At 31.8% G+C, this 115343-nt stretch carries 101 protein-coding genes, 1 tRNA gene and 2 pseudogenes (2 of these 104 cut by a window edge); 36 read left to right on the plus strand and 68 right to left on the minus strand.

The window, feature by feature from the left end; translation table 11 throughout:
* The 5 genes in view from ACY3JO_RS09075 to ACY3JO_RS09095 are tightly spaced (at most 18 nt apart) and all read right to left on the minus strand, a layout consistent with a single transcriptional unit that may run on beyond the window.
* Nucleotides 1-816, minus strand: the 5' portion of a protein-coding gene (locus ACY3JO_RS09075) for an ABC transporter substrate-binding protein (protein ID WP_463084671.1). The gene continues 1101 nt to the left of window position 1, outside the view; only the first 816 of its 1917 coding nucleotides appear in the window; its start codon is at nt 814-816; its stop codon lies beyond the left edge, outside the window.
* An 18-nt stretch (nt 817-834) separates the two neighbouring features.
* A complete protein-coding gene (locus ACY3JO_RS09080) occupies nt 835-1845 on the minus strand; it encodes an ABC transporter ATP-binding protein (RefSeq protein WP_463084672.1) in 1011 nt (336 codons plus the stop codon).
* On the minus strand, nt 1842-2840 hold the full coding sequence (locus ACY3JO_RS09085) for an ABC transporter ATP-binding protein (RefSeq protein ID WP_463085674.1): 999 nt from the start codon (nt 2838-2840) through the stop codon (nt 1842-1844). The genes ACY3JO_RS09080 and ACY3JO_RS09085 overlap by 4 nt, the downstream gene beginning before the upstream one ends.
* A gap of 13 nt (nt 2841-2853) precedes the next feature.
* A complete protein-coding gene (locus ACY3JO_RS09090) occupies nt 2854-3993 on the minus strand; it encodes an ABC transporter permease (RefSeq protein WP_463084673.1) in 1140 nt (379 codons plus the stop codon).
* Nucleotides 3994-4003: 10 nt separating this feature from the next.
* Entirely contained in the window at nt 4004-4987 is a 984-nt protein-coding gene (locus ACY3JO_RS09095) for an ABC transporter permease (RefSeq protein WP_463084674.1), read from the minus strand.
* A gap of 287 nt (nt 4988-5274) precedes the next feature.
* On the opposite strand from ACY3JO_RS09095, the gene ACY3JO_RS09100 reads away from it, so the two are divergent.
* Complete coding sequence (locus ACY3JO_RS09100) at nt 5275-6312, plus strand: LacI family DNA-binding transcriptional regulator (protein ID WP_463084675.1); 1038 nt, start codon at nt 5275-5277, stop codon at nt 6310-6312.
* Nucleotides 6305-6808, plus strand: a complete 504-nt coding sequence (locus ACY3JO_RS09105; protein ID WP_463084676.1) for a ribonuclease H-like domain-containing protein — start codon at nt 6305-6307, stop codon at nt 6806-6808. Before ACY3JO_RS09100 ends, ACY3JO_RS09105 begins: the two co-directional genes overlap by 8 nt.
* On the opposite strand, the gene ACY3JO_RS09110 is transcribed toward ACY3JO_RS09105, so the two are convergent.
* On the minus strand, nt 6797-7780 hold the full coding sequence (locus tag ACY3JO_RS09110; RefSeq protein WP_463084677.1) for a radical SAM protein: 984 nt from the start codon (nt 7778-7780) through the stop codon (nt 6797-6799). The genes ACY3JO_RS09105 and ACY3JO_RS09110 overlap by 12 nt on opposite strands.
* A 51-nt stretch (nt 7781-7831) precedes the next feature.
* Between ACY3JO_RS09110 and ACY3JO_RS09115 the strand changes: the two genes are divergently transcribed.
* On the plus strand, nt 7832-8026 hold the full coding sequence (locus tag ACY3JO_RS09115) for a DUF6485 family protein (RefSeq protein ID WP_463084678.1): 195 nt from the start codon (nt 7832-7834) through the stop codon (nt 8024-8026).
* A gap of 7 nt (nt 8027-8033) precedes the next feature.
* Here ACY3JO_RS09115 and ACY3JO_RS09120 read toward each other — a convergent pair whose 3' ends face one another.
* The 3 genes from ACY3JO_RS09120 to ACY3JO_RS09130 form a co-directional block, all read right to left on the minus strand.
* Nucleotides 8034-8957 (minus strand): cation diffusion facilitator family transporter, encoded by a 924-nt coding sequence (locus tag ACY3JO_RS09120; RefSeq protein ID WP_463084679.1) that lies wholly within the window; start codon nt 8955-8957, stop codon nt 8034-8036.
* Between the two features lie 157 nt (nt 8958-9114).
* The gene (locus ACY3JO_RS09125) at nt 9115-10164 is read right to left on the minus strand and encodes a uroporphyrinogen decarboxylase family protein (RefSeq protein ID WP_463084680.1); all 1050 of its coding nucleotides are present in this window, start codon (nt 10162-10164) and stop codon (nt 9115-9117) included.
* A 13-nt stretch (nt 10165-10177) separates the two neighbouring features.
* Nucleotides 10178-12226: an alpha-glucuronidase family glycosyl hydrolase gene (locus tag ACY3JO_RS09130; protein ID WP_463084681.1), complete on the minus strand. Its 2049-nt coding sequence runs from the start codon at nt 12224-12226 to the stop codon at nt 10178-10180.
* A 174-nt stretch (nt 12227-12400) separates the two neighbouring features.
* Here ACY3JO_RS09130 and ACY3JO_RS09135 point away from each other — a divergent pair, with 174 nt between their 5' ends.
* A complete protein-coding gene (locus ACY3JO_RS09135; protein ID WP_463084682.1) occupies nt 12401-13513 on the plus strand; it encodes an oxygen-binding di-iron domain-containing protein in 1113 nt (370 codons plus the stop codon).
* A 5-nt stretch (nt 13514-13518) separates the two neighbouring features.
* The gene (locus tag ACY3JO_RS09140) at nt 13519-13719 is read left to right on the plus strand and encodes an FmdB family zinc ribbon protein (protein ID WP_463084683.1); all 201 of its coding nucleotides are present in this window, start codon (nt 13519-13521) and stop codon (nt 13717-13719) included.
* Nucleotides 13720-13747: 28 nt separating this feature from the next.
* On the opposite strand, the gene ACY3JO_RS09145 is transcribed toward ACY3JO_RS09140, so the two are convergent.
* The 7 genes from ACY3JO_RS09145 to ACY3JO_RS09175 all read right to left on the minus strand — a co-directional run bounded on the left by ACY3JO_RS09145 (nt 13748) and on the right by ACY3JO_RS09175 (nt 21258).
* Entirely contained in the window at nt 13748-14857 is a 1110-nt protein-coding gene (locus ACY3JO_RS09145; RefSeq protein ID WP_463084684.1) for a DUF362 domain-containing protein, read from the minus strand.
* The gene (locus tag ACY3JO_RS09150) at nt 14854-15408 is read right to left on the minus strand and encodes a macro domain-containing protein (RefSeq protein WP_463084685.1); all 555 of its coding nucleotides are present in this window, start codon (nt 15406-15408) and stop codon (nt 14854-14856) included. The genes ACY3JO_RS09145 and ACY3JO_RS09150 overlap by 4 nt, the downstream gene beginning before the upstream one ends.
* Nucleotides 15409-15495: 87 nt before the next feature.
* On the minus strand, nt 15496-16449 hold the full coding sequence (locus tag ACY3JO_RS09155; RefSeq protein WP_463084686.1) for an ABC transporter ATP-binding protein: 954 nt from the start codon (nt 16447-16449) through the stop codon (nt 15496-15498).
* Nucleotides 16446-17435 (minus strand): ABC transporter ATP-binding protein, encoded by a 990-nt coding sequence (locus ACY3JO_RS09160; protein WP_463084687.1) that lies wholly within the window; start codon nt 17433-17435, stop codon nt 16446-16448. Before ACY3JO_RS09160 ends, ACY3JO_RS09155 begins: the two co-directional genes overlap by 4 nt.
* A gap of 4 nt (nt 17436-17439) precedes the next feature.
* On the minus strand, nt 17440-18300 hold the full coding sequence (locus ACY3JO_RS09165; protein WP_463084688.1) for an ABC transporter permease: 861 nt from the start codon (nt 18298-18300) through the stop codon (nt 17440-17442).
* Nucleotides 18301-18327: 27 nt separating this feature from the next.
* Nucleotides 18328-19329, minus strand: coding sequence for an ABC transporter permease (locus tag ACY3JO_RS09170; RefSeq protein WP_463084689.1), 1002 nt, complete (start codon nt 19327-19329; stop codon nt 18328-18330).
* Between the two features lie 48 nt (nt 19330-19377).
* Nucleotides 19378-21258 carry an ABC transporter substrate-binding protein gene (locus ACY3JO_RS09175; RefSeq protein ID WP_463084690.1) on the minus strand — a complete coding sequence of 627 codons (1881 nt, stop codon included), beginning with the start codon at nt 21256-21258 and terminating at the stop codon, nt 19378-19380.
* Between the two features lie 317 nt (nt 21259-21575).
* Here ACY3JO_RS09175 and ACY3JO_RS09180 point away from each other — a divergent pair, with 317 nt between their 5' ends.
* Nucleotides 21576-22964, plus strand: a complete 1389-nt coding sequence (locus ACY3JO_RS09180; RefSeq protein WP_463084691.1) for a radical SAM protein — start codon at nt 21576-21578, stop codon at nt 22962-22964.
* 3 nt (nt 22965-22967) lie between these two features.
* The gene (locus tag ACY3JO_RS09185; RefSeq protein WP_463084692.1) at nt 22968-23552 is read left to right on the plus strand and encodes a helix-turn-helix domain-containing protein; all 585 of its coding nucleotides are present in this window, start codon (nt 22968-22970) and stop codon (nt 23550-23552) included.
* On the opposite strand, the gene ACY3JO_RS09190 is transcribed toward ACY3JO_RS09185, so the two are convergent.
* The 16 genes from ACY3JO_RS09190 to ACY3JO_RS09265 all read right to left on the minus strand — a co-directional run bounded on the left by ACY3JO_RS09190 (nt 23517) and on the right by ACY3JO_RS09265 (nt 42882).
* Nucleotides 23517-24683: a glycosyltransferase gene (locus tag ACY3JO_RS09190; protein WP_463084693.1), complete on the minus strand. Its 1167-nt coding sequence runs from the start codon at nt 24681-24683 to the stop codon at nt 23517-23519. The genes ACY3JO_RS09185 and ACY3JO_RS09190 overlap by 36 nt on opposite strands.
* On the minus strand, nt 24667-25641 hold the full coding sequence (locus ACY3JO_RS09195; protein ID WP_463084694.1) for an NGG1p interacting factor NIF3: 975 nt from the start codon (nt 25639-25641) through the stop codon (nt 24667-24669). The genes ACY3JO_RS09190 and ACY3JO_RS09195 overlap by 17 nt, the downstream gene beginning before the upstream one ends.
* Nucleotides 25642-25786: 145 nt before the next feature.
* A complete protein-coding gene (locus ACY3JO_RS09200; protein WP_463084695.1) occupies nt 25787-27214 on the minus strand; it encodes a family 43 glycosylhydrolase in 1428 nt (475 codons plus the stop codon).
* Nucleotide 27215: 1 nt separating this feature from the next.
* Nucleotides 27216-28091 (minus strand): carbohydrate ABC transporter permease, encoded by an 876-nt coding sequence (locus tag ACY3JO_RS09205; protein ID WP_463084696.1) that lies wholly within the window; start codon nt 28089-28091, stop codon nt 27216-27218.
* Between the two features lie 4 nt (nt 28092-28095).
* Nucleotides 28096-29001, minus strand: coding sequence for a carbohydrate ABC transporter permease (locus tag ACY3JO_RS09210; RefSeq protein ID WP_463085675.1), 906 nt, complete (start codon nt 28999-29001; stop codon nt 28096-28098).
* Between the two features lie 31 nt (nt 29002-29032).
* On the minus strand, nt 29033-30280 hold the full coding sequence (locus tag ACY3JO_RS09215; protein WP_463084697.1) for an extracellular solute-binding protein: 1248 nt from the start codon (nt 30278-30280) through the stop codon (nt 29033-29035).
* 208 nt (nt 30281-30488) lie between these two features.
* Nucleotides 30489-31973 (minus strand): L-fucose/L-arabinose isomerase family protein, encoded by a 1485-nt coding sequence (locus ACY3JO_RS09220; protein WP_463084698.1) that lies wholly within the window; start codon nt 31971-31973, stop codon nt 30489-30491.
* 18 nt (nt 31974-31991) lie between these two features.
* Nucleotides 31992-32681 carry an L-ribulose-5-phosphate 4-epimerase gene (locus tag ACY3JO_RS09225; protein WP_463084699.1) on the minus strand — a complete coding sequence of 230 codons (690 nt, stop codon included), beginning with the start codon at nt 32679-32681 and terminating at the stop codon, nt 31992-31994.
* Nucleotides 32682-32699: 18 nt separating this feature from the next.
* A complete protein-coding gene (gene arfA, locus ACY3JO_RS09230) occupies nt 32700-34238 on the minus strand; it encodes an arabinosylfuranosidase ArfA (protein WP_463084700.1) in 1539 nt (512 codons plus the stop codon).
* 22 nt (nt 34239-34260) lie between these two features.
* Complete coding sequence (locus tag ACY3JO_RS09235) at nt 34261-35256, minus strand: LacI family DNA-binding transcriptional regulator (protein WP_463084701.1); 996 nt, start codon at nt 35254-35256, stop codon at nt 34261-34263.
* 113 nt (nt 35257-35369) lie between these two features.
* Complete coding sequence (locus ACY3JO_RS09240; protein WP_463084702.1) at nt 35370-36110, minus strand: LamG domain-containing protein; 741 nt, start codon at nt 36108-36110, stop codon at nt 35370-35372.
* Nucleotides 36111-36141: 31 nt separating this feature from the next.
* Nucleotides 36142-36891: a LamG-like jellyroll fold domain-containing protein gene (locus tag ACY3JO_RS09245; RefSeq protein ID WP_463084703.1), complete on the minus strand. Its 750-nt coding sequence runs from the start codon at nt 36889-36891 to the stop codon at nt 36142-36144.
* 268 nt (nt 36892-37159) lie between these two features.
* Nucleotides 37160-39631, minus strand: a complete 2472-nt coding sequence (locus ACY3JO_RS09250; RefSeq protein ID WP_463084704.1) for an alpha-L-arabinofuranosidase C-terminal domain-containing protein — start codon at nt 39629-39631, stop codon at nt 37160-37162.
* Nucleotides 39632-39736: 105 nt separating this feature from the next.
* Nucleotides 39737-40582: a carbohydrate ABC transporter permease gene (locus tag ACY3JO_RS09255; RefSeq protein ID WP_463084705.1), complete on the minus strand. Its 846-nt coding sequence runs from the start codon at nt 40580-40582 to the stop codon at nt 39737-39739.
* A 12-nt stretch (nt 40583-40594) separates the two neighbouring features.
* Nucleotides 40595-41473: a carbohydrate ABC transporter permease gene (locus ACY3JO_RS09260; RefSeq protein ID WP_463084706.1), complete on the minus strand. Its 879-nt coding sequence runs from the start codon at nt 41471-41473 to the stop codon at nt 40595-40597.
* Nucleotides 41474-41544: 71 nt separating this feature from the next.
* Nucleotides 41545-42882, minus strand: coding sequence for an ABC transporter substrate-binding protein (locus ACY3JO_RS09265; RefSeq protein WP_463084707.1), 1338 nt, complete (start codon nt 42880-42882; stop codon nt 41545-41547).
* A 179-nt stretch (nt 42883-43061) separates the two neighbouring features.
* On the opposite strand from ACY3JO_RS09265, the gene ACY3JO_RS09270 reads away from it, so the two are divergent.
* On the plus strand, nt 43062-44072 hold the full coding sequence (locus ACY3JO_RS09270) for a LacI family DNA-binding transcriptional regulator (protein ID WP_463084708.1): 1011 nt from the start codon (nt 43062-43064) through the stop codon (nt 44070-44072).
* Nucleotides 44073-44077: 5 nt separating this feature from the next.
* On the opposite strand, the gene ACY3JO_RS09275 is transcribed toward ACY3JO_RS09270, so the two are convergent.
* From ACY3JO_RS09275 to ACY3JO_RS09300, 6 genes and pseudogenes are all read right to left on the minus strand, one after another.
* Nucleotides 44078-44863: an acyl-CoA dehydratase activase gene (locus ACY3JO_RS09275; protein ID WP_463084709.1), complete on the minus strand. Its 786-nt coding sequence runs from the start codon at nt 44861-44863 to the stop codon at nt 44078-44080.
* Nucleotides 44860-46086 (minus strand): 2-hydroxyacyl-CoA dehydratase subunit D, encoded by a 1227-nt coding sequence (locus ACY3JO_RS09280; protein WP_463084710.1) that lies wholly within the window; start codon nt 46084-46086, stop codon nt 44860-44862. The genes ACY3JO_RS09275 and ACY3JO_RS09280 overlap by 4 nt, the downstream gene beginning before the upstream one ends.
* Nucleotides 46061-47071, minus strand: coding sequence for a 2-hydroxyacyl-CoA dehydratase (locus ACY3JO_RS09285; RefSeq protein ID WP_463084711.1), 1011 nt, complete (start codon nt 47069-47071; stop codon nt 46061-46063). Before ACY3JO_RS09285 ends, ACY3JO_RS09280 begins: the two co-directional genes overlap by 26 nt.
* Before the next feature lie 24 nt (nt 47072-47095).
* Nucleotides 47096-48808 (minus strand): ribulokinase, encoded by a 1713-nt coding sequence (locus tag ACY3JO_RS09290; RefSeq protein WP_463084712.1) that lies wholly within the window; start codon nt 48806-48808, stop codon nt 47096-47098.
* A gap of 67 nt (nt 48809-48875) precedes the next feature.
* Nucleotides 48876-50268, minus strand: a pseudogene (gene aglA / locus ACY3JO_RS09295) (alpha-glucosidase AglA).
* Nucleotides 50269-50595: 327 nt separating this feature from the next.
* Nucleotides 50596-50952, minus strand: coding sequence for a hypothetical protein (locus ACY3JO_RS09300; protein ID WP_463084713.1), 357 nt, complete (start codon nt 50950-50952; stop codon nt 50596-50598).
* A gap of 240 nt (nt 50953-51192) precedes the next feature.
* Here ACY3JO_RS09300 and ACY3JO_RS09305 point away from each other — a divergent pair, with 240 nt between their 5' ends.
* From ACY3JO_RS09305 to ACY3JO_RS09345, 9 genes are all read left to right on the plus strand, one after another.
* On the plus strand, nt 51193-52395 hold the full coding sequence (locus ACY3JO_RS09305; protein WP_463084714.1) for an iron-containing alcohol dehydrogenase: 1203 nt from the start codon (nt 51193-51195) through the stop codon (nt 52393-52395).
* Nucleotides 52396-52430: 35 nt separating this feature from the next.
* Entirely contained in the window at nt 52431-54626 is a 2196-nt protein-coding gene (locus ACY3JO_RS09310) for a diguanylate cyclase (RefSeq protein ID WP_463084715.1), read from the plus strand.
* Nucleotides 54626-57895 carry a diguanylate cyclase gene (locus ACY3JO_RS09315; protein ID WP_463084716.1) on the plus strand — a complete coding sequence of 1090 codons (3270 nt, stop codon included), beginning with the start codon at nt 54626-54628 and terminating at the stop codon, nt 57893-57895. The genes ACY3JO_RS09310 and ACY3JO_RS09315 overlap by 1 nt, the downstream gene beginning before the upstream one ends.
* Nucleotides 57896-57979: 84 nt before the next feature.
* Nucleotides 57980-59137, plus strand: coding sequence for an iron-containing alcohol dehydrogenase (locus ACY3JO_RS09320; RefSeq protein WP_463084717.1), 1158 nt, complete (start codon nt 57980-57982; stop codon nt 59135-59137).
* 65 nt (nt 59138-59202) lie between these two features.
* Nucleotides 59203-60882, plus strand: coding sequence for a dihydroxy-acid dehydratase (gene ilvD / locus ACY3JO_RS09325; RefSeq protein ID WP_463084718.1), 1680 nt, complete (start codon nt 59203-59205; stop codon nt 60880-60882).
* Between the two features lie 18 nt (nt 60883-60900).
* Entirely contained in the window at nt 60901-61878 is a 978-nt protein-coding gene (locus tag ACY3JO_RS09330; protein WP_463084719.1) for a methylcobamide--CoM methyltransferase, read from the plus strand.
* A complete protein-coding gene (locus ACY3JO_RS09335; RefSeq protein WP_463084720.1) occupies nt 61875-62912 on the plus strand; it encodes a methionine synthase in 1038 nt (345 codons plus the stop codon). Before ACY3JO_RS09330 ends, ACY3JO_RS09335 begins: the two co-directional genes overlap by 4 nt.
* Nucleotides 62909-65995 (plus strand): alpha-mannosidase, encoded by a 3087-nt coding sequence (locus tag ACY3JO_RS09340; protein ID WP_463084721.1) that lies wholly within the window; start codon nt 62909-62911, stop codon nt 65993-65995. The genes ACY3JO_RS09335 and ACY3JO_RS09340 overlap by 4 nt, the downstream gene beginning before the upstream one ends.
* 97 nt (nt 65996-66092) lie before the next feature.
* Nucleotides 66093-67745 (plus strand): GGDEF domain-containing protein, encoded by a 1653-nt coding sequence (locus ACY3JO_RS09345; protein ID WP_463084722.1) that lies wholly within the window; start codon nt 66093-66095, stop codon nt 67743-67745.
* On the opposite strand, the gene ACY3JO_RS09350 is transcribed toward ACY3JO_RS09345, so the two are convergent.
* The 8 genes from ACY3JO_RS09350 to nikR all read right to left on the minus strand — a co-directional run bounded on the left by ACY3JO_RS09350 (nt 67724) and on the right by nikR (nt 73678).
* Complete coding sequence (locus tag ACY3JO_RS09350; RefSeq protein ID WP_463084723.1) at nt 67724-68869, minus strand: alanyl-tRNA editing protein; 1146 nt, start codon at nt 68867-68869, stop codon at nt 67724-67726. The genes ACY3JO_RS09345 and ACY3JO_RS09350 overlap by 22 nt on opposite strands.
* A gap of 83 nt (nt 68870-68952) precedes the next feature.
* Nucleotides 68953-69240, minus strand: coding sequence for an RNA recognition motif domain-containing protein (locus tag ACY3JO_RS09355; protein ID WP_463084724.1), 288 nt, complete (start codon nt 69238-69240; stop codon nt 68953-68955).
* Between the two features lie 57 nt (nt 69241-69297).
* Nucleotides 69298-70656, minus strand: a complete 1359-nt coding sequence (locus ACY3JO_RS09360) for an MFS transporter (protein ID WP_463084725.1) — start codon at nt 70654-70656, stop codon at nt 69298-69300.
* Between the two features lie 42 nt (nt 70657-70698).
* Nucleotides 70699-71439 (minus strand): energy-coupling factor ABC transporter ATP-binding protein, encoded by a 741-nt coding sequence (locus ACY3JO_RS09365; RefSeq protein ID WP_463084726.1) that lies wholly within the window; start codon nt 71437-71439, stop codon nt 70699-70701.
* A complete protein-coding gene (gene cbiQ / locus ACY3JO_RS09370; RefSeq protein ID WP_463084727.1) occupies nt 71415-72209 on the minus strand; it encodes a cobalt ECF transporter T component CbiQ in 795 nt (264 codons plus the stop codon). Before cbiQ ends, ACY3JO_RS09365 begins: the two co-directional genes overlap by 25 nt.
* Nucleotides 72206-72544 (minus strand): PDGLE domain-containing protein, encoded by a 339-nt coding sequence (locus tag ACY3JO_RS09375; RefSeq protein WP_463084728.1) that lies wholly within the window; start codon nt 72542-72544, stop codon nt 72206-72208. The genes cbiQ and ACY3JO_RS09375 overlap by 4 nt, the downstream gene beginning before the upstream one ends.
* On the minus strand, nt 72537-73217 hold the full coding sequence (gene cbiM, locus ACY3JO_RS09380) for a cobalt transporter CbiM (RefSeq protein WP_463084729.1): 681 nt from the start codon (nt 73215-73217) through the stop codon (nt 72537-72539). Before cbiM ends, ACY3JO_RS09375 begins: the two co-directional genes overlap by 8 nt.
* Before the next feature lie 59 nt (nt 73218-73276).
* The gene (nikR, locus tag ACY3JO_RS09385) at nt 73277-73678 is read right to left on the minus strand and encodes a nickel-responsive transcriptional regulator NikR (RefSeq protein WP_463084730.1); all 402 of its coding nucleotides are present in this window, start codon (nt 73676-73678) and stop codon (nt 73277-73279) included.
* 132 nt (nt 73679-73810) lie between these two features.
* Here nikR and larE point away from each other — a divergent pair, with 132 nt between their 5' ends.
* Nucleotides 73811-74626 carry an ATP-dependent sacrificial sulfur transferase LarE gene (gene larE, locus ACY3JO_RS09390; RefSeq protein ID WP_463084731.1) on the plus strand — a complete coding sequence of 272 codons (816 nt, stop codon included), beginning with the start codon at nt 73811-73813 and terminating at the stop codon, nt 74624-74626.
* Between the two features lie 12 nt (nt 74627-74638).
* On the opposite strand, the gene ACY3JO_RS09395 is transcribed toward larE, so the two are convergent.
* The 8 genes from ACY3JO_RS09395 to ACY3JO_RS09430 all read right to left on the minus strand — a co-directional run bounded on the left by ACY3JO_RS09395 (nt 74639) and on the right by ACY3JO_RS09430 (nt 82440).
* Complete coding sequence (locus tag ACY3JO_RS09395) at nt 74639-75817, minus strand: FprA family A-type flavoprotein (RefSeq protein WP_463084732.1); 1179 nt, start codon at nt 75815-75817, stop codon at nt 74639-74641.
* A gap of 189 nt (nt 75818-76006) precedes the next feature.
* Nucleotides 76007-76765 carry an SDR family NAD(P)-dependent oxidoreductase gene (locus ACY3JO_RS09400; RefSeq protein ID WP_463084733.1) on the minus strand — a complete coding sequence of 253 codons (759 nt, stop codon included), beginning with the start codon at nt 76763-76765 and terminating at the stop codon, nt 76007-76009.
* A gap of 11 nt (nt 76766-76776) precedes the next feature.
* Complete coding sequence (locus ACY3JO_RS09405; protein WP_463084734.1) at nt 76777-78060, minus strand: TRAP transporter large permease; 1284 nt, start codon at nt 78058-78060, stop codon at nt 76777-76779.
* A gap of 2 nt (nt 78061-78062) precedes the next feature.
* Complete coding sequence (locus tag ACY3JO_RS09410) at nt 78063-78542, minus strand: TRAP transporter small permease (RefSeq protein ID WP_463084735.1); 480 nt, start codon at nt 78540-78542, stop codon at nt 78063-78065.
* Between the two features lie 77 nt (nt 78543-78619).
* The gene (locus ACY3JO_RS09415) at nt 78620-79606 is read right to left on the minus strand and encodes a C4-dicarboxylate TRAP transporter substrate-binding protein (protein WP_463084736.1); all 987 of its coding nucleotides are present in this window, start codon (nt 79604-79606) and stop codon (nt 78620-78622) included.
* A gap of 109 nt (nt 79607-79715) precedes the next feature.
* Nucleotides 79716-80669: a phosphoglycerate dehydrogenase gene (locus ACY3JO_RS09420; protein ID WP_463084737.1), complete on the minus strand. Its 954-nt coding sequence runs from the start codon at nt 80667-80669 to the stop codon at nt 79716-79718.
* An 18-nt stretch (nt 80670-80687) separates the two neighbouring features.
* Nucleotides 80688-81533 carry a MurR/RpiR family transcriptional regulator gene (locus tag ACY3JO_RS09425; RefSeq protein WP_463084738.1) on the minus strand — a complete coding sequence of 282 codons (846 nt, stop codon included), beginning with the start codon at nt 81531-81533 and terminating at the stop codon, nt 80688-80690.
* Between the two features lie 127 nt (nt 81534-81660).
* Nucleotides 81661-82440: a sugar phosphate isomerase/epimerase family protein gene (locus ACY3JO_RS09430; protein WP_463084739.1), complete on the minus strand. Its 780-nt coding sequence runs from the start codon at nt 82438-82440 to the stop codon at nt 81661-81663.
* Nucleotides 82441-82563: 123 nt separating this feature from the next.
* Between ACY3JO_RS09430 and ACY3JO_RS09435 the strand changes: the two genes are divergently transcribed.
* Genes ACY3JO_RS09435 through ACY3JO_RS09445 form a run of 3 tightly spaced genes read left to right on the plus strand, consistent with a single transcriptional unit; the run spans nt 82564 to nt 84027 of the window.
* Complete coding sequence (locus ACY3JO_RS09435; RefSeq protein ID WP_148806048.1) at nt 82564-82743, plus strand: hypothetical protein; 180 nt, start codon at nt 82564-82566, stop codon at nt 82741-82743.
* Nucleotides 82744-82761: 18 nt separating this feature from the next.
* On the plus strand, nt 82762-83025 hold the full coding sequence (locus ACY3JO_RS09440) for a hypothetical protein (protein WP_463084740.1): 264 nt from the start codon (nt 82762-82764) through the stop codon (nt 83023-83025).
* A gap of 9 nt (nt 83026-83034) precedes the next feature.
* The gene (locus tag ACY3JO_RS09445; RefSeq protein WP_463084741.1) at nt 83035-84027 is read left to right on the plus strand and encodes a DUF128 domain-containing protein; all 993 of its coding nucleotides are present in this window, start codon (nt 83035-83037) and stop codon (nt 84025-84027) included.
* Here the strand turns inward: ACY3JO_RS09445 and argH are convergent.
* Genes argH through ACY3JO_RS09480 form a run of 7 tightly spaced genes read right to left on the minus strand, consistent with a single transcriptional unit; the run spans nt 84017 to nt 94237 of the window.
* Entirely contained in the window at nt 84017-85459 is a 1443-nt protein-coding gene (gene argH / locus ACY3JO_RS09450) for an argininosuccinate lyase (RefSeq protein ID WP_463084742.1), read from the minus strand. The genes ACY3JO_RS09445 and argH overlap by 11 nt on opposite strands.
* Nucleotides 85423-88590, minus strand: coding sequence for a carbamoyl-phosphate synthase (glutamine-hydrolyzing) large subunit (gene carB, locus ACY3JO_RS09455; RefSeq protein ID WP_463084743.1), 3168 nt, complete (start codon nt 88588-88590; stop codon nt 85423-85425). Before carB ends, argH begins: the two co-directional genes overlap by 37 nt.
* A 14-nt stretch (nt 88591-88604) precedes the next feature.
* Nucleotides 88605-89678, minus strand: coding sequence for a glutamine-hydrolyzing carbamoyl-phosphate synthase small subunit (gene carA, locus ACY3JO_RS09460; RefSeq protein ID WP_463084744.1), 1074 nt, complete (start codon nt 89676-89678; stop codon nt 88605-88607).
* Nucleotides 89675-90838, minus strand: coding sequence for an aspartate aminotransferase family protein (locus ACY3JO_RS09465; RefSeq protein WP_463084745.1), 1164 nt, complete (start codon nt 90836-90838; stop codon nt 89675-89677). The genes carA and ACY3JO_RS09465 overlap by 4 nt, the downstream gene beginning before the upstream one ends.
* Nucleotides 90839-90847: 9 nt before the next feature.
* On the minus strand, nt 90848-92023 hold the full coding sequence (gene argJ / locus ACY3JO_RS09470; protein WP_463084746.1) for a bifunctional glutamate N-acetyltransferase/amino-acid acetyltransferase ArgJ: 1176 nt from the start codon (nt 92021-92023) through the stop codon (nt 90848-90850).
* 17 nt (nt 92024-92040) lie between these two features.
* Nucleotides 92041-93051: an N-acetyl-gamma-glutamyl-phosphate reductase gene (gene argC, locus ACY3JO_RS09475; RefSeq protein ID WP_463084747.1), complete on the minus strand. Its 1011-nt coding sequence runs from the start codon at nt 93049-93051 to the stop codon at nt 92041-92043.
* Nucleotides 93044-94237, minus strand: a complete 1194-nt coding sequence (locus ACY3JO_RS09480) for an argininosuccinate synthase (protein ID WP_463084748.1) — start codon at nt 94235-94237, stop codon at nt 93044-93046. The genes argC and ACY3JO_RS09480 overlap by 8 nt, the downstream gene beginning before the upstream one ends.
* 148 nt (nt 94238-94385) lie before the next feature.
* Between ACY3JO_RS09480 and ACY3JO_RS09485 the strand changes: the two genes are divergently transcribed.
* On the plus strand, nt 94386-94847 hold the full coding sequence (locus tag ACY3JO_RS09485; protein WP_463084749.1) for an FHA domain-containing protein: 462 nt from the start codon (nt 94386-94388) through the stop codon (nt 94845-94847).
* On the opposite strand, the gene ACY3JO_RS09490 is transcribed toward ACY3JO_RS09485, so the two are convergent.
* Entirely contained in the window at nt 94844-96847 is a 2004-nt protein-coding gene (locus ACY3JO_RS09490; RefSeq protein ID WP_463084750.1) for a protein kinase domain-containing protein, read from the minus strand. The genes ACY3JO_RS09485 and ACY3JO_RS09490 overlap by 4 nt on opposite strands.
* Nucleotides 96848-96885: 38 nt before the next feature.
* Nucleotides 96886-97815: an ornithine carbamoyltransferase gene (gene argF, locus ACY3JO_RS09495; RefSeq protein WP_463084751.1), complete on the minus strand. Its 930-nt coding sequence runs from the start codon at nt 97813-97815 to the stop codon at nt 96886-96888.
* Nucleotides 97816-97927: 112 nt separating this feature from the next.
* Between argF and ACY3JO_RS09500 the strand changes: the two genes are divergently transcribed.
* From ACY3JO_RS09500 to ACY3JO_RS09515, 4 genes are read left to right on the plus strand one after another with little or no spacing between them, the layout of a single operon-like run.
* Nucleotides 97928-99190: an MFS transporter gene (locus ACY3JO_RS09500; RefSeq protein ID WP_463084752.1), complete on the plus strand. Its 1263-nt coding sequence runs from the start codon at nt 97928-97930 to the stop codon at nt 99188-99190.
* Complete coding sequence (locus ACY3JO_RS09505; protein ID WP_463084753.1) at nt 99156-100052, plus strand: AEC family transporter; 897 nt, start codon at nt 99156-99158, stop codon at nt 100050-100052. Before ACY3JO_RS09500 ends, ACY3JO_RS09505 begins: the two co-directional genes overlap by 35 nt.
* Before the next feature lies 1 nt (nt 100053).
* Nucleotides 100054-101292, plus strand: coding sequence for a DUF401 family protein (locus tag ACY3JO_RS09510; protein ID WP_463084754.1), 1239 nt, complete (start codon nt 100054-100056; stop codon nt 101290-101292).
* A gap of 38 nt (nt 101293-101330) precedes the next feature.
* Nucleotides 101331-101627 (plus strand): hypothetical protein, encoded by a 297-nt coding sequence (locus ACY3JO_RS09515; protein ID WP_463084755.1) that lies wholly within the window; start codon nt 101331-101333, stop codon nt 101625-101627.
* A gap of 366 nt (nt 101628-101993) precedes the next feature.
* Here ACY3JO_RS09515 and ACY3JO_RS09520 read toward each other — a convergent pair whose 3' ends face one another.
* Nucleotides 101994-102266, minus strand: a complete 273-nt coding sequence (locus tag ACY3JO_RS09520) for a hypothetical protein (RefSeq protein ID WP_463084756.1) — start codon at nt 102264-102266, stop codon at nt 101994-101996.
* Nucleotides 102267-102318: 52 nt separating this feature from the next.
* On the opposite strand from ACY3JO_RS09520, the gene ACY3JO_RS09525 reads away from it, so the two are divergent.
* The 6 genes and pseudogenes from ACY3JO_RS09525 (at nt 102319) to ACY3JO_RS09550 (ending at nt 106499) form a co-directional block, all read left to right on the plus strand.
* Complete coding sequence (locus ACY3JO_RS09525) at nt 102319-102666, plus strand: 5'-nucleotidase C-terminal domain-containing protein (protein ID WP_463084757.1); 348 nt, start codon at nt 102319-102321, stop codon at nt 102664-102666.
* A 29-nt stretch (nt 102667-102695) separates the two neighbouring features.
* Nucleotides 102696-102854, plus strand: a pseudogene (locus tag ACY3JO_RS09530) (bifunctional metallophosphatase/5'-nucleotidase); the annotation flags it as partial.
* Nucleotide 102855: 1 nt separating this feature from the next.
* A complete protein-coding gene (locus ACY3JO_RS09535; protein ID WP_463084758.1) occupies nt 102856-103095 on the plus strand; it encodes a hypothetical protein in 240 nt (79 codons plus the stop codon).
* Nucleotides 103074-104819 (plus strand): pyruvate kinase, encoded by a 1746-nt coding sequence (pyk, locus tag ACY3JO_RS09540; RefSeq protein WP_463084759.1) that lies wholly within the window; start codon nt 103074-103076, stop codon nt 104817-104819. Before ACY3JO_RS09535 ends, pyk begins: the two co-directional genes overlap by 22 nt.
* Complete coding sequence (locus ACY3JO_RS09545; RefSeq protein WP_463084760.1) at nt 104797-105147, plus strand: FtsB family cell division protein; 351 nt, start codon at nt 104797-104799, stop codon at nt 105145-105147. The genes pyk and ACY3JO_RS09545 overlap by 23 nt, the downstream gene beginning before the upstream one ends.
* 215 nt (nt 105148-105362) lie before the next feature.
* Entirely contained in the window at nt 105363-106499 is a 1137-nt protein-coding gene (locus ACY3JO_RS09550) for a putative DNA modification/repair radical SAM protein (RefSeq protein ID WP_463084761.1), read from the plus strand.
* An 18-nt stretch (nt 106500-106517) separates the two neighbouring features.
* Here ACY3JO_RS09550 and ACY3JO_RS09555 read toward each other — a convergent pair whose 3' ends face one another.
* Nucleotides 106518-107858, minus strand: a complete 1341-nt coding sequence (locus tag ACY3JO_RS09555; RefSeq protein ID WP_463084762.1) for a GH1 family beta-glucosidase — start codon at nt 107856-107858, stop codon at nt 106518-106520.
* A gap of 162 nt (nt 107859-108020) precedes the next feature.
* Between ACY3JO_RS09555 and ACY3JO_RS09560 the strand changes: the two genes are divergently transcribed.
* The 3 genes from ACY3JO_RS09560 (at nt 108021) to ACY3JO_RS09570 (ending at nt 109820) form a co-directional block, all read left to right on the plus strand.
* A tRNA-Asn gene (locus ACY3JO_RS09560) sits at nt 108021-108095 on the plus strand.
* Nucleotides 108096-108247: 152 nt separating this feature from the next.
* Entirely contained in the window at nt 108248-109243 is a 996-nt protein-coding gene (locus tag ACY3JO_RS09565) for a glycoside hydrolase family 130 protein (protein WP_463084763.1), read from the plus strand.
* 61 nt (nt 109244-109304) lie between these two features.
* On the plus strand, nt 109305-109820 hold the full coding sequence (locus ACY3JO_RS09570; RefSeq protein ID WP_463084764.1) for an archaemetzincin family Zn-dependent metalloprotease: 516 nt from the start codon (nt 109305-109307) through the stop codon (nt 109818-109820).
* On the opposite strand, the gene ACY3JO_RS09575 is transcribed toward ACY3JO_RS09570, so the two are convergent.
* Nucleotides 109797-112238 (minus strand): beta-mannosidase, encoded by a 2442-nt coding sequence (locus tag ACY3JO_RS09575; protein WP_463084765.1) that lies wholly within the window; start codon nt 112236-112238, stop codon nt 109797-109799. The genes ACY3JO_RS09570 and ACY3JO_RS09575 overlap by 24 nt on opposite strands.
* A 99-nt stretch (nt 112239-112337) precedes the next feature.
* Nucleotides 112338-113123, minus strand: a complete 786-nt coding sequence (locus tag ACY3JO_RS09580) for an SHOCT-like domain-containing protein (RefSeq protein WP_463084766.1) — start codon at nt 113121-113123, stop codon at nt 112338-112340.
* Between the two features lie 264 nt (nt 113124-113387).
* Here ACY3JO_RS09580 and glgP point away from each other — a divergent pair, with 264 nt between their 5' ends.
* The gene (glgP, locus tag ACY3JO_RS09585; RefSeq protein WP_463084767.1) at nt 113388-115100 is read left to right on the plus strand and encodes an alpha-glucan family phosphorylase; all 1713 of its coding nucleotides are present in this window, start codon (nt 113388-113390) and stop codon (nt 115098-115100) included.
* A 43-nt stretch (nt 115101-115143) separates the two neighbouring features.
* Here the strand turns inward: glgP and ACY3JO_RS09590 are convergent, their stop codons facing one another.
* Nucleotides 115144-115343, minus strand: partial view of a carbohydrate ABC transporter permease gene (locus tag ACY3JO_RS09590; protein ID WP_463084768.1) — the 3' end only. It continues 643 nt past the right edge of the window; only the last 200 of its 843 coding nucleotides appear in the window; the start codon falls outside the window, past its right edge; it ends in the stop codon at nt 115144-115146.

Raw genomic sequence — 115343 nt, forward strand, 5'->3', positions numbered from 1 at the left:
CTCATTAGGACTCTTGCTTACAATCTTCCAAGGTGACATGGTTGGTAAATCTGGATTCTGTATATAATCAATCATAAATTGGAATAGCTCATACCATTTATTAAAACCTTTTTGTTTTGCCATAGCCTCTAACTTGTCTTTGGGTGTATACTTAGGATGAAATTGAGAAAGATAATGCTTTGGTGCGTAAAAGCTAAAAGATCCTTTTGAATTATCAATAAACCATCCTTGGGTTGGAAAGGTATAAATAAACATTGGATTTGGATTTTTAAATTCTATTCTAAAGGTATAATCATCAACTTTAACAAATTTTGCTCTAACTCCATCCTGTACAAAAGCAGATGGGAATGTAGGAGTAAGCTCCTCATTACCTATTACATCTTCATACCAGAAAATTACATCATCAGTTGTAAGTGGATGACCATCTGACCATTTTAATCCTTCTCTTAACTTAAAAGTAAATATCCTACCATCTTTAGAAACAGTATATTTCTCTACAAGCCATGAAAGAATTGTCTTACTATCAGAAGCCCATCTCATTAAATTGTTAGCATCATAGCATATCTTAGCAATACCCCATCTATCACCAGGACCTGTCCAAGCTCTTCTTAGGGTACCTCCATATCTACCAACTTCTTCAAGAGGTTTTACTACAATTGGATTTTTTGGTAATCTTTGCTCTACTGGTGGAAGTTTTCCTTCTTTTACAAGAGCTGAAAGCATAGGTGATTCATTGTATTTCTTTTGTCCTACAATAGTATTTCCGAAGATTAATAAGAATATTAACAAGAGAGATAAAACATTTATGGATCTCATTTTTTAACCCCCTCTCATCTATACAATTGGAATACCTTTCAAGTCAAGTTCTTTAGCAAAATGACAAGCCACGTAATGTTTATTACCTATATCAATTAAATCTGGCATCACCTCCTTACATATTTCCTTAGCATAATTGCACCTTGGATGAAAATAACATCCAGAAGGAGGATTTGAAGCATCTGGTACTTCACCTTTTAATAAAATTCTGCGAGTTCGCATCTTAGGATCAGGTTTCGGAACAGCAGAAAGTAAAGCTTCTGTATATGGATGTCTCGGTATTTCAAAGATTTCCTCTGCCCTTGCCAATTCTACAATCTTACCCACATACATAACAGCCACCCTATCACAAATATATTCTACTACTCCTAAATCATGAGATATAAAAAGATAGGTTAAATGAAATTCTTCTTGTAAATCTTTAAGAAGATTCAATACTTGGGCCTGAATTGAAACATCAAGAGCAGAAACTGGTTCATCACAAACCACTAATTTAGGATTAAGAGCCAAAGCTCTTGCGATACTTATTCTTTGTCTCTGCCCACCAGAAAAAGCATGAGGATATCTTCTCATATACTCAGGTCTTAATCCAACTTTCCTCATTAAATCTGCTACCCTTTCATCTAACTCTTTACCCTTTGCAATCCCATTTACAAGAAGCGGCTCTCCTATAATCTCTTTAACAGTCATTCTTGGGTTCAAAGATCTAAAAGGATCCTGAAAGACCATCTGCATATATTTTCTAACTTTCTTTAACTCATTATTGGGTAGCTTAGCCACATTAATAGATATTCCATCAACATGAAGAATAACATCTCCTTCTGTTGGGTCATATGCCCTCAATATCACTTTACCAGTCGTAGTTTTTCCACAACCAGACTCACCAACAAGTCCTAAGGTTTCTCCCTCCCTTACAAAAAAGCTAATATCATCTACAGCCTTCACCGTTGCAACTTGTTTTTTAAAGAATCCTTTCGTCACGGGAAAATATTTCTTCAAATTTTTTACTTCCAAAAGGATATCATTCATGATTTTTCCACCTCTCCATAAAGTAAACAGCTCACTTTATGTCCTGGTTTTACTTCTTTTAATTCTGGAACTCTCACATTACATAATCCATTTACAAATTGTGGACATCTTGGGTGGAATGTACAACCAGTTGGCATATTGTAAGGATCAGGGACAATTCCTTTTATAGCTTTTAATCTTCCCCTAACCTTCTTTCCTATTCTAGGAATAGATTCCAATAAGGCTTTCGTATAAGGATGTAAGGGGTCATAGAATATATCTTCTACCGTACCACTCTCCACTATCCTTCCAAGATACATTACTATAACCTCTTCTGCCATTTCTGCTATAACTCCTAAGTTATGGGTTATCATCATAACTGCCATGCCAAATTGTTTCTGTAATTCCTTCATAAGCTCTAATATTTGAGCTTGAATTGTCACATCTAAGTTAGTTGTAGGTTCATCCGCTATCAATAATCTTGGTCTACAAGATAAAGCCATAGCAATCATTGCTCTTTGTAACATTCCTCCACTAAATTGATGAGGATATTCATCTATTCTCAATTCTGGTCTTGGAATTCCTGCAATCCTCATTAGCTCAATCGCTGCTTCTCTTGCAGACTTTTTATCAAGCTTTTGATGTAACATAATAGCCTCTATAATTTGTTCCCCCACAGTATGTACAGGAGAAAAAGAGGCTCCAGGTTCTTGGAATATCATGGCAATCTCTTTCCCTCTTATACTTCTAATTTCGTTTCCCTTAGGATCTAACTTTACCAGATCAATAATTTCTCCATCTCTATATAAAAAGATTCCTCCCTGAATTCTACTTCTTGGACCAGTTAACTTTAATATAGAAAGGGCGGTAACACTTTTACCACAACCTGATTCTCCAACAATCCCAAGAGTTTTTCCTTGTTTAATATCAAAACTAATTCCATCAACTGCCTTTACCACTCCCTCTTCTAACACAAAATATGTTCTTAAATTTTTTACTTCCAATAATTTATCCATCATCTATTCCTCCTTATCTCGCATAAGGATCTGCCGCATCCCTCAAACCATCTCCTACAAAATTAAAAGAAAGAACAACTAATATTACAAACAAAACAGGAAGGAGTAGCCAAGGAGCCAATGCCACAGTTCTAAAGTTTTGAGCATCCTGTATTAAAACCCCCCAACTAATAGCAGGTGGTCTTATACCTAAGCCTAAGAAACTAAGAGCTGTCTCTCCAATAATCATGCTGGGTATTGATAGGGTTAATGAAGCTATAATATGGCTTAAGAAAGATGGTAATAAATGTCTAAATATAACTCTTCTTTCACTGGCTCCAGCTAATTTTGCAGCTGTAACAAAATCTTCCTCTCTTAAAGACAAAAACTTACTTCTTACCTCACGAGCAAGACCCGTCCAACCAATAAAAGAAAGTATTATGGATATTGCAAAATAAATCTTTACAGGAGACCAATTAGCAGGTACAGCTGCGGAAAGTGCCATCCATAGAGGTAATGTTGGTATACTTCTTAAAATTTCTATGACTCTTTGAATAAGCAAGTCAAAAGGACCACCAAAATATCCTGAAACACCCCCAATCACTATTCCAAAAATAAAACTTAAAAAAATACCTACAAGACCCACAGTGGTAGAAATTCTCGTACCGTATATTACTCTGGAAAATACATCTCTACCTAAGCTATCAGTACCAAATAAAAATATGTGTCCATCTCCCTCTACTCCAAATAGATGAATATTACTTTTAAATAAACCTAATACTTTATACTCATGACCCCTAACAAAAAATTTAATAGGATACTTTTTGGATTTATCTTCTGTATAGATCCTTTTTAAGGTATTAGGATCAACCTCCATTTTATATGCATATACAAAAGGCATCAAATGAAAACCAGTTTCATCAACAAAATGAATTTTCTGAGGTGGTGCAAGTACATAACGAACATCGTATTTATAGGGATCACTTGGAGCAAAAAATTCACAAAAGACTGCAATTATATAAAAGATTATTAATATTATACCTCCCAAGATAGCCAATTTGTTTCTTTTGAATCTCCACCACATAAGTTTCCATTGAGAAGCTACATAAATTTTTTCCTCTTTCTCTATATAACTTTCTTCTATTATTTCTTCTCTCTTTTCCATCTCTGACATATTATCCCTCCTATTCATACCTTACCCTTGGATCTACCCATGCAAGAAGAATATCTGAGATCAATGTACCCAATAAGGTTAAACAACTTAACATAAGGAGGAATGCACCAGCTAAATACATATCCTGATTTCTTAAGGATTCTAAGAGCAAAGGTCCTGAGGTAGGTAAATTTAACACTATGGCTGTAATCTCAGCTCCTGAAACCAAAAACGGAAGTGACCAACCAACAGTACTTATAAAAGGAATTAAAGCTACTCTAAGAGGATATTTAAATATTACTTTCCATTCTGGAAGTCCTTTTGCTCTTGCTGTTAATACATATGGCTTATTCAATTCATCTAAAAGATTAGCTCTTAAAGTTCTTATCATTCCTGCTGTGTTTGCAAGTCCAATAATCACTACTGGAACCCATATATGTTTCAACATATCTAAAAATTTTGCCAAACTCCAAGGAGCTTCTAAATATTCAGGAGAAAAAAGTCCTGTAAGATTTTGTCCAAAATAAGCATAAGCTACCCATAACAATATTAAAGCAACCATAAAAGCAGGTACAGAGAGACCAATATATCCTAAAAAGGTAAATAAATAATCTCCAAAAGAGTATTGGTGAGTGGCAGAGTAGGTACCAATTAAAAATCCTACAACCCATATAAAGATAAGTGTAAATAAAGAAATAACAAAGGTTATTGCAAGCCTTTCTCCTATGAGTTCACTTACTGGTCTATTATATAAAAGAGATCTACCAAAATCCCCATGTAACACATTCCATATCCATAATAAATATTGCTCCCATATAGGTTTATCAAGACCATATTGTTTTTTTAAAGCTTCAATTGTTTCAAGATTTACAGACTCACCACTTGTAGCAAGTTGAGCTATATAAGAAGTAAGAAAATCCCCTGGAGGAAGTTGTATCACTACAAAAACAATTACAGATATAAAAAACAATGTTAATAGCATATATAGGAGTCTTTTAATGATATATTCTTTCACCTCTTCTCCCCCTTTCAATCTATACCAAGGATTAAACTCGTAGTGTTTTTTTATTATTTTATTACCCCTTTTTGATTATTATACCATTAAGAAATCGCTTTGCAATCGTTTTCTTATAAAATAAATTAAATTTTATACTATGTCAATATTAAAGAAAAGTTTCATAAAAAAACTAAGAGAATGGTTCCAATTTTATATTCCTTCTTGAAAGAATTATTAAAAAAATTTAGAATAAAACAAACTGATAACAAAAAAAAATAAAAAATTTAAAGGAGAGAAGGAAACATATGAGAAGACAAGAAAAAAAATCTCCAACAATGAAAGATGTGGCTAAATTAGCGGGAGTTTCCATTAGTACTGTTTCTCATGTGATAAATAAAACAAGATATGTGGAAAAAGAAACAAGAGAAAGAGTATATGAAGCCATACAAACTTTAGGATATAGACCTAACATTTTAGCTAGTAGTTTACGAAAAAAAATAACTAATACCATAGGATTAATAATATCTAATATTACAAACCTATTCTATCCAGAGGTTGTTAGAGGCGTAGAGGACTACCTTACAAAATTTAACTATAACCTAATATTATGTAATTCTGATGAAGACGTAGAAAAGGAAAAAAACTATATAGAAGTGCTATTTAGTAGAAGAGTAGATGGATTAATAATTACTCCAAGTAAAAGTAGTGAAACAAGGGAAAATCTGGATTTATTTAGGGAAAAAAATATACCAATTGTTTTAGTAGATAGGAAAATAGAAGGCTTATATGAAGATGTGGTTTTAGTAGATAATGTGAAAGGTACTTATGATGCTATAAATTATTTAATAAGTTTAGGACATAAGAGAATTGGTATAATTACAGGACCATTAGACACTACTACAGGGTATGAAAGATTAGAGGGATATCTTAAAGCTTTAGAAGATAATAATATTAAAAAAGATGACAATTTAATTTATGAAGGGGACTTTAAAGAAAAGGGAGGTTATGAAGGAACAAGCTATCTTTTAAACTTAAAAAATCCACCAACAGCCATTTTCTCAAGTAATAACTTAATGGTATTAGGATCACTAAAAAGGATTACTGAAATAGGAGTAAAAATTCCTTCTGATATATCATTAATATCTTTTGATGATATGGAATGGTTCCCATATTTTTCACCTCCCCTAACAGCTGTATATCAACCAGCATATGAACTTGGTGAAACAGCTGTAAAACTTTTATTTGAAAGGCTTAAAAGAGGCAGAAAAAAGAAAAAGGAGGTTATACTACCCACCAAATTAGTAATAAGAGAATCATGTGCTCCCCCTAAAAAATATGATTAAAATATATAATGCTTATTTGGATATTGAAACCACAGGGTTAAATCCTATATCATCTTATATTACAGTTGTAGGTATACTTTTGGAAAACAACTATGAAGAATATTTTTACCAACTAATAGGTCCTGAAATAACAGCTTATAATATCATGATTTTATTGGAAAAAGCTCATACATTGTATACTTATAATGGATCTCGTTTTGATTTACCTTTCATAAAGGAAAAATTAGGTCTTGATCTTGAAGAACATATATACCATCAGGATTTAATGTATTCGTGTTGGAAAAGGGGTTTATATGGAGGCTTAAAAAGAATTGAGAAAAAATTAGGTATCACAAGAAAATTAAAAAATATAGATGGTAAGATGGCTGTAATCTTATGGGATCATTATATAGAATATGGAGACATCTACGCTTTAAGATTACTATTAGAATACAATCGTGAAGATGTGATAAACCTTAAAATATTGAAGGAAAAATTACTACCATTAAACTTGTAATTTCCAACATTGGAAATCCTCAGCGTATATATCATCAAAAAAGGAATAAGCCAAGGCCCTACAACCTATACAATCAGCCTCAGAACATAAATGGCACTTTCCCTTTAATTTACCTTTACTAAAATTATCCCTAAATTTTACAATCTTTTCATAAATTATACTGAAATCATCATATAAAGCATTTCCCAAAATCAAAGGTAATCTCCTACAAGGGTATATGTCTCCATTCGGCATAATAGCACATGACTCTCCTAAATTGCACAAAGCTCCCCAGATAGTATTTTTCTCAAAATCAACATAAAAAGCTTTATAGGGTAAGAGATCTTTAACTTCACTATCAATCCAAAATGAAATTCTTTCTACTACATCATACCATTCCTTATAAGAAAGAACCATTTCTTTAATCTTATTTCCTTCACCTAATGGAATAAATCTTTCAAGTATAAAGCCCTTTGCTCCTACTTGTTCTGCAAGCCTGTACATCAGATCCAATTCTTTGAAATTATATTTTGCTAAAGTGAACATTAACAAAAAAGGATATGAGATATTTTCAAGATTACTTATAACTTTTTTAAAAACCCCTTCCCCTCTTATAAGGTCATTAGTTTTTTCTGTTGCTCCTTCCAAAGAAACTTTTAAGTATTTTAATTTTTTAAACTTTTTAAGATGATTTTCATCTTTAAAATTTACACCATTAGTTATTATATTAACATCCTTAATTAACTGAATCTTTTCAATTTCTTCTAAAAGAGGAATTAAATGAGGGAATAAAAAAGGTTCGCCACCCGTTAAACTGATGCTAACAGTCTCAAAGTTTTGTTTATCAGAGTAATTCACTAAATTATAAAGGATCTTTTTAATATCATCAAAAGACTTATCTTTTCTATTATCATAACTATCTTGATAACAATGCTTACATCTAAGATTACAAAGATCTGTTAAATGCCATTGGAAAGAAAATTCTTTACCCATAAATAAATCTCTATATTTTGATATAATATGTATAAAAGGAGGTGATTTCTGATGGCTGAATGTAAAATACAGGATAATTTAAATAAATGTAATTGTACTTATGAGCCTTGCCCAAGAAAAGGTATTTGTTGTGAGTGTTTAGCATATCACAGAAGTCATGGAGAGCTTCCAGCATGTTATTTTCCTCCCGAAGTAGAAAGAACTTATGACAGATCTATAAGAAGATTCATTTCTTTGTATAAATAGGGAGGATTTAATCCTCCCTTTCTCCTTTTGGGTCAATATGAACCACAACATCTGAATTTTCAATATTTTTCTTTATAGAATCTTGAACCCTCAAAGCAATTTCATGAGCTTCTTTTGCGGTAAGATTATTTTCTACCTCGATATGTATAGTTATTACCTTTTGATTTTTATAATCATGCACTGATATATCATGATAGTTTAAAACACCTGGTATAGAACATACAATACTTTCTATTTTCTTTATAAACTCCGATTCAGGGGCTTCTCCTATAAGAAAATTAGCAGAAGATTTAATCAAGTAAAAACCAACTAAAAAAATTAATAAAGAAACAACCAATCCTAAAATACCATCTAAGATATACCATTCAAACATTGCAAAAACAAGACTAAGAGCCACAAGAATAGTAGCAATAGCATCACTTCGGTGATGCCATGCATCAGCAATCAGAGTTGATGAATCAATCTTCTCTCCAAGAAAAATAGAAAATCTAGCCATCCATTCTTTAAAAATTGCAAAAATTATAAGTAATAGAAAAACTATAAAATTAAAACTAACTTTCTGTGGATGTAAAATTCTTTCAAAAGATCCTTTAGTAAGCTCAATTGCTACTATGATAAGAAGAATAGCTATTACAAGGGTGGCTATCTCTTCTACCCTGCCATGGCCAAAAGGATGTTCCTTATCAGCAGGTTTATTTCCTAATCTAAAGCCAAGGACAACGATGATAGAAGTTAAAACATCAGAAAGAGAATGAAAAGCATCAGCTATAAGAGCAATACTTCTTAAATATACACCAGAAAAATATTTAAAGAGAAAAAGAATCAAATTACCTAACACACTTATCCAAACTTCCAAATATCCAACATACTTTCTATCAACTTCTTTTTTAGAAAATATTTTTTCAAAAAGCCAGGCATTGAATTTCTTCATTGTTTATCCTCCTAAAAACAAAAATTCCTGCAGTTAGCAGGAAGTCCCGCAAGCATATTAACAAAGCTTGCTGCCTTTAGGTTACAAGGCCCGGCTTTATAGCCTGATCTTCCTTGAAAGGATTATATAAGATAAATTTTTAAAAGTCAAAAAACAATTAAAATTTAAAGTTCTTAACTGCTTCTATTAAAGCTCTAATGTTTTCTCCTGGTGTACCTGGAGACACACCTCCTCCAGCTGATAATATAATACCATTTTTTTGGCCAAAATCCTTTAATATTTTTTCAACACTCCTTTTTACATCTTCTTCTTTTCCTTTAACAAGGATATCAAGAGGTGGAACATTTCCCATAAGACATATTTTCCCTTGAGTTATTTCATAAACATCTTTAATGTTTTGAAGATGAGTAAAATTAAAAATATTAATTCCTAAATCTGGTAAATACTTGTAATAAACATTATTATTTGTATCGTTATGATAAATCTTAACAGAAAAATCAAAAGAAGAAAATATCTTCTTCAAAGATGGATGTACAAACTCTAAATAATCTTGTTCAGAAAAGAAACCCACTATATCATCTAATAACAATATCCCTTCCACATTATGCAACACTTCTATCTGAGCAGTAAGAAAATCAATTACAAGTTCTGTTGTGATATCAATTAGCTTTTTAGTCTCTTCTGGATATAATTTTATAGATACTAAGAACTCAGTAACTCCCATTAAATGAGACGCCACTGCAAAAGGTCCTCTTGCAGCTACAATTTTTATTAATTCACCCATACTATTTATTTTGGGTTCTACATATTTATATAATTCAAGTACAAGAGGCATTAGACCATCAGTTTTAGGATTTGGCTTTTTTACTCTCTTCAAAAATTCTGGAAGATCATCTGCAGAATGTATAATTGGTTCTATACTTGGTGTAGAATTTTCATAGAAAATTATTTTTGATCCAAATCCTGAAGGCTCTTGTGCCATACCATATTCAACCCAAAAATCGGGCATAAAAATAACTTCGGGAAATTGTTTTTTTATCTCCTTATAAGCCTCAATCCAAATCTCAGGAATAACATAAAACTGTAGATGAGAAATTCCTAAATATCCAGGAATCCATGGACTATCCACAATCAGTGCTATAGGAATATCATCTTGTTCCTTAAACTGAACTGCTTTTAATAAAATATCCCAATCTTTTTCTTTCATCTCATTCTCCTCCTCATGGATATATTTTCCTTCCCTTATCATCGGGAACTCCAGTCTTTCTAAAGAAATAAGTATTTATAACATCTCTCCATTCCTTCGCATGTTCCAACTGCATTTCCAATCTTTTAGAAACTCTTTCAAATATTTTATCATCAATTCTTCCTTTCAATTCATACCATTTCTCTATAAGAACTTCTACTTCTTCTACCCCCTCAAAATGGAGGTCATACATTTGCTGTATAAGAGTCTTCCCAGATTTCAAAATAAATTTATATGGTACCCTATGGAAGAAAAGAAGTAAGTCTTCTGGACATTTATTTATATCATCATAAATCTCTCTCCAAGGAGAATGATATTGAAGAGTATAACCTGTACCCTTTGAAGTTCTATCAACTCCTATAGCCTCATAATTTGCCCTATGATATGTACCCCAACGAGAATACTCATAACCTTCAGGATTGGGTCCATAATGATACCCAGGATTCACCATCCAACCAAGTCCAAAAGGGGTTGTATACTTTTCATAAATTCTATGAGAATTTAACAACATATAAGAAATATTTTCTCTTACTTTGCTATCATTCCCAAATGTCAATTTTATCCAATCATCTACCACCTTAGCTATATCTCTATCTGGATTCCATGCTAATACTCCGAAAGTATAAAGATTCGCCTGAGCAAGATCATGTCCAGTCCAATTTGGACTATCTCCCACATTTGATACTCCTGCAAAACCATTATATTTAGTCTCAAAAATTTTTCCTTTCAAAATCTCTTTAACTTTTGAGCCTTCACCTTTGGCATAAGTATCAAATTCTAAAATTTCCTTCCACAATGTACCTAAATAACATAGATGAATTTGTTGCCCAGTATACTCTTGTGTTATTTGCAATTCTAAGATTTGATTAGTTTTTTCCATTCCCCCAAAAAGCGGTGATACAGGTTCCCTAACTTGAAAATCCATAGGTCCATACTTTATCTGAAGAACAACATTTTCATAAAAATTTCCATCTAAGGGCTTAAAGTTATCATAAGCTGCTCTAGCTCTATCTGTTTTATAATCTCTCCAATCTTGCATACAATTATATACAAAGGCTCTCCATATCACGTATCCCCCATATGGTTCTAAGGCTTCTGCAAGCATATTTGCCCCATCTGCATGATTTCTCCCAAACATATGAGGACCTGGGTTAAATTCAGAATCTGCTTTCACTAAAAAGCCTCCCAAATAAGGTATATAATCATAAATTTCTTCTGCTTTTGTCTTCCACCAAACGGAAACCCTTTTATCTAAAGGATCAGCAGTAGGAAGACCACCAAGATAAATAGGAGAAGCAAAATTAACCGAAAGATAGATTTTTATTCCATAATCCCAGAATATATTGGCAAGTCTTGAAAGAATCTTCAAATATTTATGGGTTATAAGCTCTACTTCCTTTTTCTTAACATTTACATTATTTATTACAACACCATTTATACCAATGGAGGATAAAAGTCTAGCATAGTCCATTGTCCTCTCATTTATAATGATTTTATTGTTTTTAAAAAAAATGGAATTTCCTGCATAACCTCTTTCTACTGTTCCATCCAAATTATCCCAATGATTAATTATCCTAAAATAAGATGCAGGATTATCTACATGATTTAAATCATCTAATTTCTCACCTATCCTGAGATTTTCTATTAATTTAAAAACTGCATAAACCAAAGTCCTTTCATTTTTAGCTGTTATAATTAATATGTCTTTATCATTTTCCTTTATCCTCTTAAGCATAAAACCCTCATTATTTAATTTTCTTTCCCACATTTTAGCTTCTTTTATGATATCTTTCATTTGATCTATTTTGCCAATCAAAATATACTTAGAAAAGTCAAAGCTTCCTTTTATTACTCTCGGATTAATTTTAAAAGAATATTTTATAAAGTGTTTAAGTTCCTTGATAGGGACCTCAAGAGATTTGTCATTATCTACAACACAAATAGTTCTAAATAAATCAAAATCTTTTATCTCTAAAGCTCTGTAATCCAACCAACACATATCATACGGTTTAACACCACTCATTATTTAACTCCCCTATCTTTTTTTTAAAAATTATACCATAAAAAATGTTTGCACAATGGTTTTTCCAAATAATAGCTTTTATTAGTTTATTTTACTAAAAATTAGACTCTATACATATTTTTAAAAAAGTAGTAAAATAAATTTAAAATTTAAATGTAAGAGGTGAGTTTATATATGCCATTAAAAGTTACAAAGATAAATGATAATATTACTTTGATACAAACTCCAGAACACCCCTTTGTATCTAATTCATATCTTGTTTCTCTAAATGGAAAAGAAAGACTGTACCTTCTGATTGACCCAACACCCTTAGAATACTTTAAGGATTTAATCTTTACATTAAACGATCTCATAGGCGGAGTAGAAAATTTAGATTTAATCTACGTAAATCATCAGGACCCAGATGTTACATCATCTTTAGCACCTATAATGGATATGAATAAAAATGCTATTCTTATTGCCTCTGAAGATACATGGAGGTTAATAAGATTTTATGGTATTCCCAGAGAAAGATTTCAAGCTATAGAATTTTTCCCAAATAGAAAAGTAGTACTTAAAACCGATGATACCTTAGAATTTATACATACACCCTTCTGCCATTTTAGAGGGACTTGGATGCTATTCATCCCAGAGAAAAAAACTCTCTTTTCAGGTGACCTTTTAGGAGGTCTATTATCCAGAGAAGCCAATGGAGTATTTGCCACTGAAGATTCTTGGGAGGGAATCAAACTTTTTCATGAAATATATATGCCTTCGAAAGAAGCTTTGAGACTTGCTATAGACAAAATAGGCAGGTTAACTCCTCTTCCTGAGATTATACTACCACAACATGGAGACATAATAAGAAAAAATCTAATAGTAGACTTTTTAGCTAAACTTAATGATTTAGAAGTAGGTTTAGATTATATTAAAAAATATGAATCTCAACAACAATTTTACCTTTATGCCTTTAATGAGATTTTACAAAATTTAAAGAATAACTATTCAGATAAAGAAAAATTAATGCAAAAATTGAAGGAGATTAACTCTTCTCCATTTTTCCCAGAATTAATACATTTTGAAAATGGAGTAGCAACAGAATTTAGAATCCAACCAGAAACAGCCATTGAATTGCTTTATGATAAATTTAGCGGGGATGCCCCACGAGAAGAAAGAGAAAGTTTAAGAATTGATATAATTAAAACTCTGAGAAAATATAATCTTGACATACCTGAAGGTATATTATATGAAAGACAAAGAGTTTCTGAAAATCCATTTAGAAGAATCTTTAAAATATTCCAGAGGTGATATCAATGCCTATATATGAGTTTAAATGTGAAGAATGTGGAGAAAAATTTGAAAAACTTGTATATTCTAATGAAGAGATATGCTGTCCTAAGTGTGGAAGCAAAAATTTAAAAAAACTCATATCTTTGTTTGCCACATCTGGAGTTGAACAAGGATCATCAGGTTGTTCTTCCTGTTCAGGAGGAAATTGCAGCTCTTGCCATTAAAAAAGGGAGAGGTTATTACCTCTCCCTTTTACATTCTAATTAATTCATAATCTCTACTTCCAAGTCCTATTTCTTCTGCATATTTTATTTGTAAACTCCAATCTATATTAGGATGTATAGCTTTAATTTTATCTTCTCCAGGATTAAAATTATTTGTTAAAAATGTATTTTTTAGACCCATCTGTGCATTGATTAGATCACAAGATGCCTGATCTATTGAAACTATATCCCAACCCCCTAAAATTCCCACATCAGGAACAATATTAGCATCATGCCAACTTGCACAATCACAATCTGGAGATACATCCATTACAAAATTTATAAAGGCATATTTTGGTTCTTTTTGTTTCAGCATTCCATAAGTAAATTCTGCCATTTTCTCTTGTAATCCTATAGCAGATTCATTCCATAAAATTTTTATAGCCGATGTAGGACAAACAACTGCACATTCACCACAACCTATACACAAATCAGGCCTTGTCAGCTTAGATTTCTTATCAACAAGTTCTATGGCTCCAGTAGGACAGTGATTTACACATCTCTTACAACCAATACAAAGGTTGGGGTTAGGATCAGGTTTAAATTGGGCATGTTGCATTTGTTTTCCTGATCTTGGTGCACACCCCATACCTACATTTTTTATTGCTCCACCCACTCCAGCACTCATATGTCCCTTAACATGAGTTAAAACTAAGAGAAAATCCGCATCATGTATAGCTCCTGCCACTTTTATCTTCTTAAAATGCTTTAAATTTACCTCTACTTCCTTATAATAATCTCCATAAATTCCATCAGCTATTATTATGGGGGCTCCTACAGAGGAATATCCAAAACCATTGTAAATGGCTGATTCTAAATGATCCACAGCATTAGCTCTACCACCTTTATATAAAGTATTAGCATCAGTAAGAAAGGGTTTTCCCCCAAGCTCTCTTACAGCTTCCACTACCTGTCTAACAAATATAGGTCTTAAAAAGGCATGATTTCCTGGCTCTCCAAAATGAAGTTTTATAGCTACTATATCTCCATTTGACATTCTTTCTTCTAAAAGTTTTTTAGCAAGTCTTTTTAATCTTCTCAGAACAGATTGATTTTCATTCTTTGCTCTTAGTGATAAAAAATATATGGGTGACTTCATAAATTCTCCTCCTTTAATGCCTTAATAAAAAGATTTGGAATTTCATTATCTATACCAATGAAATGAATCTCATCGAAAACATTTGGATTATGCTTTATAAAATCAAGAACAGTATTTACAATAATTTTTGTGCCAAACTCTGGTGGAAAACCAAAAATTCCGCAACTTATTGCAGGGATACTTATAGATTTAATACCTCTTTCTTTTGCAATCTCTAAAACACTTCTTACAGCTTTTTGAAGTTTTTCTTGTTCATTTCCTTCTCCCCATCGAGGGCCTACAGTATGAATAACATATTTTGCCTTTAAACTTCCACCAGATGTAACCATAGCTGATCCTACCGGAAGCGGTCCACATTTAGAAACATACTCATAACTTTCCCTTTGTATTATTTCACCACCTGCTCTAACTATAGCTCCTGCTACTCCTCCTCCATGTCTTAAATAGGAATTTGCTGGATTAACTATAGCATCTAAATTTTCTTGAGTTATATCTCCTTTAACAACCTTTAACTTAACCTCATTTATATCTTTTTCAAATAAAATTTCCATGCCCTTTCACCTCTCTCTCAGTTTATTTCTTGTTATTATAAACCGAAAAGAGAAGCAAAAGGGCATGGAAATTTTATTATCTAAATATTAGGTATAAAGATAACATTTAACAACTCTTTCATCTACCTCTACATCTGGTACTGGATTTTTACATTTATCCATTCTATATGGACATCTACTTATAAATTTACAACCTTTCATTTGATATTCTTCTTCCTCTAAAGTAAGAATCTTTATATCCTTAGTCCATTTTTTCTTTGGATCTGGTTCTGGAATAGATTCTTTAAGTAACATTGTATATGGATGTTTAGGATCTGTTAGTACTTTATCAACAGATCCCATTTCCACTATTTCACCTCTAAACATTATGGCGATCCTATCACTAACATAATATGCTGTGGCAAGATCATGAGTAATATATAAAACACTTAACCCTATTTCTTTTTTAAGTTTTGCAAAGAGATTTACAATAGACATTCTCAAAGAGGCATCAACCATTGATACAGGCTCATCAGCCACAAGAAGAGTAGGATTAGTAAGTAAAGACCTGGCAATAGATATTCTTTGAAGCTGTCCTCCAGAAAACTCACTTGGATATTTATTTACCACGTCATTCCAAGTAAGCCCTACCAAATTTAATGCATTTTCAATCACTTCCTGATAATTACTATTTACTCCAAGATTTTTAACAGTTTCTACAAGGTAATTATGGACCATTCTTAACGGATTAAAAGTCTCAAATGGATTCTGAAAGACTGCTTGTACCTCTTTTCTAATAGACTTCTTATCTTCCTTTTGAGATTCTATTATATCTTTTCCTTTGTATATTATCTTTCCAGATGTAGGTTCAAGAAATCCTAAAATAATCTTGGCAACTGTAGTCTTACCACTACCACTTTCTCCAGCAAGAGTAAAAATTTCAGATTCTTCAATATTGAAGGAGACATTATTAACAGCCCTTATTCTCACTCGAGAAAATATAGAACCCAATGTAAAAATTCTTGTTAAATTCTCAACTCTTAATAGTATCTCTTTATTCATAGCTCTCTCTCCTTTGAATATAAAAAGCATGCTACTCTATGTTCTGAATTTACACTTATCAATTCAGGTACGTTAACTTTACATTCTTCCATAGCTTGACTACATCTTGGATGAAATCTACACCCAGATGGTGAGTTTAAAAGGGATGGTGGTGCACCCGGAGCACTGACCTTATAGGATTTATCTCCAATCTTGGGCAAAGCTCCTATAAGATATTTAGTATAGGGATGTCGTGGGCTCTCAAAAATCTCGGATGTGGGAGCTTCCTCTACAATCTTTCCAGCATACATTATAGCAATTCTATCAGATATACTTGCATGTACACCCATATCATGAGTAACAAGAATAATAGTGTTCTTCAAATTCTTTTGTATTTCTTTTAATAATTGAATTACTGCTCTTTGAGCTACTACATCCAATGCAGTAGAAGGTTCATCAGCTACTATGATCTTTGGACTAAGAATAGTAGCAAGAGCTATTGTAACCCTTTGTCGCATACCTCCAGACAATTGGTGAGGATAAGCATCCAAAACCTTGGTAGGCAATCCAAGTAAAGCGAAATGCTCTTCTATATTTTTTCTCCAAGTACTTTTATCAGAAATATCAACACGAGAGCCAATAAAATCCCAAAAAGATTCAATTATTTTTACTACTGGGTTTAATACACTCATTGATCCTTGAGGAATATATGAAATATAATTCCACCTTATGCTCTCTAAGGCCCCATTCAAAGAGAAAATATTTTTATATTCATTATCTATTCTATAATAAACTTTCCCATCAACTACATTTAGTGGTGGCTCTACCATACCATAAAGAGTTTTAATAAGAGTACTCTTTCCACACCCTGATTCGCCAGCAATACCATAAATTTCATTCTCTTTAATAGATATATTTATATCATCAACTGCTCTTACAGAATGAAGCTTACCCCCTATATCTAACAGATAATAAGCCTTTAAATTTTCTGCCTTTAAGATTTCCATTTCATCACTCCTTTATAACTCTAATTCTTTGTATTCTTGTTCGAGGATCTAAATACTCACTTATACTTACAGAAAGTAGATATAAACTTACAAAAAGCAATACTGATGTTACAACAGGAGTTAACAACCACCACCACAAACCTAAAAGCATTGCTTGATAACTTATAGCCCACTGTAAAACTGTACCTAAGGTTGGAATTTCAAGATTAGTCAAACCTAAAATAGCAAGAGTTATTTCCATTCCAATAGCCCATGACATATTGTTTATCAACGTTGAAAAAACAATTGGAATAACAAAGGGAAAATATTCTTTGAATACTAATTGAATAGTATTTGTGCCAGATAATAGAGCAGTATATGTAAAATCTCTTTCTCTTAAACTTAATATCTGGGATCTAATTACTCGAGCATCCCAACTCCATCCAAAAACACTCAAAATGAGGCCTAAGCTTACAAAACTAAGCCTTCCTTTAATAAGAGATGAAATTAATATTAAAATTGGTAATAGTGGCAAAACCAAAAAGCTATCATTTATTCCCATTAAAAATCTATCTAATCTTCCTCCTCTATATCCAGCTACGAGCCCAACAATAATAGCTATTATCCGAGAAAAAAATGCAGCTATTATAGCTATAATTAAAGAGTTCCTTATGGCAAACGTAAGCTGCCAAAATACATCTTGTCCTTGAGAATTAGTACCTAAAATATGTTGTAATGATGGAGGTAAATCTCTTGGAGCTACATTCCATCTTGTAGGATCATAGGGAGATACAAAAGAAAGCAAAGCTAAAAAAAGGATCAAACATATAATTATAAATCCTACTCTAAATTTTCCATCTCTTAATAAATCTCTAAAGATACCCATATTATTACCTCTTCCTCTTCAAAATTTTTATCTATATCTTACACGAGGATCAAATAATGGATACAGTAGATCTATAAGCAAGATAAAGGTAGAAATACCAAAAATTGATATAGTTGCAATTCCCATAATTAAGTTAAAATCTCCTGTAGCAATTGCGTTATATAGTAAAGTTCCCATTCCTGGATAAGAAAATACTATTTCGGTAATAAGAGCCCCACTAAATATTTGTCCCATAGATAAAGCCAAATTAGTAACCTGAGGAAGCATAGCGTTTCTAATTACATATTTGAAAGCAATTATTCTCTTTTTCACTCCTCCTGCCCTTGCATAGGTTACAAAATCCTCTTTTACAATATTTGAAACTATAAGTCTCATGGTTTGTAGTGTTACTGCAATTCCTAATACCATCATTGAAATTAAAGGTAAGAAAGCATACCTAAATAATTCAAATATAAATTTAATACTAAAACTTGGCACAACACCAACAGGCATACCACCCCCCAAAGGAAACCATTTAAGAAGGTACGAAAAAACGATAAGAATTATAAGAGCAAATATATAATAGGGAATTGGCCTTATAAACATAGCTATACTTTCCATAACCCTTGCCCATCTTCTATCATAATAAAAACCTACAATTCCACCTAATATATTTCCTATAAACCAAGACAAAAAAGTACTTATTGTAAGAAGTCCCAAGGTCCATGGTAAAGAATCTCCTATAAGTTTTATAACCGGAATAGGAAATCTGAAAAGAGAAGGACCAAAATCTCCTTTTAAAAGTCTTCCCCAAAAAGCTAAATATTGTTCAAATAAATTTCCCTTCAATCCATATAATTCTTTCAAAGTCTCTGTCATTTTTTCTACTGCCTTTGGATCAAGATAGGTTCCCATTCTTGTAATAGTATTGATCATCTGTTGTACAGGATCCACAGGAGTAAGACGGGGCACAAAAAAAACAATGGTTACTCCAACAAAAATTACTAACAGATATTGTACTAACCTTGGTATCAGATATCTTTTAAGCATTCCATACCTCCTTCCATTTTTTAGCCCCCCTTTCGGGGGGCTTATTTTTTATTTCCTTCCTGTTGGCTTCAAGAATGGTAACATGTACTTGAAGTTAGGCCAATGATGATATGGTATACAATATGGATTTTCTGCTGTTGGATAATTGGTCCAGTAATATTCATCATAGCTTGCTATACCTGGATAAGCACAAGTTGGAATCCCAGCCATTTCCTCAAATGCAATTTTTAATCCTTGCAGTCCCAAAGTTTTAACCTTTACACTGTTCCAATCAGTATTTGCCAACTCCTCTATCACTTTATCCATTCTTGGATCAGACCATCTACTAGCATGACCAAATGTACGTTCACCTATTGGTCTTACATATTCGGATCTCCATGCATTAAAAGTTCTATACATATCAGGATGTCCACCCCATGGTTCTGTTGCTGGCCAATCAGAAGAAGCATCAAAATCTCCTACTTGTAGCATCGTAGCTCTTTGCTCTGTTGTCACTACCTCTACATCTATTCCAAATTTTTTCCATTGCTGGGATGCTGCAAAACCATTTCTAAAATCAGGATGGGCAGGATTAGTGTGAGCCAGAATTGTTATTTTCCACGGTTTACCATCTGGTGTTAGCCATTTTCCATCTTTATCTCTCTTAAATCCATTCTTTATCAATAATTTTTCAGCTATATCAGGTGCATATTTGAACCATCCATAACCAAATATTGCCCTAATTTCTTTTGGATCATTTGGAACTGTATATCCTCTTCTCTTAGCATATTCAGCAAGTCTCATAGGTGCATCCGGATCATATATTTTAACTTTTTGACCATCCACCGTAATAGTAAAGTTTTTCATCCAATTTTCCAAAGGTTCATAATACCATTTCAAATATGCTGGTGTAGGAGGTACAAGAAGTGCTCCCATAGTAGCTGCACCATCAAAAGCAGTTGCTAAGTATTCAAATATATCAATTGATAAAGCTAATGCCCATCTAACCTCCTTATTATTATATGGAGCTTTTGCGATATTGAAATATATTCCTGTAATACATGGGTCTACATTAACGATGTATGGGAAGTTCTTCATATATGCCCTTGCATATTTATTTGAAGACAATACCGATCTCAATCCCTCCATAGTTAGATCTGCCATGTCTAATTGATGGTTGTTTTGGGCAAGGACTTGTTTTTCGGTTGGTCCATAATAGTAGAAGAGTACATATTTAGGTTGGGGCATTCCAAAGAGTTTTCCTGTTGGTGTTCTTTGCCAGTCTTCTCTCCTCTGCCAGAGTACCCAGTATCCACCTGGATCATAGCTATGTAATACATATGGTCCTGAGCTTATTGGTGGTTTGAAATCAAAAGATACTGGATCTTTTACTTTTTCAAAAACATGTTTTGGTAATGGCCTACAAGCTCCCCATCTATCTAAGAAATAAGTATGAAATCTTGTATTAGGCTCTTTCAGGTCAACCCTTACAGTATATTTATCTATCTTAGTTAATTTAACAACTTCCTGGAAAGAAGCATAATAACTCATTCCTGAATTACTTTTAGCAAGCTCTATTGTATAGATCAGATCATCAGCAGTAATTTCAACACCATCGCTCCAATAACAACCAGGTCTCAGTTTTATAGTTAGGGTTTTGAAATCCTTACTATACATAGGAGAGGTGGCAGCTAATGCGTTAATTACTTTACCTGTGGCAGGATCTACAATCCATAGTGGTTCTAACATAAGTTGCTGAATACCTCTATCTGGAGTACGCCAAGTGGCAGCCCAAACATTAAAATTATCCGGAATAACCACTCTACCTGTAAGAATATTGGCAATCAAAGTTTCATTTCTTGGTACACTTGGTCCTAACTGTGAAAAGGCTGTTTGAGATAATGTGAATATTATTAATAATACTAAACTCAAGAAAACTAATTTCTTCATAAAATCACCTACCCCCAAAAATCTTTAGATAATTAAAACTTAGAAATTTTACTTTTTCTTTCACCTCTTTGTTTATAGGAAATCTTTAAAGCAATCGTTTTATCTACTATTATAACCTTCATCTTAGTTTTGTCAATAAATAAATGAGGATTGAGGATATAGTAAAAAACACCAAAATTAAATCAAAATATATTCATCTACAAAAATTCATAATTTTAATCACACATATATAAAAAATATCCTAATTGACCTTTAAAGAATTAAGATCTATAATTATTTAAAATTTTGGTTATTTTAGATTTTTTGGAGGTGAGAGGATGCATACAGGCTTAAAAATTAAAATGTACATAGGTGATATACTCTTTGAAAATCTATTTAAATATGTTTCCAAGGATTATGAAAAAAGAATTCCTAAACTTATAAATTTGGCAAGAAAATTTAGCCCTGATGAAGGTACCGACAAAATACTTGATATTGTAGAGGAATATTTATGTAATGAGCCCTCAGTAAAGCGCTTAATTCACAGGGCATTTACTGATTACGATCCTGATTATACAAGTAGAATTTTCACAAATGTAATATTAAACGTAGGATTTTTCTGGGTATATTTTGACAAAAATAACCAAAAAAAGAACATACCTACCCCCTATACTATCCTTCTCAGTCCTACTATGAGATGTAATCTGAAATGTATAGGATGCTATGCAGGAAATTACAAAAAAGAAGATGATCTTCCTCCTGAGGTTGTTGAAAGAATAATAAAAGAGGGAGAAGATATTGGTACATATTTTTATACCATATTAGGAGGAGAGCCTTTTGTTTATCCAAAACTATTAGATATTGTTAATAGGCATAAAAGATCTGTATTTCAAATTTTTACGAATGCAACTCTTTTAGATGAAAATAAAATAGAAAGATTTTGGAAAAGTAAAAATGTAGTTCCAGTTCTCTCAATTGAAGGTGGTCAAGAAGAGACAGATAAAAGAAGAGGTAATGGTGTATATGAAAAGGTTATAAAGGCTATGGATCTTTTAAAAAAAGCAGGTATTCCTTTTGGTTATTCTATAACCCTTACAAGATACAACTATGATGCGGTAACTAAACCAGAACTTTATCAATGGTTGGCTGACAAAGGTGCTTTCTTTGGTTGGACTTTCCTCTATATGCCTGTTGGAAAGGATGACGATCCATCATTAATGCCTACACCTAAACAAAGGGCAGAATATGGAAAGTTTATAAGAAAAATTAGAGGTCATTTACCCATATTCCCAATGGACTTCTGGAATGATGCACCCTATGTGGGTGGCTGTATAGCAGGTGGCAGAAAATATCTCCATATAAACAATAAAGGAGAAGTAGAACCTTGCATATTTACCCATTTTGCAGTAGATAATATTAAGGAAAAATCTCTTATAGAAGTGTTAAATTCAGATTTCTTCAAAGAAATAAGAAAAAGACAACCATTCCATGAAAATCTTTTGCTACCTTGTATGATTATTGATTCTCCTTGGATTCTTAGGGAAATTGTTGCTAAAACAGGAGCACATCCTACTCATGAAGGTGCAGATGATGTGATAACTAAATTCTCCAATATCTTGGATGAATATGCGAAGAATTTAAGAAGAGAACTTAATCCTATATGGAAAGAGGACTTCAATGGAAATATACAAGAAGAAAATACTGAAGAAAAGATAGGAGTGAAATAAAAGGTGAGCCTTACAAAAAGGAGAATACAATTTTTAGAGACATTAAGAAGTTTATATAAAGCATACAATAGGCCAATTCATTATGAAGAAGTAGCTCAGAGACTGTCAGTAAGTCCAGCTACAGCGTATGATATTCTCCAAAGTTTATCTAAAGATGGTTATATAGATATGGTATATCTAAAAGATTCCCAAAATAGTAAAAAGGGTAGAGGCAAAGTATTCTTTCTACCAAAAGAGATAAAAGATGAGGTTCAACAAAATATAAATAAAGAGAATAATTTAGGAAAGTACTCTAAACCATCGCTTATAGTAATATCCTTTATAACGTTACTACTTAGCAAAATAAATCTTTCTAAGGAATTAAAATCCTTCTTAGCTTTTCTATTAACAAATTATCAATCTAATTGGGAATTGATTCTCCTTGTAATTCCTTTCTTACTAATGAGTTATACGAAGAATCTATATAAGTTAATTCCTGAAAGTAGTGTCAAAAAAAGTATTGATGATTATATAACATCCTTAAATCAGTTGGCTTCGGAAGAGAAGAAAATATTAGTAAATTTTATCTTCGGTCTTCTTCAAGATTGATCTCTTACGTGGGGAGGAATGGGGAATATCTTTATATTTTACATTACGAAATATCTTCCTCCATTCCTCCCTAAAAGGCTCTAAGGTAATGTAATCTCTACGCATTCTTGGAGGATTTTTTAAAACCTCTCTGTAAACATCCATCATCATTTGGGCTACATTATCTGCACTATATTCATAAGCAAGTCTTAAAGCCTTCTTTTTATATTCTTCTCTAAAACTCTTATCTTCAAGTAGTTTTATAATATAATTCCTAAACTCTTCATCATTTTTGGCTGGAATATACCTATCTTTATACGGTTCTTTATATTCCACATTGTCCCTAAGAAGTAAGGGTAAACCACAAGATGCAGCTTCTAAGACAGCCATTGGAAAATTCTCTTGAAAAGATGGGAAAAAGAATATATCGGCTGCATTTAAATATATGGGCATACCTTCATAGGGTACAAGTCCAGTAAAAATAACATTAGAAGGAGCATTCTTTATCTTTTCATTCATCTCAATGTAACCAGCTGTTAAAACTGAGAAGGGTTGTCCTCCAACCCATACAAATTTTACACATGGTAAACTTTTGGCCACCTCAATAAAAGTATCCACACCTTTTCGAGGTTGTAACTGCCCAGAACAAATAGCTACAAAATCATCATTATTAATGCCTAATATTCTTCTACCTTCTTCTCTTAATTTTAAATCTGGATAGAATCTTTCTAAATTTACAGGATTTGGTACAAAAACAATTGGAGCCTTTACCCCTATTTCTTCTAAATCTCTTTTTACCCTTGGAGCTACTGCTATAACCATATCAGCTAAATTATAGTAATTTTTAAGGTAGAGAGTAAAAAAGGGAAGCCAAACATTAGCTAATACTAAACTTCCTAAAACTGATTCCGGAACTACATGAGCTGATATTACAAGTCTTTTACCAGTAAAAAGTCCTTTACTTACTGCATATGGTCCCGGAGTATGTAAATGAGCTATATCATATAATCCACTTCCATTTAAATATACTTCCACATCATTTCTTTTCTTCAAAGCTTCCATAAGAACAAGAGTAGCTGTATAAACCCCTTGACCTTCTACCTTCCAAGCTTGAGCTTCTGAAACTATATTAACTTTAATTTTTTCCTGCATTACCATTCACCCTTGAAACTCTAATAAAACCTGCACAATTTAGAATCTCTATACCATTTCTCTCTAAATAATCCATAAGAATATTCATACCTAAGGAATCAGAAGCCATATGTCCTGCAATAACCACATTAATATGATATTTTTCAGCTTCCTTCCTATGTTCTTCACTCATATGCATCCCTACTATCGTTCCTACACCTACCTCTGATAGTTTAGAAATTATATCTACAGGACCTTCCGTTCCACCCGTCATATCTACAAAAATCTTTCCTGCTCTATTTTTAGGATTACCAACAAGGATTTTAGGAGGATTATTTCTTCTTCCTGCCTCTCGATATTCTGGTATTTCCTCAAGTATATCTAAAACTTCTTGTAAATCATATGGAGTTCTCAAATCAAATATCTTCTGAAGATAAGTAGCTACACAATTATCTGCAGGAGTATGACAACACATGAAAGGAATATTTAGCAATCTTGCTGCATCTACATTTTTATAATGGTTAGCCGGCATAACTTTTCTTTCTACTTCTAATATTCTGGGGTACATGACACCTTCTGCATAGTTAATAGGTACACCAATTTTAGAGAGTAAATCCTCTTGCAAATGCATAACCTCATAAAAATTTGCATAAGCTAGACCAGCAGGATGATGAGAAATCACTAAATCTACCTTAATACCATTTCTTTCAAGCTCTTTTGCTAAAAGAATTTCTGAGGTATCAATATCAATTCCTACAAGAACTCTCTTTACCTCCTTTTCAATATCCCCATTTAATATTCTCGTATCTGCATAAGGGTTAAATAACTTTTCTTTGTCAAATTTATCTTTACTTTTTTCATCCATTTTTTCATAGTCTTTTTTTGTTCTCTCTAAAATCTCTTGAACTTTATCCCATCCTCTTGGATCATTCTCCATACCAAGCCTAACAAAAAGTTCGTATATTTCTTTTAGTTTCATATCTCTAAAATCCTCCTAATTTTCCTTATTTATTCACTTAACTTACTTATATTATAGCAACAAAAATCTTTTTAAACAAAAAAGGGACTATCCTTATTCATATTAAAAATAAAGGATAGTCCCTTAAATAGTTTATTTCAGAAAACTATTTAATCCTTTTTCCCCAAATTGCTATACCTTTTCCACTTAAACCAGTAAAAACAAGAGTAGGTTTCCAATTTTCAAAATCCCATGCTGGTAAAATTTTTACAGTCTCTGATTCATATTTTTGTTGTTTTTCATCTACTATCCATTTAATTTTTAAAGTATTAGGAGACAAAAATTCCCAAATTCCTCTTTTATTATCACCTTCTATATATCCATTATTTAAAAGATTTATTTCTTGTGATTCTGCTTGTATTTTTACGTAAGGATCCAATACAATTCTTTCCCAGACACCTATTATTAAACTTTGAGGAATTTCCTGAATTTTCTCTCCTGCATACCTTTCAGGTGATACTACCGGCCATCCGTCATCTGTCCATATAATTCTCCTAATATGTAAATACATCCAATTCTTATTTAAAGCTGGCCTGGCATGATGTACTATATACCAGTCATCACCATCTACAAGTACTGAATTATGACCTGGTGCTATCCAACCATCATCATTCTTAAACTTATAACCACCAAGTATCTTAGTACCCACCTCATCAGGAGGAAGTGTTAAATCGGTCATTACATTACCATTATAATCTACATAAGGTCCTGTAATTCTATCAGATCTTGCAACCCTCACATTATAATCTGAAGATAAAGAATCGTAAGACACAAATAGATAATATTTTTTGAATTTAGGATTATAAATTATATAAGAACCTTCAATTGCACCAGAAACTGTTCCTTTTCTCCTTGCTATATTTACACCAAAGCCCTTTTCTGCTGGTTTTCCATTTCTTTTATCAATTTTAATTAAATAGATACCTGTCCAAAAAGATCCATAAGAAAGCCATGTATCTCCATTTTCATCAAAAATTAGACATGGGTCAATGGCATTAACTGGATCACCTTGCTTAGATTTTATAACCAAGCCTTCATCCTTCCATGGTCCTTCTGGATTAGCAGATGTAGCTAATCCAATATATGATTGATTCTTTCCAAAAGTAGATGCAGAATAATAAAGATAGTACTTATTATTAAAGAATTTTACATCAGGAGCCCATAAAGTAGAAGCTCTGCTCCATTCGAAGGCTTCTTGAGGAATACCTTTAAAAACATATTTATCATTGTCAAAAACATATCCTACAAACTGCCAATTTATAAGATCTTTTGATTTTCTTATCTGAATTCCAGGTCTCGGAATTCCATAAGCTTTTACATCAGTAGAGTAAATATAGTACCAACCATTATGAGCCTTAATTATGGAAGGGTCATGAACATTATTAATAGACCATTTCTTTTCATCATTTACAATATAAGCATCAAATAACTCTATTTTTGGTGGTTCAGGAGGATATAAAATACTCTGAGTATAAACATTTTTACAAAATATAATTAATAACAAAATAGCTATCAATATTATCTTCTTTATCATATTATTTTTCACCTACACTTAAAGAGATTCCTTGCATTAGATACTTATGGAAAACAATAAATATAATTAAAGTTGGAGCTACTGATACAAAAGCTCCTGCCATTAAAGGTCCAATTCCTCTAAAAGGATCTCCCCAACCTGCACTAAATCTTACTAACGCAATAGGAAGAGTTAATTTTTCAGGAGAGTTCAATACAAGTAAAGGCCATAAGAAACTATTCCAAGATCCTAAAAAGGACATTAAGGCTAAAGTTGTCAAAGCTGGCTTAACATAGGGCAAAACAACAGTAACTAAAAATCTTAATCTGGAACAACCATCAATCCAAGCTGCATCCTCCAATTCTCTTGGAATACCTAACATATACTGCCTTAACAAAAATACTCCAAAAGTACTTCCAAGACCGGGCAATATCAATGCCAAATAATTATCCATAAGCCCTAATCTATGAATAATAAAATATTGGGGTACTAAAAATAATACCCCAGGAAAAGCAAGAATAGCTACATAGCTCCAAAAAATTGCATTTCTTCCTCTAAATCTTAATCTCGATAAAGCATAAGCAGCTGGAGTAGCTATAACAAGACCCAAAAAGGTTGAAATAATTGCCACAAAGAAGCTGTTTATTATTCCCCTCATTACACTTATACCACTGGCAGGTGAAAATACAATTTTATAATTTTCAAGGGTAGGTTCTTGAGGGATCCATCTTGGAGGATTCTCAGTTATAGCAACTTGCGAAGATTTTAATGATGTAGATAACATCCAAAAAATAGGAATATACCAAATAGCAGCAATAATCCAAAGTATAATCGATAATACTATTCTTTGTAGTTTTTTATTACTCTTAAAGAGTTTCAGCCAAATTTTTTCTTGCATAATTTCACTCCTCTGCACTTCTAATTGCCTTAGTAAGCATTAAAAGTTGAATCAAAGCAAAAATTAACACAATTGCAAATATATACCATGAAATAGCAGCAGCCTGTCCTAATTCTTGACGAGTAAAACCAATTAAATAGAGATAATAAACCATTGTTCTTGTACTTCCTGCAGGTCCTCCTCCAGTAAAGAAATAAACCTGGTCAAATAACCCGAACGCTAAAAGTACTTGTCTTACAACATCAAAAAAGAGTACATTTCTCATCCAAGGAAGAGTTACATTCCAGAAAATTCTCCAAGGACCAGCCCCGTCAATTTTTGCAGCCTCATATTGTTCAGGAGGTATTCTTTGTAAAGCACCAAGATAAAGTAAAACACTAAATCCAACAATCCACCATACAGTGGTTATAATTATACAAAGCCATGCTCTAGCAGGAGTCTCAAACCAAGAAATAGCTTCTCTAAGAATACCAAATTTTGTAAGATAATAATTTAGAAGACCTGTTGGATAAGATGCATATATCCATTTCCAAGTTGTAAGGATACCAACAGAACCAAAGAATGTGGGAGAAACAAAAGCTATTAATAACCATAATTTAAAGTAAACCTTTTGGTTAAGTATTAAGGCAATAATCATAGCAACTATAATTACTAATGGTATACTAACAATTGCAAATATTACCGTATTTTTTACTGCAAGCCAAAATCTATCATCTGTCCAAATACGCACAAAATTCTGAAAACCCACAAAAGTTTTTTGTCCTAAAAGATTCCAATTATAAAAACTTATCTGTATATTTGAGATAAGTGGAATAATAATAAACAAAACAAAAAAGAAAAAGTGGGGGAGCAGGAACCCCCAGTTCCCAAGCTCCCACCAAACTTTATTAGAGAAAATTTTCTGTTTCATAGTAGCCATTCCATATCTCTCCCTTATATATTTACCTTGCTGTTGACCAATAATCATCGAGAATTCTTTGTACAGCTTTTTCAGCCCTTTCCATTGCTTGCTCAGGAGTTAATTTTCTTGTTATAAGTACGTCCTCTAAATAGACTGCTATTTCATCTAATACTTCGGAAATGTAAGGGAAGAATTGGAATGTTTTTACATATGGTAATTGTTGTGCAACTACATATATATGGGGTAGTTTCTTCTTTAATTCATCAGAAGTAGCTATAGACCTTCTTGAAGGAGTTTGTCCTGCTGCATACCAATCAAGAGCATGATCCCATAAATATTTTACCCATCTCATTGAAGCTTGATATACCTTAGGATCTTGAACCATAACTTCAGACATAGCTATAATATGGGAACCACCAAATACTGCTTTTGTAGTACCTACTTGTGGACATGGGGCATACCCAAAATCCTTTCCAAGAGCTTGCAACCATGGGTTTATAGTCCATATTCCAGTAATTAAGACAGAAGTTTGACCTGATTGGAATGGTGGACCTGGATCTACAGCAGCCTTTGGGAAAATACCTCTTTCTTGGAGATCTATAAGGAATTTAAGGGTTTGAACAGCTGCATCTTTAAATGCTGGCTTCTTAAAATCAGGAGTTAAAAGATCTCCACCAAATTGCCAGAGAAAATGAACAAATATCCAAGCCCAAGTAGGATTTTCATAGTAAGGTGTTAATCCTTTTGGTGTTATTTTCTTTAAAGCCTCCATTGCCTTAATAAACTCATCCCTTGTTCTTGGAGGTTTCTCAGGGTCAAGCCCCGCTTTTTTGAAATTTGCTTTGTTATATGCCATGTAAAAAATCCATACATCAAGTGGTATTCCATAATACTTGTTATCTTTAACTAAACCATCCAATAAATTAGGGTATACATCTTTTATATTTATTCCGTATTTTGCTAATTCTCCTAATGTGAATCCTTTCATTTGATTTAAATACATTGGTAAATCAAACTTTCTAATAAGAAGAACCTGTGGTGCAGACTTTGTAGCTAAACCTGTCGATAACTTTTGCTTATATTCAACTGAACTACCTACAACCATGTGGACTACATTTACATCAGGATTTTCCTTGTTGAAATTCTGTATTATCTGATCCATATATGCTCCATCAGCACCACTTAATGGGGTCATAAAAGTAATTTGAACTTTGGTCTGCGATGAAGAAACATTAAGAATAAACAAAAGAAAAATCAAAAGGATACTTAGTGGAAGAATCTTTTTCACAGAGATCACCTCCCCTACTTTAATAAAACTTTCGTTAAAAATTTTATCAACTAAAAACATAAATGTCAAGTATAAATTTTAAAATCCTTTATTTATCTAAACTTTCTTTCTTATATTTAACACATTAATCTTATCCGAAAAGGTTTTCATATAACATATTAAAAGGGGGAGCAAATATTAATGCTCCCCCTTAGAACCTTATCACACTTTATTTTAAAAATGGATTTTCATGAGGATATCTTTCATTGGGTCCTAAATTGAAATAAATTTCCTCTATATTAAGTAGTTTCAGCACTTCATAGATATATTTTGCAACATGCTTGAAACCAACTGCAGTGTGATGAGGAAACTTCTTTTCTAACATCACATATCTATAGAATCTCCTCATCTCTCTAATTGCAAAAACGCCTATGCTTCCAAATGATTTTGGATCCATATCAAGAATTTCTCCCTCTGCAACATATGAGATTAATCTTGCATCAGGAGTTGCATGTAACCTAAATATTAGCATTTCACCAGGTCTTAATCTTCCTTCTAAGGTACCTCTGGTAATATTAGGTTCTTTATCTGGCTCCATTAATCTATGCATAATTAATTGATATCTCATAGAATAATCAACAAGACAACAAGAAGGAGTATTTCCGCAATGAAACCCCATGAATAGATCCATTGGTTTATAATCTTTCATTTTATCTTTTTGTTCTTCCATAAGATCATAAGGTACAGTATTATTTACATCCAAAAGGGTAGCTGGCATCTCACTGGTAGTATAAACAATATATTCACTAAGTGCACCATAAACATCAACTTCACAAGCAACAGGTATTCCTCTTGTCGCAAGTCTTGAATTTACGTAACAAGGAACGAAACCAAAATATTTTTCAAAAGCTGGCCAACACTTATTTGCAAATATACCAAATTCAGAAGCCCCTAAGTTTTTCTCCATAAAATCAATTAATGCAACTTCATATTGAGCCAATTTTCTTAGCAATTCTGGATATTTATTTCCAGTCCCAAGCTCCTTAGCCATATCTTTCATCACTTCTGGAATTCTTGGATCGTTTTCAGCACTCCTATATACATCATAGAGATCTAATTCACTATTCTCCATGATAGAAATACCTATATCATATAGAGGCTTTATAGGTGTATGCATGGTTACAAAATCTTGAGGTCTTGGACCAAAGGAAAAAATCTTTAATTTGTTTAAAGCAAGAATAGTTCTTGCTATAGGTATAAAATCTTTTATCATTTCTGCAATTTCTGAAGGTAATCCTATAGGATAATGTGGTATATAAGCTTTTACATTCCTTAGACCAAGGTTATAGCATAAACTTAGAAAACCACAGTAAGCATCTCCCCTACCATTAAACAAATCTTTACCTGTTTCCTCTCCAGCTGCACTTACCATAACAGGTCCATCAAATCTTTGAGCAAGCAAAGAAGTAGGACCTTCAGGACCAAAATTTCCAAGATAAATTACTAAAGCATTTATCCCTTTCTCTTTGATTTCATTTAAGGCTTTAACAGTATCATTTTCGTTCTCTATAATCGTTTCTACATTTATTATTGGTATTCCTCTCTTATTACATTCCTCAATTACTTTATTTTTCCTATTTCGAGAAAGCTCAATAGGAAAACAATCTCTACTAACAGCTACTATACCAAGTTTCACTTCAGGAATATTTTTCAAGGAAATCACCTCCCTATTTTATTTTTGCCCATAAACTTCATGAAATCTTTTAAAACATTTTTCAACCTCTTCCTTAGGGAGAATATCAGGATTTCCTATTGTCAAAGCCAAATAACAAGTTTTAGCAATTTCTTCTACCATCACAGCATATTTTAGAGCTTCCGATGGGGTCCTTCCAAAAGTAAAAACACCATGATTTTTTAGAAGCACTACTGGTACAAAAGGTAGGTGCTTTTTTACCCATTCTGGTCTATCTTCTTTATTTATTACTTCTAATAACGCATTACCTACATCTTCTAATGGTAATGGAGAAGCATATCTTGCAACAGGTATTTCTTCACCAAAATAATCTGCATGAGAAGTAAGATAAACAGGGATAGATTTACCTAATAATGCAAAACTTGTAGCATATGGTGAATGGGTATGAACAATACCCCCTATATCTTTACGGCCTTTATAAACCACAAGATGTGAAAGGGTGTCCACAGAAGGTTTCAAGTCACCTTCCACAACATTACCTTCAATATCCACTACTACCATTTTTTCAGGAGAAAGTTCTTCATATTTTACACCACTTGGCTTTATAACTATATATCCTGTTTCAAAATCTCTTCCACTTACATTTCCACTGGTCATAACAACAAGATCATTCTTAGGAAGCTCCATATTCATCTCATAGACTTCTTTTCTTAACTTAGGTAACAGCATAATAATTACCCCTTTTAATCAATTTATTTTTTTCAATCTAATAACATTCCAGGATAATTTGGGAAGTAAAACCTCAAGGATACTATTGTTAACTTTGGCATTATTCGCTAAATGAGGTACAACCTTGTCAGGATTTTCAGGAGTATTTCCTTCAAAAGGATCATCATTCTCATATACTATATTCTCAAGTACTTTAAATTTTTCAAACCCCTTCAAGTTATACTCTACCAATAAATCTTCCTTTGCATCTCTATTAACAGCAAATATATTTATAGTATCTTCTTCTTCATCGTATGTTGCAATAGTTTCTATAACAGGCACATCTGTGTAAAGCCTTGAATCATATTTAGGAGAATCTATCTTGGGATTTAGAACTATTCCATGTCCATAATTTGAAGCGTGTAAGAAAGGATAATAAATAGTCTGTCTATATGCTATACCACCTTTAACTGTCATTATAGGAGCCAATACATTAACCAATTGAGCTAAACATGCAATTTTAACTCTATCAACATGTCTTAAAAGCGTTATGATCATACATCCTACAAGTACAGCATCAGCAAAATTATAATCTTCCTCAAGAAGAGGTGGTGCTATCTGCCATGGTTCAATTTTTCTATCTTTCTCAAATGAATGATACCACACATTCCATTCATCAAAGGATATATGAATATCTTTCTTAGCTCTTTTAACAGCCTTTACATAATCTATTGTAGATACTACAGTCTTAATAAATCTATCCATATCTAAATTCTTTGCCATAAAACTTGCTAAATCTGGATTATTAGGTAACTCAATAAACTCAGGACCACTTGGAAAATTAGCATAGTAATGCAAAGATACATAATCCACCACATCATATGTATGCTCAAGGACGATTCTTTCCCATTCTGGAAAAGTAGTCATACCAGGACCAGAACTTCCACATACAACAAGTTCTATGTTTGGATCAACCTGTCTCATGACTTTTGCTACTTCTCTTGCCAACCTTCCATATTCATGAGGTAATTTGTGTCCTATCTGCCATTCCCCATCCATTTCATTCCCAAGATTCCAAACTTTTATTTTATGAGGTTCTGGATAACCATGCTTCTTCCTTAAATCACTATAAAAGGTGCCTCCAGGGAAATTACAATATTCTACTAAATTTCGTGCTTCATCAATACCCCGAGTCCCTAAATTTACCGCCATCATCACTTTAGAATCAACCTTCTTAGTCCAATCTACAAATTCATTTATCCCAACCTCATTTGGTTCTATACTTCTCCAAGCAAGCTCAAGTCTTTTAGGTCTTTGCTCCTTTGGTCCTACACCATCTTCCCAATTGTATCCTGAAACAAAGTTGCCTCCAGGATATCTTATAATTGGAATTTTAAGGGCCTTTACTAACTCAATAACATCTTTTCTAAATCCTTGTTCATCAGCCTGAGGATGTCCAGGCTCATAAATCCCTGTATATATAGCTCTTCCTAAATGTTCAATAAAAGACCCATAAATCCTTTTATCTACTTCTGAAATCGTAAAATCCTTATCCAATATAACCTTAGCTTTTCTCATAACACTACAACCTCCTTATATCTTAAGTAGATTCTCTTACCACCAACTTAGGTGTAAAAACTTTTTGAAATAAAGGTTTCTCAGTACTTTCAGTATTTAAGATCTCTAAAAGAGCTTCCGCTGCTTTTACACCCATATCGTATTTTGATATATCAATAGTTGTAAGAGACGGATTTAATAGCTCTGTATAATCCAAATTATCACATCCCACTATAGCCACATCATCAGGTATTCTAAGTTTCATATTTTTTAAAATTCTCATAACTTCTACTGCTATAGAATCACAAAAACAGAAAATAGCAGTTGGTCTTGTTTTATTAGAAAAAACATTCTCTATAATAGCTTTTAAATCTGAATTTGGATGTAAAGAATAAATAAGTTTCGGATTAATCAATAAACCTGCCTCTCTTAAAGCAGTTTTATATCCTTCTAACCTTAATTTTGCACTCGAGTTTCTCCATGAGTTTAGAAAAAAAATCTTTCTATACCCTCTTTCTATCAAATGTTCTGTGGCCATTTTTCCCACTAAGTAATCATCACAGACTACATAGTTCGTATTTTCATCAGCTGTTCTTCTTGCCACTAATACAAAGGGTATTTGATTTTCATAAAGATATTTTACATTTTGAGATTCATATTCAATAGGAGCTAATATAAGGCCATCTACTCTCTGTTCCATTAACGAAAGAATTGCTTCTTTCTCTTTTTTGGGATCCTCGTTGGAGTTATATAAAATCAAGTTATACCCTCTTGATACCAGAATGCTTTCTATACCACTTACTAAATTAGCATAAAATGGATTTAGTATAGTAGTAATAATTACTCCAATTTTTTTTGTTTTTCCAGATAAAAGACCTCTGGCAAGAGAATTAGGTACATACCCTAATTTTTGTGCAGCCTCCAGAACCCTTTTTCTTGTAGCTGGGCTAACCTCTCCTCTATTATTAAGGGCCCTGGAAGCTGTAGCAATTCCAACACCAGCTAATTTTGCCACATCTCTTATTGTAACATGTCTCACTTTAATCTCCATCTTTTTTAGTAAAATTTATACTATATTTTTAATTTTTTTTCAATATAAAAATGAGGTAGGAGAAGCTTAGAAACCCCTCCTACCTCTTGTAAAAAACATATTTATTGTTTTGTGGCAAGAGACAAAACCTCAGAGTCAGTTAGAACACCATTGTAAACTCTTAAATCGTCAATTGCCCCTTTAAAAGGTGTATCCCAGTAGTTTACTCCTAAAGCAAAAAGTGTATCTTTTCCAGTGAAAAGATCTGGAAAACCACCATTATCAAATTTCTTCTCACCATTTATATATATCTTAATATTACCATTGTTTACTGTTACTGCAATATGGTACCATCTACCCGTCTCTAACGTGTATTCTGTCTTACCATCATACCATTCCTGTCCATTATTATAATTAGACCATACCGCAAGTTGATTTGGAGGATTATATAAAGCATGTCCACCTGGAATTATACTTAACCATTCATTTGATATATCTTTCTTAACTGCACCAAAAAAGACTGGGGTAAAATAGGAAAGGGTCTCTATATTTAACCAAAGCGATATACTATATTGATAAGTAGATATTAAATTATTAGGCAATAGTATTCCAGAAGCCCCATCTAAATAAACTGCTTTTCCATCAATTCCTGTAGTGTAAGTAATATTACCTCCAGATTTACCTATTTTATCTCCACAAACTTGTCCTTCACCATAATTTCCTACAGAGTCACTTAAATTTTCCTCAAATTTATAATGGGCCAACAATACTGCAGAAGATATTGTTATGGGTTTACTACAACCTGATAAAAAAATTATTAATAAAAATAAAGTTATAATTATTAAGCTAAATATCTTTCTCATACACTTAATTTACCCCCTCATCCATAAAAATCTACTTTCCTAAACTTGCAAGCTCTTTTACCTCTTCATCAGTTAGAACCTTATTATAAATTCTTAATTCATCAATTTTACCTTTAAAGGGTGGATCCCACCAATTTACTCCTAAGGTTATTACAACTTTATCTCCTCTAAATAAATCTTGTACCTTCTTACCTACAAATCTTTTTTCTCCATTTATATATACTCTAACTAATCCATTATCTACTGTAATGACAAAGTGATACCATTTCCCAACCTCAAATTTAACATCTGTCCAACCATCAAACCATTCACTTCCAGACCAAAAACCAGCTCTACCTTCAAATAATGAATGACCTCCGGGGACAATACTTATCCAAGTATCAGGATTTACAGCTGCAAAAAACGCGGAAGTGTAATAGTTTAATTCCTCAGGGTAAATCCAAAGAGCTATAGAATATTCATATGTTTCTATAGGACCTTCATAAAGTAAAACTCCAGAATTTCCATCTAAAACTAATGCCCTACCAACAACCCCCTCTCCAAAACTTACTTGTCCACCTGTTTGACCAATTCTAGAACCAATAACTTTACCCTCTCCTAACAAACCATTAGCATCTTTTAAATCTACCTCAAAAGGATAATAAGCCACTAATCCTTTGGGAAGTTCAAGTTTTTGTGGTATCTGTTGAATTTGCTGTAAAGATGTTTCTCCTGTTTTAGTACATCCTGCAATCAACAACAATATAACTAAAGTCCCCAAAACACTTATTACTTTTTTCATATTTTAACCCCCTTTAAATTAATTTTTAATTTTAAAACTATCTTTTATAAACACCATAGAATTGAAAATCTTTTAAATATCACCTCCCCCGTTATTCTTTTTCTGGAAAGGTTTCCATATACATATAAAAAATAAATTTTCAATAAAAACCAGATCATTTTATAATCTTAGTTAATAAAATTTTTATTTAAATTTTAACCTCATACTTTTAAATAGTCAATAGAAGATATGGGAATTTTGTAATCCCCCTCAATATGAATTAACAAACTTATTTTTTCTTTATCCTAATAATAGTTAAGGAATACTTAGGAAATTCGTAAACAAAATTATCTCCAACTCCACTAAAGGTCATAATTTGAGGGAAAATCTTTTTTGGATTATCCATAGAATTTTCATCTTTTAAATCATTAGAGGTTAAAACATTTACCTCTGCAACAGGTAATATATCCTCTTTAGAAATTCCTTTTAAAGAAATGTTAAGCTTTTTATTTTCTTCTGAAATATTAACCACCTTTAATACTACATCTCCATTTGAATCCTCTACAGCATTAGCATAAATTTCTTTCTTTTCCATTTTATCCTCTACATCGTGAACCAATACTCCGTCAAGGTAACAACGGATTCTATTCCCATTTACTTCGATCTTGATATCATACCATTTATCTTCTATCACTCTAATATTAGCTGAATTTCCCACTATACTTTTTATACCATTTACAGATTTTTCTATTGCGGTATAAGAATTTCCCCAACCTCCTATATTCCACCAGTAGAAATTATCAAAGTCTTTTACACCAAACATTATAAGGAATCCTTCTCTCCCAGAATTTTTCTTTGCCTTTACGTGAATAGTATAATTTTTCCATTCTTTGTTTCCTGTTACAGCAAAACAATTTTCAGAAAGAGTAGATTGAGAAAATACACCATCTCTTTGTGTCCATATACCTCTAAAAACAATCCAATTTTTAATAGTATCTTTAAAATTATCCCCATAAAGTACATTTCGAGTATTATTATCTATTATTGTTAAATCTTTATATTCAACTGCGGTCTGCCAAGATCCTAATCCTATCATTCCTGTAATCTCCATTTTAGAAGGATCTGCTTGAATATTTAAATTTATAGGTAAGATATATTTCCCTTTATTCTCATTTAGCATCTTAATTACATAATAATTAGGTGTAGCATACGAAGATTTATTATCAAACCATATAAGATTTGGTTGCCATTGACTTGCTCCTTCTTTTCCAAATAGAGGTGCATAAGAAATCATTTTTACTACCTCCGAATATTTCTCAATATTTATAAGATATGCAGCTTCTGATAATGCAGACTCTAAATTATTTCTTCTTCCTTTCCCATGGGCAGCATATTCTCCTACATATACTTTATAATTTTTATCATAGTTGGCATATCTATCAGTATTAGATAAGAACCACTCAGGTGCCATATAATAATGCTCATCCACCAAATCTGCTTTTCCTTTACTCTTAACCCAATTCCACCCATCATCAAAAATTTTTCCACTTGGAGAAGGACCTACCCCAAAAATTACATTTATATTGGGGTATTTTCTCTTTATAGCATCATAAAACTTTTCATATCTCACATAATAATCGTATCCCCACTGCTCATTTCCTATCTCTATATATTTCATATTAAAAGGTTCAGGATGCCCAAGTTGAGCTCTTACGGCTCCCCATTTTGTATTTACTGAACCATTGGCAAATTCTATTAAATCTAAAGCATCTTGTATATACTCATCAAGTTTATCCAAAGGAGCCATATCATTTGGGCCACTTCCTTGAAAAGCCATACCACAATTTATAACAGGTACAGGTTCTGCCCCTATATCTTCACAAAATAAAAAATATTCATAAAATCCTAATCCTAAACTCTGGTAATATCCCCAAAAGTTTATTATTGTAGGTCTCTCAGATGGATCACCAATAGTCTTCTTCCAACGATAGGCATCAGCCATTGTTCTTCCTTGTACTAAACATCCACCTGGAAATCTAACAAAGGAAGGCTTCAGATCTGCAACTAACTTTGCTAAATCATATCTAAGACTGTTTTTTCTACCTTTCCATGTGTTTTGTGGGAATAAAGATATAAAATCTAAATCTAATATTCCTTTTTGATTAACAGTAATTACAAACCTTCCATCTTCTATCTCATTCTCACAAGTTACTGTTTTTTCATATTTTTGCCAATTTTTTCCGATTCCTTCTATAATTCCTTTAAATCCAATATTACCTTTTCTATCTGATACTTCAAATAAAATATTTTTTATGCTATTATCTGGACTTCTGGCATAAAGAGCAATTCTATAACTTTCTCCCTTTTTTACAGTAACACCATGATATCCTTGGTTAGAAATAAGTACTCCTTTATCAATACTACTTATAACAATTCGTAAATATGTGGGATTTTTAGAACTCATAGGATTATTCTTTTCAATACTATAACCAGCTTTATCTTTACCCAACGAACTTATAGACCAACTATGTAAAGGGTGAGGAAATTCAAAGGATCTATTTTGAATTAGCTCTGCATATAATCCTCCATCACCAGCATAATTAATGTCTTCGAAAAAAACTCCATATAACATAGGACTAATTTCTATTCCTCTTTTTGAAGTATCAACTTCTAATGTATCGATATTTTCAGACCCTAATTCTATACTTAACATTAAAAGCATACATATAGAAAATAACAATATTATTTTTTTAAATTTCATTTTTTAACCTCCTTTTTTATGTTTATTTACGGAAACCTTTCCAGAAATACATAAAATTAATAATAATTTGTATTAAGCTTTTTTAATTTACATAACAAATAATACTTAATACTTTACTGCACCAAAGGTCAATCCTCTTAAAAGATATCTTTGCATGGTAAAAGAAAAAATTACAGCAGGAAGCATGGTAACAATACCAGCTGCAGAAAGAGGTCCCCATGCAATTCTCCATCCAGTTATATACCTACCTAAATATACAGGCAGTGTTTGAGAATTAGCTGTACTTGTCAAAATTAAAGCAAGCAAAAACTCTCCCCAACAAGTAACAAAACTTAAAGTCATCATTGCTGCAAGCCCTGGTGCACTTAAAGGTAATATAACATGAAAGAAGGTTTTCATAGCAGATGCTCCATCTATATATGCTGCCTCATCTAACTCTTTAGGAATACCATTAAAGAAAGATATTAGAACCCATGTACTAAATGGTATTGTAAAAACGAGATAAACTAATATAAGAGTAATCCATGTATCAAGTAGCCTCAAATTCTTAAAAAGTATATAAAGAGGTAAAGCGGTAGCTATTGGTGGTAGCATTCTAACAGAGATGATCCAAGAGGCAAACCCTCTACCTCCCGTTTTAAATCTGGCAATAGAATAAGCAGATAATGACGCGATAATAACAGCTAAAATGGAAGTTAATAGGGATATAACTGTGCTATTTCTAAGATAAGGCATAATATTCTCTATGGAAGTTGTAGTACTTCCGTAAAAACTACCTCCTCCAGTAAAATTTTCTATAGTTAATGTCTTAGGAATTATAGTAGGAGGCCATGTAAACCAATCACTGGCAGGTTTAAAAGCAGTAGTAATAAGCCAATAAACTGGGAAAAGAAAGAAAAATAATATAAATATAAGTAAAAACCATTTTATCAAGTTAACAAATATTTTCATGAAATCACCCTCCTATAACTCTAAATATTCCCAAAGCTTCATTGTCCTAATTAGAAGATTAGTTAAATAAGTTATAACTATTAATAATAGTACACTTAATGCAGAGGCATATCCTACATCCCATCCAAAGGAAACCCCTACCTTATAAATATAAAAGCTCAAAGTATGAGTAGCATATCCAGGCCCACCAAAACTGGTCATATATACAATATCAAACATCCTCAATATATCAATGAGCCTTAATATTATTAATATCCAAAAAAGGGGCTTTAACATAGGAAATTCAACATATCTAAAAATTATCCATCTATTTCCACCATCAACCTTCGCAGCCTCTATCAAATCATTAGGTACTGTTTGCAATCCTGCATACAATACTAAAAATGTAAATGGTGTCCATTGCCATATATCCATAATTACTATGGCAATGCGGGCAAAAAATGGATCACCAAACCAAGATATTTTATCTACTTTAAATAAATTCAATAAATAGTTTACAGGTCCATATTCGTAATTAAAAAGCATTTTCCATATAACTCCTACAACCACTGCAGGTATCATCATAGGAAGCAACAATGAACTTCTTACAATCTTTTCTCCTACTAAATTTTGAATAAAAAGAGCAATAAATCCCCCCAATAAAATCTCTAAAGGTAAAGCTATTAAAACTAGCATTATTGTAAATTCTAAAGTAGAAAGAACACCTTCATCTTTAAAGATATTTATATAATTTCCTAACCCCACAAAATATGGAGCTTTCCATTCAGACAAATTATAATGCGTAAAGGAAATAATAACCATATAAAGAAAAGGGAAAATAGTAAGAAGTAAAAATACAAAAACAAGAGGCATAACCATAAAAATTGCTACTCTTCTTGTGCCTTTATCCATTAATAATTCCCCCTAAATAAATTTAATAGAGAGGGAGAATATACTCTCCCTCTCTATTGAGTTAGGATCTTTTACTTACCAGCTAAGATATCTGACCATTGATTGGCTAATTTATTAAGTTCCTCTACAGTATTAGGTCTTTTTCCCATCAAAATTTCAGAGAAAACACCAACTGTAATATCCTCCAACTTTGGCTCTTCTGGTATTCTTGGCCTATGAGCCTGAGTCTTTATTGTCTGTAAGAAGACTGAAACTCTTGGATCTGCTTTTCTAACTTCAGGATCCCTTACAGTAGACAATCTTGATGGAGCAACACCATATTTTATGAACTTAATTTTATCATTCTCTTTATTTGCAGCAAATTGAATGAATAAAAAAGCTTCTCTTTTATTCTTACTTGCAAGGTTTAAGCCTAAAGCCCAATTTCCACTAACTGAATGTCCACCTGGCATCAATGCAACTCCAACCTTCTTATCAAAAGGTTGCAATGCAGAAGATGTCTTAAAGGTCGCCCATACTCCAGTCCACTGAGGTACCATAGCTACAGTACCTCTTGCAAAATGTTCTAAGGTTTCTCCATAATCAGAACCAAGAGGATCAGGACTGTATGGCATTAAAGCTTTCATCATATCAAGAGCTTTGACCCCTTCAGGAGTATTAAAAGCAGGCTTTTTCTGACTAGTGAAATAATCTCCATAATCAAGATCCACAGGACCAAATTTTTTAATTCCCTCAGCACTCCTTCTGAATGGTGCAAAGAATAGGAGATACATATAGAATAGAGTATGGGTTCTGGGGAACATTAAAGCAATTCCATAATCAGTAGGAGAATTAGGATTATATTTTTTGGTAAAGAATTTTGCTACATCTACTGCCTCTTCCCAAGTCTTTGGCACAGCAAGATCTTTCTTAAACATTGATTTAAATTCGGATTTTAATTTAGAATCCGTGAAAAGATCTTTACGATAATAAAAGAGCATAGTATTGCAATAAAAAGGTATTCCTATGTTTTTACCAACCCACATTCCAGCTATATGCCATATTGTGGGATCAAAATCTTTCATATCCCAATTGGGATCAGCAAGATCTGGATTTTGTTTTCTAAACTCCTCAAGATCCACAAAACCTTTTGCTACTGCACCAGCCGTCATTACATCCCATGTGGCCACATCAAAGGCTCCAGTACCACTCGCTACGTCCGCCAACATTCTTGGATAAAGTACTTCCCAAGAAATAGGAGTCACTTGTACCTTAATATCTGGATATTTTTGCATAAATCTTTGAGCAATGTCTTGTAATGCATCAGCATTATCTGGTGATGACCAAACATTAAGTACGACTTGCTTTTGAGCATAACCTATCATTAACAAACCCAATACAAGGATGAGAAGAATGGAAACTCGTCTCATTCTAAACCCTCCCTCCTAAGAGATTATTGATCTTTCACCCCCCATCTTTACTTTTCACTAAAACTTTTACTAAATAATATAAGCCTAAAATTTCTTAAAGTCAAGATTAAATGTTGACTAAAAAGAAAAAAAATAGTATAGTTTAAAATAAAATTTTATTAATTTAATAAGGGACTATCATGAAACAAGAGGAGATAAAAAAGAAAGTAAAACTTAAAGATATAGCTAAAGCAGCTGGAGTATCTATTTCAGCTGTGTCTTTTGCCCTTAATAATAAGGGTTCATTAAATCCAGAAACCAAAATGAAGATATTAAAAATAGCACAAGAATTAGGTTATGCTCCAGAAAGGGAATGTAAAAAAACATATACAATAGGTTTAGTTATCAGTGATGTAACAAACCCTTTTTATCCTGCTGTAGTGATTGGAGTAGAAAATGTACTCTTAAAGCATGGATACAGTTTGTTTTTATGTAATACAGACTATGATCCAGATCTTGGATGTACATCTATAAAAAGATTTATTGATAGAAATGTTGATGGTGTAATTATAATGACAAATAGATTAGATGATTCAGTTATAGAACTTCTCAAGCTTAATAGAATTCCAGTAGTAGTTTTTGATAGAAATATTGAGGGATTAGATGTTAGCGGACTTTTAGTGGATTTTCAGTCAGGAATATCTGAAGCAGTAACCCATTTAGTTAATTTAGGTCATACAGATATCGCTATAATAACAGGACCATTAGATTTAGAAACTGCTCAAGCAAGGCTCAGGGCTTTTAGAATGGCTCTTAAAAGATACCATATTGATTTACCAGAGGATAGAATATTTGAGGGTGATTTTAAAATGAGAAGTGGAGAAGAGGCTATGAGGAAAATACTAAAGCTTGATCCAAGACCAACAGCAGTCTTTGCTTCCAACGATATGATGGCAATAGGAGCTTTAAGAGAAGCTCAAAATCAAGGTTTAAAAATACCAGATGATATATCCATCGTAGGATTAGATGATATTATGATGGCTTCCTACGTAAATCCTCCTCTTACTACTGTGGTTTTTCCTCAACAAGAAGTAGGATCTAAAGCAGCTGAACTAATATTGAGACTCATTGAAAAGGGAGAAAAAGTAGTATCTTATATCCACACATATCTTGTAGTGAGAAAATCTACTGGACCAGCCCCTTTAAGATAAAGAAATTACATTTCTCTGGCAAAAAGTGCAGCTCCTAATGCTCCCATTATTTGTGGTTCTTCAGGAACATATACATTTGTTCCAAGTAAATTTTCAAGAGCTTGAACTACACCCTTATTTTTAGCTACACCACCACTCATAATTATATCTTTATCTATACCTACCCTTTTTGCTAACGATAATGCCCTTTTAGCTACTGAATAATTCAAACCTTTTATTATTTTTTCTTTTTCAATACCTTCAGTAATCAGTGTTATTACTTCTGACTCAGCAAAAACAGTACATATATTGGTTATTTCAACATAATCAGGAACCATATTATGAATATGTCCAAAATTTTTTAGATCTTCCTGAAGAACCTTTGCCATAATTTCTAAAAATCTCCCAGTTCCTGCAGCACACTTATCATTCATAACAAAATCAACAACTGCCCCATTTTTTCCTACCTTTATAACTTTAGAATCTTGCCCCCCGATATCTATTATTGTTCTTGCATTTGGAAAAACAAAAATTACTCCTTTGGCATGACAGGATATTTCTGTTTTAGTCTTATCCACAAAATCAACCTTTACCCTTCCATATCCCGTTGCTACAATATTTCTTATCTCTTCCACTCTTATACCATGTTTACCCAATACATTATTCATAAGTTCTAATGCAGTTTTATTACCATCTGGACCAGTCTCTTGGATACCATAATCAATAATCTCAGTTTTATCATAATCCTTAACAGATATTAAAACAATTTTAGTAGTTGTAGATCCAATATCAACTCCTAAATAGTAATTCATGATATCACCTCAAAAAAAGCTTCCAAACGTGTTTTTATTTGCTCTTTCGGAAAATTAGTCTCATCAATTAGATCTCCATCTATAACTATTGTAGGAATACCCTCTTCCATAAATTTTCTTCTTAATAGATAAGAGGGTACTGATCCTTGTCTACAACCCCATTGATTAAAAATTATTATGCCATCAGCCTTATATTTATTTAAATTCTCTATACCCAATTTAAATCTCTCTTCTAAAGTAGAAAAAGCCTTAAGATTAAGCATTTTTTTGGCTAATGATTCAAAAGGATTATTTTCATCTAAAATCTCCCAAGATATAGATGTGGATTCTTCAAATACAATGTAAGCTTCTTTTTCTCTCATCCACAAAAAGAAATCAGTTTTAAAATAAGGGCCAAGATGCATCCAATATAATCTAATTTTAGGATTTAATTCTTTACCTTCATTTATTCTCCTCTTTATCTCGTCTCTTAAAGTTTTAAAAAATAGAACCCCATGCTTAGAACCAAAGGATGAAAAAATCATAGCTGCAAAATCAAGAAAATCTTTACCATCTATTACAGTATGATCTCTTCTTAGTTCTTTAACCTCTTCAAAATATTTATATGCTTCATTGGAAAGGTGTATAGTCTTTCTTAATTTATCATATGCATCTTTTATATTTAACCTTTTAGACATGTAATAATATAATTCCTCAAGATTTTTAGCTAAGTAATCTACTTTATCGTAAGAATCTAAGACAAAGTACTCTCCACCTTCTAATCTACTAATGATATTAAAAGAATATAAAGGAGAATGACATGGTTTGGTATAAGATACAAGATAATCAGGATTAGGAAAAACCTTAAGTTTTGCCAAACCTATAATTCCCCTGTGCACACTACATACATCTGCTGCACTCACAATTTCTTCGCTCTCTTGAAGAGGCCTCCTAATTAAACCTATAGCTCCTAGAAAACCAGATGCTACCTCAGGAAGTAAAGGATACAAATCTAAAGCATAGAAAATTTCTGTTGGTGTGAAAATATTTACCATTACTACTTTTTTCTTATTACTATAGATAGAACGTACTAAATCTATGGCGTAGAGGTAAGAAACCTTAGTAATATGATCGTTTTTATATTTTTCAAGTACAAATACTTTTGCTCCCCAAAATAGTGAACTTAAATTTAATAGCTTTTTTAATAAGTCATTTTTTTCATATATTATTTTCTCTATGTTCATATAACATCTCCATAAAAGCTTCTATACGTGTCCTAATTTGTTCTTTGGAAGAAAAGGTATAGTCATCGTCAATTATAAGAGTCGGTATATTACTCTCTTTTAGTAATTTCTTCAATAAACCTCCATGATATATGATAGGATCACAATATTTTAAAGTATAAATTATTACACCATCTATTTTATCCTTTATATCAAAAATTTTTTCTAACCTTTTATTTAAGCTCAGATCTCTTATACAAGACATTTTATTAAGATAATGAAAAGAAATATTATAATAAGGATCATCTTTATAAGATTCTATCCTTTCCAGATTTTTATTACCAAAACATGAGTCAATATATTCTACCTTAATCCCAAATTGTTCTAAGTAATTAATAAAACTAACTGGAATCATAGAAGCTAATAGGTAAACTTTTATTTTATATTCATGATCTTTTTCCTTTTCTATATAAGCCTCTCTCGAAGAAAGATAGAGGTAAGATAAGAATAAATAACTATTTGAGTGACAAATTATTTTTCCCCTTAAATTATTAAAATAAGAGATACTTTCTAATATTTTATCTTCAGATTTTCCATTTAAAAAATTCTTATAAAGATCCCTTAATTCTTCTGAGAAGTATAATATATCTTCTTCTCTCCTACCAAAGGGAATTTTTAAAAAATACGCATCTTTAACTATTCCCAATTCTTTCCAACATTCATAAATTCTCTTTGAAGAATCACAGCTATCTGTAACAACTACTTTTTCAAGGGTAATCTCTTCCCTTAAAAGAAATTCACTTATATTTTTAAGATACGGACAAAAGTATTTGGGAAAATAAGAATCTACTCTCTCTGGATACAAAGAATCATAAGTTAATAATAGGGCTTTGAAACCTGAAGCGTGAATAATCTCAGGGGGGATATATGAGCACATATATCCCACATATCCCCCTTTTTTAATCTCATCTTTCAAAAATTCAACATATCCATTTATATCTCCCATTAAATAGTATTATATCATAAAGTATTACTTTGCTCCTTTGACTTTATCTCTTATCTCAATAAGATCTTTCATAACATGATATAGGTTATAGGATGCTTCTTTTGTACCAAATATGTCATGTAATTCTCTATAAAGCTTATATAATCTATTATATATCTCTCTATCTTCTTTCCTTGGATTATAAACTACGTCCTTCACTCTACAAATAGCTTTCTGAGCTTCTTCCACATTTTTATAGCCACTTTTCTCATACCCTGCTGCAACTGCCCCAAACACGGCAGCCCCAAGAGCTGGAGTCTGAGAAGAGTAGGATATTTTTATAGTTTTACCTAAAACATCAGCATAAATCTGCATTATGAAAGGATTCTTTTCAGGAATTCCCCCACAAGCTATAACTTCATTTACTTTTACTCCATATTCTTCAAATCTTTCCATAATTACTCTCGCCCCAAAAGCTGTAGCTTCAATCAATGCTCTATATATTTCTTCAGGACGAGTATGTAAAGTCTGTCCTATAAGAAGCCCTGTTAGTTTTGCATCCACAAGAATAGTCCTATTACCATTATTCCAATCAAGGGCTAAAAGACCACTTTCTCCAGTCTTTAATCTTTGAGCTCGCTCAGTCAACAATTGATGAAGATCCTTATTTTGGGATTCCTCACCAAAATATTCTCTTGGAGTTAAATATTTAACAAACCAGTTAAATATATCACCTACTGCAGATTGTCCAGCCTCCAATCCATAATATCCAGGAAGTATAGATCCATCTACAATACCGCATAGACCTGGTATATCAGGAATTTTCTCAGTATTAGGGACAACCATCATATCACATGTGGAAGTACCTATAACCTTTACAAGAATACCTGGTTTTATACCTGCTCCAACTCCTCCCATGTGTGCATCAAAAGCACCAACTGCTACTACCACATCTCCCCTTAGTTTAAATTTCTCTGCATAATAGGGAGAAATAGTACCAAAAGGTATATCAGAAGTATAAGCTTTATTATAAAGTCTGTCTCTTAAATCAGCAAGCTTTGGGTGCAATTTTCCTAAAAACTCTTTACTTGGAAGTCCACCCCATTCAGGATTATACATAGCCTTATGACCTGCTGCACATACACTCCTCTTTATTTCTTCTGGTTTCTGTTTACCTGTAAGCACTCCTGGAATAAAATCACATATCTCTACCCATGTATAAGCAAAATCAAAAACCTTAGGGTCTACCCGTAAACAGTGAAGAATCTTTGAAAAGAACCATTCAGATGAATATACTCCTCCATACTTTCTTAGGTAAGGATATCCCCCCTCGTTAGCTAATTTTGTGATTTCTTCAGCCTCTTCATAACTGGAATGGTCTTTCCAAAGCCATGCTAAAGCGTTAATATTATCTTTGAACTCATCGTAAAAAGCTAATGGTATTCCCTCTCTATCTACTGGAAGTGGTGTACTACCAGTGGTATCAATTCCTATTCCTATCACATCTTCTCTTTTGAATTCTTTATTATTTTTTTCAGCCTCTCCGAGAGCCCCCTCTATAGAAACCTCCAAGCCTTTTATATAATCCGCTGGGTGCTGTCTTGCCACATTGGGATTTTTAGGATCGAGAATAATTCCTGCCTCTCCATGTTCATAATTAAAAACGTAAGTCCCCAATTCTTCTCCTGTATTGATATCAACCACTAAAGCTCTAACAGAGTTAGTACCATAATCAAGTCCTATGGCATATTTTCCCATAAAACACACCTCCTTCTATAGATTTTTACTAATAATTTTACTAAAAAAAATTAATAAACAAAATACCTCAATAGTTTAAGTATTCTTTCAATTCATAATTAAAAGATTGATTAAATATTTCATTTAAAACCTCTTTTACCTGCTCATAAGATTTTGTTCATGGATCTCTTACTATATCTCCTCAAGAACTTTAATATCTCTTGATAAAAATCCTTCAAGGGCCCATTCCATTCGTAGAATTCTTGGTAATAAATAAAATATCTTTATTCTTTGAGTTAAATCAGGATCTATATTTTCATAGTGTATTCCTTCTTTATCCACCTATACAGGCACTTCTACCACCACATCATCAGGTAATCCTAAAATAGTCCCATTATTTAGAACATTTAAAATTAACCTCTTTTTGTCTCCAAAGGTTATACTATTCATAAAATGAATATGTTGTTCACCACTTAATTTATCTTTATTAAATACTTCAGGCCATAGTTTAAGAAGTTTAATATCTTTATTTTTCTCAACTTCATTGGCTAATTCAATCATTTTTCTTCTTCCAAATCTCAATTGTTCATGAAATCTAGGCCTCTCAACCTCATTATCTATGCCTCCAAATTTACCATACCATCTTTTTTTGTTTCAAGATTATAATTGTATTTCAAAGTACCATTTCTACATGTATCACCAATGGGTAGCATCCCATAAAACTTATACATATCAAGAGATGCTGGACTCATCTGTAAATCCCAAGGATTCTTAGGTTCCCATTTTGATAATTTTCCTTCTATCCATTTATCAAGAAGAGGATAAGCATTCTCTCCCTTATATAAAAATCTATTCAAAAATATACCATGATTCACACCAGCAACCTGCCATTCTACTTCCTTAGCATCAATCCCAAGAGTATTGAATACTTCAAAAACCCCATTAAAACCGTGACATATACCTACAACTTTTATATATGTAATGCGTGTTAAAAGCTGTGTTATTTCAAATACTGGATTTGCTGTCTGCAAAAGCCAAGCAGATGGTGCATATTTCTTTATATTATTAGCTATGTCAAGGGCAAATTTAATATCATAATAAGAAATTAAAACATAAGTAGATACCATATTCAATTCCTGACTATCAATACCCCTATAATAACCATGCTTTTCGCCAATCTTTGTAACAATATCGTACTTTACAAAACCATCATCATATTCTTTTGGAAAAGGATTTGCGGTATTTATAACAAAATCTGCTCCTTCCATGCCCTCTTCAAGCTTTGTTGTCTTCTTAAAATTTAAATCCACTCCAAGCTCTTCTACATACTTCTTTGCTAAAGTATAAGAGGCTTTTAATCTTTCCTCGTGAATATCAACCAATGATATGGTAGAACCAAGAAAATTTGGAGTCTTTGCGATATCACCTATGATCTGCATTGAAAATCTTATACTTCCTGAACCTATAATTGTAAATTTCATATAAACATCTTCCTTTAAGCTATTTTTTTATTTAAAAATTATAAGGAAAAAAGTTTCCAATTAATATGGTTAAAGGAACATATAAATTGGTAATAAAACTCCCAAGGAAATAATCCTAATAAATAGAGAATCCCCTAAAAATCTCCTTAAAAAAATAGCAAATAATATTCCAGGAATAAATCTTATAACAAGGCCATAAAATAAAGCCTCTATCTCTTCCTTATCCAATTTAAAATCAAGAAAATAACCTATTGTAAAAGTGCAAGCGTAAAATTAGGTAAAGATAAAGACTTAAATTTGGAAATAAAAATTGAAAGAAAACTTACTCTAAATTGATTTAAAAAGAGAGATATAAAATATATGTCTAAAGGAAAAAAATAATAACATCTTCTTAACCACATTTTTAACTTCAGAAAGAGACCAATTTCCCTCTGAGAGAATAGACAAAACATATGATAATCCAAAAACTGTAAAAGAGTTTCCTATATCAAACATGACCATATATAAAAGTCCTTCATCTCCACAAAAACTTCTTATAAAAGGATAAGAAAAAAACCCCACATTATACCCACAGATACCAATAAGCAAAGTCCATCTCAGATTATTATCTAATCTCTTATTTCTTAGAAAAATAAAACCGCTTATAAATACGATTATTCCAAAAGAAAATAAAATAAATGGCAAAAAAAGATATCATGGCTTATAGAAGATGTTAAAAATACTTTAAGAATAGTAGCGGGAAGAGTAATATGTATTACAAATCTACTGAAAGTTGATCCTGCCTCGGAAGGAAGTTTTTTTATAAAACATCCCAGAAATATAATAAATATGTTTGTTATTATATTTTCTGTCATAACTTCATAATTATTTTGACTAAATATTAAAAGAATTATACCATTTATAATAAAAGGAGGTAAGAAGAAAATGCTTATATGGGACAATGATTTTTCCAATCTCTTAGATTACATAAAAAAACAAAAAGAAATCCCATTAATTCTTTGTGATGAAAATACTTATGAAGTATGCGGAAAAGACATCTATAAAAATCTTGGTGATAACTCAAAACTGCTTGTTTTACCATATAATGCTCATGCAGACGAAAAACACATTTGTAAATTACTCATAAACACCAATGACGACAATATAATCATCTCAGTGGGTTCGGGAAGTATAACAGATATAGCAAGATTCGTAAGTTATAAACAACATCTAAAATTTATATCTGTACCAACAGCCCCATCTATGGATGGATATGCATCTTCAGTTACCGCATTAACCATAGATGGAATCAAAACTACTTTATCAGCAAAACCCCCTGAGCTTATATTTGCAAACTTAGAAATACTTAAAAATGCCCCTCATTTACTTATAAAAGCAGGTTTTGGAGACTTAATGGGGAAATATACAGCTCTTTCAGATTGGAAGCTTGCACAAACTCTTTTAGATGAACCATTAGATGTAAATGTGGCAGAAGAAATGTTTAAAGCTTGTGAAGATACACTAAAAAGTATAAACAAAAATGATTTTATTAAACTATTGTTTGAGGGCCTTGTAAAATCAGGGGAATTAATGACTAAGGTAGGAAATTCTCGTCCAGCCTCAGGAGCAGAGCATCATATTGCCCACTATTTAGAGTTTTTAGGATATGATCTATTTCATGGAATAAAAGTAGGAATAGCCACCTTTTACGTGATTAAATTATATGAACTCATATTAGAATTTGACTTTGAAAAAATGGATCAATATATAGATTATGAAATAGATATAAATGAATGGAGAAAAGAGATAGAAGAAAATTTTCCTAAAATACATAATAGAATAATAGAGGAAAATACAGAAAGAATAGAAATGTTTAATAATATTGAGTTCAGAAAAAGCCTCATTGAGAAAATAAAACTCCATAAAGATGATATTAAATCTCTTGCTGAAAACCTTTCTAAAAAGAAACAAGAAATAATAGATGGATTTAAAAAACTTAGATTCTCATTGGATATAGAAGATTGGAACATAAAAAAAGAAGATTTAGAAAAAGCTATTCTCTACTCCTTATTTATCAGAGATAGATTTACTATTCTTACATTATATTATTTTTTAGGTCTTTTAAAAGATTTTATAAAAGTAGTATAATAAATTGTTAACAATATTAACTATAGGAGAAGTTAATGCGAAAAAAGATAGGGGTAATTGTAAACTATTTATATGAAGGCTATCAGATGAAAATTCTATCCGGAATTTTCTCTGAAGCAGAAAAACTTAATACTGATATTTATGTTTTTGTAGGAGGAGATTTAAATCCAAATAATATGGAAAGTCAAAGAAGGAATAGGATTTATAGTTTAATATCTAAGAAGAATATAGATGGATTAATAATATTAGGACTTGTAGTTGGTTTCAATTTACCAAAAGAAGAAATAATTAAATTTTATAAAAGATTTCATCCACAACTACCCATTGTAAGTGTAGGATTAGAAACAAAAGAAATACCATGTGTTATAAGTGACAACAGAAAAGGTTTCAAAGACCTTCTTATCCATTTGATAAAGCATCACAGATATAATAATATTGCATATGTAGCTGGACCCCCCAATAACGAAGAAGCTCAAGTCAGAAACAATGCTTTCTATGAAACACTTAGAGAATATGATTTAGAAATAAAGCCAGAACATATCTATGAAAGCAACTTTACCACTCCTCAAGGTATATATGCAGTAAGAACTTTTTTAGATGAAAGAAAAATAAAACCTGATGTAATTGTCTTTTCCAATGATAACATGGCAATAGCAGGACTTGAAGAGCTTAAACGTAGAAAAATAAAAGTACCAAATGAAATTGCCATTACAGGATTTGATAATATATTGGAGTCCACTTTTATAGAACCACCTTTATCTACTGTGGAACAAAATCTATCGGAATTAGGAAAAAAAGCTTTAGAATTATGCCATTCCCTTATTTTAGGAAAAGAAATACCAAAAAAGATAGAAATACCTACCAAAATGATAATCCGTGAGTCTTGCGGTTGTTCAAGAATTTATATTAGATTAGCAAAAAAAGAAGAAAAAATTTGGTCGAAAATTTCTGATCTCAAAAAGAATAAAAAGGATTTTTATTCTCTATTAAATGAATATGTAATTTCAGAAATAGAAACAAGAAATCCTCGAATTATTAAATGGATAGAAAATATAATGAAAGAATTTTACAATAGTATTATCGAAAGGGAAGAAAACTTTATTACCGAAATAGAAAGTTTATTGTTAAATAATAATATAGATATTGAGTTATTGGAAGAAACTTTTAATAATATTAATTCTTTTATTGATATGCATTTTGAAAATTCTCTTCATCAAAAAGCCAAAAACCTCATTTTACAATCAATTAATGTTTTAAAAGACTATAAAGAAAAAAAATTAAAATATGAGATTTTCAAAACCAATGATTTAATTGACCATTTAGGCTATATTGGGGCTGACCTTCTATCTACTTTTCAAATGGATGAAATTTTAAATAGAATAAGCTATAGGTTAACAGAAATAGACTTAAACACTTTCTATATATTTTTGTATCAAAAAGATTCAAACTATGCAAAAGCGAGGAATATTCTATCAGTGGTAGATGGAGACACAAAAAGAAAAGAAAAAAACACATTTGATGTAGAACAACTTTTACCAGAGTCTTTACTTCCTAAAAGGAGATTAAATCTTATCTTTGAACCCCTTTTTGTAGAAGATGATCATTTAGGATATATAGTGTTTGAATATGGGCCAAAAAAGGGAGTGATTTATGAAATCCTAAGAGCAGAAATAAGTGGCGGTATTAAAGGTGCTTTGATGATTGAAGAATTGAAAAAATTAGCTATTACTGACCCATTAACTGGTTTACCTAATAGAAGAGCATTGGATGAGATAATAAAAAGAGAAATTGAGAGATCCAAGAGATATAATCGCCCTTTATCCATTATGGTAATAGATTTGGACAATTTCAAAATGATAAACGATACCTTTGGACATAGCTTTGGAGATGAAGTATTAAAAACAGTGGGTAAAATATTAAGAGAGTCCTGTAGAAAAGTGGATACTGTGGGAAGATATGGTGGGGATGAATTTATCATTATTCTTCCTGAGACAAATTTAAAAAATACAATTAAAGTGGCAAATAAACTAATCAAAAATGTGGATAAAATAGAGCTTCATTCTCCTAATAATGATAAAATTTATCTTAGTATAAGTATAGGTATTGCATCATATCCAGATACCACAAAAGAGCTTGAAAAGCTTATAAATTTTGCAGATTTGGCCATGTATGAAGCAAAAAGTTCAGGGGGTAAGCAATATTCTATAATTAGTTTTAAGGGGGAAAATTAATGAGTAAAAAGAAAATAGGAGTAATAGTAGATAATCTTTATATTTATCAATGGAGCATCTTAGAAGGAGTATTTTCAGCTGGAGAAAATTACAATTTAGATATCTTATGTTTTACTGGAAAACATTTAAATACGCCCAATGAAAATGATAAAAAGGGAAATCTTATATACAATCTTATTTCTAAGAAAAATGTTGATGGCTTAATAATTTTTTCTTCAGCCATATGTCCCTACATAACTCATAATGAATTGGCAAATTTCTGTTATAACTATTCAAAGGATATCCCAACTATAAGTATTGGTACAACCATAGAAAAAATTCCAAGTATAATTATTGACAATATTTTAGGTTTTAAAGAACTTTTAGTACATCTTATTGAAGATCATGGATATAAAAAATTTGCATTCATTACAGGTCCTTTAAATAATGAAGAGGCTAAGATAAGGTATGAAACCTTCATTAATGTTTTAAATGAACATGGGATTTCCTTTAATCCCCAAAATATATATCACGGAGACTTCTTATATAATTCAGGAAGAGAGGCTGTTAAAACTTTTCTTGATGAAAGAAAAATAGACGTGGAAGTTATTGTAAGTTCAAATGATGAGATGGCTATAGGGGCAATTGAAGAGCTTAAAGATAGAGGAATTCTTGTTCCAGAAGATATAAAGGTAACAGGATTTGACGATACGGAAGGAGCAAAATTTATTACTCCACCATTAACAACAGTCTCTCAACCGCTATATGAGATGGGATGGAAAAGTGTAGAAAGTCTTGTTAATCTTATATCTGGAGAAACAATACTTGACCAAACTCATCTACCTACAAAACTTATTATAAGAGACTCATGTGGATGTACATATTCTGCTATAGAAAAGGCAAAAGTTGATATAGATAAAGAATTTGCAAAATTAGATTATATAAATATGGAAAATTTAAAAGGAAAATTTATAGAATACTTATTAAGAAACTTACCTCAAATTGATTCAAAAACATTAGAAAGAATAAAAAAAATCTACTACGCTTTTATTGAAAATCTAAAAGAAAGAAGTTCTAACATATTTGTATCTATTTTAAACTGGATCCTAAAAGAGGAAGAACAAGAAGGGAAAAATACAGGTATATTTCAAGATTGCATATCTTTATTAAGAAGATTTTTATTCTACTATTTAGATGATAAAACCCTTCATTATGCAGAAAATCTTTGGCATCAAGCAAGAGTAATAATAAGTGATTTTTCCGAAAGATTCCAAGGTTACAGAAGTTTTAAGACAGAACAAAGGATGAATTTACTAACTCAAATAGGAATAAGTTTAATATCAAGCTTTAAAAAGAAAGAAATATTAGAGCAAGCAAAAAATAGTATTATAAACTTAGGAATAAGAAGTTTTTATATTGTTGAGTATAAGGATTCAAAATCTCCTCTAAAAGAGGGAATTTTAGCTTTAGGTTATAAGGATGGAAAAGAAATCATAACTAATGAAACTTTTGATATATATCAAATTATCCCCCATAAATTTTCACCTTCTTACAGAGCAACTTACATCGTATCTCCCTTATTTTACAAAGAAAACTCTACAGGATATGCCCTCTTTGAAGTAGGGCCTTCCGAAGGTATAGTTTATGAACTTTTAAGAGCACAGCTTAGTGCAGCATTACAAGGTGCAATCATATTTAAAGAAAGAGAAGAGTATGAAAAAAGATTAGAAAGTCACATAAAAGAACTTTCCATACTTGATGACATTAGTAAGAGAATAACATCTGCCCTTGAAGTTGAACTCCTTTGGGATTTAATCCTAAAAGAAATAACAAAACTTACTGATTTTGAAGCTCTTTATATAGTAAACTGTAAACAAGAAGACGACAACTGTAACTTTGAGATTGTAGTAAAAAAAATAAACACAAAAGAAGGAGATCAGATAACAACTAATGATAGAAAGAGAATTTTAAAAATCATAGAAACCAAAAAATATCTTCTAAAGAAAAGCAAAAATAAAAAGAATAAAGTTTTCTTAGGAATACCTATAACCATAGGAGATAGAGTAATAGGAGTTATTATCCTAAAACATCACCAAATAGATGCATATAACGAACATACTGTTAGCCTACTTTCTACATTGTCAAGTTTCATTGCAATAGCCTTAGAAAATGCTAAGCTATTTGAGGAGACCAAAAAACTTGCAACCACAGATCCTCTAACAGGTATATTAAACAGAAGAGCTTTAGAAGAAGCATTCCAGAAAGAAGTAACAAGAGCCCAAAGATATAATCGTCCTCTTTCTGTGATGATCTTAGACATTGATAACTTTAAACTCTTTAACGACACCTATGGACATACCTTTGGAGATGAAGTATTGAAAACGGTGGCAAGTATATTGAAAAAATCCTGTAGAAAAGTAGATATTTTAGGGAGATATGGAGGAGATGAATTTGCTATTATTCTACCCGAAACCTCTATAGAAGGTGCAAAAAGGTTGGCAGAAAGAATACTAAATAACCTTAATAATACACCAATATTAACTCCACAAAATAATAAAATACCATTAAATATAAGTATTGGTATAGCATCATATCCCATTGATACATTGGAACCCGAAAAACTCCTTACATTAGCAGATACTGCCATGTATAAGGCTAAAACTTCCGGAGGTGGAAAATTTGCTCTACTCTCTTCCTCAGATATTACTCCTCTAATAGAAGAAGGGCCTAAATTTGATATTTTCTTAGGTCTTGTAAATGCAATTGATAATAAAGATAACTATACTTTTACGCATTCTATCGATGTTTCAAAATATGCTAAAAAAATTGGTGAAAAATTAGGACTTTCTAAAGAAGATCTTGAAATTCTTGAAATTGCAGGTAAATTACATGATATAGGTAAAATAGGTATACCCTCTGAGATACTCAAAAAGCCTGGACCGTTAACAGAGGAAGAATGGAAAATTATAAAAGAACATCCAAGACTCGGTTATCTAATCCTCAACCAATTACCAAAAATGGAAAAACTTCTACAAGCAGTTCTTTATCATCATGAAAGGTATGATGGGAAAGGATATCCCCAAAGTCTTCAAGGAAAAGATATTCCCCTCTTAGCAAGGATTTTAGCAATTGTTGATGCTTATTCCGCTATGAAATCAGATAGACCATATAGAAAGGCTCTCTCTAAAAAAGAAATTATAAAAGAGATTAAAAAGAATACTGGAAGACAATTTGATCCCGAGATTGCAGAAATCTTTGTTGATCTTCTTGAAAAAGGCGAAATAGATTAAATATTTGAAAATTATTTTAGATTGTAAATTTTATCTTTAAGCAATATAATTTTCTAAAATCTTAAACCGAAAGGAGGACTAAAAATGAGAAATTTTGTTTTTCATAATCCTACAAAAATTATATTTGGGGTAGATACTACTGAGGAAGTAGGAAAAGAATCAAAAAATTATGGAAAAAGAATTCTTCTTGTAATAGGACAAGGAAGTGTAAAAAAAATAGGACTTTATGATAGAGTTGTCAAACTCCTAAAGGAAGAGGGATTAGAAATTTTTGAGTTGGAGGGAGTTAAACCAAATCCAAGAGTAGACTTAGTAAGAAAAGGAATAAATATGGTAAGAGAGAATAATATTGATCTACTCTTAGCTGTTGGTGGTGGTAGTGTTATCGACACTGCAAAAGCTATAGCTGCAGGTTTAACCTATGAAGGGGATGTTTGGGATCTATTTAAGTATAGAAAGCCTATAAAACCTACAATACCTATTGGTGTAGTACTTACTCTTGCAGCTACAGGATCAGAAATGAATGGAAATGCAGTAATATCCAATTTAGAAACTCAAGAAAAATTAGCCATTTCAAGCCCTTATATTTATCCCAAATTCTCTATATTAGATCCTAAAAATACTGCTTCCGTTCCTCTTAACCATACCCTTTATGGTATTGTAGATATCCTCTCCCATGTATTTGAACAATATTTTGATAGGGTTGATGATGCTATTTTGCAAGATAGATTTGCAGAAGCAATAATGAAAACTGTAATAGAAACAACTCCCAAAATTATTAAAAATCCAGAAGATCTCAACGCAAGGACAACGATACTATGGTGCGGTACAAACGCTCTAAATGGAATAATCGGAGTTGGTAAGGAACAAGACTGGGCGACCCATGCTATTGAACATGCCATATCTGCCATATATGATATACCCCATGGCTTAGGCCTCGCTATTGTCTTTCCTCATTGGATGAAATATGTATCGGATGTGATACCTCACAAATTTGCTAATTTTGCAAGAAATGTTTGGGGTATAACAGGAGATGATGATTTTGAGGTAGGGTTAAAAAGCATTGAAAGATTAATTGATTTCTACGAAAGTATAGGAGTACCTACAAAACTTTCAAAGGTAGGAATAAATGATGAAAAACTTGAAGAAATGGCAGAAAAAGCAACTCAATTTGGACCTATCGGTAATACAAAAAAATTAGCAAAAGAAGATGTTTATAAAATTTTACAAATGTGTCTATAAACTATTGACAATCTTATCTTTCTATTGTTAGCATTATCAGAAGGTTATTTTAGGAGGTAGAAAAAATGAGAAGTGATGCAGTAAAGAAAGGTATAGAAAGAGCACCTCATAGATCTCTTTTCTACGCAATGGGATATACTAAGGATGAGTTAGAAAAACCCCTTATTGGAGTTGTTAACTCAGGAAATGAAATGATACCAGGACATATCCATTTAGATATGATTACCCAAGCAGTAAAATATGGAATTTTAGAAGCTGGCGGAACCCCAATGGAATTCAGAGTTATTGGTATATGCGATGGTATTGCAATGGGACATAAAGGTATGAAATATTCTCTCGCCAGCAGAGAATTAATAGCAGATTCAATAGAAGCTATGGTAGAAGCCTACCAGTTAGATGGAATTATTCTTGTAACAAATTGTGACAAGATTGTACCAGGAATGCTTATGGCTGCAGCAAGATTAAACCTACCTTCTGTTATTTTAAGTGGTGGACCTATGCTTGCTGGAAGATGGCAAGGTAAAGATGTAGATTTAATTAGTACTTTTGAAGGTATAGGACAAGTAAAGGCAGGAAACTTAAAAGAAGAAGACTTGCTTGATTTAGAACAATATGCCTGTCCAGGATGTGGTTCCTGCTCTGGAATGTTTACTGCAAATACCATGAATTGTCTATCTGAAGCTCTTGGCATAGCTTTACCTTTCAATGGTACTTTACCTGCTGCTTTTGATGGATTAAGAAAAAGATTATCAAAAGAAGCTGGGAAGAAAATAGTGGAATTAGTAAGAGCAGGAATAAAAGCAAGAGATATATTAACAAAAGAAGCCTTTGAAAATGCTATTGCTGTAGATATGGCTTTGGGAGGTTCCACCAATACAGTTTTACATCTATTAGCTATTGCAAAAGAGGCAAAAATAGATCTACCTCTTGATACTTTCCAAAAAATCAGTGAAAAGACACCCAATATATGTAAGCTAAGTCCTGCATCCTCTCAACATATTCAAGATTTACATGAGGCAGGAGGAATACCAGCAGTAATGAAAGAACTTTTAAAGGGTAATCTATTACATCCCAATGCTATAACAGTTTCAGGTAAAACTATTGGAGAAATAGCAGAATCTGCAGTTATCAGAGATAGAAATGTGATAAGATCCTTAGAAAACCCATATGCTTCTGATGGTGGACTTTCCATACTACATGGAAATTTAGCCCCAGAAGGTGCGGTAGTTAAAAAATCTGCGGTAAGTCATAAGATGTTAAAACACCAAGGACCTGCAAGAGTATTCAATAGTGAGGAAGAAGCCATAAAAGAGATTTATGCAGGCAAAATCAATAAAGGTGATGTAGTAATCATAAGATATGAAGGTCCAAAAGGAGGACCTGGAATGAGAGAGATGTTAAGCCCTACTTCTGCATTAGCAGGAATGGGACTTGATGAAGATGTGGCTTTAATAACCGATGGTAGATTTTCAGGAGGAAGCAGAGGAGCAGCTATAGGACATGTATCCCCTGAAGCTGCTGAGGGTGGACCTATAGCTCTCCTTAAAGATGGAGATATCATTGAAATAGATATACCAAATAGAAAAATAAATGTGAAATTATCTCAAGAAGAATTAGAAGAAAGAAAGGAAAAATGGAAACCTATTAAAAGAGAGATTGAATTTAGCTACTTAAGACGTTATGCTGCTTTAGTAACATCCGCAAGCCATGGAGCAGTATTAAAAGATATATATGAAGATAATTAATATTAAGGAGGTTAAAAGATGATAATTACGGTTGTAGATCATTATCCTAAAATACCAAACCCTCCCAGAGAACCAAAATTAAGGAAAGCAATCCATGCTTATGACCAAGGAAAGGTTACAAAGGAAGAATTAGAGAAAACTTTTGATGAAGTAACAAAAGAAGTAATTGAAGAACAAATAACTGCAGGTGTAGAGCTTATTACAGATGGTCAAATAAGATGGGAGGATGGACAAAGTTATATAACTAAAAAACTTGATGGCATAGAAATAGGAGGATTATTTAGATATTTTGATAATAATACCTACTATAGACAACCAATTATAAAAGATGAAATAAGATGGAGAGAACCAATCATACTTAATGATTGGAAAAAAGCTCAAGAATGGGCAGGCAATGTTCCTGTTAAGGCAGTCCTAACAGGTCCTTACACTCTTGCAAGATTAAGTAGAGACGAATATTATAAGGATTTAGAAAAATTGACAAAAGCATACGCAAAGGCATTAACTGAAGAAGTAAAGTTATTAGAAGAAAACAAGGTAAAATATCTCCAGTTTAACGAACCTTCTATTCAATACTACCCAGAAGATTTTGATCTTCTCTTTGAAATATACAAAGAAATTAGAAAATATTTTTCAGGAAAATTAGCTATATATACATACTTCCATACAGTTTTACCTTTGAAAGATAGAATAAAAGATTTACCAATTGATATATTTGGAATAGATTTTGTCTCAAGAAAAGAGAATTTTGAAATATTAAAAGATTTTCCTAAAAATATGGCCTTAGGTTATGGTATAGTTGATGCAAGAAATACAAAGTTAGAAACACCTGATCAAATCGCCCAATTAATAAAACAAGCATTAAACTACATTAAAGATGAAAATCTCTATATTAACCCAAGTGCTGGGCTTGAATATCTTCCAAGAGAAAGGGCTTATGAAAAATTGATAAATTTAGCTAAAGGGGTAAACTTAGTAAGAGGTGAGAAAAAATGAAAGAAGTAAAACTTCCCATACTCCCTACAACAAGTGTTGGTAGTTTTCCCAAACCAGATTACCTTGTTAAAGCAAGAAATCAATACTTAAAAGGTCAAATTCCCTACTCTACTCTTCACGAGTTGGAGCTCAAGGCTACAGAAGAGGTTATTAAAATGCAAGAAGAAATAGGCGTAGACATATTAGTACATGGAGAAATGGAAAGAGGAGATATGGCCACATATTTTGCAGAAAATTTAGAAGGCTTTACTATAAGTGGTCTTGTCAGATCATACGGAAACAGATACTACAAAAAACCAATTGTAATAGGTAAAATTAAAAGAACAAAACCCATAACAGTAGATATGTTTAAGTTTGCCCAAAGTCTAACTAAAAAGCCTGTAAAAGGAATGTTAACAGGTCCATACACAATAGCAGATTGGTCCTTTAATGAATATTATGAAAATAAAAGAGATTTAGTTTTAGATCTTGCAGAAGTAATAAATCAAGAAGCATTAGATTTAGAGAAGGCTGGGGCGTTATTTGTACAGATTGATGAACCTGCCGTTCCTACCCATCCTGAAGAAATCCATATAGCAAAAGAGGCCTTTCAAGTTTCTACAAGAGGATTGAGAAGCTTTATAATTACACACATATGTTATGGAGATTTCAGACCTATATGGAAAGAAATAATAAATTTCCCTGTACACCAATTTGACTTAGAATTTACAAATAATGCAGACAAACTTTATCCCCTTATAGAAAATGTTGGATTTCCACCCGATAAATACATTGCAGTAGGAGTTATAGATGTCCATACCCATAGAATAGAGAGCGTAGATGAGATAAAGCAAAGAATAAGAGAAGCCCTTAAGCATTTTCGTCCTGAACAAGTATTTATAGATCCTGATTGTGGATTAAAGACAAGAACCTGGGAAGAAGCAAAAGCAAAAATGGAAAATATGGCAAAAGCAGTTAATGAGATAAGAGAAGAACTTATAAAACAAGGCTATCCATCAGAAATTACTATTGAATTAGGTGGAAGAGATTTATGAGAAAATATCTTTTAGAACAATGGAATTTTTGGCTTGATGAAATATATGCATACTCAATAATTAGCAAGTTAATACTTGATGAATGGTATTTTACTGATTCTAAAGAAAAATTAAATGATAAAGATTTGGAGATCATTAAATTAGGGGAGAGATGGAAGAAAATATCTCTCCCTGTTTATTTCAGAAAGAAGACAAGTCTTCCAAAAGATTTTGAAAAATCCTCCCTTTACATCTTTTTGGATGTAGGTGGAGAAGCTTTTCTATTTATAAATGGTACACCATATGCTGGTATAAACCAATATCATAAGGAACATAAAATACCCTATTTTGAGGAGTTGGATATAATTATTGAAGCTGTACCTAAGGGATTGTTTGGCCAACACCAATATAATCCAGTACTAAAAGAAGCCTTCATATTTCAAAAAGATGAAGAAACCTATAAAGCATGGCTTATTTTCAGTATTATAAGAGAACTTGCCCTTTATTTAGAGAATATAAACCAAGATTTACAACAAGAATTAGAGCTTATACTTGAAGAAACCCTTGGAAAGATAAAACTGATAAGTAGTAATGAAAAATTCTTGGAAAAAATTCAAAACACAAAATTTACCATGGATATTTTGAAAAATTTATGGAGCATGCCAGAATTTTCAAAGACAGAAACCCCTATACCTTATGAGCTAAAAGAAGAAATAATATCACAAGCTTACGAAGCTCTTAAAAAAGTCAGAAACCTAAAAAAGAAATATCCAAATATAGGAGAATATTATGCTTTAGGACATTCTCATATAGATTATGCTTGGCTTTGGCCAAGAGAGGAAACTATAAGAAAAGCTCAAAGAACTTTTTCCACCATCCTTCAACTTATGAATCTTTATCAGGATTTCAAATTCTTACAAAGTAGTGCCCAAATCTATAAAGATATAAAAGAAAACAACATTTTTCTTTTTCAAAAGATAAAAGAAAAAGTTATGAAAGAACAATGGATAGTAGAGGGGGGAATGTGGGTAGAAAGTGACTGTCAACTTCCTTCTGGGGAATCTTTAGTAAGACAATTTTTATACGCCCAAAAATTCTTTGAAAAAGAGTTTCAAAAAACATGTAAAATAGCATGGCTTCCTGATACATTTGGGTTCAATCCCAATCTGCCTCAAATTCTTAAAAAAGCAGATATTGAGTACTTTGTAACCACAAAACTTTCATGGAATGAGACTAATATATTTCCTTATGATCTATTCCTTTGGAAAGGGATTGATGGAACTAAAATAATTGCCCATATATATGCAAGATATGGTGGCTATAATGGATCTACGGAAATAAAAGAAATTATTGAAAATTATAGAAGTTATCAACAAAGAAACTTATCAGATAGGATGATATATACTTTTGGATATGGAGATGGTGGTGGTGGACCTACTTATGAAATGATAGAAAGATTAAATACAATGAAAGATTTACCATTTATTCCAGATATAAAATTTGAAAATCCTATAAAATTCTTTGAAAAGATACCTAAAGAAAAACTTCCTATATATTATGGAGATCTATATCTTGAACTTCACAGAGGGACCTTTACAACCCAGGGAAGAACTAAAAAACTTCACAGATTAGCAGAAAATTACCTTTTCACCCTCGAAAGTCTATCTGTTATCTTAAACATTGTAAAAGATCTACCATATCCTTATGAAAAGCTCACTCAAATGTGGGAAAAGCTATTAAGAAATGAATTTCATGATATACTACCTGGATCTTCAATAAAAGAAGTTTATGAGGATACTGAAAAAGAGCTAAAAGAAATATTAGATGCCAAATTAGATATTAAAGAAGATAGTTCTCAAAAGAAAATTATTATCTATAATCCTACCTCTTTCCCTCAAGAGTTAAAAACAGAATTAGAAATGAAAGATGGGGAAAGATTTTATTATAAAGATACAGAGATACCAATTCAAAAAACAGATAAAGGAATATTCCTTTATTCAAAAAATATAACCATACCACCCTTAAGTTTAATTACTTTAAATATTAAAAAAGAAAATAATAATTTGTCATATGATACTGATCTTCAGACTCATAATAATGTCTTAGAAAACTCATTAATAAGACTGAAAGTATATGAAGATGGCTCTTTCCAAGTACTATATAAAGATAAAAATAGAAATCTCTTTGTTGATAAAGGAAATATAATTATTGCTTACCCTGATAGACCAAGAAATTGGGAAGCTTGGGATATCCCCTTAGAGTATGAGAAATATGGTGAGGCAATCACAGCAGAAAAAATTGAATTAACTGAAAAAGGTCCGTTAAGAGCAAAAATTAAAGTGGTAAGAAAATACAGAAATTCGGAAATTATTCAATACTATATACTTCACGCATTCTCGGAAAGAATAGATATAGAAACAGAAATAAAATGGGATGAGAAAAGAGTAATGTTAAGAGCATATTTCCCATTTGATCTATTATCATCCTTTGTAACCTATGAGGTTCCCTATGGAACATATTCAAAACCTACTCATAAAAATACCTCATGGGAAAAAGCCCAATTTGAAATACCAGTACACAGATTTATAGATCTTTCACAAGGAGATTTGGGAGTGAGCATATTAAACAATGGAAAATATGGACATAGCGTCAATGAAAATATTATAGGGATAACTTTATTAAGATCACCTTTTTCCCCAGATTATACCGCTGACCTTGGTATTCATCACTTTACTTACTCCCTCCTTCCCCATAAAGGAACTCTTGGAGAAAAGACTTTAAAAGAAGCCGAAGAATTGAATAAACCCCTTATTCCTATAATAGGTAATTTTTCAATTGAAGATATATCAATTTTAAGCTGGGATAAAAATAACATAATTATTGGAGCTTTAAAACAATCAGAAGATCACAAAGGATTGATATTAAGATTTGCAGAATACTTAGGTAAAGAAGAGATTATTAATTTTAAATTTGGATTTTCAGTAAAAAAGATCTATGAAACAAATCTTTTAGAGAAAGAATATAATGAATTAAACTTGAAAAATCAGATCTTAGAAATAAAAGTAAAACCTTTTGAAATAAAAACCTTGAAAATAATTTATTGAAAAATACCTAATACTTATGATATAAACTAATATTAAAAATTATAGTTTCAAAATTAAAGCGTGACAATTAAAGAGAAGGGGATATTTTAAAGAGGGAATGAAATTAAAAAATAAAATCTTTTTATTCTACGCAGGAATATCTCTCATATTTTTTATTCTTATAGAGATAATATTTATAAGCATTATAAAACACGAATATTTATTGATTTTTAATAAAGAGATAGAAAACTACGTAAATACATATATGGATAGAATTGAAAAGAATCCAAAAGATATTCTTACTGGAAGGATTTCTGAAAAAAATTTTTATTTTGGTAGAATTGAAGGAATTATAGTTCAAGAAAATCCTAATAGTATAGAAATTAGCCTAAATACTGATTTTGAAAGGTTACCTGAAGATATATTAATTAAAGATAAGATTTCCTTTCTTGATTTGAAAAACCATAAATACTACTATATATATTCAAATAAGAAGAATGACTCAAAAGTAATTCTTAGTTTTAATACCCGCACTTTTGAAGAAAGATTTTTAAAATCAACTATCTCCTTCTCAATTCCCCTTATAGCACTACAAATTTTTTTCCTCTTGTTATTTTATTACTCAATGAAACACACATATGTAAAACCATTAGAAGAATTAGCCCAAAGTCTTTCTCAAGATAGTCTCTTAAACCTAAATAGGGACAAATTTTTTAATAAAAAGGATGAAATAGGTGATCTCTCAAGAAAAATCTTTGATTTTGAAAACTCTTTAAGAAATATCATTATTACTCAAGAGGAAACAATTAAAAATCAAGAGAAATATCTAAATTTACTACTAAAATTTATCTCTGAATTTAATATCTCCAAAAAATCTATAGATGTTATTAACATCATACTTAAATTTTACAATCCTGATTTTCCAGTAAAAATCTATGATATATATCTTGAAAACTCTTTAACAAGAGAAGATCTATATCAAAATCTGCAAACCTTAAACAAAGAAGAGGCAAAAGAAATATTTGATATGCTAATGTTTCTAAAAGATAACAAACTATTTACATATCATGATCTTAAATTCTTCAGTAAAAATATACCTGAAGATTATGTATTAATTCCCTTAAGAACAAGTGAAAGACTTTATGGTTTTATAAGTATCTCTATGATAACTTCTGAAGATTTACAAGATACATTCATCTCTATCTTATACCATCTTACAATAGCTTTAGAAAATACCCTCTTATATGAATACACTGAAAAATTATCAACAACTGATCCTTTGACGGGTGTCTTTAACAAAAGAAAATTTGATGAAATCCTTGAAAATGAAATAAAAAGAGCTCAAAGGTTTAAACATCCTTTAAGTATACTCTTTATTGATATAGATCATTTTAAAAACATAAATGACCTTTATGGACATATATTGGGAGATTCCTTTTTAAAAGAAGTTGCCCTTTTTCTTCTAAGAAATACTCGTTCTATTGATAGCATAGGAAGATTAGGAGGAGAAGAATTTGCTTGTATATTACCTGAAACTGATTTAGCATCAGCCTATAATGTAGGAGAAAAAATGAGAGTAAAATGGAATACTGAAAAGCATATAATTCCAATTGATATAGAAAAAAGAATAGGAACATTAAGTATAGGTATAGCAAATTTTCCTATTCACACAGAAAATCCCAAAGAATTATTAACACTTGCAGATAATGCATTATATATGGCTAAGGGAGAAAGAGACAAAGTATTCATTTATAAAAAAGACTTTATATAATTAATAGCTTTTTCTGGATCTTCAACCTTTCCCTGCAAAAAGTAATCACCTCTACTTCCTTTCCATCCTATCTCTGCTAATTTTTCCAAAGTTTTGTTAAAAATCTCCGTTGATAAGTCATGACTTCTAAAAATTATTCCTTGCCCTTGTAAATTAAAGATTGCCCCCAAAATACCATTTTCTTTTATTATCTCTTGAACAACAAACTTAATTGTATCTATATCCTCTTCTAAAATATTTAAGACTATTTTTATATTTTCTTTATTTTCAGCCAAACCTATAAGTTCTTTTGCTACATACTTGTTTATTCTCTCCCTCAATCTTTTATTATCTTTTCCAAGGGTTTCTAATTTAGTCAATAATTTGCTAATACCATCATAAATATCAGGGTTTCCTAATTTCTCTTTAATATACTTATATTCTTCTTCTCTAACACTCAATCTTTTCAAGATTCTTGAACCAGCCACAAATTCCACTCTCCATAAATCATTATTCTTCTTGTAAAAATCTATTATTTTAAATAATCCTATTTCTCCTAATCTATTCACATGGAGTCCTCCACAAGGATTCACATCAAGACCCACTATTTCTACTATGCGAATATCTTCATCCTTCCAATATACTTTCACAGAAATATTTTCTTTTATGTACCTATTCACTATACTTTCTATCTCATTCGCAAAACCCTTAGGGTCAAATCCTCTATATGGTATCTCTATTTTCGTGTGGTCTTCTAAAATTTGAAAACCAGTAGTCTCCAATGAATAATTCTTTTCTATTAAAGCAGAAAGAAGATGTTGAGCTGTATGTTGCTCCATATATTCCCTACGAAGATCACCATCTATATATAACTTAACATTTTCATCAATTAAAGGTTCTCTATCACCCTTTAAAATGCCTTTGTGCCAAATTTTACCATCTTCTTCCCATACATGGGAAACCAAAAGGATCCAACTATCTGATCTAATTTCTCCCTTATCACATGGTTGTCCTCCACCTTCTGGATAAAAAATGGTTTCAGAGAGGGAAAGAATAAAAAAGTCTTTTTCCTTTTTAATATCAGTAACTTTGCTTTCCCAATTTACAATATTTGGATCATTATAAAAGATTTTCTTAGTATTCATAGTGTTAATTATACTATAAAACAAAAACCCCTGCCATAAATAGCAGGGGTTTTGCTCTTTTTTTTAAATTATCAGCTAATAATTTAAAATCTACGATTGTGAGACCTATTAGAAGTTCTACGATCTTCTCTTGGCTTTGCCTCACTTACAATGATCTTTCTTCCATCAAACTCAAGACCATTGAAAGATTCAATTAACTTTTGAGCCACATCTTCTGATGTTTCTACAAAAGCAAATCCTTTGGATCTCCCAGTATTACGGTCAGTTATCAACCTAATACTTTGTATATCCCCTTCTTTTGCAAAAAGTCCTCGCAGATCATCCTCTGTGGTCTGCCATGGTAGGTTTCCTACATATAGTGTCTTAACCAATTTCACGTACCTCCTAAAAAATTTTATCTTTTAATTATACTCCTTCAAAATTATTTGTCAAATCTTACTCTTAATCTTTTTTACAATATGGTTTTTAAGCTCTTCTACAGGCTTAGACCTTTCCTCATGTATCCTTGGTAAAAATATTCTTGAAAATGTAAATCTTAAAACCCCTGACAATATAAATATTAAATGATATTCCACAAGGTGTAATCCCGTAACATTATTAATAAAGGCTACTATTGGTGGAGCCACATATTCTATAATATATCCCCCAAAAATAAAAGATAAGGCATTAACTATTCCTACAAAAAAGTTTAAAACAGCAATATAAAAAGACCTATTTTCATTAGGAGAAAGATAAAGAGCCAGATTATTAAAAGTTAAATCAATTCCTGGCCAAAAAGTACCTGCAAATATTTGAACTAATATTACAAAAAAGAGCCAATTATTTGGTGTTGTAAAACACCATATATAGGGCAAGAAGCTTACAACTAACGTGCTTATAATAAGAACTGGTTTGTTTCCAAATCTATCAATTAATCTTCCCAACATTCTGACTGAAAGAATAGTAATTACATTACTTACAATCTGAACATAAAGAGCTATTTCAAAATAACTCATCTTGAGATATTTAATCATGTATATATTAAAATATGGAGCAGAAATATTTAATGCCATATTCCAAAAAATGGCAAATAAAAGAAAATGGAAAAACCTTGAATCTTTAATAACACTTTTCATCATCTTTCTAAAATTGACCTGAGAAAAATCAGATTTTTTCATAGGAGGATCATATACCCAGAAAAAGCAACAAATATCTAAAAGCCCTAAAATGGTAGCAAGAATAAAAACTATGGCAAAACCTATCAATCCATGGATCCTATCTAAAAACCATCCAATACCAAGCCCACTAATAAAAGAAACAAAGGTTGCAAGCATGCTCCTATGACTAAAGAATCTTCCCCTTATCTCAATAGGAACCAAGTCTCCCATCCAGGACATAAAACTTACGTTAATAAATGCCCCTCCAACAGCAGTAATCGCTAAAAGAAAAACAATTAAAGAAAACAAAAGATTTTTGTCAGATATAAAGAAGGGTAATATAGGAATAAAAATCCAAGGTATTCTCTGAATAAATCCACCTAAAAAGAAGATTAGCTTTCTCTTTTTTGTTATTTCTAAAACATAAGATGCAAAGAGTTGTATAGCCCCACCTAAAACTGGCATAGCCAACATAAAACCATAAAGTAGATCTCCAAAACCAAGTTCCTTTGCAAAACCAGCAATAGGAGCTCCTGTTGTTACATTAAAAAATACTATACCAAAGCATACTCCAAGAATTACTAAATTTAAGCTTCTTTTAAGCTCTTTATCTTCTACAAAATAAGTTGTAAAGAAATCTCTTATTTTCATAGAAAAAAATTATATCACAATTATGTTTTTATAAAATAGGATCTATATTAAATTAGCAAATCTAAGCAAGTACTCATCCAAAAAGATTTCTTCATAATCCCCTACCCTTAATATATTTTTTTCCTCCCCCATCACATAAAACTTATCTGCAATTTTAATAGCAGTATTTAAATCATGAGTAGCAGTAATAACAGTCTTGCCATTACTTTGAAATTTCTGAATTATTTCTATAAATTCTCTTACACTTCTTGGATCAAGACCATTAGTAGGTTCATCTAATAAAACAATCTCTGGATCTATAATTAAAAGAGATGCTAAAGCAACCTTCTTCTTTTCTCCTTCACTTAATTGAAAAGGGGAACATTCTAAAAGATGGGATATACGAAATAAATCCGAAATTTGTAATATTTCCTTTTCTATCTCTGCTTCTTGAAATCCCAGTTGTATAAGTCCAAAGGAAAGTTCCTCCCTCACAGTTGGTAAAAATAATTGGATATCTACGTTTTGAAAAAGAAGTACTACTGATTTTCTAAATTTATAGTTAAATTCTGGATCTTCAAAATGATCTTTATTTATCTCTTCTCCGCAAAAATAAAACTTACCTTCCTGAGGAAATAAAAGAGCATCCAATACTTTCAAAAGGGTAGTTTTCCCAGCCCCATTAGGTCCTAAAATTGCTACCTTTTCTTGTCTTTTTATTTCTAAACTTATAGAATTTAAGGCTTTTTTTTCTTTTGTATAGTAATAACTTACATTTTCTAACTTAAAAATTGATCCATCCATAACAAAACTACCAAAAATATAATCAGTATACTCACAAAAATATAATCCACCTTTTTTAGTCTATTATTCAGGTGGATTTTAAGTTTCTTACTTATACCCCTTGAAATCATTCCCTGAGATACTTCTTTCATAAGTTCTTGAGATTTTAAAAATAAAAGAGACATACTACCACCAATCCAAGCATATTCTCTTCTTAATTTATGATTTATCATTCTACTTTTCTTAGCCAAAAACATTTCTAAAGCCAAAGTAACCAATGAAAAGATATATCGATAAGTCATGGTAATAATATATATTATAAAAGGTGGTACAAAAAGACTTCTTAAACCTTTTACAATCTCAATCCAAGAATTGGTAAAAAGTAAGAATTGTATCAGAGCAATAGATGCTAATATTCTTAGAAAAAATCTTAAAGCTATCACTAAGCCATCTTTATAAAAACCAAAAGAAAAAGTTAAAGGGTTAAAGAAGACATATGGAAGAACTATTATAAAAGAAAATAATAATCCAAAGGATAGTACTCTTCTATAAAAATCTTTTAAGTTCATATTTATTAAAAGAAGTAAGATAAGTATCAAAATATTAAAGAATAAAAGCATATATAAACTTTTAAAAAGTGTTATGATTATGATTGATATCATAACAGAAAAGAATCTTGCTTTTTCTGAAATTTTCCTACAAAAATAAGGACAATCTAACTTTTTAAAGGTTAGAGTGTTCTCTAAGAATCTACTCAGCTCTAATATAGTTTTATCAACATAATTACTCATTTATTTTTTATCTTTTTTTCAAAAGAGATTATAAAATAAGTTATACCCATTACAATAGTAACACCTAATAAACCAGTAATTACATATCCCAAAATCTCATAAAAAAGTCCTTTTCCACTCCAACTTTTAAGATTATAATCTAGAAAGGCAGAATTCCAAAAAGAAGAAAGTTTTTCAAGACCCTTTGGAACATATCCAATCATTTCCTTAAGTTCATCAGGTCCCCACTCTCCCCAAGCAGATCCAGCTTTAAAAAAATAAGGTAATAAAATACCTAAAGGGGAAAGAAGCACAAGAATGAAAATACCAATAAATAGCTTCTTCGTTTTATCCATGATAACTTTCCTCCTTTATAATACCAGTCTTAATAAGATAATATAGTACTAAAACAGTAATTAGCGCTTCAATTATCCCAAACAATAATAAATGCTCTATCATCATAGCAGGGATTGTAACTTTCAAAGGATAAGGACAGTATAAAGGTAATCCTTGAGAATCCTTAGCTATAATTGGCTGAACTCCAAGTTCTAAAGCTGTCAACAATGCAGACAAATTTAGACCTATATAGGCTCCAATTTCTGCACCTATAAGAGACCTTCTCGATGATATGGGACTTTTACCTCTTATTAATTTATAAACATAATATCCTATAAAAGGCATAGCAAAAGCCATATTAAAGCAGTTTGCACCAATTGCTGTAATACCACCATCACCAAAGACTAAAGCCTGTATTATAAGCACAATAGAGGTAAGTATAAGAGCTGTCCAAGGTCCAAAAAGTACAGAAAGAAGTACACCTCCCACAGCATGTCCTGTAGTACCACCAGGAATCGGAATGTTAAACATCATTATAACAAAAGAAAAAGATGCCCCTATAGCAATTAAGGGAATAGTTTCTTCCTTTACTTTTTTCTTCATAGAAGAATAAGCCTTTGCCCATAAAGGTACCATAACAGCGAACATACTACCATATGTTTGAGGTCCCAAATATCCATCAGGTATATGCATTACTTAGTCACCTCCGTAACATTAATTTTTTAAAAAATGTTACCATAAAAACAAAAAAATTAAATAATATCAGTTATTGAAATATTGGTATGTCTTACCCACTTTAATGAAGAAAGCTCATCATAAAGCTTCTTAATCTTCTCTACTCTTCCTCTTACTAATATCACTTCTAAACAATTTTTCTCATCGAAATGTACGTGCAATGTTGAAATTATCACATCATGATAATGATGTTGGATATCAGTAAGTTTATCTGCCAAACCATATACATCGTGTTCATATACCAAGCTTATGCTTCCTACTACATTCTCTTTCTTTACATTCCATTTCTCTTTTACTATATAATCCCTTATAATATCTCTTATTGCCTCTGATCTACTATTATAGCCCTTTTCCTCAATAATCTTGTCAAAGGCTTCTAATAAATCTTTTTCAATAGAAACACCAAAACGCTTTATCATGCTTGACTTTTTAACACTATATATTTTTTAAAATTATATCATATATTTCAGGTTTTTATTTTTAATATTTTATTCCAGAATTTGTACCTTTTTAGTATACTATTTAAGGAAAAAACCTAAGGAGGATACAATATGGAAGAAAAATTAGAAAAATTAAGATCCCTGTTAAAAGAATTAGGTAAAGTTACAGTTGCATATTCTGGTGGAGTAGATAGCACCTTTCTTTTAAAGGTATCAAAAGAGGTATTAAAAGATAATGTATTAGCAGTAACCTTAGTTTCACCATTATTTCCTAAAAAGGAGATAGAAGAGGCTAAAAAATTAGCAGAAACATTAGGAGTTAAACACATAATTGTAGAAGATGACAGTATTCTTCAAAATCCAGAGTTCATAAATAATTCTCCAGAAAGATGTTATATATGTAAAAAAATAAACTTCAAAAAGATATTAGAAATATCCAAAGAAAAGAATATAGAGCATATAATTGAAGGAAGTAATGCAGATGATCTTAAAGATTATAGACCTGGAAGATTGGCTATAAAAGAACTGGGAATTAGAAGTCCTCTCTTAGAAGTAGGGTTAACAAAAGATGAAATAAGAAAACTTTCCCAAATGTTTGGCTTACCAACCTATGATAAACCATCTCTTGCTTGTCTTGCTACCAGAATACCATATGGAGAGAAGATAGAAAAAGAAAGACTAAAAAGGATTGAATTATCAGAAGAATTTATAAGAAATTTAGGAATCAAACAAATAAGAATAAGAGATCATAATAATGTAGCAAGAATAGAAATTGAAGAAAAAGACTTTGATTTAATAATAAGTTTAAAGGATAAAATTATAAAAGAATTGAAAAGCCTTGGTTATAAATATATAACATTAGATTTAGAAGGATATAGGACAGGAAGTATGAATGAGGAGATAATTAAAAGAGAGGGAGAGAAATAGCACTCTCCCTCTTTAAAATACCCCTATTTCTTTATGTTTATTATAAATCTTTTGCGCAAGTTCATCAAGTAATCTAAAATCTTCTAATTTAGGAAGTCCTTTTACTAAAACTGGATCTATTAATTCTACACTAAGATTTGTTAAGTTACTCTTTATAATATCAAGAGTCCTACCACCCCATCCATAAGAACCAATTACGGTGGCAAACTTTACCTTTGGCTTTAAAATATTAGCAAGATAGGTTACATATAACACCTTAGGATGAGGTCCAGCAAGCACTGTAGGAGTACCTATAACTATAGTAGCTGTATCAACTAAAGACATGGCGATCTTTCCAATATCTGCTACAGTAAGGTCAAAAATTTGTACTTTTATTCCTTTTTCAATTAATTTATCTACAAAATAATCTACCATAATCTTTGTACTATCATGCATAGAAATATATGGAACCACAACCAAATTCTTTGGGTTATCGCTTATCCAATCTTTATAAGCATCTATTATAAAGGATGGGTTTTTATAAACTGGACCGTGACTTGGAGCTATAATATCTATATTAAGATCTTTAATCTTTTCTAAATTTTTCTGAATTATATTTCTAAAAGGCATCATAATCTCTGCATAATATCTTTTTGCAGCCTCATACACTAAACCTTCATCCTCCACAAAAAGATCTGATGTAGCCAAATGAGAACCAAATAAATCACATGTAAAAAGAACTTTATCCTCTAAAAGGTAAGATACAAAAGTTTCAGGCCAATGAACCCAAGGAGCATAAATAAATTTTAATATCTTATTTCCTAAGGATAATGTTTCACTGTCATCTACAGTAACAAATTTGTCTTCAGGTATATGTAAATGACTCATAAGTATCTCTTTACCTTTTGGATTTGTTACTACTTTTGCTGATGGATATTTTTCCAATACAAATGGTATACTTCCAGAATGGTCTTGTTCAGCATGCTGAGATATAACATAATCTATATGATTGACATCCTTTAAATATTCAAAAAGGACATCTTTTTTTGATGGATCTACAGTATCAATTAATGCTATCTTTTCACTTCCTAAAATCAAATAAGCATTATAACTTGTACCATCTGGTAATGGGATCAGGGCATCAAATAAGGTTCTATTCCAATCCTGAGCCCCCACATAATATATCCCATCTCTAATTTCCCTTTTATTCATCAATATTACCTCCTTTATTCCTATCATTTTAGTATGGTTTCCAGGAAATGATTATAACTCATTTTAAATAAAAATGCAAAAAATTTTCAATACTATTGATGTCTCTTTACGATTCCAAAAGGATGAAAAATTAAAAGATCTAATTCAAAAACTTTAAAAATAAAGGAGGAGACCGTAAGATCTCCTCCTTTAAGCAGTAAAACCACCATCAATAGAAATTATACTTCCAGTCATATACCCTGCTTCCTCACAAGCGGCAAAAAGTATTGCAAAAGCAATCTCTTCCTCCTTACCAAGTCTTCCTATCGGTCTTCTTTCAGACATTTGTTTAAGAACCTCATCAGCATTTGGCAATTTCTGTAATCTTTCAGCAAGTCCTTGAGTAAAAGTTGTTCCAGGACATACCGCATTTACCCTAATATTATCTCTTGCATAATCAATTGCAAGTGATTTTGTAAGAGCAAGAATTGCACCTTTAGAAACACTGTAGGCACACCTTTCCGGAATTGCCCTTAGAGCAACCTCTGAAGAAACATTGACAATAACTCCTCCACCTTGTTTTTTCATTTCCATCACAGCATATTTGGATAAGAAAAATGGTCCTTTAACGTTTACAAGCATAGTTTTATCAAAATCTTCTTCTGAGGTATCCTCCACCTTTCCATAAACTACTATTCCAGCATTGTTAACTAAAATATCAATTTTCCCAAATGTATTTACTACCTCTTTTATAATCCTTTCAGCATCCTTTTGCGATGATACATCCCCTAAAATAAAAATAGCTTCTCCCCCTTGATCTTTAATAATCTTTACCGTTTCCTCTCCTCTATCCCTAGATATATCATTTACAGCAACTTTTGCCCCTCTTTCAGCAAACATAATGGCAGTCTTTCTCCCAATACCAGAACCTGCACCTGTAATAAGAACAACCTTATCTTTAAAATTCATAATATATCCTCCTATTTTTCAAATATTAAGTTAGGAATAAACAGTACTAAACCTGGAAATAAAATTATGGTAATAATAGCAATAACAATAGCCACAAGAAATGGCCATGATTCTTTTAAATATTCTTCTAAGGAGACGTCTAATATGGTACATACAGCATACATAGCTGCTCCTACAGGGGGTGTAAAATTACCAACAGCACAAGCAATTACAAATATAAGACCAAAATGTATTGGATCAACTCCAAGCTTTATTGCTATTGGGAAAAATATGGAAGTTAACATCAAAATAAGAACTGTAGCATCAATAAAAGATCCAGCTATGAGAAGAATTACAATTAAAATAAGAAGGAACACAAAAGGATTATTAGTTATCCCCAAAATAAAGTTTGATATTAATTCTGGAATTCTTTCCCATACTATACCATAAGAAAAAATACTTGAAAAAGCAATTAAGGACATGGTAGCTCCTATATCAGTAACAGAACTTTTCAAGGCTTCTACGAAATTATTAAAATTAAGTTCTCTATAAGCCAAAAGTCCAACCAATACCGCATATACTACACAAAGAGCTCCTATCTCAGAAGGAGTAAAAAATCCACCTCTAAGTCCAACAAGTAATATGATAGGAAAAAGAATTGCCCATATACTCTTTAGAAAACCTGTGGCTACTTCCTTAGCAGAAGGTCTCTTTTCCCTTAGAAGAGCAAAATTTCTAATTTTAGCTGTAATTGCGACTGTTATCATAAGATATACCATTATTAAAAGACCTGGCACTATTCCCCCTGCAAAAAGTCTACCTATAGAAACCTGAGCAATAGTTCCAAAAAGTACTAATCCAATACTGGGCGGAATTGTTGGCACTTCTAATGAAGAATAAACTAATGCTCCTGCTGCATATCCTTTAGGAAGGCCCCTTCTTATCATCTCAGGACCAAGCATACGAGCTTCCATAGCAGCATCAGCTATGGCAGAACCGGATACACCACCCATTAAAGCAGAAAGGACACAAGTTACCTGGGCAAGACCACCTCTAAGGTGTCCTACTAAAATCACGGATAGATCTATTAATCTCTTAGTTATACCTGTTTTATTCATCATATTTCCTGCTGTTATGAATAAGGGAATCGCAAGAAGTGCAAAATTTATAGTTTGAGAAAGAGGTTGTTGAATTGGAGTAGTAATTGGAATTTCAGGATGTTGTAGAAAAAATAAAAATCCTGAAATAGCTATGGCAAAAACTACCGGCATACCAAGAAGCATAAACAGAAAGAAAAATATGATAACTAATAGCATGTTTAATTCCTCCTATTTTGTAAACCTTTTATTTCATCAATAATCTTTACTAAAGTAGTTATTAAAAGGAAAATAGCCCCACAAGGAATACTTAAAGTAGCCCACATATAGCTAAAACCATACATCCCCTCAAAAGTCCTATATCTCTGTATAAAAGACAGTCTGACACCAAATATAATTAGGTATATTAAAAAACCAGAAATCACTAAATAGTTAAATATTTTTATATAACCTTGAACTCTCATTGATAATCTTTTCACTAAAAAATCTACATTCATGAGTTTATCCTGTCTATAAGCAATATCCATTGCTAATATAGCAGCCCACGCGAATAGAAAACTTGCAAGAGGATTTGCCCAATAAATAGGATTATGAAGAAACCTTGCCACTCCACCAATGAATACCAGTGCAACTATAGCTACTAAAAAAACTCCTGAAATAAATTCTTCTACTTTTCCAAAAACTTCATATATTTTCCTCATTTAATCTTCCCCCTTTATCAAACAAACTTATGGGGAGCCTATAAAGGCTCCCCATATATTAACTTTGATTTATACTATTACTTCTTTCTTAACTCTTTCCAGATTCTTTCTTTTACTTCCTTAACTTTCAATACTTCATATGCCTTTTCTCCAGCCTTCTTAAAGGCTTCAAGATCAATATCTTTCATAGGAACTATAGTCATTCCTTTTTCTTGAATTAATCTCTTTACGTCCTCTTCCCTCTGGAATACCACTTTTGTAGTTTCCAATCCCGCTTTATCGCATTCTTCTTCAAGGATCTTTTGATAAGTAGGAGGTAAACTTCTAAACCATTTTGCACTTACCACCTCAAAATTTATAAGGAGAATATGTCTTGTTTCATTAACATACTTCAAAACCTCATAAAGTCTCATTCCAGGTATATTATTATAAACCAATTCTACCCCATCAATAGCCTTCTGTTGAAGAGCAGGATATACATCACCAAAAGCAAGTGCAACAGGAGTTGCTCCAAGAGCACGAATAGATTCTTGCCAAACAGGAGTACCAGGAGTCCTAATTCTTAAGCCTTTGAGATCTTCAGGTTTCTTAATAGGTTTATTCGTCATAAAATGCCTGAAGCCTTGTACCCAAGTAAAAGATAGCACCTTAAAGCCATACTTTTCTTCCAGAGTCTTCAACCAATTATGTACTGTTGGCATTTTCTTGAGTTTTGCCACCTCATCCACAGAATCTACAAAATACGGACAATTCATAACTCCAATTTCTGGTAGATACATAGCCATTCTTGCAGCATCAGTATTTTGACCTACATTAGCTCCCTGTCTAATCTGCTCTAATATATCCTCTTCTACTCCAAGTTGAGCACTATGATATACTTCTATCTTTAAACCGCCCTTTGTTCTCTCTTCCACTGCCTTTGCCCATTTTAAGAATCCTTCATGATATGGATCAAGAGGAGAAAGCACATGATTAAACTTTAAAACATATTTGGGGGCTTGAGCAAAAAGTGGTACCGCTAAAATCAATAAAACTAAAGTAAATAACATTAGAAACTTTTTCATTTTTTACCTACCTCCCTGTAACATTTTTTACTTAAAAACTGAGATCTTTAAAAATCTTAAGCATCCCAACAGTTTTATACTTCCAATTCCCACCCCCAATTCTCATAATTTAGCAAACCCTAAATTTAGGTTCTTTACCCTTCAGAACTGAAATAAGGTTATCAACTGCTATAAATGCCATGTTTTCTATTGACTCCTGTGTATGAGCTCCAATATGAGATGTAATTACTAAATTGTTGAGTTCAATAAGAGGTGAGTTTTTAGGAGGTTCATCTTCAAGTACATCTAATCCAGCTCCATATATTTTCCCTTCTTTTAGAAATTTGTAAAGATCTTCTTCGTTTATTATTCCACCTCTTGATGTATTTATTATTATTGCTGTTTTCTTCATCAATGATAGTTCTCTCTCAGAAATTAAATGTCTTGTTTCCTCTGTTAATGGAATGTGAATAGTTATAATATCTGACCTCTTTAATAACTCGTTGAAATCCACATATTTAACATTTTCTTTCTCTGCCCATTCATAGTCTGGAAACTTATCGTAACAAAGGATATTTAAATCAAAGCCTCTTAATAACTTTATAACCCTTTTCCCTATACTTCCTGTACCTATTACTCCAAGAGTTTTTCCATATAATTCATAACCTATGAATCTATCCCATTTCTTTTCCCTTACCCTCCTATCAGAAAGGGGAATGTTTCTTAATACAGAGATAATTAAACCTACAGTTAACTCTGCCACTGCATTACTATTAGCATTAGGAGTATTTGTAACAACAATATTTCTCTCTTTTGCTGCCTCTAAATCTATATTATCGACACCAACCCCATATTTTGAAATGACCTTTAATTTTCTTGCATTATCAATTACTTTTTTTGTTATTGGATCTATACCAACAATAATTCCATCCATATCTCTAATAAGCTCTACCATTTCATCTTCTTTAATAACCCTATTATAGGGATTCATGACAACTTCTATCTCTGCATCTTTTAACAACTCCCAAAACTTATCTTTTATATATTCAAAGCTTCTTGGAGTAATAAGTACTTTAAATCCCAAACGCCTCGCTCCTTTTTTTTAAAATCTCTTAGGAACTATTGCCTCTCGAGTAAGCCTCAAGTTTTCTATAGTCTTATCTAATCTTTTTAGAGCAACACCAATATAAAGAGTATCTATTATCGAAAGTTGAGCAATTCGAGCTGAAGTACTCTCAGTTCTATAGAAAGTCTCTTCAGAGGATACAGATAGTTTAATATCTAAAACTCTATCCATAGGGGTTTTAGCATAGTGTGTGATCCCTATGGTTGTGGCGCCTCTTTCTTTCGCTAATGCTAGTGCTTCTACTATATCTTTACTACTACCAGATGCTGATATTCCAATAGCTACATCCTGAGGTTCTAAAATACTAGCAGACATAGCCATCATATGACTATCTATATAGGCTACTGTAGGAATACCTGTTTTCATTAACTTGTGCTGAGCATCAAGGGCAACAGGACCAGAGCCACCAACTCCATATATTTGAATTTGCCTTGCATTACAAAGAGCATCAATAGCCCTTTCAAGTTCATTCACAGATAATACATTCAAAGTAGCTTCCATGGCTCTTATATTTGCCGAAAAAATCTTCTTTAAAATTGTTTCCAAATCATCCCCTTCCTGAACAGCCTGATGTACTGTTTTTATAGGTTGAATCTTATCCATAGCCAATGCTATTTTTAATTCCTGGAAACCTCTAAACCCCATCTTTTTACACATTCTTACTATAGTAGCCTCGCTAACTCCAATTCTTTCAGCTAATTCTGTAATTGGAAGGTGCAAAACTTCTTGCCAACGAGTCAATATATAATTAGCAACTTTTTCCTCTGACTCTCTAAATAAATGTTTTTTCTCCTTTATTTTTTCCAAAACATTATTTTCCACTTTTAACACCTCATAAGAAATTTTTCTTCACAAATAAAAAATATTGCTAAATACTACATTTAAATAATAATATAGAAAAAGTTATTTAGTCAATAGATTGTATGGTGAAAATTTTTTACATAAAAAATTAAATGTTACTCAATATATTTTGGGACTTTTCAAATAAGATATTCACAAAATCATTCGGCTGCATTTTATCATACTCAGGTCTTCTTATCTCTGGTACCACATATCCATCAAAACCCCCTTCCCTTAGGTAACTAAAAATTTGAATAATAGGAATAACCCCATCTCCAGGAAAGAGTTGTTGATGCTCTCTTAAATAATATCTCGGAACATTTTCTGCATCTTTCAATACAACAAACTTGATTAAAGATAGATCTTTATCTCTAAAAACATCAAGCTCTTCACCAGACAAGTAATAATGAAATATATCAAAATACAAGAAAACATTATCTAAACTTCTTGCCAATTTATATGCTTTTCCAAATGTGTTTATAATACCATAAAAGTTATTTTTAATCACTAATGGAATATCAACTATCTCCTTCAATCTTTCTAAATTCCTTTTAAAAACTTCCATGGCAACAATAAAACTAAGATTTTCAGGTTTTATATTTGAATTAATAAAAAAATATGGTATGTTTAAACGATGAGACAAAACTAAGATCTCTTTAATCTTTTCCTCATCAAATTTCTCTCCCACCCTTTCATCATGAATAATCATAAGCGGTTTTAAATCATATTCATGAAACAAATTTTTCAAATTATCAATACTCTTTTCTTTTAAAAAATCTTTAATTTTTCCCATATCTAATATTACATATCTTGAAAAATCCCTTCCTAATAACAAAACCTCCTCTAAGGATAAATTCCAAATATTACTTGTTGACCATACTAATTCCATAAAATCTTTCCCCCTTTCTTTTTTTACTATTCAAATTCTAACATAACTTGCTTAATACATTAATCTATGCTAAACTATTCGAGAAATACTAAAGGAAATATTGTATAGGAGGTTGAAAAGATTATGAGAAAGCCAGAAGAAATAAGACAGCTAATTCAAGAGCTAAGTAATTACAAGCATTCTAAATTATTAGATAGCTTTGGGCCTGAATATATAAGAAGAGAAACAGCTCAAAAGATGATTGCTTTATTAAGATGGGTATTAGAAGATCCTTCTGTACAGATAAATCTTAAAAAAGACTAATTTTAGGGAGGATTAATATTGAAGAAGAATCCTAAAATAAACTTTGATTGGGAAGAAAAATTAATAACTTTTTACTATACAGCCTTAGAGAGTTATGTAGATCGTTTAGAACTCTCTGAAAGATTGAAAGATGAGCTTAATGGAGATATAGATGACGATGATTATCTCCTACTTGCTCAATTTCTAGCTTTGGCCACAAAAAAGTTTCTTATGCAAGAAGGTTGGCTAAAGCAAGATGAAGATTGGGATTTATTCTTTCCTCCTTCACCACATATCCATTAAAGATAAGAGATGAATAAAGATATAGAAAGAAAATTAGTTGCAATTCTTGAAATATTAAATAACTATACCGAACCTGTAGGAGCTAACACTATATCAAAAAAATTGGTAGAAAAAGGTATAGAACTATCCGAAAGAGCAGTTAGGTATCACCTAAAGATAATGGACGAAAGGGGCTTAACCAAAGTAGATGGTAAAAAAGGAAGAATCATAACAGATAAAGGTAGAGAAGAAATCAAAAAAGCTTTAGTTGCAGATAAGTTAGGATTTATTATTAGTAAAATTCTAAATTTAGCTTATCAAGTAACCTTAGATAAAAGTGGAAAAGGCAATGTGATTTTAAACTTATCTATAATCAATAAAAAAGACCTCAAAAAATCCCTTCAAATTATAAAAGAGATCCTTAAAAAAGGATATGGAGTAAGCGACAAAATAATCATCTTTGACAAAGAGGAGAAAGAAATTGTCCCTGGTATAATTGTTCCAGAAAAAAAAGTAATTGTTGGTACGGTATGCAGTGTAACAATACATGGAATTTTATTAAAAAGAGGCATTCCTTTAGATGCTAAATTTGGTGGGGTATTGGAAGTTAAAAATCATGAGCCAGTTAGATTTTTAGAAGCCATAAATTATAACGGTTCTACTTTAGATCCTTTAGAAGTATTTATTAAAAGTAGAATGACATCTATATTATCTGTGGTTAAAAATGGAGAAGGTAAAGTACTTGCAACATTTAGAGAACTCCCAAACACAGCAAGGGATGAGACTGAGAAAGTTATAGAAGAAATAAGAGATCTTGGAATAAAAGGTAAAATCTATTTGGGAAAACCTAACCAAGAGCTATTTGGTATCCCAGTAACCCAAGGATCTACAGGTTTAGTAATTATAGGAGGTTTAAACCCATTAGCAGGAGTTATTGAATCAAATATCGATGCTATGAATGAAGCTATGAGTATACTTTATAAATATGAAGATCTTGTACCTATTAAGGATGTTACAAAATAATTCTTTCGATAATCTTGTCTATGCTTGGCAATTTATCTTTTATAAGCTCCCATTTTAATTTTTGATCTTCTATAGACTGTCTTTTCTTTTTTATTACCTCTCTATTTAAAGATGGATTAGGACTTCCCCATGTTTTCTTAGATTTAATACTTTCTTCTGGATTTAATAATTTAAAAATTTCTTCGTCAAAAAGGGGAGAAAAATTTTTCCATTCATCTATACTAAGTTCCTTAAAACTCTTTGAATTATCTTCACAATACTTTACTACTTCTCCCACCGTTTTATGAGCATCCCTAAAGGGCATACCTTTTAAGACTAAATATTCTGCTATATCAGTTGCATAGAGAAAATCATTTCTTAAAATCTTTTCTATTTTATCCATATTAAATTCTAAATTCAGTATAAAATTACTCCATACTTTTAATGCCAATTTTAATTCGTCTATCACCAAAAAAACTGCAGGTTTATCTTCTTGGAGATCTCTATTATAACTTAAGGGTAAAGCCTTCAAAATAGTTAGAATATTCACAAGGTTACCTATAATCTTTCCTGTTTTTCCACGGGTAAGTTCAGCTACATCAGGATTTCTTTTGTGAGGCATCATACTACTACCTGTGGAGTATTCTTCTGGAAGTCTAATAAAAGAAAATTCTTGTGTAGACCATATGACGATCTCTTCAGAAAGCTTAGATAGGTGAGTAAAAACAAGAGATGAAAAATATATAAAATCAGCCACAAAATCCCTATCAGCCACTGAATCCATACTATTATCTGATACTTCTGAAAACCCTAAAATTTCTGCTACATAATATCTATCAAGTGGTAGATTACTTCCTGCTAAAGCTCCAGATCCAAGAGGCATTACATCCAATCTTTTATAGAGTTCACCCAATCTTTCTAAGTCTCTTGCAAACATTGAATCATAAGCCAAAAAATAGTGCCCTATAGAGACTGGCTGTGCTTCTTGTAGATGAGTATAACCAGGCATAGGAAAATCTATATATTTCTCCGCTATATATAAAAGATTTTCTCTAATTTTCAAGATCAATTGAGAAAGTTCATATGCTTCTTCTCTTAAGTAAAGCCTCAAATCTAACGCAACTTGATCATTTCTACTCCTTCCAGAGTGTATCTTTTTGGCTATATCACCGATTTTTTGGATTAGATTTTCTTCTATATACGTATGAATATCTTCACTATCCTTTATATTATAAATATCCTTTTTTAACAATTCATAAAGATTTTTAACTTCCTCTACTAAAACTTTTATCTCCCAATTTGTTATTAGACCAATTTTATTAAGCATTAATACATGGGCTAAAGTACCAATTAAATCAACTTTAAATAGCCTTTTATCAAAATCCAAAGAATAAGTAAATTCTTCTACAGCTTTATCTAATGATTTTCTCCAACGGCTTCCCCAGAGAGCCATACTTCCTCCTTATAAAAATCTTGAATAGCTCTATAATCTATATCCAAATCTCCAAATTCATCAAGCATTTTTATAACTGCATTAAACATATCCTCTGTAACAATACATGGCAACCCAATATCATAACAAGCTCTTCTCCAAACTTTATCCTTATCGTCTATAGCAATAACAAGGTCGAATTCGTAAGATGCAAGGGTAGACATTTCATCATCCTTGAAATTCATTTTTATAAATCCTTCTTTATCTTCAAGAGAATAAAGTTTATAACCCTTTAAAATTAGTTTTTCCCATGGGGCTGAGAAAACTGAGGTTACAAATATTTTCCCTCCATCTATTGGAATTTTAATACCACTGGCATAAAGAGCCTTATAAAGAGCTTTAGCCCATTCATAATCTATTCCCATAACTTCACCTGTAGATCTCATTTCGGGGCCAAGCTCTACTTCGGCGCCTTTAATCTTGGTAAAGGAAAATACAGGAGCCTTAATAGCATAATAATTTGGTTTTGAATAAAGGCCAGGTTTTAAGCCAAGCTCTCTTATGGTATACCCTAAAGCAATTTTAGTTGCATATTTAACTAATGGAAGTTTTAATGCTTTACTTAAATAGGGTACAGTCCTTGATGCTCTTGGATTTGCTTCTAAAACATATACTTCGTTTGTCTTATCAGAGATCACATATTGAATATTTAAAAGTCCTTTAACTTCAAGTCCTAAAGCTATTTTAGTAGAGTAATCCACTATAGTATCTATGATTTCCTTTGATAGAGAATAAGGTGGAAAGACAGCGGTACTATCTCCAGAATGAATTCCTGCCCTCTCAATATGCTCCATAACTCCCGGAATAAAAACTTCCTTGCCATCACAGAGTATGTCAACCTCTGCTTCCTTACCTACAATAAACTGATCCATCCATAAGGGAAGAATTATATCCCTTCTTTTAAAATAACTTTCCAAAGTTTCCATATCTTTTACAATTATCATTGCCCTACCACCCAAAACATATGAAGGCCTCAATAATAAAGGAAAACCAATCTCTTTTATTACCTCTTTTGCCTCTTCTAAGCTTCTTATATAAAATCCTTTAGGTCGTGGTATTTTATTCATCCTTAAAAATCTATCAAATTTTTCTCTATCTTCTGCCAAATCAATACTCTTTTGAGAAGTACCAAGTAGATAAAACCCTCTTTTTTCCAAATTCTTAGATAAGTTTATAGCTGTCTGCCCTCCAAATTGGGAGATAAATCCAAGAGGTTCTTCCTGTTCCATAATATTAGTCACATCTTCACTTGTAAGAGGTTCAAAATAAAGTCTATCAGACATATCAAAATCTGTACTTAACGTCTCAGGATTATTGTTAATCATTATAGAAACAAGTCCCTCTTCTCTTATTGCCTTAACTGCATGGACTGTACAATAGTCAAATTCTATTCCCTGTCCTATTCTTATAGGTCCACTACCTATGACCACTACTGATCTTTGTGGGTTTTTCTGAGCCTCATTTTCATCCTCATATGTGGAGTAGTAATAAGGAGTGTTAGCAGAAAATTCGGCAGCACAAGTATCTACGATCTTATATACAGGAAAGATTTTGTGAAGTCTTCTATAGGCAAAAATATCTTCCTTAGTGGCCCTAAGAAAACATGATAAATCATAATCTCCAAATCCAATCTTTTTCAAACCCTTTAACTCTTCAGGTGTAATTTCATTAAGAGATTTATCTTTATATTTTTTGGATATTTCTATGAGGTTATAAATTTTTGTTAAGAAAAATTTATCAATTTTAGTTAAATCGTGAACTTCATCTATGGAATAACCTCTTATAAATCCTTCAGCTATAAGGAATAATCTTCTATCATCTGCACTCTTTAATCCCTGTCTTATCTCTTCATCTGATATATAAGAAAATCTTCTATCAAACAATCCTACTTCAACTTCTAAAGACCTTAAAGCTTTAAGTAAAGCTTCTTCAAAAGTTCTACCCAGAGCCATAACCTCACCAGTAGCTTGCATCTGCGTACCAAGTTTCCTATTTTTAACTTTAAATTTTTCAAATCCCCATCTTGGAATCTTAACTACAACATAATCTAATGTAGGTTCAAAAGCTGCGTAAGTTTCTCCAGTTACTGGATTTTTAATTTCATCTAAAGTTTTTCCAAGAGCAATCTTAGCTGTAATTCTGGCTATTGGAAAACCTGTGGCTTTTGAAGCCAACGCTGATGATCTGCTTACTCTTGGGTTAACCTCAATCACAAAGTATTCCCTTTTATATGGATTTAAAGCAAATTGAATATTGCATCCCCCTTCAACCTTCAAAGCTGTTATAATTTTCAAAGAAGCACTCCTAAGCATTTGATATTCTATATCATTAAGAGTCTGGGTAGGTGCCACAACAATACTATCACCAGTATGAATTCCCATAGGATCAATATTTTCCATACTACATACTGTTATTACATTTCCTTTTCTATCTCTCATTACCTCAAACTCTATTTCCTTCCAACCTACTACACTTTTCTCAAGAAGGGCTTGACTTACAGGGCTCAACTTTAAACTTCTCAACAACGCTTTTTCAAATTCTTCTTCTGTTTCCACTATTCCCCCACCAGTACCCCCTAAGGTATAAGCTGGCCTTATCACTAAAGGAAGCCCAATAACTTCTAAAGCTTTTCTTCCTTCATCCATGGATCTTACAACAATACTTGGTAAAACGGGTTCACCAATCTCTTCCATTCTCTTTCTAAAAAGTTCCCTATCCTCCGCCATACTTATAGATTCTAGAGAGGCCCCTAAAAGAGGAATTCCATATTTATCAATAACCCCTTTAGATGCAAGTTCCATCGCTAAATTTAAGCCTGTCTGTCCACCAAGAGTAGCAATTATACCATCTGGTCTTTCTTTTTCAATAATTCTTTCTACCACTTCAGCAGTAATAGGTTCTATATAGATCCTATCTGCCATTTCCCAATCTGTCATGATTGTTGCAGGATTAGAATTTATAAGTACTACTTCAATCCCTTCTTCTTTTAAAGCTCTACAAGCTTGGGTACCTGAATAATCAAATTCTGCAGCTTGACCAATAACTATTGGCCCTGAACCAATCACGAGTACTTTTTTATACTTTTTAGACAATCCCTTTCACCTCACTATGAGATTAAATTGTAAAAATCCTCAAAAATATATTTTGTATCCCATGGTCCAGGAGATGCCTCAGGGTGGAACTGTACAGCTATTAAAGGATAGGAATTATGCTTTATTCCCTCCACCGTATTATCATTAAGATTATAGTAATTTACTTCAAAACCTGGTGGTAGAGTTCTATCATCAACGGCATAACTATGATTCTGAGAAGTTATAAAAGTTCTTCCAGAGTCCACATGATAAACAGGATGATTGGCTCCTCTATGTCCAAATTTTAACTTATAGGTTCGAGCCCCCACACTTAATGAAAGAAGTTGAATTCCAAGGCATATACCAAGAATCGGTTTTTCCAGTTTTAATATTCTCCTTATAGTCTCTTGTACATATGGAACATTGGAAGGATCTCCAGGACCATTTGAAAGAACTATTCCATCTGGATTATAGCTTTTAATATCTTCAAAGGATGTCCATGCTGGAAAAACTTTTATTCTTAAATTATACTTTAGAAGCTCTCTTATTATGCCTCTTTTTACTCCAAAATCTATCAGTGCAACTTTCTTACACCCGTCCTCATTTATTTCGTAAGGAATTGTAGTAGTAACCCTTCTTACAAGATCTAAATAATTAAAATCATAAACTCCAAGCTTTTTAACTAACACAAAGGGGTCTTTCTCTTCGGTAGAAATAATAGCTTTCATAGTGCCAAATTTCCTTATTTCACGAACTATAGCCCTTGTATCTATTTTGTGGATACCAATTATCCTATTTTCTATTAAAAATTCCTCTAAGGATTTATCACTATTCCAATGAAATTTATAATCATTAAATTCTCTTGCAACAACACCTGCACAATGAATCTTATTACTTTCCAATCTTTCAGAATCTATCCCATAATTTCCTATTAAAGGATAGGAAAAGACTATTATTTGATTGGCATATGATGGATCAGTAAGTACTTGGGGATATCCCACCATGCTGGTATTAAAAACTATCTCACCTAATGTTTCTCCTTTATATCCAAAACTTTCTCCAATAAAACTATGGCCTGTTTCTAAAACAAGAATAGCCTCTTTGCTCATAAGTTTTCACTCCTCTTTAATAAAACTTCTCTTATTTTGGAAAGGCCATAATCTATTTCTTCTTTTTCTATGATAAGAGGAGGAAGTAGTCTTAGGACATTTTCACCTGCGGATAAGGCTACCACACCCTTCTCAATTAACTCCTCCAAAATATCTCTTACTTTAATCTTTAACTCTATCCCCCACATTAATCCCCTACCTCTTATATCCACTATCAATGGAGATTCGTTTCTTAACTCCAGAAGTTTCCCTTGAAGATAGGAACCCTTCTCCCTAACCCCCCTTAAAAATTTCTCATTGCCAATAGTATCCAGTACTGCAATTCCAGCAGAACAAGCAACTAAATTTCCTCCCATAGTAGTTCCATGACTGCCAGGAGTCATAGCACTTGCTATATCTTTAGTGGTACAAACAGCTCCTAATGGAAGTCCTCCCCCTAAAGCTTTTGCAAGAAGAATTATATCTGCTTGTATTTCATAGAACTCCTCAGCCAGAAAATATCCTGTTCTTCCTATTCCAGTCTGAATCTCATCAAGGATAAGAAGAATTCCTTTTTCCTTAGTTATCCCTCTTACCCTTTTAAGATATTCCTTGTCAGCTGGATAAACACCGCCCTCACCTTGTATAGGTTCCAATATAATAGCACATGTTTCCTCATCTATAGCCTCCTCTAATACCTCTATATTATTAAAAGGGACATAAGTAAATCCAGGTACTAAAGGTTCAAAACCCTCATGATATTTCTTTTGTCCAGTGGCGGATAAAGCACCATATGTTCTACCATGAAAAGAATTTTGCATACTTATAATCTTCCACTTTTTACCCTGGAAAAACTTACGAGCCAATTTAATACTTACCTCAACAGCCTCAGCCCCACTATTAGATAAAAAAAATGCCTCCCTTTTTGTAAGGGAGGCAAGTCTTTCTAAAAGTTCAAACTGCGGTAAATTATAAAATAGATTTGATACATGAGCTAATTTTTCTATCTGATTTTTGACCTTTTCAACTATATGAGGATGGGCATGTCCTAAAGCATTAACTCCAATACCACTACTTAAATCCAGATACTTATTTCCATTGCTATCAAAAAGCCAAACACCTTCACCCCTTACAAAGACAGGCTTGAACCTTTTATAAATAGGAAAAAATCTATCTTCCATTTTTCCACCTCATGTCCTATAATATGCATTTATTTTTACATATTCCTCCGTCAAATCTGAGCCCCATGAAACTGCATTATATCTACCTTCATTTAGTACTATACGCACCATAACTTCCCTATTCTTTAAATAATTTTTGACTTCTTGAGAATTATACCTTAAAGGTTCACTTTTTGCAAAAACTAAATATTCACCAATATAAAGCTCTATCTTTTTTATATCGATGTTGTATCCTGTTTGACCAATACTTGCTAACATTCTACCCCAATTATCATCCCCACCTGCAAAAGCAGCTTTTACTAAATTAGAAGTAATAACAGCTCTTCCTAAAACCCTTGCTTTTTTCAAACTTTCCGCCTTTTCAATTCTAACCTCAATCAATTTAGTGGCTCCTTCTCCATCTTTTGCTATCATCTTTGCCAAATCTTCAGTTAACATGTCAAATCCTTTTTGAAAAATATTCTCTTTAATTTCCTTTTCTGAAGTAGCAAAAAAAAGAACCGTATCATTTGTGCTGGTACATCCATCTACACTTATCTGATGAAATGATTTATCTACACCTCTTCTAAGAACTTTCTTCATAGCATCTTTTTCCAATTTAGCATTTGTGCCTATAAAAACCAACATGGTTGCCATATCAGGATGAATCATACCTGCTCCTTTTGCTATTCCAGATATTATTACATCACCATATTTAACAGATGACATTTTGGGAAAAGTGTCCGTAGTCATAATTGCTTCAGCCACTTCTCTTCCTGAATTCTTAGATAAAACCTTACATGCCATATCAATTCCACTAACTATCTTTTCCATTTCCAGATATGCTCCTATTTTACCTGTAGATGCCACAAAAACTAATTCCTTATCAATACCTAAATTTTGGGCAACTCTTTCTGCCATCATCTCTGCATCCTTTATTCCTTTTTCTCCAGTACATGCATTTGCCTGCCCACTATTTATAACAATTGCTTGGATCATGCCATACTTTTCTAAATGCCTCTTAGAAACAATAATAGGAGCAGCCTTAACAGTATTTTTAGTAAACATAGCTTCAGCGAAAACTGGTTTATCAAGCACAATTAGAGCAAGATCCAATTTATTATCCTCTTTTAAGCCACAGGATACACCTGCTGCTTTTACACTATTTATATCAGTCATATAAATTTCATCAAATTTCCATACCATATTTATCTCTCCTTAATCTATGGATATAAAGGTAAAAAATCAAGTCCTTCTTCCTCTGAAAAACCAAACATAATATTCATGTTTTGTACTGCTTGTCCTGCAGCTCCCTTTATCAAATTATCTATAGCCACAAATATTAGTGCATTTTTAGTATTCTTATCTACTTGAGCACTTATAAATACCCAATTCGTCCCTCTTACTTTCTTAATTTCTGGGGAAGTAAAAGGAGGAAGAACTTTAATAAAAGGTTCATCTTTATATATATTCGTGTACATTTCAAAAAGATATTCAGAAGATATCTCTTCATTTAAAGGTACATATATGGAAGCAAATATACCTCTAAAGGTTGGCAAAAGTTGAGGTACAAATAAAACTTTTATATAACCAAATTCTTTAATCACATTCTCTATTTCAGACTGATGCCTATGATTTAGAATAGAATAAGCCTGAAAATTTTCTGCAATATTTCCATATATATTTTTATCAGAAGGTTTTCTACCTGCACCTGAAATCCCAGATTTTGCATCTATAATTGCAGATCCAAAAGTCTTTCCTTCCTTAATCAATGGATATATCCCTAAAATAGAAGCAGTAGGATAACATCCAGGATTTGCAATATATTTTGCCTTTTTTATTTCTTTTCTAAAAATCTCTGGAAGTCCATATACAACTTCTTCTAATACATTAGGTAATGTATGTTTTATACCATAAATTCTCTCATACTCATAAGGATTTTTAAATCTAAAATCTGCACTTAAATCTATGAATCTTTCTGGAACTCTATTTTCTGATAAAATTTTTAAAAGCTCCCCATTTCCAAGAGCAAAAAAGAATAAATCTAAATCATCCACATATTCTTGGTAATCTTTTCTTTCCCTTATTATTAACTTGTGACTTCTAAATATATCAGCACTATCAAAATGATCAGTAAAAAGACAGATTTTTTCTACTTTTCCATGTCTCAACAAGATCCGAGTAAGTTCTTGTCCTACATATCCAGAAGCACCTACAATACCTACTCTAATCATTTTGGTTTCCCCTTAATGCATATAGATAATTCTGAAGTCCAAAAAGTTTTATAAAACCTACTGCTGACTCAGTTGAAAAGGTGCTTCCTTTATCATAAGTAGCAAGCCCATGATCATACAAAGAGTAGGGAGACATTCTTCCTACTACAGAGAAATTCCAAGGCATAAGCTTTATTCTTACTTTTCCTGTGACTCTTTCTTGAGTTTTATCCATAAAGGCTTGAATAGCTTCTCTAAAAGGATCAAACCAAAGGCCATAATATACAAGTTCAGCATATTTCTCCTCAAGAATCTTTTTAAAATGTGCGAGTTCTCTTGGTAATACCATATCTTCTAAAGCCTCATGAGCCTTTATTATTACCACCGCAGAGGGTGCCTCATAAATTTCTCTAGATTTGATTCCCACAAGTCTATTTTCAATATGATCTATTCTTCCTATCCCATATGAACCAACAATCTCATTCAAATTTTCTATTATTTGTAATAGATTTTTTCTTTCACCATTTAAGTCCACAGGTACCCCTTTTTCAAAAGTAATTTCAATATAAGATGGTTCCTCCTTCTTTAATTTTGTCCATTGATAAATTTCCTCTGGAGGTTCCTGCCATGGATCTTCTAAAATTCCACCCTCTATACTTCTTCCCCACAAATTCTCATCAATACTAAAAGGACTTTTTCTTGAAACAGGTATAGGTATATTATTCTCTATTGCATAATCTATCTCTTCTTCTCTCGAAAAATTCCATTCCCTAACTGGAGCAATAATTTCTAAATCTGGTGCTAATGCCTTCACCCCAAGATCTATTCTAACCTGATCATTTCCTTTTCCAGTACACCCATGAGCTACATACTTTGCTCCATTTTCCTTTGCCACTTTAACTAAATATTTAGCAATAAGAGGTCTTGATAGAGCTGTGGCAAGAGGATAAACTCCTTCATACATAGCATTTGCTCTTATAGCAGGAATTATATAATCATTTACAAATTCCTCCTTTAAATCAAGAACATAAGCCTTTTCTACCCCTAAATTTTCAGCCTTTTTCTTTATTTCTTCCAAATCTATCCCCTGCCCAATATCTACCGTTAAAGTTATCACATCTAAAGAATATTTTTGCATAAGCCATTTTATGGCCACAGAGGTATCTAACCCTCCAGAATATGCAAGCACTACTTTATCTTTACTCATAACCATATACCTCTCAACCAATTTTGAAAAATTATAACATAAAAATGCAAATTTATGCATTCTTTTAACAAACTTTAACAATCATTGTCAATTTTCGATTTTTCTTATATAATCAAAAACAAAGACCTAAAGGAAAGGGGGAAGGAAATTGAATATTTTTTTGGTTATTTTATTAGTAATCTTTATCGCACTATTAGTATATGATATTTATTTGAGAAAAAAGGAAAAAGTAAAAATCAATATTCAAAAGATGAGTAAAGATGATGTAATAGCTAGTGCTTCTAACACTATGAAATTGGATGCTACAATTCTTCCTATAAACTGGGCATACCTAATCATAAAACATGGAGAAGATAGAGGTAAAGATTTTAAAATTATTAAAGATGAAACAACTATTGGAAGAGAAAAGGAAAATGATATTGTAATAGTTAATCCCACAGTATCAAGATTTCATGCAAAAATAATGAGAAGTGAGGATAAATATTTTATAGAGGATTTGGGAAGTGCTAATGGAACAATGGTAAATGGATTAAAAGTTAACAAGGAACTTTTACATGATGGAGATATCATACAATTAGGAGATGTGGTTTTAGTATTTAAATGCCTCTAATTATCTTTTTTATCTGTATCCCTTCTTATAATTGTATCTGAAGATGCAATATTTTTTTCTTCATAAGGATGTAAAGGATAACCTCTATTGAGGTCATCAATTAATTCTTCTGGAGTTTGATATCTAAATTCTGGAAAACGAGCAGTCATTTTTTTAATAATCATAGCTATTCCCTCAGGTATATTGGGATCGATACTCCTTACATCTGCTAACTCTTCTTGATATCTTTTTAACATAAGAGAAATAGTTGTTTCTTCAGCATAAGGTAATAATCCAGTTAACATTTCATAAAAAACTATTCCTAAGGAAAAAATATCAGATCTAATATCTACTTTTTTACCTTCTAACTGTTCCGGAGATGCATACTGAGGAGTACCCATAAAAACGCCTGTCTGAGTTAATGTTACAAGTCCCCCTATTCGGGCAATTCCAAAATCCATGAGTTTTACCTTACCATCATTAGTTATCATAATATTTTGAGGTTTTATATCTCTATGTACGATATTTTTTGAATTTGCATAGGAAAGAGCACAAGCTACCTTCTTTATAATTTCCACTGCTAAATCCACAGGTATAGGACCTTTCTCCTCCATAATTTTCTTCAAATCTTTTCCTGACACATATTCCATTACCATAAATACATAATCATCCTCTTCTCCATGATCAAGCACCTTAACAATATTTGGATGATCAAGATCTTTACATACTTGTATTTCTCTATAAAATCTTTCTAAGACCTCTTTATCTTCTGCATATTGGGGATGAAGTATTTTTATGGCAACATCCTTCTTAGTAACTAAATCTTTTGCCAAATAAACTGAAGCCATACCCCCAGATCCTAGTTTTTTCAATATTTTATATCTTTTCTTAATAGTAATTCCTTCTAATCTTTCCTTAGGCAGTATACTCTGATATACCAAATTTCCTAAAAAACCCAATACCATCCCAAGAGAAGGAGAAACCACAGGAGCTATAATATGTTTCAAGAACAAATAATAAGAAAGTCCAAAATATGATAAGATAAAAAAGATAGTTATAAAAACATTCAAAACCATCTTTTTACCTAAAAAAATACCTGTAAAAAATACAGAAAGAAAATTAATTATTAGAATTAAAGGGAAGATTAGGGTTTCAAAATAATCATTATTTAACAAATTATCAAGAATATTAGCATGGATTTCTACACCCGGCATATATGAATATGATTTTCCAGAAGGGGATAAATATCCCGAAAAAGGATGGAGAAAAGTATCTTTTAACATAGGAGAAACAGCTCCCACAAAAATAATCTTATTCTTAAAAGTATTAGGAGTGAATCTCCCATTTAAAACATCTATATAGGAAAAATATCTAAATGATCCTTCTCCACCCCTAAAATTTATATAAAAGAAATCAGGTAATTTATAAATATACTTATATGGAAATTCATTTCTAACTATTCCATAAACCACAAGTGGTAATGAATAGTGTTTAATACCTGCCTCATTCACCTCATAAGGTCTTGCCCTTCTGACCTTATTATCGTCATCTATTAATACATTACTATAACCCGTAGCAAGAGAAGCTTCCTTTATTATATCTACCGGTTCTTTTAGAGAAAGTAGACTTATATTAAGCCTTTTATCAAAATAAGTATATAAATAATTAGATAAAACAACCTTCTTAAAGGATTTCAAGCTTTTAGCCAATACGGTATCCTTAGCTGTTTTGATATCAAACAAAATATCAAAAACTACAAGCTTAGGATTTTCTTTTTTTAGAACTTCAAGAAATCTACCATGAATAGATCTTTCCCAAGGCCAATTTCCAATACCTTCAATTGAGTTATCATCTATACCAACAATAACAATATCTTCTGAGGGTTTTGTCTCTCCCCTAATATGAAATCTTAGATCTATAGTTTGTTTCTCCCATACCTTAAAAAAGGTTAAAGAGGACAAACCTAAGAGTAATACAAAGAATACTAAAAGTATACCTATCTTAATGAAAACCCTTCTCATAGAAATATTTTACATTAAAAATGAATTTTTAAAAAGCATCAAATAAACAAAGCCAAAATAGCTTTTTGTATGTGTAACCTGTTTTCTGCCTGATCAAAAACCACCGAATGTTCCCCATCCATAACATCATCTGTAATCTCTTCACCTCTATGGGCTGGAAGACAATGCATTACTATAACATCATCTTTTGCCAAACTAACAAGATCTTTGTTTAACTGATATGGAGGAAAAACCCTTCTCCTTAACTCTTTCTCTTCCTCTTGTCCCATACTTACCCATACATCTGTATATAAAACATCAGCATTTTTCACTGCTTCTTTGGGATCTTCTATAATTTTCACACTTCCACCTGTTTTCATAGCCAAATCCTCAGCCTTTCTTATAACCTCTAAAGGAGGATAGTATTCTTTCGGAGATGAGCATACTATCTCCATACCTAAAAGAGCTCCTGCCAAAATTAATGAATTAGCCACATTATTTCCATCTCCAAGATAAACTATCTTTAATTTTTTATATCCCTTTTTTTCAAAAATAGTATAGTAATCAGAAATAACTTGACATGGATGTTCCAAATCAGAAAGCCCGTTTATCACCGGTATATTAGACCATTTTGCTAACTCTTCTAAAGTTGAATGTTGATAAACCCTTGCCATTATACCATCCACATATCTTTCAAGTACCCTCGCTGTATCAGAAATTGTTTCCCCTCTCTTTAATTGCATATCTTGAGCATTAAGATAAAGGGGATGTCCTCCCAATTGATATACTCCTACCTCAAAAGATATTCTTGTCCTAGTAGATGGTTTTTCAAAAAATAAAGCTACCGTTTTTCCTTTCAGATAATCATGCTGTTTTTTTCCAGAAAGAAAATCACTTTTCAAACTTTTAGCAAGATAAAATATATACTCCATTTCTTCTTTTGAAAGATCCAAAATAGAAAGTAGGTCTCTTCCCTTCATGTATCCCATAAAAATAATCCTCCCAACAAATAATTATTTTACTTAATTTTAAATTATACATTAAATTTTTCATTTAATATTAGTCTTATCTGAAGATTAAAAATTTGATATTATAAAAGCTATGAGTCTAAGAGAAAAGGATTATAGCTGGAATTTTATAGTAAATGCCATAGATAATGCATTCTTTAATTTGGGAATGACCTTTGGTTCTATTCAGACCCTCTTACCCTTATTTGCCAAGAATTTAGGTGCTGGAAATCTTGAGATTGGATTAATTCCTGCAATTGCAAACTTAGGATGGGCAATACCAGCCATATTAGGTGCAAGAGCTTCAGAAAGATATAAAATAAAAATAGAATTAGTATTAAAAGTAACCATGGGAGAAAGACTTCCATATCTTTTTATGTCTTTTATAGCTTTCTTTTTAGCATCTCCTTTTCCAAAACTTTCTTTATATTTGTCATTATTTTTACTTGCCATTGCAACATTCTCGATGGGATTTTTAGGACCTCCTTGGATGAGCATGATAAGTAAGGTAATACATCCAAGTAAAAGAGGAACCTTTTTCGCAATGGGAAATGGTTTAGGAGCTATAATGGGGATTGGAGGTGCTTTTTTAGCGAGATATTTCCTTTCTACCTATCAATTTCCAATAAACTTTGGCTATTCTTTCCTTTGTGCTGGAATAGCTCTATTAATATCCTTTGTTTTCCTATCTTTGACCAGAGAGGAACCTGACGAAAATGAAGTTCAAGATACCTCCCTCACTGAGTATATCAAAAGTATAAAGATAGTCTTTAAAGATAAAAATTTTAGAAATTATACAATCTCAAGAATTCTAAACACCTTTTCATTATCCTTTATCAGTTTTGTATCAGTTTTCTCTGTAAAACAATTTAAAATTCCAGATAAGATAGTTGCAGATTTTACAGGTATCCTTTTAATTTCTCAAGCTCTTTCATCCTTTATCATAGGCCCCATAGGAGATAAATTTGGTCACAAGATAACCCTCCTTTTGGGAAGAATTTCAACAATAATATCTCTTATCCTTCTCTTAACTGCAAATAATATAATTTCTTTCTATATGGTTTATATTTTTATCGGAATCATAAATAGTGCTTTCTACATTGGAGATTTAGCCTTTATACTTGATCTTTCCCCTTCCCAAAGAAGAGAACTTTATTTAGGATCTATCAACCTTATTTTTGCCCCTTTTTCCTTTATAGCTCCTATTTTGGCAGGAAAAATTGCAGATACAAAAGGATATTACTTTCTTTTTCATTGCTTTCTCCTTTTAGGAATAATAAATATTCTATATTTCGTATATAAAGTGGAGGATCCAAAGAAAAATGTCAAAAACATTAATAACTCTGATTCTAATTAGTTTATTAGGATTTATCTCCAAATATAAGATATTTAGAGAAGAAGATAGAGAGATATTTTCAAAATTCGTATACAACTTTTCTTTACCTGCTTTAGTATTTTATTCTATCTACACTAACCCCCCACAAATTTCATTATATAAAGTAGTAATTGTGGAATGGATAGTTAGTATCATAACTGGTATTCTTGCTTTACTTATAGGTTTTGGATTAAATCTAAACAAAAAAACTATTGGAAGCCTTTTTCTTGTAAGTGTGGGTGGTAATGTAACCTTTCTTGGATATCCTATTATGGAGAAACTTTATGGAAATCAAGGTTTAACCGTTGCTATCATTTATGATCAATTGGGTATGATTATTTTTATATACACAATAGGTATTATCTTGATAAGTTTGCTAAGTGTTCAGAAAGTAAATCTTAACTTTACAATAAAAAAAGTATTAAATAATCCCCCCTTATGGGGATTAATTTTAGGATTTATACTTTCTCCCTATAAACTTCCTGATTTTTTAATCGATAGTCTTTCCATATTAGGAAAAGCCACAACACCACTCATGATGTTTCTTTTAGGTTTATCCTTTTCAAAACCACAAAAAAACAATAAATCCACATTAGGTATTATCTCAGGTATTACCTTAAAACTTCTCTTATTTCCCTTTCTTGCTTTAATCTTTTCAAGAGTATTAGGAATAACCGATGTACCCTATAAAGTCACTGTATTAGAATCCGCTATGCCATCCATGCTCACAGCCTTAGTGCTTGCCTTACAATTTGATTTGGACTCTGCTTTCGCCTCCCATGTAATAATTTATTCTACGTTAATTTCTCTTATCACACTAAACTTATGGATAGGGGTGATATAAGATGATAGCTTTCTTAAAGGTAACCATTATTTTTGGTATTATTGTAGTATTAATATCCAAAAAATTCCCTCTTCATTGGGCACTTTTAGGTGGAAGCATAATTATGGGTATAAGCTTTGGCCTATCCACAAATACTATTTTAAAATCCTTTTTTGAAGCAGTTAAAGACTGGAATACTATTAGTCTTCTTTTAATCCTATATCTCATAGCAGTATTTGAATCTATATTAAAAGAAAAAGAAGTATTAAAAAAAATGGTTAATTCACTAAAAAGTTTGATTAAAGATGATAAAATTCGTTTAATATCTATGCCAATCATAATGGGCCTTCTCCCATCTGTAGGCGGAGCTCTTTTTTCTGCACCTTTCATAGAAGAATCAACAGACAATGATAATTTAGAACCTGAAAGAAAGAGCTATATAAATTATTGGTTCAGGCATATATGGGAACCATTTCTACCTATATACCCAGGAATTATATTGATTTCAGCTCTAACCCAAACTCCTATAAACATCCTTGTAAAAGAAGCCTTACCCTATGGATTATTCGTACTTGCTATAGGTTTACTTTTTTCCTTTTATAAAATGCCTTCTAAAGATATCTATTCCTTAGAACAAGTTCAAAATCAAAATTTAGAAAATCAAGAAATATCAGTTTCTCAAAATCCCGTTAAAGATTTTATAATCTCTTTCCTACCTATTTTGATATTAATCTTTGCTGTAATCTTTCTTCATTTTGATCTTTTATATGTTCTTTTAGGAATTGTTATTTTGCTTTTTGTTATATTTCGTTTTGATATACACCAAATTTTTAATACATTAAAGACTTCAATAAAACCACAGAATCTAACCTTGATATTAGGAGTAATGATCTTCAAAAAAATGTTAGAAGTTACAGGAGCAGTATCAGATATTGCCTATTTACTTAACTTTTCTTTCATTCCAACTCCTCTTATTTTCTTTTTGATACCCTTTATAGTTGGCATATTAACTGGGGTTACCTCTGCTTCTATTGGAATTAGCTTTCCAATATTAATGGGAATGCTTCCATATGTTAATCCATTAAAATACATCTTATTGGCATTCTTAAGCGGATATTTAGGAGTAATGGTATCTCCTATGCATCTTTGTTTAGTTCTTACAAGGGAATATTTTAATGCTGATTGGAATAAAGTTTACAAGTATATAATGAAAAGTGGAATTTTACTTGGAATTTTTACATTTTTAAGATTTTTGATATAATAAAAACATAATATTTCCATAGGAGGATTTAAAAAACAATGAGGTATTTAAAAAAAACCCTTCTTTTCCTACTGATTTTATTTCTTCTTATTAGCCTCTCTTTCTCTCAAACTTCCAATTTAATAGATATAAAGATACTCCACATTAATGATTTTCATGGAAGACTTCTACCATACATTGTGAAAAGCATTAACGAGAAAATTCCAATAGGTGGTGGAGCCTATTTAGCCTATATGATAAACAAAGAAAGAGCTAAGAATCCAGAAGGCACCATACTTTTTTCTGCTGGAGATATGAGATATGTTCCAAGGTACCCCTATATCAAATATATTTAAAGGCGAACCCGCTATTAAAATAATGAATTATCTAAAGTTTGATGCCATGACCATTGGAAATCATGAATTTGATTGGGGACAAGATGCTCTGCAACAATGGATAAAATCTTCTAATTTTTCCTTTTTAGCGGGAAATATATTTAAAAGATGAAATATATCTTCCAAATGTTAAACCCTATATCATTATTGAGAGAAAAGGTCTAAAAATTGCAATAATAGGACTTACAACTACTGAAACTGCTTATATAGTAAAACCTGATTATGTTAAAGATTTAACTTTTATAGAACCTGAAAAAGTACTCCCTAATTTAATTAGGGAAGTAAAAAACAAGGAGCCAATTTAATAATAGTATTATCCCACTTAGGTTACGATGCAGATAAAGCCCTTGCAGAAAAGGTTCCTGGAATTGATATAATAGTAGGAGGACATAGCCATACAGTAGTTACAGATCCTGTAATAGTTAGAGGAACAATTATTGTACAAGCAGGATACAATGGTATATATTTAGGGGTTTTAGATTTAAAAGTACAACCCGAAACTGGTTTAATTTTAGGTTTTACAAAAGAAAAAGAGCTAAAAACTGTTTTTGCAGGACCCGAGGATAAATATGATCCTGAGGTAGCCGAAATAATTGACAAATATAATGCTCAACTTAAAGAAGAATTTTCTAAAATTGTAGGGGAAACTCTTGTGGATCTTGTAAGAAATTATAATGAAGAATCAAACGTAGGTAATGCAATATGTGATGCAATGTTAGAAGCAAGTAATGCCCAAATTGCATTCCAAAATAGCGGTGGCATAAGAATAGATATTCCTAAGGGGAAAATAGCAATGGAACAAGTATATACTCTACTTCCCTTTGATAATGTATTGGTAATAATGGATCTAACAGGAAAAGACATATTAGATCTTTTAGAACAAAGCGCTACCTTAGAAAAGGGTATTTTACAAACTTCAGGAATTAGAGTAAAATATAATATGACAAGACCAATAGGATCAAGGGTGATGGAGGTCTTTGTTGGGAATGAAAACCCTTAGATTTAAACAAGGTTTATAGAGTAGTAACCAATGATTTTCTTGCTACAGGTGGAGACAAATTTATAGCTTTCACAAGAGGCAAAATCATTGGTTACGGAGATATGTTAAGAGATGTTTTTGTAGAATACTTGAAAAAACATTCTCCTATAAATCCAAAGGTGGAAGGAAGGAGTATAATTATAAAGTAATTTGAAAGAAAAGATTAAGGTTTTTGTAAATAATAAATTGTTAGAAGTATTTCAGGGCATGCTTTACTTGCATGCCCTGATTTCTTATGACATGGATATTTATAAAAAATGCATAGATGGGGAATATATTGTCGTTAATGAAGATGGTTTTGAGATTGGATTAGAAGGAGCTCTTTCAGATAATGCTAAAATATATATTAAACAAAGGAGGGAAAAAAGTTGTTTAGAAAGACCAAAATAGTATGTACAATAGGTCCTGCCAGTGAAAAAGAAGAAGTATTAAAGGAACTTATTAAAGTAGGTATGGATGTAGCAAGATTAAACTTCTCCCATGGAGATTATAGCGTCCATGGAGAAAGAATAAGACTCATAAGAAAATTTTCAGAAGAATTAGACAAGCCAATTCCTATTATTCAAGACCTTCAAGGACCTAAAATAAGGATAGGAGAATTAGAAAAGGACAAAATATTTATTAAAGATGGAGAAGAAATCTATCTTACTCCTAAGGAAATTATAGGCAACGAGAAAATTCTTTATGTTAACTATCCCTATCTATTAGAGGATGTGAATATTGGAGATAGAATACTTATAGATGATGGACTTATAGAATTGAAAGTCTTGGATAAAAAAGAAGACAAATTAGTATGTGGAATTATTCATGGGAATTATCTTTCAGAAAGAAAAGGAGTTAATTTCCCAGACTCTAAATTAAGAGTTTCACCTCTTACAGAGAAGGATAAAAAAGATACCATATTTGGCATCGAAAACAAGGTAGATTACATTGCATTGTCCTTTGTGCAAAGAGCTTCCGATATCATAGAGTTAAAAGAATTCCTTGAATTATATGATGCCAAAATTCCTGTAATAGCCAAAATTGAAAAAAGAGAAGCAGTAAATAATTTTAAAGAAATATTAGAAGTAGCAGATGCTATAATGGTAGCAAGAGGAGATTTAGCAATAGAGATTTCAAATGAGGAAGTACCCTTAATTCAAAAAAGAATAATAAAGGAAACAAGATTAGCAGGAAAACCTGTAATTACAGCCACCCAAATGTTAATATCTATGGTAAGTAATCCTACTCCTACAAGAGCAGAAGTAAGTGATGTGGCAAATGCCATATTAGACGGTACTGATGCTATTATGTTATCAAACGAAACTGCGATGGGTAAATATCCTATAGAAAGCGTAAAAATGATGGATAAAATTGCAAAGAAAGTTGAAGAAAGCTTTCCATATGACGATTTCTTAAAAGAAACAGATTGTAATACTACTATAACTAAAGCTATAACTTTCTCCACATGCCAAATAGCCAAAGAAATAAAAGCTTCAGCTATTGTAACAGCTACTCATAGTGGTTTTACAGCAAGACAAATATCAAAATATAGACCCAATGCTCCCATATTTGCCATCACCCACTTTCCTGAAGTAAGAAGAAGACTCAACCTATCTTGGGGTGTAATTCCACTTTTAACTGAGATTTTTTACACTACCGATGAAATGTTTGAAAAATCCACCAAATTACTTCTTCAGAAAGCATATGTTAAAAGAGGAGACACAGTTGTAATTACAGCTGGTATACCCATGGGAATCTCTGGGATGACAAATCTTATAAAGGTACATGTAATAAGTGATATCATAGGACAAGGACATGGACTTGGCGGAGATTCCAAAACCGCTAAGGTTATATTAGCCCAAAATGCTAAAGAAGTTCTTAGTAAAGATATAGATGGAGCCATATTATTGATAAAGTCTTATGATCAAGAGATAGAACCTCTCCTTGACAAATTAGTTGGTCTCATTATTGAAGATGAAAAAATTCAACCATCATTAATCCCATGGAGGAGTAAGGGTTTAGGGATAATAGTTGGAACCAAAAATCTTTTTGAAAAATTAAGAGATAATGAGATTATCACCATAGACCCTGAAAGGGGAGTAATATACCGTGGGGTGGCAAGAATATCTTAAAAAGGAAAGAAAGAAAAGAAATCCTACAAATAAAACACTTTTAGTTCTTTTTCTTCTATATCTAAGCCCATCTATATATATGGGGATTAGAGATTATATAACTTACTCCCAAAAACTAAAGGAACTTTATCAAAGAAAATCAGTCCTTGAAAAAAAAGTTAAAGAATTAAGAGAGATAGCTTACAATACAGATGATCCATATATAATAGAGAAAATTGCAAGGGAAAAACTTTTCATGGCAAAACCTAATGAAGAACCTATCTTAATAATTGAAAGAAAAGAAGAAAAAAATTTTTGGGATAAAATAATAGGTCTTTTTAAAAAGTAGTATTTTGATATAATATCACTTGATAAAACTAAACCTATAGCAGGGGTGAAAGAAATGGGAAAACAGTGGAGAGTAATACTTAAGAGGAGAAGAAGAAAGGCAAGAGAAAAAAGGAAAAAAGAAAGAATAAAGCTACTTTTAAAAGAGCTTAAAAAAGCCTAATTGATATTTTTTTATTTTTCTTATTTTAAAAAAGGACCCTCATAGGTGACAAAATGCATATAAGCGATAAAATCGAAATATTAGCAGAATCATCAAAGTTCGATCTATGTGGGTCCTTTTTATGTTCTCAAGAAGCTATAAAAAGAAAGCCATCCTTAAGTGGTTGGATCTATCCCACAGTCCTTCCTGATGGAAAGACAGTAAGACTTTTAAAAATTTTACTCTCAAATGACTGTATCCACAACTGTTATTATTGTGCTAACAGAGCTAATAGACCATTTCAAAGAGTAACTCTTACAGCAGATGAGCTTGTTAGATTATTCTTAGAACTTCATAGAAAGTGTTTAGTAGATGGATTATTTCTAAGTTCTGCAATAACTAAATCACCTAAATATACTATGGAACAAATGCTGAAATCGGTAGAAATACTCAGAGAAGTTCACAATTTTAAAGGATATATTCATTTAAAAATACTCCCAGAATCTTCTTTAGATTATATAGAGACCGCTATAAAATACGCAGATCGAATTTCTATAAATTTGGAAGCCCCATCAGAAAAATATTTAAAAGAGATTGCGCCTGAAAAGAATTTTAATTTTCTTCTTCAAAAATTAGAAACTTTAAAAGAATTATATAAAAAGGGGTTAAGGACAAAAGCAGGTATAACAACTCAATTTGTAGTTGGTGCATCACAAGAAAGGGATAAAGAAATTCTTAACCTTACCTTCAGTCTCTATAAAAATTATCATTTATCAAGAGCCTATTTTAGCGCCTTTCAGCCTATTCCCCTTACTCCTTTATCTGATCTTCCACCTACTTCTACTTGGAGAGAAGTAAGGCTATATGAGGCTGATTTTCTAATAAGAAAATACGGTTTTGATATAGAAGAACTTGTGTTTAATGAGAATGGAAATTTACCTACGGATGAAGATCCTAAAACAGTATGGGCTAAAAACCATCCTGAATTTTTCCCTGTAGAGATAAACTCTGCACCATATGATAAACTCATAAGAATTCCTGGAATAGGTCCAGCCTTTGCTTCAAGAATAATCAAAGCAAGAAGAGAAAAAAAGATAAAAGATTTAAAAGAATTAAAGAAAATAGGAGTTCCAATAGAAAAGTGCAAAAATTTCATTCTTATAAATGGAAAAAGCCCTTCCTCTTCTAAAAATCAACTTACTCTTTTATGAGGAAGGGCTTTTAACTTGCTAATCTTCTAATCCATTTCGCTCAATTATCCTTTTATAAAAATAGGCACTCTCTTTTAATATTCTTTCCTGATTTTCATAATTAACATATATAATCCCAAACCTCTTGCTAAATCCATGCCCCCATTCAAAATTATCCATTAAAGACCATACAAAATATCCCCTTAAATCTACACCATCTCTTATAGCAAAATAAGCCCTCTTAATATGTTCTCTCAAATAATTAACTCTCTTAATGTCATTAACTTTACCACTTTGCAAGATATCATCAAAGGCTGCACCATTTTCAGTAATATAAATTGGAATTTTATAACTGCTATATAACTGAACTAAAATATCATAAAGCCCATCAGGATATATTTCCCAGTTCATAGCAGTAACTTCACCATCACCTTGCACTCTACTTATTCCTGTATAAGGATCTTCAGAATTTGCTTTTACAATACTCCTGGTATAGTAATTAATTCCAATAAAATCTATAGGCTGAGATATAATATCAAAATCTCTTTCTTCAAATTTAAAAACCCAAGGTGTTTTCTCTAAAACCTTCCAAGCACTTTCAGGATAATACTTTTTGAAAATAGGATCTAAAAACCATCTATTTGAAAAAGCATCATGCCTTTCTACAGCTATTAAATTCTCCTCTGTATCTTTCTCAGGGTATACAGGAGCAACATTAATAGTTATACCAATGCTTCCTTTATATCCTTCTTCTTTATAAATCTGGACAGCATAACCATGAGCTAAAAGAAAGTTATGGCTTGCAATAAATGCCCCTTTCATATCTCTTTTCCCTGGAGCATGTACACCCCAACCATAACCCAAGAATGCATTTACCCAAGGCTCATTTAATGTAATCCATAAATCAACCCTATCTCCAAATTTATAGAACAGAAAAGAAGCATATTCAGAAAAATATTTTGCAACATCTCTATTTAACCAACCACCAATATCCTCAAGAGCTTGAGGTAAATCCCAATGATATAAAGTTATTGCAGGTTTTATTCCTTTCTCAAGAAGTCTATCAATAAGCTTATCATAAAAGGCTAAACCCTTTGGATTCACCTTCCCTTTTCCTTCTGGAAAAATTCTTGGCCACGAAATGGAGAATCTATAAGCCTTAAGCCCAATATAACTCATTAAATCCACATCTTTCTCCCACAAATGATAATGATCACAAGCCACATCTCCATTCTGATCTTGATAAATAGTACCTGGAGTATGAGAAAACCTATCCCAAGTACTTTCTCCTTTTCCATCCTCATTCCAAGCTCCCTCTATCTGATAAGACGCTGTTGCAGCTCCCCATAAAAACCCTTTAGGAAATAACAGTTCTTGCATCTCTTATCCTCCTTCTTTAAAATTCTATACTATATATAACCCTTGATATATTACTAAAGCAAAAAGTTTTTGGAAAGAGGGTAATAATTAAAAAAATATATTATAGTACTTGATTTTCCAAAAAGTTTTTTATATAATTTTTTACAACGATAACTTATTCGCTCCTCGGTAGCTCAACGGTAGAGCGGCCGGCTGTTAACCGGCGGGTTGCAGGTTCGAATCCTGCCCGAGGAGCCAATTTTTTCATTATTATCCTCATAAATCAAATCTAATTTATTATTTATTTCAACTATTAAAACCCCATTTTTATGTTACTATTTTCACTGATATTTATTGACTTAATAGAACACCTAAGTTAACATAAATAGAAAAAAAGGAGGTCTTAAATTATGGGTAAAGTCCAAATTATTGGAGAAAAGATTCCAAATTTACCCTGGGAAGAACGCCCAAAAGGTTGTAATGATGTGGTATGGAGATATTCTAAGAATCCCATCATCAAAAGGAACCATATTAAAAGAGCAAACAGTATATTTAACAGTGCAGTAGTTACATTTAATGGAAAATTTGCAGGAGTTTTTAGAGTTGACGACAAAGCAAGATCAATGAACTTGCACGCTGGATTTAGTGATGACGGAATTAATTGGACTATTGAAGAGGAACCTATTAACTTCATACAAGAAGCTAAGGATCCATTAGTAAGTGAATACAAATATGATCCAAGAGTTACTTATATTGAAGATCGATATTATATTACATGGTGTAATGGTTATCATGGACCAACCATAGGAGTAGGATATACCTTTGATTTTAAGGAATTTTATCAATTAGAAAATGCCTTCTTACCTTACAATAGAAATGGAGTACTTTTCCCAAGAAAAATAAATGGCAAATACGCCATGCTAAGCAGACCTTCTGATAGAGGTCATACACCTTTTGGAGATATATTCTATAGCGAGAGTCCAGACATGATCCATTGGGGTTGTCATAGATTTGTTATGTCAGCAGGACTTACTGGGTGGCAATCCCTTAAAATAGGAGCAGGTCCCACTCCTATAGAAACTAGTGAGGGTTGGCTCTTAATCTATCATGGAGTATTACTTTCTTGTAATGGTTATGTATACAGCTTTAGTGCTGCCCTTTTAGATTTAGAAAAACCATGGAAAGTAAAATATAGAGCTCGTTCTTATCTGCTTTCCCCTCAAGAATATTATGAATGTGTAGGAGATGTACCTAATGTAGCATTTCCTTGTGCATCCTTATGTGATGCTGAGACAGGCAGGCTTGCCATCTATTATGGCGGTGCGGATACAGTAGTTGCTCTTGCCTTTGCATATGTGGATGAGATAATTGATTTTCTAAAAGAAGATGGAATAAAATATGAATAAAAATAAAAAGAGGGAGAGTAATTCCTCTCCCTCTTTATAAAAAATGGAAAAATTTATATATTTGGTTCCTTTTGATAATATAGATAAAGATATTTTAGACTTCCTTTCAGTAAATCTTCCTAAGATTATTCCTTTTCCTGTAAAAACATACTTTAGCTTACCTATACCAAGCAATACTTATAATCCTGAAAGAAATCAATATCTCTCTTTACCTTTACTTGACATACTTAACAAATTAAAGATACCCGATAGTTTTAAGGTCCTCGGAATTACAAATGTGGATTTATATACCCATGGACTTAATTTTATATTTGGACAAGCAAAACTTAAAGGAAAAGAAGCCTTAGTAAGTATAGCACGATTAGATAATAGTTTCTACGGACTACCTAAAAATCAAGAAATCTTATATATCCGTACCTTAAAAGAATCGATCCATGAACTTGGACACACTCTAGGTCTTCCCCATTGTCCAAACCCAGAGTGTGTCATGTGTTTTTCTAATTCTATATCAGATACTGATAGAAAAAGCTATAATTTCTGTCCTATTTGTAAATTAAGCCTTTCTTACCTTTTTTAAATTCAAGCCTTTAATTTCTAAATTTTCTTCTATTTCTTTAAGAGTATAGGGAGCTCTAAAAATTACCTCATATTTATCTTTGGGATAAATAGTAAAATAATTATCTTCCCATTCCGCATTTGGAAGTTCCAATGCTACAAATAAAGCAATAAAATCACTTTCTAACAATACTCTATATATTTCTTCGTCAAGCTCCTCTACAGTATAAATAACTTCTGCCTTAGGAAGTTCTAAATGTTTAAATGGAACAAAGAAATATTCGTTCTGATCAACTAAATTACCCTTTTCATCAAAAAGTTGTACATAGAAAAATTCTCCATATTTATCTACTTCCTCCAAAGAAACTGATATAGCATTTAGAGATGTATTAGGAGAAAGTTCAAGGGCGATTTCCTTCTTACCTCTTCTTTTTCCCTTAAAAGTACTAAATGCATATTCTATTTTACCCTCAAAATGTTGCAAGGTATCATTAACTACAAAGATTAAAAGTTTGCCGTCTCTTGGTTCTATATTTACTTTCAGATTCTTAAAAGACCTTTTTACAAAATAGTAAGAAGGTTTCAAGTTTTTATAATAATCGATTATGCTCCAACTCACTACTGGCCAACAATCGTTAAGTTGCCATATCAGTGTTCCTGCAGTATGGAACTTATTATTTCTCCAGTGTTCTATTCCTGTTTTTAATGCTAATCCTTGTATGATTTGAGAAAGATATATGTAATCATCCATATCAGATGTAATTTTAAAATAACTAGAAATATACCTTATAATTCTTTCTGTACCCTCATAAGCCTTGTTATGAAATTCCATTTCCCTACTTTGAGGATGATATTCTTTCTCAGAAGTAATAAACTTTCTAATAGTCTCTGAAACAGGAGGAGCCTGCATTCCAAACTCACTTACAAATCTGGAATTATCTTTAAGATACTCTTTAAAGTCTTTCCATCCATGCCATATATCCCAGTTATGCCTATCTCCCGCCTCCTCACTATTTGGATACCTTCCACCGTAAGGACTACTTGGCCAATATGGTCTTGTTAAATCAAGTCTTGCACATACATCTGGCAAAACTTTACTATATATCTCCTCTCCCCAGAACTTATCTCTTTCACCCCACCATTTTGCTACATAGCCCCAATTATTCTCATTATTACCACACCATAAAACAATAGAAGGATGATTTCTTAATCTCTTAACAACAAATTCTGCTTCCTTTTGTACTTCTTCTAAAAATTTCTCATCATCTGGATATTCCGCACATGCAAACATAAAATCTTGCCAAACCATTATGCCAAGTTCATCACACAAATCGTAAAATATATCATTTTCATATATTCCACCACCCCAAACTCTAAGCATATTAGCTCCCATTTCTTTAGCTTTTGTAAGAAGAAATCTATAATCTTCTTCTCTTAATCTTGAAAGAAAACTATCCGCTGGTATCCAATTTGCCCCCTTAGCAAATATGGGTACATCATTTACTTTGAAAATAAAAGATTCACCTTTTTCGTCTTCTTTTGTATATAGCTCTATTTTCCTTATTCCAAAGGTTTCCTCTATTTTATCTAAAACCTCACCTTTTTCATCCAAAAGAATCAGTTGTATTTTATACAAGTTCTGTTCACCATATCCTTGCGGATACCAAAGTTTAGGATCTTTTATAGTTAATGGTATCTTTAAAAATACTCTTCCTTCTGGGAGAGTAAATCTCAATCTTTGTTCCAAAACAGGCTTTTTATGTGAGATCCTAAACGCCACATCCACACTCATAGTTTGTTGAAGCTCTATATCAAGCTCCAGATTTATATGAGCAGGATTACCTAAATTCCTTAAAGGAACCCATACATCTAAAATTCTCGCTTTATCCCAACCCTTTATTTTTACTGATTTCCACAAACCTGAAGTAGCAAGTCTTGGCCCCCAGTCCCATCCAAAGGAATATTGAGCCTTTCTACCAAAAACTCGGGGAGAAAAATCTCCCCCATGAAGTTTATATGGATAATTATCTGCTCTTTCTTTAAGCGTTTTTGTAGGTGACAAAAGCTTCACTTCAAGAACGTTTTCTCCCTCTACTAATATATTTTTTACATCAAAACACCAAGGAATAAACATATTATCTGTTTCTCCTATTTTCTTCCCATTGAGATAAACTTCAGAAAAGGTATCAATTCCTTCAAATTCCAACTCTATAGCAGAATGTTTTAAGAAATTCTTATCTATATTAAATTTTTTCCTATATATCCAATCTTCTTCCTCAACCCATTGAACCTTTAGTTCATTTTCCCCCATAAAAGGATCTGGTATTAAATTATTATCCATTAAATCTAAGTGAACACAACCTGGTACTTTAGCTTTAAGCCATTTTCTCTCTTTTGTATTTCTAAACTCCCATTCACCATCTAATTTAATGACATCCATAACCAAAAATCCTCCCCTAAGGTATAAAAATTTTGTTTAGTATAACTTATTAACTTGTAAAAATCAAAACCTCCTTAGGGAAGTATTAGGATAATAAATTCATTTAATATTTATATTACCCATTGAACATCTTATAATAATTTCTGATTTCTCACCACTCCCATATATATATGTATCACCTTTCACAATCATATCTGGTCTTCTTTCGATAGATGGTTCACCCATTGTAACTTTTACTACTAATTTTCCATCAAAATCATCAGGAAGTACTATGGACATATCTCCAGTATTACAAGTTAATTCTCCTTGAGAGGGAGCTTTAGCAAAGACAATATCTAAATCTCCCATATTTACTTCAGCCTTAAATTTCTCACTCTCTATATATAAGTCGCCATCACCCATTTTTATGATAATCTCACTTTCCTTCGCAACTAATTTTCCCTTTATATCCCCTGCGGAAACTTTCATCTTAACCGTGTTTAATTTTGGTAAATTCAAATTAAAATCTCCTACAGAAAATTTAATCAAATTATCTTCTAAAATGAATACACCTTCTCCCTTTATCCTTATCTTTTCTTCTTGCCAAACATCTACATCTAAATTACCTGCTGTAATCTCTAAAAATAATGGTTTATCCTCTGACCATTTATATTCCTCATCTACATGCTTTATTCCCTTCATACTATTTACTATAACGCCCGGTATGATGGAAAAAGCAGAAGTTAAAGCATCGGTTACAATCTCTCCTACATTAACAAACCCAAATTTATCCTTTCTCTTTGATTCTTTCCTTTCCTCAAGAGCCTCAATAAGTTTCTCAGCTTCATCAGCTTTTATTTTTCCTTCTTCTAAAAGTTTTAAAATTCTTTTTAATTCATCATCCATATTTTATATACCTCCATTTCCTAAAACTGATTTTTAATAATTGTAAAATATGATTTTATATTTTTCAACATCTAGATCTATAAATTTATATTTTTTATTTTATTATTGCTATAAGTAAAATATTTTATACATAACTAACATGTGTTAAGACTTAACAAAAATTCGTTATCTCCTAATATTCATTTAATTTTACCTATTTGAAGTTGTATGATTTTTGTTATATTATTAAGAAGAATTTAAAACAAAAAAGGGAGGTATGAGAGATTGAATACAGCCATATTTGACCGTTTAAAAAAAGAAGAGGTTATCGCCTACTTCTCTATGGAAATAGCTTTAACCTCTGATATACCAACATATAGTGGAGGCTTAGGTGTTCTAGCAGGTGATACAGTAAGAACAGCTGCTGATTTAAACATTCCATTTATTGGGGTTACTCAGATAAGTAGAAAAGGATATTTTAAACAAGTAATAGAAAAAGATAGTACTCAAATAGAACAACCAGCTACCTGGGATCCAGAAAAATATATGTCTCTTCTTCCAATTAAAACCTTTGTTGAAATTGAAGGTAGAAAAGTATATATTCAACCTTGGGTATACTATTGGAAGTCTATTCACGGACATGTTGTACCTGTCATATTCTTAGATACTAATCTACCAGAAAATTCAGAAGAAGATAAAACTATTACTGATGTCCTTTATGGTGGCGATCTATTCTATCGTCTAAAGCAAGAAATAGTATTGGGAATAGGTGGAGCAAGAGTATTAAAAGAGTTAGGACTTAGAATTAGAAAATATCATTTAAATGAAGGACATTCTGCTCTTCTCACCTTAGAACTTTTAAAAGATGAATTAAATAATGGTAAATCCTTAGAAGAAGTTGTAGAAAATGTTAAGGAGAAATGTGTTTTTACAACCCATACTCCTGTAGAGGCTGGACATGATAAATTTACATATGATCTTGTTTCAAAAATTTTGGGAAATTATATCTCTATAGATTTAATTAAAAAATTCGCAGGAGAAAATGTTCTTAATATGACTCTTCTTGCTTTAAATCTTTCTGGATATGTAAACGGTGTTGCAAAAAGACATCAAGAAATATCTCTTTCCATGTTCCCTGGCCATAGAATATATGCCATAACTAATGGAGTTCATTCCTTTACTTGGACATCTACACCATTTCGAGAACTTTTTGACAAATATATTCCAGGATGGGCAACTGAACCCGAACTTCTTACAAGAGCCCAATTTATTCCAAATGAGGAAATTTGGCTTGCCCATCAACGAGCTAAAAGGGAACTTATAGATTATATATATGCCCAAACAAGAGTAAAATTTGAAGAAAATGTGTTAACAATAGGTTTTGCAAGAAGAGCTACAGCATATAAAAGACCCCATCTTTTATTTTCTGACATTAATAGACTTAAAAAGGTAAAAAGAAAAGGACCTATTCAGATTGTTTATGCTGGTAAAGCTCATCCCAAAGATATAGAAGGTAAAAAACTAATTAAAGAAATATATGAATACATCAAAGAATTAGAAAAAGATATCAAAATTGTATATTTACAAGACTATAATATGGATATGGCTAAAAAAATTGTAGCAGGTGTAGATGTATGGTTAAACACCCCACAACGACCATTAGAAGCTTCAGGTACCAGTGGTATGAAGGCTGCTCATAATGGTGTAATTAACTTTAGTGTACTGGATGGTTGGTGGATAGAAGGCCATGTAGAAGGATATACTGGTTGGTCCATTGGTCCCTCACCATTGGAGGAAAAAAGCTTAGAAAATCATGTTCAAGAAGAAATTGATGATTTATATAATAAGCCTGAATATATAATTTTACCAACCTATTATCATCATTGCGATGATTGGATTAAAACCATGAAAAACTCTATCTCTAATTTAGCTTCATACTTCAATACGCATAGGATGATGAAGAGATATATTACAGAAGCATATTTTAAAAATAGATAAATAAAGAGGGGAGCTTTTATATTAAAGGCTCCCCTCTTTCTTATTAAACACCTGACAAAGAACCTGATAGCAAGCCTCGCATAAAATATCTACCAAGAAATATATATACTAAAAGAGGGGGCAAAGCTGTTATTAAAGCACCTGCCATCTGAATATTCCATTGTACAAAATAACTTCCTGCAAGATTATTCAAAGCTACTGTAATAGGCTGAACAGAAGGATTAGGGGCAACTACAAGTCCAA

It is taken from the genome of Dictyoglomus sp. LHC4, assembly GCF_055181355.1.

Bases quoted from the DNA above. Each gene is read 5' to 3' on its own strand.
- ACY3JO_RS09285 (WP_463084711.1), bottom strand. From the start codon at position 47,071: ATGGGAGATATAAATGGATATGTTGAATTTTTGAAAGATGAGATTAAA.
- ACY3JO_RS09400 (WP_463084733.1), bottom strand. From the start codon at position 76,765: ATGAATTTTAAAGATAAGGTTGTTCTTATTACAGGTGCAGGTTCTGGT.
- ACY3JO_RS09110 (WP_463084677.1), bottom strand. From the start codon at position 7,780: ATGGGTAAAGAATTTTCTTTCCAATGGCATTTAACAGATCTTTGTAAT.
- ACY3JO_RS09140 (WP_463084683.1), top strand. From the start codon at position 13,519: ATGCCTATATATGAGTTTAAATGTGAAGAATGTGGAGAAAAATTTGAA.
- ACY3JO_RS09575 (WP_463084765.1), bottom strand. From the start codon at position 112,238: ATGGATGTCATTAAATTAGATGGTGAATGGGAGTTTAGAAATACAAAA.
- ACY3JO_RS09490 (WP_463084750.1), bottom strand. From the start codon at position 96,847: ATGAGAAGGGTTTTCATTAAGATAGGTATACTTTTAGTATTCTTTGTA.
- nikR (WP_463084730.1), bottom strand. From the start codon at position 73,678: ATGATAAAGCGTTTTGGTGTTTCTATTGAAAAAGATTTATTAGAAGCC.
- ACY3JO_RS09120 (WP_463084679.1), bottom strand. From the start codon at position 8,957: ATGAAGAAATTCAATGCCTGGCTTTTTGAAAAAATATTTTCTAAAAAA.
- argF (WP_463084751.1), bottom strand. From the start codon at position 97,815: ATGGGATACATGAAGGGAAGAGACCTACTTTCTATTTTGGATCTTTCA.
- ACY3JO_RS09330 (WP_463084719.1), top strand. From the start codon at position 60,901: ATGATAATTACGGTTGTAGATCATTATCCTAAAATACCAAACCCTCCC.
- ACY3JO_RS09085 (WP_463085674.1), bottom strand. From the start codon at position 2,840: ATGGATAAATTATTGGAAGTAAAAAATTTAAGAACATATTTTGTGTTA.
- ACY3JO_RS09510 (WP_463084754.1), top strand. From the start codon at position 100,054: ATGATAGCTTTCTTAAAGGTAACCATTATTTTTGGTATTATTGTAGTA.
- ACY3JO_RS09145 (WP_463084684.1), bottom strand. From the start codon at position 14,857: ATGAAGTCACCCATATATTTTTTATCACTAAGAGCAAAGAATGAAAAT.
- larE (WP_463084731.1), top strand. From the start codon at position 73,811: ATGGAAGAAAAATTAGAAAAATTAAGATCCCTGTTAAAAGAATTAGGT.
- ACY3JO_RS09555 (WP_463084762.1), bottom strand. From the start codon at position 107,858: ATGCAAGAACTGTTATTTCCTAAAGGGTTTTTATGGGGAGCTGCAACA.
- ACY3JO_RS09310 (WP_463084715.1), top strand. From the start codon at position 52,431: ATGCGAAAAAAGATAGGGGTAATTGTAAACTATTTATATGAAGGCTAT.
- ACY3JO_RS09580 (WP_463084766.1), bottom strand. From the start codon at position 113,123: ATGGATGATGAATTAAAAAGAATTTTAAAACTTTTAGAAGAAGGAAAA.
- ACY3JO_RS09195 (WP_463084694.1), bottom strand. From the start codon at position 25,641: ATGAAACTAAAAGAAATATACGAACTTTTTGTTAGGCTTGGTATGGAG.
- cbiQ (WP_463084727.1), bottom strand. From the start codon at position 72,209: ATGAGTAATTATGTTGATAAAACTATATTAGAGCTGAGTAGATTCTTA.
- ilvD (WP_463084718.1), top strand. From the start codon at position 59,203: ATGAGAAGTGATGCAGTAAAGAAAGGTATAGAAAGAGCACCTCATAGA.
- ACY3JO_RS09340 (WP_463084721.1), top strand. From the start codon at position 62,909: ATGAGAAAATATCTTTTAGAACAATGGAATTTTTGGCTTGATGAAATA.
- ACY3JO_RS09130 (WP_463084681.1), bottom strand. From the start codon at position 12,226: ATGAGTGGTGTTAAACCGTATGATATGTGTTGGTTGGATTACAGAGCT.
- argC (WP_463084747.1), bottom strand. From the start codon at position 93,051: ATGATTAGAGTAGGTATTGTAGGTGCTTCTGGATATGTAGGACAAGAA.
- ACY3JO_RS09280 (WP_463084710.1), bottom strand. From the start codon at position 46,086: ATGAACATAGAGAAAATAATATATGAAAAAAATGACTTATTAAAAAAG.
- ACY3JO_RS09465 (WP_463084745.1), bottom strand. From the start codon at position 90,838: ATGGAAGATAGATTTTTTCCTATTTATAAAAGGTTCAAGCCTGTCTTT.
- ACY3JO_RS09160 (WP_463084687.1), bottom strand. From the start codon at position 17,435: ATGGAAATCTTAAAGGCAGAAAATTTAAAGGCTTATTATCTGTTAGAT.
- ACY3JO_RS09125 (WP_463084680.1), bottom strand. From the start codon at position 10,164: ATGAAAGAAAAAGATTGGGATATTTTATTAAAAGCAGTTCAGTTTAAG.
- ACY3JO_RS09260 (WP_463084706.1), bottom strand. From the start codon at position 41,473: ATGGATAAAGGCACAAGAAGAGTAGCAATTTTTATGGTTATGCCTCTT.
- ACY3JO_RS09500 (WP_463084752.1), top strand. From the start codon at position 97,928: ATGAGTCTAAGAGAAAAGGATTATAGCTGGAATTTTATAGTAAATGCC.
- ACY3JO_RS09240 (WP_463084702.1), bottom strand. From the start codon at position 36,110: ATGAGAAAGATATTTAGCTTAATAATTATAACTTTATTTTTATTAATA.
- ACY3JO_RS09435 (WP_148806048.1), top strand. From the start codon at position 82,564: ATGAGAAAGCCAGAAGAAATAAGACAGCTAATTCAAGAGCTAAGTAAT.
- ACY3JO_RS09375 (WP_463084728.1), bottom strand. From the start codon at position 72,544: ATGGATAAAACGAAGAAGCTATTTATTGGTATTTTCATTCTTGTGCTT.
- ACY3JO_RS09210 (WP_463085675.1), bottom strand. From the start codon at position 29,001: ATGAAACAGAAAATTTTCTCTAATAAAGTTTGGTGGGAGCTTGGGAAC.
- ACY3JO_RS09190 (WP_463084693.1), bottom strand. From the start codon at position 24,683: ATGCAGGAAAAAATTAAAGTTAATATAGTTTCAGAAGCTCAAGCTTGG.
- ACY3JO_RS09565 (WP_463084763.1), top strand. From the start codon at position 108,248: ATGGGTAAAGTCCAAATTATTGGAGAAAAGATTCCAAATTTACCCTGG.
- carA (WP_463084744.1), bottom strand. From the start codon at position 89,678: ATGAGCAAAGAGGCTATTCTTGTTTTAGAAACAGGCCATAGTTTTATT.
- cbiM (WP_463084729.1), bottom strand. From the start codon at position 73,217: ATGCATATACCTGATGGATATTTGGGACCTCAAACATATGGTAGTATG.
- argJ (WP_463084746.1), bottom strand. From the start codon at position 92,023: ATGGTATGGAAATTTGATGAAATTTATATGACTGATATAAATAGTGTA.
- ACY3JO_RS09320 (WP_463084717.1), top strand. From the start codon at position 57,980: ATGAGAAATTTTGTTTTTCATAATCCTACAAAAATTATATTTGGGGTA.
- ACY3JO_RS09335 (WP_463084720.1), top strand. From the start codon at position 61,875: ATGAAAGAAGTAAAACTTCCCATACTCCCTACAACAAGTGTTGGTAGT.
- ACY3JO_RS09430 (WP_463084739.1), bottom strand. From the start codon at position 82,440: ATGGAATTAGTATGGTCAACAAGTAATATTTGGAATTTATCCTTAGAG.
- argH (WP_463084742.1), bottom strand. From the start codon at position 85,459: ATGGCTCTCTGGGGAAGCCGTTGGAGAAAATCATTAGATAAAGCTGTA.
- ACY3JO_RS09225 (WP_463084699.1), bottom strand. From the start codon at position 32,681: ATGCTGTTACCTAAGTTAAGAAAAGAAGTCTATGAGATGAATATGGAG.
- ACY3JO_RS09080 (WP_463084672.1), bottom strand. From the start codon at position 1,845: ATGAATGATATCCTTTTGGAAGTAAAAAATTTGAAGAAATATTTTCCC.
- ACY3JO_RS09550 (WP_463084761.1), top strand. From the start codon at position 105,363: ATGCATATAAGCGATAAAATCGAAATATTAGCAGAATCATCAAAGTTC.
- ACY3JO_RS09090 (WP_463084673.1), bottom strand. From the start codon at position 3,993: ATGTCAGAGATGGAAAAGAGAGAAGAAATAATAGAAGAAAGTTATATA.
- ACY3JO_RS09255 (WP_463084705.1), bottom strand. From the start codon at position 40,582: ATGAAAATATTTGTTAACTTGATAAAATGGTTTTTACTTATATTTATA.
- ACY3JO_RS09480 (WP_463084748.1), bottom strand. From the start codon at position 94,237: ATGAGTAAAGATAAAGTAGTGCTTGCATATTCTGGAGGGTTAGATACC.
- ACY3JO_RS09360 (WP_463084725.1), bottom strand. From the start codon at position 70,656: ATGAAAATAAGAGATTTCTTTACAACTTATTTTGTAGAAGATAAAGAG.
- ACY3JO_RS09150 (WP_463084685.1), bottom strand. From the start codon at position 15,408: ATGGAAATTTTATTTGAAAAAGATATAAATGAGGTTAAGTTAAAGGTT.
- ACY3JO_RS09205 (WP_463084696.1), bottom strand. From the start codon at position 28,091: ATGCAAGAAAAAATTTGGCTGAAACTCTTTAAGAGTAATAAAAAACTA.
- ACY3JO_RS09265 (WP_463084707.1), bottom strand. From the start codon at position 42,882: ATGAGACGAGTTTCCATTCTTCTCATCCTTGTATTGGGTTTGTTAATG.
- ACY3JO_RS09445 (WP_463084741.1), top strand. From the start codon at position 83,035: ATGAATAAAGATATAGAAAGAAAATTAGTTGCAATTCTTGAAATATTA.
- ACY3JO_RS09275 (WP_463084709.1), bottom strand. From the start codon at position 44,863: ATGAATTACTATTTAGGAGTTGATATTGGATCTACAACTACTAAAATT.
- ACY3JO_RS09250 (WP_463084704.1), bottom strand. From the start codon at position 39,631: ATGAAATTTAAAAAAATAATATTGTTATTTTCTATATGTATGCTTTTA.
- ACY3JO_RS09415 (WP_463084736.1), bottom strand. From the start codon at position 79,606: ATGAAAAAGTTTCTAATGTTATTTACTTTAGTTTTATTGATTTTAGCG.
- ACY3JO_RS09410 (WP_463084735.1), bottom strand. From the start codon at position 78,542: ATGAGGAAAATATATGAAGTTTTTGGAAAAGTAGAAGAATTTATTTCA.
- ACY3JO_RS09315 (WP_463084716.1), top strand. From the start codon at position 54,626: ATGAGTAAAAAGAAAATAGGAGTAATAGTAGATAATCTTTATATTTAT.
- ACY3JO_RS09115 (WP_463084678.1), top strand. From the start codon at position 7,832: ATGGCTGAATGTAAAATACAGGATAATTTAAATAAATGTAATTGTACT.
- ACY3JO_RS09345 (WP_463084722.1), top strand. From the start codon at position 66,093: ATGAAATTAAAAAATAAAATCTTTTTATTCTACGCAGGAATATCTCTC.
- ACY3JO_RS09105 (WP_463084676.1), top strand. From the start codon at position 6,305: ATGATTAAAATATATAATGCTTATTTGGATATTGAAACCACAGGGTTA.
- ACY3JO_RS09135 (WP_463084682.1), top strand. From the start codon at position 12,401: ATGCCATTAAAAGTTACAAAGATAAATGATAATATTACTTTGATACAA.
- ACY3JO_RS09270 (WP_463084708.1), top strand. From the start codon at position 43,062: ATGAAACAAGAGGAGATAAAAAAGAAAGTAAAACTTAAAGATATAGCT.
- ACY3JO_RS09350 (WP_463084723.1), bottom strand. From the start codon at position 68,869: ATGAATACTAAGAAAATCTTTTATAATGATCCAAATATTGTAAATTGG.
- ACY3JO_RS09505 (WP_463084753.1), top strand. From the start codon at position 99,156: ATGTCAAAAACATTAATAACTCTGATTCTAATTAGTTTATTAGGATTT.
- ACY3JO_RS09180 (WP_463084691.1), top strand. From the start codon at position 21,576: ATGCATACAGGCTTAAAAATTAAAATGTACATAGGTGATATACTCTTT.
- ACY3JO_RS09405 (WP_463084734.1), bottom strand. From the start codon at position 78,060: ATGCTATTAGTTATCATATTTTTCTTTCTGTTTATGCTTCTTGGTATG.
- ACY3JO_RS09365 (WP_463084726.1), bottom strand. From the start codon at position 71,439: ATGGATGGATCAATTTTTAAGTTAGAAAATGTAAGTTATTACTATACA.
- ACY3JO_RS09290 (WP_463084712.1), bottom strand. From the start codon at position 48,808: ATGGGAAAATATGCCATAGGACTTGATTATGGTACTAACTCTGTTAGA.
- ACY3JO_RS09245 (WP_463084703.1), bottom strand. From the start codon at position 36,891: ATGAAAAAAGTAATAAGTGTTTTGGGGACTTTAGTTATATTGTTGTTG.
- ACY3JO_RS09515 (WP_463084755.1), top strand. From the start codon at position 101,331: ATGAGGTATTTAAAAAAAACCCTTCTTTTCCTACTGATTTTATTTCTT.
- ACY3JO_RS09170 (WP_463084689.1), bottom strand. From the start codon at position 19,329: ATGCTTAAAAGATATCTGATACCAAGGTTAGTACAATATCTGTTAGTA.
- ACY3JO_RS09155 (WP_463084686.1), bottom strand. From the start codon at position 16,449: ATGAATAAAGAGATACTATTAAGAGTTGAGAATTTAACAAGAATTTTT.
- ACY3JO_RS09100 (WP_463084675.1), top strand. From the start codon at position 5,275: ATGAGAAGACAAGAAAAAAAATCTCCAACAATGAAAGATGTGGCTAAA.
- arfA (WP_463084700.1), bottom strand. From the start codon at position 34,238: ATGAGAAAAGCTAAGGTTATATTGGATAAGGATTTTACGATTTCAGAA.
- ACY3JO_RS09165 (WP_463084688.1), bottom strand. From the start codon at position 18,300: ATGGGTATCTTTAGAGATTTATTAAGAGATGGAAAATTTAGAGTAGGA.
- ACY3JO_RS09305 (WP_463084714.1), top strand. From the start codon at position 51,193: ATGCTTATATGGGACAATGATTTTTCCAATCTCTTAGATTACATAAAA.
- ACY3JO_RS09200 (WP_463084695.1), bottom strand. From the start codon at position 27,214: ATGATAAAGAAGATAATATTGATAGCTATTTTGTTATTAATTATATTT.
- ACY3JO_RS09175 (WP_463084690.1), bottom strand. From the start codon at position 21,258: ATGAAGAAATTAGTTTTCTTGAGTTTAGTATTATTAATAATATTCACA.
- ACY3JO_RS09395 (WP_463084732.1), bottom strand. From the start codon at position 75,817: ATGAATAAAAGGGAAATTAGAGATGGGATATATTATGTGGGGGCTCAG.